We start from the raw sequence: 115,343 nt of genomic DNA, 5'->3' as shown, positions 1-115,343 counted from the left end.
TCTGGAAATCAGCAGGAGAGATATTCCCCTCAACATAGCGCTTGTTACCATCCATCAAACGCTTAAGAGCAGCCTCACCACCAATCTCATTCTTAGGAATAGGCGGCTCCTGCGCACTGACAGACGAAACAGCACCAACACCACCCGTTGCCAGAGCAGCACCAAACACACCAGCCGTTTTCAGAAACTTGCGGCGCGCTGGTGATCCAACCAAACCCGCTTTGTCATTGCACATCCAACACATAGGCTTCTCCTGGCCAAACAACAAAAGTTGCAGCCAGCCTAAGAGCCCATTCTGGACATTCTGTTGTTGAATTGAATGAAACAGCCCTAAACGAAAAGAACTCGCAATCGCACCTAAATTTCTCTTTCCAGCCGCGGACCAATTTCTCTGAATTCGTTATTAAGATAAAAACTCAGCGTTGTTTTCCAAGCTGGCTGATGCGGCGCTCCCACTTCCAGGTAAGGCCAGTCCATCTCCTGCCCCTTCAACACTGCCTGTTGCAGCAGTATTTTACCAACCCCGGCACACCGACCAGACGGCACAACGTAAAACTCGACGATTTCACCAAACCGGCCACCAGCATAAATGGCCTTCTTTTCCGAAAGTGTAATGAGCCCGAGAAGCTCCCCCTGAGACCGCGCCAGATAAGCCCAATAGCGAGAACCATCGTCGGACAGAATATCCTCAGCCGTCATTTTGAATTGCCCAACATCAAGCTCATCTTCCGGCCAAAGTTCGCTTTCCATCGCAAAGACGAGCTCACCCAAGCGATGCGCATCCGCTTCTCTGGCAGGTTCCACTGTAATCTCATCGAATATCACGGACCCATCTCCCTGATCTCAAGTCGCAATCACCAGCCTACCAATTTTCAGAGCATCTACCCATTCTCAAAACTGGGAGAATTTAGCCGTATAACTCTAATGCTGTGAGGCCGCCTGATTATTCCCCTCAACAATGATGAAGCTATACTCGAATGGATATTCTGACCAATGATAGTAAGGCGCAGCTTCCTTATGGATCTCACTGTTAGGGATCGGCTTGCCTTTAAGCTTCTGATAAAGGGCAGACATGTTCTCAGGGACAGCCTTGGAGTGCCCCTTCCAAAGGATCGCAACCGGATAGGCGTAATTGATATCGATTCCGGAATACTCTGGAATGGTTACTGCCCAACCCGGTTTCAGGTCGCCAATGTTACCCGCAATGCTGTGAGACGTAGTCAGAACACTTCGCACACCATACTGCGCCAGCGTATCAACAATTGCCTGAGAAGGAAGCGAATGCGCACTTGGCTTTTTAAAACTGCCAAAAGCAAAGTTGAAGGGAATGAGCACAACGATCAGCACTGCCAGCACACTAGCTGTTCCAAGAATGATCTTGGCCTGACGTATTGAGACCTCAGCAAACAGCCACAGCGAAGCAACCAGCGGAGCAAGAAACAGGATTGGCTGAAGCCATCGATCTTTCACATTGGTCGCGCCACTTGCAACAACAGACACAGCAGCAATAACCAGCCCAAAGATAACGACAAGCGTGAGAAGTTTGCGAATGGTCTCATTCACATATTGGTCGTGCTGCTCAGCATCCTTCCAATAAAAGCTCGTCGCCCATGCGCAAAAGAACAGGACCACAGCCACAATGACAAACTGCAAAGCTGCATTTACCAGAGAGATAAACCCGGTCAGAAAATGCCGTTCAACCTTTTCGATTCCGAACTTATGGACACGTGCATAGATGAGGTCCTGGTTCTCAAACATCCAGAAAGCAGGAGGAAGCAAAAGCACGACGGCAACAGCAGCAGAACCAAGAATGTATTTTGAACGTAGGAACTTGCGCCCGTCCTCAATGCAAAAGCCAGCTACGATCAAAGCGACAAGCAAAAACATATAGTTGTATTTGGAAAGTGCACCTGCTGCGATCACAACACCAAACACAACAGCACGCCACCAGCTTGGTTTTTCGATGCAGGTCAGGAAGAGATAAACCGTCCATGCAGAACACGCGAACATCAAAACTGAATGGCTCAACGCCCGCTGCGATTCCCAGGAGATCTGCGGCAGAAAGATAAGTGAGGCCGTCCCGATAGCTGCCAACGTCGGATCAGAGGCCTTCCGCGCTGTGAGCCAAACACCCAGATAGCCGAGAAACAACAAGGTGTTTTTAAGAAGAGCCGTTGCAAAGAGCCCTTCTCCAAACACCCAGAAGAAAGCGATTGTCAGCCAAGTATAAAGTGGCGGCTGCGGGCCATATCCAAGCTGAAAACTCTGAGCCGCAATAATCTGCTCCGCTTCATCCAGGCCCAATACGGGAGACGCAAAATAACGAGTAATGGTCTGGACAATGAAGTATCCGGCAAGAAGCCAGACAAAGTGTTTCGCGATGAACGTAGCCCAGTTATCCGAGACTATGACGCGTTGAAGTTTGGGAAGGAACCCTTGATCTTGCAGCATCTGCACCATGCGCAGTTATCGACGCTTTTGCGCCTTGTTTTCGTTCCCTCCATCATACCAATTACAACTAAGCATTGGCTTTCAGCTTTAATTAAAACCAGCGGCCAATAAAAAAGCCTTCGCAAGCATAACCTGCGAAGGCCTAGAATTTATAAAGGATGCTGCCCTTTAGTGACGGAAGTGGCGCATTCCAGTAACGACCATTGCCAAGCCAGCTTCATCAGCAGCTTTGATCACTTCATCATCACGCATGGAACCACCTGGCTGAATAACAGCAGTGGCACCAGCCTCAGCAGCAGAAAGCAAACCATCAGCGAACGGGAAGAACGCATCAGACGCAACCACACAACCTTTGGTCAACGGCTCAGCAAGGCCAGCAGCCTCAGCGGCATCCTCAGCTTTGCGGGCTGCGATGCGAGCACTGTCAACGCGGCTCATCTGCCCTGCTCCAATGCCAACAGTTGCGCCGTCTTTGACGTAGACAATCGCATTGGATTTCACATGCTTGCCAACACGGAAGGCCATTTTCAGATCTGCCAGTTCCTGATCAGACGGAGCACGCTTTGTCACCACCTTGAGATCCAGATCATCAACAACACCGCTGTCGCGATCCTGAACCAGCAAGCCACCAGAAACAGTCTTCACAAACAGACCCTTGGCGCGCGGATCAGAAAGACCATTCGTCAGGAGCAAGCGCAGGTTCTTTTTCTTCGCAACCAGCTCAATCGCTTCTTCTGTCGCATCAGGAGCGATAATCACCTCAGTGAAGATCTTGGTAATCTCAGAAGCAGCATCCGCATCCAGTGTCCCGTTGAGCGCAACAATGCCGCCAAACGCAGAAACCGGATCACACGCCAGCGCCTTCTCGTAGGCTTCCTTCAGCGTAGGCGCTTCAGCAACACCGCATGGGTTCGCATGCTTGATGATAGCAACAGCTGCCGTACGAGCCGGATCAAACTCGGAAACAAGCTCAAACGCTGCATCCGTATCATTGATGTTGTTGTAAGAGAGCTGCTTACCCTGCACCTGACGAGCCGTCGCCACACCTGGGCGCTTCTCACCAGTTACATAAAAGCCTGCTGCCTGATGCGGGTTCTCACCATAACGCATCACTTCGTTCAGCGTACCGCCAATCGCGCGATAATCCGGAGCTGCCTCATCAATCTGCTCTGCCATCCAGTTGGAAACAGCAGCATCATAAGCAGCGGTACGAGCAAAAGCCTTCTGCGCCAGCTTCTTACGAAGAGCAATCGGAGACTGACCGTTATGCGTATCCAGCGCCACAACCACAGCAGCATAATCAGCTGGGTCAACAACAGTGGTTACATAGGCATGGTTCTTGGCAGCAGCGCGTGTCATCGCCGGACCACCAATATCGATGTTCTCGACACCGTTTGCGTAGTCAGCACCAGATGCAACCGTATCTTCAAATGGATAAAGGTTCACACAAAGCAGGTCGATACCAGTGATGCCATGCTCATCCATCGCAGCAACATGCTCAGCATCATCACGAATGCTCAGCAATCCGCCATGCACCATAGGATGAAGCGTTTTAACACGGCCATCCATGATTTCAGGAAAACCAGTAACCTCGGAAATATCTTTAACTGGGAGGCCAGCCTCAGCAATCGTTTTGCGAGTTCCGCCTGTTGAGATCAGCTCAACTCCACGTTCGGAAAGCGCTTTCGCAAACTCAACAAGACCGGTTTTATCGGAGACAGAAAGAAGCGCACGCTTAACCGATACGAGTTCAGGTATCGGAACGCCTTTGGAGACAACGGCCATGGGTAAAAGCCTACTCTCTTAGAGAAAATGGAAGGGTTTTGACGCCCGCCAAATAACACTTATTCACAGCTGTGGGAACCCATTTTATGGGGATCGAGAGCGGTTTGACGGGTAACCTTTAGGAGCAGTTTACATCCCCTAAAGGCCAAGAGCACAAATGACGTTAGGTCTTCCGCCGCGCCTTGGCAGAGGCTGTCTTTCTTAGCATCCAGGTCACACTCAGCGCTTCTTTTACACCAACACTAAGAACAATCTGCTGCGTTTGACGGTGACCGAAAACGTCTGACAGGTAGATTGATTCCTCAACAGAGAACTCAATCCCATCAGCAGAAAACTCCCAGGCTTCACCATCCGCACACTGCAAAACAACAGCATCACCCAATGGCAACATGGTGCAGCTTACCTGTGGGTGTAGATGGAAGCGGATCGTGACTGTCTCTTCCTCTGTCTTGTCAGACGTTGGCTTGAACCGGTCAATTCCATCCAGAACTGTTCCATCACGCGACAGCGTCAGATCACGTTCATGAACAATGCCATAGCGCTCTACATAGCCATCATGGCTCGCAATCACACGGTCAGAAAGGTCCGTGTCCTGTCGCTCCGCTTCAACATCTTTGGGACCGGATAACACCGGATTACCCAACACCTTATCAAAACGAGAGGACGTCAGAAAACGGCAAGAAGACGTATCGCCAATCCCGGCTGTCGAATGTGCAGCAGTGGAACGAGCCACCATCTTCCAGGCAACTTGCTCTCGTGTAGAGACGCCACAGTTCACCACAATGCGATTGCGCTTTGAGGAGAACTCAAAGGAGAGGCAACCAGCATGCGTATTGCTAGAGAAGCGCGTTGGCGGCGGCGCTCCCACATCAATCATCACAAGGCTATCACCACCAGTGAGACGCTGATAACCGGAATGCGGTGCACTAACAGGCGGTGTTCCACGTGCATCATCATAAGCAAGGATGGTCGCAACCACATCACCCGGAGTAGAAGCCATGCCATTGAAATGAGCAAAGGATCCATCACCATGACGGAAGAAGCGGATCATCGGCATCATGCGGTCAATGGATTCCATCATGACTGGAGACACCGTTTGCCCCTGCATCACAAGCGCCTGGCGGATTGGCAGCAGATCAACAAGGATCTCAATAATCGCACCGGGATGCCGGGAGATATGACCACCATCCGGCAAGATTTGACGCTTCAATTCCTGATCAAGGCGTTTCAGAGCTTGTTTAACGTGACGCCCCTGCCCATCCATGGAAACCGTTGCACAAGCATTCGCCATGGCAACTGTCAGACGCGGCAAGCCATCCGGCGCTTTGTTCATAGTCCGGCGTAGATAGCGCACCTGCCGGTACAGCGACCGCATGAAGGCACGATAGAAATCCGCTTCACATCCGGTCAGCAATAACGGAGATTGAGCCATCCAGCTCAACACGCGGCGCGCAACAACTTCCTGCTTCCAGCCGCTATCATGCCAGCGACCACAGGACCTAATCCAGTCCTCAACCAAGGCACGGGCATTTTGCTGTGCCATGTTGGTCTCAGCAGCACGTAAATGGCGAAGCCATGAAAACCCATGCAGCGCTTTTGACCATTGGAGATTTGGCGGCTCAACATCAAACGGAGATTGCCCACCCACTTCAACCAGATGCCCAGCAAACAGGAACCGGCCAGCATAAATATCAGCGGCGTTTGTAGCATCTGCAGTGCGCAGATCCTGAGGAGCAATAAGCAGACGCGATGGCGCACTTCCAAACGAGAACAAGCGGAACATAGATCCCCCTCGCGCCCAGTTCAGACTGTTTTGAGCCATGTTTTGTGTCAAAAGACTAAGGATTCTAAGTCTTTCAGACACCGTTGCGCCCGTCATACCCCTTCAGCACTCCATTAGAGCGTATCCCCGAAAAGCAGTTTCGGTTTCAGATAAGGATACGCACAAAAACAAAGATTTAGAGCGTGAGCAAGAAAGCGATTTGCAACAACACGCTCTAAACAAACTTAACAAATGGTTTGCGCCCAAGCTCTTTAAATCTCGTTAACCATACCCACTTTGCGCAAATCCATGGTGACATTCCACCAGCTCTTTTTAAGAGAGACGCAAACGAGCCGCGAAAAAGCCATCCAGACCACCGGATGTTTTACGTGAGGATGGGTTCTGACCTGGCATCGCACGAAAGTCGCCTTGAGAATTAATCGCCTCAGCAACGCCGCCCAGCTCTTCAGCTGTAACAGGCACACGCTGCACCTCAGGATGCTCCAGCAACAAGCGCTGAACTTGCAGTTCACCCTCTTCCTGTTCCAGCGAACAGGTGCAATAGACAAGAGTTCCGCCCGGCTTCAACCAACCCAGTGCTTTTTCAAGCAGTTCGTACTGCAGGTCAGCAAGCTTGAGCACATCATCTTCACGCTTCAGCCATGCTACATCTGGGTGACGGCGAATGGTACCGGTGGCAGAACAAGGTGCATCCAGAAGAATCGCGTCAAACAGATCAACCGGTACAAATTCACGAAGATCAGAAACTTCAGTCTCAGCTTCCAAACCAACGCGCTTTAGATTCTGTGTCAGACGCTGCAAACGACGGGCTGAGATATCGACAGCTGTCACATCAGCACCAGCGGCTGCAAGCTGCATGGTCTTACCACCCGGAGCGGCACACAAATCTGCAACCACTTTGCCCTTAATGTCACCCAGCAAACGAGCCGGAACTGCAGCTGCAGCATCCTGAACCCACCATTTGCCATCTTCAAAGCCTTCCAGCTTTTCAATCGGCCCATCTGGCTGCAAGCGTACGGAATAGCCCAGCTGAACTTCACCACCCAGCTTTTCCGCCCAATCATCACGGTCTGCTGGCACGCTCAGGTCCAGATACGGCTCCTGCATATGCGCAGCGGACATCGCACGCGCAGCTTCTTCGCCATAAACTTCGCACCAACGTGCAAACATCCAATCAGGAGCATTCAGCTTCGCAGTATCCTGCTCAGCAATAATCGCTGCACCTTCACGTGTTGCACGGCGCAGAACGGCATTAACGAGGTTTTTGTACGGCTTGGCACGTGCATCACGACCAGCGAGCGTCACAGCCAGGGAAACCGCTGCGTGATCCGGCACGGACATAAAGAACAACTGCGCCATGGCAACATGAAGAATGTCCAGAACGCGACCCGTTTTCTCAGGAATAGGACGGTCAAGGAAACGATCAATCACATCCTGAATCTGGCCACGACGACGCAGCGCAGTGCCAATAATCGCACGAACAAGCGCTCGATCATTCGGCTCAAGGCGTTTATAGCCCGGATGACCGTTGTTTAGATCAAGCTCGCCATCCAGTGGCATGCGCTTGCTCAAAACTTTACCAATCAGATCGGTGGCAGCCTTACGAGCAGCATAGCCAGGATCTTTAAAGGTGCCCTCTACGCTCTCTGTTTCAGAAGCTCTGTCATTGTCTCTTGGAGTCTTCGGTGCTCCAGAACGCTTTCTCCCCTTGAACTTGGAGTTTCTGTCCTGAGAGGATGTATTCTTACGCTCTGCGCTCATCGTTGATCCATGTATTCCAGAATGTGTCGCCAGACCTTCGGCGCCATCTATTCTTTTAAAGATGCATTCTTGTGTGAAGAGCCTCACTCAGAGGCCAACCGGTTTCATCAGGTTCCACTAGAGTTTCGGCGGATTACTGCCAGTTGTAACCAAAGGAGAACTGTCAAATCCTGCTCGGCTAACCACAGAACCTTTAATATTGCAAAGACAATTTGGGAAGCGCGAATAGTTATTCAGGTAAACACGGTACAATCAACAAAGCAAATGCGAGAGACGGTTCGCATTCGCAGATTTCCCTTGCTTTTAGCCCCATGGCCCTTTGGGCTTCCGAGGTTCATCACGACTGGGCTGGTCATTCCCACCACGTTGACCTGATTGGCGGGATGCTCCCCATGGGCCACTTGGACGACGTGTTTCACGCTGCGGCTGAGCTTGCGACGTCTCGCGCACGTTAAAATGACCACCACCGCCAGAACTACGTGTTTCAGTAAAGCCAGCTTCAGAAGCCATCTGACGAAGCGCCGCAATCCGGTTATCTGTGTTCGGATGTGTCGAGAACAGGTTGTCCATGTTCTGACCCGAAAGCGGATTGATGATGAACATATGCGCCGTTGCAGGGTTATGTTCTGCATCTTCATTCACAACCCGTGCCGCGCCACCAGCAATCTTATGCAAAGCGGAAGCAAGCCAAAGCGGGTTACCACAAATCTGCGCACCCATACGGTCAGCCGCATATTCGCGCGTTCTGGAAATCGCCATCTGAACCAAAGCCGCCGCCATTGGTGCAAGGATCATCATCAGGATAGACCCAATCAGACCAAGCGGATTGTTGCGGTTTCCGCCAAAGAAAAGCGCAAAGTTTGCCAGCATGGAGATCGCACCAGCGATCGTCGCAGTGATTGTCATGATCAGCGTGTCACGGTTTTTCACGTGCGCCAATTCGTGCGCCATCACGCCCGCAACTTCCTCTTTGGAAAGAGAGTTCAGAAGACCAGTCGTTGCTGCAACTGCCGCATTCTCAGGGTTTCGGCCTGTCGCAAACGCATTGGGCTGTGGGTTGTTGATCACATAAACCTTTGGCATCGGCAGCTCGGCACGCGCTGCCATGGTACGAACCATGCCATAAAGCTCCGGGGCCTGACGTTCATCCACTTCCTGCGCATGGTGCATGGACAGAACCATGCGATCCGAGTTCCAATAGGAGAAGATGTTCATGCCGCCGGCGATCAATAGAGCAATCAGCATGCCGGTTTGGCCGCCAAGCATGAAGCCAATACCCATAAACAAAGCGGTCATCGCCGCAAGCAGCATACCGGTCCGTACATAGTTCATGGTTTCAATGCTCCAATCTGTTCTTTTAGTTCGCCAATTCTACCGGTCATCCACCAATGAACGCAGTGCCCATTGCAAAATACAGGCTCTCGCGCCTATATCTAAGCCTACGCGATCATTGTGAAACTACCACTACCAGCTTAAGTGGTAGCTCCAAATGGCAAACGCAAGCTTACAACAGCGATAAGCAGCATCAGCCAACGGGGATTGAAATGGAAAAAGACAACAAATCAGCCGTCGAAAACTTTAAAACACAAGAAGTCGATACGACGGAGCAGATTGAAGAAGCGCCAAAAAAACGCCGGTTTGAAGACCTGCCCCCTGCCGCCCAACGTGCTTTAAAAGAAGCTGAAGAGCGCCGTGCAGAGATCGACACAGCCCAAAAAGAAATGCCGAAAGAGCTCAATGGCCGTGGTGGTTTGGACCCTGCCCGCTACAGCGATTGGGAAGTCAAAGGCATTACCAGCGATTTCTAGAACGTATTCCCGACTGGTTCCGGCTTCCTTATAAGACGACGCACGGAGCCGGCCCTCTAGAAAATCCTAAACCACCGGACGATCGCAAACAGTCCCACGCCGAAAATGATCAAAAGCCCGCTGACAATACTAAACGCAACAGGGTCATGACTGCCCGGGATGCCGCCGACATTAATACCCAGCAAACCAGTCACAAAGCTAAGCGGCAAAAACACAACGGCAATTGCCGCCATCATCAGCATGTAGCGATTGGTGTTCTCTGATCGTTTAAACATGATTTGATCGTGAACTATTTCTGCCCGTTCACGGATAGCATCCATCTCCTCGGCAATTCGAAGGGCCCGGTCACCCGCCTCACGAACGCGGCGTTTGTTGATCCGATTGACCCACTCAAACTTCTCAATCTCAAAATTCCTCAAGATGTCCAAATGCGCCAGCATGCTGCGCCTGACAATGGTTGCTAACCGACGAACCTGCGCAAGCTCGCTTTCCCAAGGGTGGTCTCCTGTCTCCAGCACCACATCCTCAAGATGGTCGATCCTATCCTGAAGCACCTCAACCATTTCTTCAGCACGTTCCGCAATCGCCAGCACCAATCGAGCCCAGAATTCTGCCGTGCTTTCTGGTGGCACACGGGTCTTGAACCCCTCAAGCAAACTTTGAAAAACATCCAGCGGATCGTGCCAGATGCAGATCATCCGCTTAGCATCCACCCAGATCTGGGCACATTCCATGTCGCCGCTTTCTTGTTTGGGCAACTCATTGAAAACGTTGATGGCAATAAACGCCCCTCTTGTGCGCACATGGCAATGCGGACGCACCTCTCGGGCTAAAAGATCATCAATATCGCTGTGTTCCAGCCCAACTTCTTCAAGAAACTCGCGGTTCTGAGCGGCAATCCGCTGCAAATAAGCCCAATAAAATTCGTCGGGCTCCAGCTCATAGTCACGCAACTGTTCTAACGTGAGTCTGCGCATGCCTTTTGACTTGGAAAAAACAATGACAAATGAGGAATCCAAATGAATATGGCTCGCCTCAATGTTTTCTGTGGTTTGTGCCATTTCGACAAATCTCGGCCCAAGTTCGATCCTAACTCAGCACACACATCAAAACCCACACTTCTAAAAAATCAGATGACAAACCCCAGAAGAAACACCTATTCAGCTTAGCGCACAGTAAATTGGTTAACAGCCAATTTACCAAAAAACACTAGAGTTTTGGTGCTCCGAGCATTTGTTGTAAATCATTCCTGCGAGAATTCTTGTGTCCACGAAAGAAATTGAGAAAAAATCTAGCGGAGGAAACCCGTTTCAGCGGCTGAATCAGCAGCTCGCTGGAATCGAACCGGGTCTTGATCCAATTGTTATGACGATCGGTGAACCGCGTCATGAGCCTCCAAGTTACGTCATTGAAGTACTTGAAGAAAATCAGAACGGCTTCCGCAAGTACCCAGCAATTCGTGGCACTGATGAATTCCGTGCAGCTGTTGGCAAATGGGTCAAAAACCGTTTTCAACTCTCTGATGTCTTCGATCCAGACAAAAGCGTTATTCCGCTCAACGGCTCTCGCGAAGGTCTTGTCTTTGGCTGTGTTTGCGCTCGCGACTATCTGAAGAAAGACGGTAAGCCGGCTGTTATTTTGCCGAACCCGTTTTACCAATCCTATGGTGCTGGCGCTCATATTGCGGGTGCTGACGAAATTCTTTTGCCAGAACCAGCAGACGGAGTTCTGCCAAATCTGGATGCCATCGATCCAGCTTTGCTCGACCGCACCGTCGCATTCTATTTCGCGTCCCCCGCCAACCCACAAGGCACCGTTGCGCCTATGGAATATTGGCAAAAGCTCATCAAGCTGGCACGCAAACACGACTTTCTGCTCTTTGCTGATGAGTGCTATTCTGAGATCTATCGCGACACGCCTCCAACAGGCATTTTGGAAGCAGCTGAAGCTCTTGATGGCACGCTGAAAAATGTCGTGACATTCAACTCACTGTCCAAACGCTCCAACCTCCCCGGCGCACGATGTGGCTTTGCTGCCGGAGATCCGGAGTTCATCCAGTTCTTCGCAGATTTCCGCAACGTTGCAGCACCACAGGTCCCAATGCCTGTGCAAGCGCTCGCCGTACGCGCGTTCGGTGACGAAGGACACGTGATCGAAAACCGCCGCCTCTACAATGAAAAGTATGACGCCGCTGAGGAAATGTTGTCTCCTCTGTTTGGCTCAGTACGCAAAGAAGGTGGTTTCTTCCTCTGGCTGGATGTATCCCGCTGGGGTTCAGGAACACAGATCGCTGAAAAGCTCTGGCGCGAAGTGGGCGTGAAGTCCCTCCCAGGAGCTTACATCGCCTCGGATATGCCGGACGGTTCCAACCCCGGTGATAAATACATCCGCCTCGCCCTCGTTGAATCTTTGGAAGTCAGCAAGGAAGCCTTCCGAAGAATTTTGGACTCTCTGGAGTAATTGAATGCGTCAGGCTGCTGCAATGCAACGACCAAAAGCAAGCTCTGTTTCACTGGCTGATACAGAGAGCCCGATCAAGCGCTTTATCAAAAGCAACATAATCGTCATTGGTGGCGCGGTGATACTCGTCATCGGTCTCTGTGTGGCGGCAGCCCTCGCAACATGGTCAACGGACGACCCAAGCTTGAATCACGCAACCAATGCGGAGATTCATAATGCACTGGGTCAGACTGGAGCCATTGTTGCAGACGTTCTGATGCAGACAATCGGGCTGGCAACAGCTGTCTTTCTAGTGCCCATCTTCATCTGGGGTTGGCGCCTGTCTCTCAAATACACATCCGGTGTCACCCGCAAACGCTTTCTGACCTGGCTTGTCGGAACCGTACTGTTTGCAGGTGGTCTGGCGGCCATTCCAATTCCATCAAGCTGGCCATTGCCAACAGGACTTGGCGGTTTCCTTGGCGACTGGATCTTCTCAGTTCCAACCGCAATCCTGCCAGAGCTCTCAACCGGCATGAGAACCCTGACCGGTGCTGTCGGCCTTGGTCTGCCTTCAATTGTGCTATTAGCTTACGCTGCTGGTCTCATCGGCAAAGACCCAACCCCGGCAGAGTTCAACGAAGACGAAGCCGTTGAAGATGAATACACTCCTCACGAAGCATTACCGTTTACGGAAGATTCTGAGGAAGACTATGACGGCGAAAACAACCGCTATTATGCAATCATTGGCGCGCTAAGCCACTGGAAGCTCATGGCAACCAGCGCAATCCAGCGCACGGTTTTCAAGCGCAAGCTGGTCACTGAGCAAAACTGGCAGGAAGAAGATTATGCAGCAGCTCCGCATGATCCAAACCAGCCTCAGCAACCTGAATACTACGAAGAAGAACAGCAAGACCAACAGGCAGATCAGCAGTGGGAAGAGCACGAAGCTGATGAGGACGAGCCCGCTGAAAAAGGCGGACTGGTTTCCCGTTTAAGACGCAAAGTAGCGGCCAAGCTTATGCCTGTCGAAGACGATGGCCTCAGCGATTACTATCAGCAGGAAGATCAGGCTGAGCGGTCAGATGTGCAGTTTGACCCACAACACGACAACACCCAACATTACGCTGCACAAAACGAGCACTATCCTGAAGAACAGTGGGAGCCAGTTCCTGCAGGTGAACCCGTTTATGATGAACAGGGATATGTGCTCGGACCAGATGAATACCATGAGGGCGAAGACCTTCATCTCGGCCCTCAGCCAGATGCACCGATCGGCATTGCAAGTCCTGATGAGCAAGAACCACCAATGCAGGCGGCGCCTCAACAACAGCCACCACGCCCTGCTCCGGGACGTTCTGTACCGCGCCCGTTTGCTCAGGAAAAGAGATCTACTGCAATTATCAAACAGCCACCGTTTGAATTGCCAAGCATTGAACTGCTCGCTGAGCCTCAAGCCGATGGCAAACAGCGTCTGAGTAAAGACGCGCTTGAGCAAAATGCCCGTATTCTGGAAGGTGTGCTGGGTGACTTTGGCGTCCGCGGCGAGATCATCGCAGTTCGTCCGGGACCTGTTGTAACGCTTTACGAACTGGAACCGGCACCGGGCATCAAATCTTCCCGCGTCATCGGACTGGCAGACGACATCGCCCGCTCCATGAGCGCGATCTCTGCACGTGTGGCAGTTATTCCGGGCAAAAACGCCATCGGTATCGAACTGCCGAACGCAAAGCGCGAGACCGTATACCTTCGCGAGCTTCTGGATTCTGAGGACTTTGACGCATCCAAAGCAAAGCTGGCTATGGCACTCGGCAAAACCATTAATGGTGAAGCCGTCATCGCCGACCTTGCCCGCATGCCTCACTTGCTCGTGGCTGGTACCACGGGCTCTGGTAAGTCCGTTTCCGTAAACACCATGATCCTCTCCTTGCTCTACAGGCTCACCCCTGAGCAGTGTAAGATGATCATGATCGATCCAAAGATGCTAGAACTGTCCATTTATGACGGCATCCCACACCTTCTCACCCCTGTTGTGACCGATCCGAACAAAGCTGTTGTCGCTTTGAAATGGACCGTTCGTGAGATGGAAGATCGCTACAAGAAAATGTCCAAGATGGGCGTGCGCAATATCGACGGGTACAACACCCGCATTGAGCAAGCCATGAAGAAGGGCGAAAGCTTCACCCGAACCGTTCAGACCGGCTTTGACAAAAACACTGGTGAGCCAATCTTCGAAGAAGAAGAACTGCCAATGGAGAAAATGCCGTACATCGTCGTGGTCGTCGATGAAATGGCTGATCTCATGATGGTGGCCGGTAAGGACATCGAAGGCGCAATCCAGCGTCTGGCTCAGATGGCCCGTGCAGCTGGTATCCACTTGATCATGGCAACCCAGCGCCCATCCGTGGACGTCATCACCGGTACCATTAAGGCCAACTTCCCAACCCGTATTTCGTTCCAGGTGACGTCTAAGATCGACAGTCGCACAATCCTTGGCGAAATGGGCGCAGAACAGCTGCTTGGTATGGGTGACATGCTTTACATGGCTGCTGGCGGTAGAACCCAACGTGTTCACGGCCCATTCGTCGCTGATGATGAGGTGGAAGACATCGTTTCACACCTCAAAGAGCAAGGAACACCAACTTATCTCTCTGACGTGACTGAAGACGCTGAGTCTGAAGGCGGTTACGACGCTCTGACCCAAGGCTCCGGCAACGCAACCAACGACCTGTTCGATCAGGCCGTTGCAATCGTCGCCAGAGACCGCAAAGCATCAACCTCCTACATTCAGCGCCGCCTCTCAATCGGCTACAACCGTGCAGCTTCTCTCATTGAGCGCATGGAGCAGGAAGGCATGATCAGCCCAGCGAACCATGCCGGTAAGCGCGAGATCCTGCTTCCAGAAAACGGCGAACAGTTCTGATACCTCTCTTACAGCAGTCTGCCTATAGCCAATCACGGGGAGACTGCTGTAAAACACTCCCGAAAAGTTGATCAGTCTTTTCGGAGATCTCTAGGCGAATTTATGGAATTTGAGGCATATGCCCCATCTTCGCCTTATGGTAACGATAGCCTTTCAGAATGAGGGTTCACAAATAACCGCAAGCTGGATTTAGAGAAGAGTTAATCAACTCGCCTTACGGTTGTTCTACGAGTTTTGACAGCGGAGTTATATTTATGATTGCATCTCAGGCGATCTCTTTTGGTAGGATTGGCAAAAGCCTCGCAATTGCGGCAGCGCTTTTTATTGGTTCTGTCCCACTGACTGCGGAACACTCCGCCGCTCAAACAGCCCAGCAGGCACAGCCAGTCGCGCTGACCAACGTGCAAGCCATTGACGCCGTTAGCAAGTATTTCAACTCTGTTCGCAACATGCACGGCAAGTTCGTGCAGTTTGGCCCAACCGGCGGGCGTGTAGAAGGCCAGTTCTTCATCAGCCGCCCGGGCAAAGTCCGCTTCTACTACAACAAGCCTTCTACACTCGACATCATTGCTGACGGCAGCATGGTTTCAGTGAAGGACCGTAAGTTGCAGACACAGGACATCTGGCCTCTTTCCCAGACACCGCTGCGCTTCCTGCTGGCTGATAAAATCGACCTCAAGACAGACGCCAATGTAACCAACGTGGTTGTTGAACCAGATCTCATCACAATCGCGATCGACGATAAAACCCGTTTCACATCTGGCCGCCTGACGCTGATCTTCGACGCAAGAAACTATAAGCTCAAGCAATGGACCGTACGCGACGCACAGGGTTATGACACGTCTGTTGCTATCTATGACGTGACTGAGAACGGCGCGACTAACCCGGATCTGTTCAAGATTGATTACATCGCAAATTCCCGTCAGCGACGCGGTAACAACTAGAGCACTGCTATAAAAACTAATGTATGAAGAGGAGTGCTTCGGCGCTCCTTTTTTATTAGCTTGAGAACTTGAATGCAGTTTATCCCTGTTTCGCCTGACCTGCCGAACCTCCCTCTTGCCCCACGCTTGCTTGCAGGGCTGTGTCAGGAGAAAGGCATCAAACTCGCTCTCGACAGCGAGTTCTTCTATTTCGGCTATATCGAAACAGGCGGCGGCAAACGTTTTCCCATCAAGGGCGGTGCTTTCGCACTCAATAGCTATGCTGCTGGAGAGGCTGCACGAGACAAGGATTTCTGCGGTCGCCTGCTACAGGACGCAGGTCTGCCCACCCCAAACTTCAAACTCATTCATTCAGACAAAGCCATCAGGCAACTCAGTACTGCCAACCCACATGTCGCCAAAAGCCTGAATACGCTCACAGGTGCCGGCGAGATCGCTCAGTCACTGGGTTATCCGGTTTTCATAAAACCCAATGAGGGCACTCAAGGCGTTGGCGTTCAGAAGATCTCTGAAGAGGTGGAACTCAACACCCACCTGACAAATGCCTTACGATCCAACGATCGCATGCTGGTACAGGAAGCTGTCTCAGGCCGTGACTACCGCGTGATTGTACTTGATGGAGCTATTCTGGCCATCATCGAACGGCGTCCTCTCGCCATCATCGGAGATGGCACCAACACCATTGCAGAACTACTGGCTGCAAAAATCAAAACCCTCACCACCCGCAGCGGCGGCTATAAGGTTGAAAACGACGACCCGCGCATCCTCAAAGCCATTCAGGAAGCTGGCTACAATCTGGCAACCACTCTCCATAACGGAGAATTCCTGCAGCTCCTCTCCAACGCCAACCTCTCAACCGGTGGTGAAGCAGTCGACGTCACCGACCTCGCGTCGCAAAGCTTCAAAGATCTGGCCGTGGAAGCTGCGCGTGTATGCGGCTTGCGCTATGCAGGCGTCGATATCCTTTGCGATGACCTCAGCAAAGACGACGCACCAGCAAACGTCTTGGAACTAAATGCAGGCCCCGGCCTCACCAACTTCTGGCAGGCTTCCCCGAACCATCATCATCGCATTAGAGCGGTCTATCGGGGTGTTTTAGAGGCCATGCTGGAAACCGCTTAACGGTAGTCCAAAAGCAAAATGGCGGGAAATTCCCGCCACTTCCAACATCAATCAAAAACGTGTCTTACCAAGCGCCAAGCTTGGTCTCTGGCGTATACTTCTCACCATCAACATGCTTGACCACAGCCTGACCACAAATGGTAAGGCCCTGAGTTGCGTCATAAGTCATGGTTGGAGAGCCCTGCAGTTCCCAACCTTTGTTGAGCGCTTCAGTGACGCGGTGACAAAACTTTGCAGAATCCGGTTCGGTGATGAGGCGGTAAAGGCGCATGTTTATTCCTTTAAATTCTTCTGGTGTGGGCGGGAACCTACCAGCCACACCTATCAGATACCAGAGGTTAAAACGTGCGCAGAGTTCAAATTTACGCGTTCACGTGCCGCTTGATAGCCTCAGCAATCGCAACCGTTTTGCGGCCAATATCTGCATGCAAACGCTCAACCATTTTGCCGTCAACCTGCACGGCGCCTTTGCTCTGGTTTTCTGGCAGTTCAAACTCGGCAATCATCTTCTTCGCCCACTCAACATCCGCCTTACTCGGCGCAAAGGCAGTGTTGCAAGGCCCAAGCTGCTTCGGATGGATCAACGTTTTGCCATCCAGCCCCATCTCTGCCCCCTGCTTACATTCTTCTGCAAAGCCCTCAAGGTCAGAGAAGTTGTTATAAACGCCATCCAGAATATCCGCGCCACCAACACGCGCTATCGCCAGGAAGGTCATCAGCCAAGGCATCAAAACAGCACGTCCCGGTAGGATCTTTGCACCACTCTCCTTGCTCAGATCATTGGTGCCGATGATGAACACGTCCAGACGGTTATGCGGGTCCTTCGCAGCCTCAGCAATCTCGGAAGCATTGAGGATAGCACCCGGCGTCTCAAGCATCGCCCAGATGCGAACACTGTCAGTACCCTGCTCTGTCAGATAATCAGCAACGGGCTTGATATCAGCAAGGCTTTCCACCTTCGGCAGAAGCACAGCATCCGGCTTGGCAGCAACAGCCGCTCTCAGATCTTCCTGGCCCCAGGGGGTCTTCATCCCATTGATACGAATAACAAGCTCACGATGCCCGTAACCGCCACCAGCGACAGCCTCACACACCTGGGTGCGTGCCATCTCTTTGGCGTCAGGCGCAACAGCGTCTTCAAGGTCCAGCAGCAGCACATCCACATCCAGCCCTTTGGCCTTTTCCAGTGCCCGTGCGTTTGAACCTGGCATGTAAAGCGCACTACGACGCGGTCTGATACTGTGAACTTGCTCTGAGCTAGACATGACACTTCCTGTTGCGTTGCAAAATCAGGCTGAGTTTAGAGACCTCAATCCGCCTTCACTACTCACCATTCGTGCTATTTGCGAGTTTTGAACCGTCAAACACTAGGTCTTTGGCCGCAATAATAGCATCGATGAAAATCAAGCCAGCCTCAGGAATTAGGCATCCCACAAAATTCCAAGCCCTATGAGACTTTCACACCTTGATTTTAAGGGATTTTTGGGGTCACTCTATAACGCAAAATCAAACGAAGGAACGGGAAGAGGTATAATGGCTGATCTTTCTTTTAGAGCCTTAAAACCCGGTGACGCACCAGACTTGGCCCCTCTCATTGCAGAGAATGCGCAAGCTCTTAAGCGCGGTGCTCCACGTCGCCCGGACGAAGTCTTTTCCGAGCGCCTGCTCGAAGACAAGTCAATCGAAATCATTGGTGCATTCGAAGGCGAGACACTGGTTGGCTTTGCCGCTTTCTTTGACATTCCAGACCTGATCTCTGGCCTGCGCATTGGCCAGCTGGATGATATCTACGTCGTGCAGAACCACCGCCATACCGGCATCGGTCGCACTCTTGTGGAAGAAATCTCCAGGATCGGTAAAGAACGTGACTGGCTTCACGTCCGCTGGCTGGTGCCAAACAAAAACAAGGTCGACAACAGCCTCTTTGAAAATCTGGCAGAACCAGACGACAAAGACAGCTTTATCGTCCCGATTGACCGTCTGGCTCTCGCATAAACCAAAAGCGGCTCTTACGAGCCGCTTTCTTTTATGATCAACTGAGGCACAGGCCCCAGATCAAAGAACGCGATACGAGCACGCCCATTCTCTATGGTCACTGGGATCTTGAGCGTCGGCACGCCATTTACTGCACTTCCCTGCCCAATACTCATCGCAGTCTTTTGCAGCGATTCAAGCATCTTGGAGCCTTGTGGGAACAATGGTCGCAACACATCCTCCAGCTGATGAATACCAGTGATCACCAGTGGCAGCGTTCCATTCAAACGCCCCTGACGGTCAATCACCAGATCACCACCCGTGTTGACGGAAAACTCGCCGCTTTTCAGCTGCAAGCTGGAGAGGTTGACCTTTAATTCTTCATCAACCATCAAATCAGCAATATTGCGAACTTTGCCGTCCAGAAGCTTCGAGCCCTCCGGCAACTGAATAACAAGGCTGATATCCAGCGGCACATCATCAGACACTTTGCCCGCTGTCAGGCCATTGACCTGCACAGCCAGATCAAGCGCGTCCTCATTGCCTTCAACGCGGCGCATATGCGCTTCTGTCCGCTCAGCATTCAGCTCAACAGACTGCTCGCCAATGGTGTAAGTCAGCTTCGGCTCTTTAAAGACAGCGTCAATTTTAGCAGGCTTACTGTTTTCAGCCACCACGCTCGCCTGAGCCGTTTTCCAATGCGCAGAGTATGCAGGCCCCTGCTGGCCAAAGTTTGCCTCAGCAGGGCCAGTCGCCTCAAAGATCACATGGGTCGGGTTATAAGCCAGCGCTACACCACGTAACTCATTGATAAAATACCACTCTCCGTTCTTATCCATGCGGAACGGGGTACAGGTCAATTCAAATCGGAACGGGTAACCGCCAAGTTGCTGGTCACCACATTCAAGACTTCCGCCGTCTGCTTCAGCAACCTTCACACCGTTGCGAATAACGTCAGAAACAATACCGCGCCCAACTGCCCAATAGGCGGACCACCCGCCAATAATCAAGGCGACAAGGATCGCCAAAACGAAATACGCCGACTTTCTTGGAGGCCGGGATACTTTTGGTTCAGTCATCTACTCTCCGTTACCCTCACACAGTGCTGTGAGTTGCATGCTGATTACGAGCCTGATAGGCGTGTCACTCAAAGAATTCTACGAGAAAATAGTTATGCGAGATTTATGGATATTTGGCTACGGCTCACTAATTTGGCGCCCTGGCTTTACTTTCGAGCAAGCAGTCCCCGCAATCTTGCATGGCGTTCATAGATCTCTCTGTGTGTATTCATGGGTTCATCGCGGGACTCAAGACAACCCTGGACTGGTATTTGGGCTGGATAAAGGCGGTGCTTGCATCGGCATGGCATTCAGGGTCTCACCAGAAAACTGGCAGCACACACTTGAGTATCTCCGCGAGCGTGAACAGCAAACCATGGTGTATCTGGAAACACACCGCCGTGTCCGTTTGCTGGACGAGGAAGGCACCAAAGTTCGTGCAGTCACATTCGTTGCAGACCAGAAACACGAGCAATATGCAGGTGCGTTACCGCTAAAAGACCAATTGCAGATTGTAAAGGGGGCTGTGGGTCAGTCTGGCGCAAATCCGGAGTATGTACTCAACACTCACGCACATATGAAGGAAATGGGTATTAAAGACCAGAACGTAGAATGGCTGGCACGACAACTCTCGATATAACTTCAGGTTTCGACTACTCGTCTTCCTGCTTGATATAAGAAAAGATCCCCGTACGCAGATCATTGTGAGCGCGATCCCTCTCCGCGCTGTCTTCTGCCAGAAGATGTACGTATGCACCCTGCGAAGGTTTCAGCGCAGGCATTGGGGCCTTTTCATTCGACATACCCAAAAACCCGAGCCAGACAACGGCTTCGCTCTTCTTGTCTGTGATCAGAACAAGGTTCTCCGCATAGTCAGAAACCTCTTCCGGAGAGATCCGGGTAAAGAGGTAACGATGCCCGGATGCACCAGACCAGTATTTGAACTGGCTACCAGCACCTAGCTCCTCTGACACACGTGGAGACCTGCCACTTGGCAAGCGATCATCAAACAATGAGTACTGCAACGCACTCTCCTGATTTCTCCTGCTATTTCCCATAGTACTTTATAGAACAAACTGCGAACATGTTACAAGTTAAGCCAGAGCATTGTCAAAAAAAGAAGCCGCCTTTAAGGCAAAGGCGGCCTTCTTCCTTTGAAACATCTGATTTCCACGCAAAATCTTTATTTTTTCTTATATTCTGCCTGCAGTACACGAGCTTCTTTGATGATAATGTTATCCGGCGTATCTTTTTCCGCTTCATCCAGCAAACGGTCAGAGGCAGTCTCGATCCGTTCCTGCAAAAGCTTGAAGAATTCCTCTGGTGGCAAGCCCGGCTGAATAGGCTCAAGGATCTCTGCTTTGATCGTGCCAGGGAAACGGAAGAACCGGCGACGCGGCCAATAAACACCTGAGTTAAGAGCAATCGGAACAATCGGGCAGTTCAGCGTTTTATAAAGGTGCACGATACCATATTTGTATTGTGGCTCAGCACCAGCAGGACGGCGTGTTCCTTCAGGGTAGATGATGATATTGCGATTTTCCGCAATTGCCTCAGCGGCCCGTCTACCCATGGCAGCAAGGGCCTTACCCTTTTTACCACGATCAACAGGGATCTGGCGGAACTTCATCAGATACCATCCGAAGAACGGCACCCAGCGCAGCTCACGCTTCAAAATAAACGTTGGCTGGCGATAATACTCAGCAAGCGCAAATGTTTCCCATGCAGACTGGTGCTTGGAAACAATGACACAGCCGGTATCTGGCAGGTTTTCGATGCCTGTGATCTCAGATTTTACACCACCAACCCAACGCAACAGAAACTTCTCTACACGGCCCCAGAATGGCAGCAGCCACCAGCAATACCGGACAGGAAGCACAAACAAAAACATACATGCGATCATAATGATCAGGGTGCTGATGTAAAAAAGCACGTTAAAAAGAACGGAACGCAGGACGAGCATAGGACCTTCACAACCATTTCCACCTGACACTATGCCAAGGTGAATTCAGATTTCATCTTACGAAATTAAGAGGAGTGTCTTACAGGGAATACAGCGTCCAGCTCAACTCGCAGCCGAACGAGGATATACTTCACATATTCGCGTAGGAGAAGCTTTGTTATCGAAGAACTTTCATACCAATGCTCTAAATCCAGCTCTTTATGGTAGACAGGACTTGGGTAAAGCTCAGCATCCGGCAGGCGAACTTGCAATTCGGCCAATGCTCTAGGCATGTGATAGGCACTGGTAACGACCAACAGTGAGCTGAACTGATTTTTTCGCACCCAGTTGGCAGTTTCCTCGGCATTCCCGATGGTATTGAGCGCTTTTCGGTCCAGATCAACGCAGCAATCAAACAACCACATGCGTTTGGAATTAAGCCGCGCGATCTGCTTTGCACTGGTTGATGGATGAACGCCTGAGATCAAAAGACGCTTCGCGCTTCCCACTTCCAGAAGATCCAGACTTTGCGAAATCCGGTCTCGACCACCCGTCAAAACAACAATGCCATCAGCATGTTTGGGTACAACGGCCTGCACAGAGGGCTGCAAAACTTCCACAAACCACAAGAAGCCAGCTGCAAAAACGACAGAGCAAATCAGAAACAACAAAAAGAAAAAACGGACACTGCGCCGGACAAACGACTTCCGGCCAGGGCGTTTATCAACGCTGGCTGGTACCGGCTCTTGCTCACCGGTTGCTTTAAATTTAGCCGCTGTGTCGCGCGTATTCAAAGAATGCTCCATGATGTCGCTACAATGCTTATAGCCACAAACCTGAACGAATATTTTCCTGACTACATATCAGAACTGGCGAAAATGGAAAGAAAACGACACTTAATCCATATTTGCCAAATGTCTGTGGACAGCCAGACGAGACGTCAGGGCGGTCAAGACCGCAACAAGCACCACAACAGCAACAATTCCAACATACCCAATCGCACTCACCTGCACCGCCCCAAACAAGGCCTGCACCTGATTTCCACTGACGGAAGTGATGTCCGAGCTCCCAAAGAAGCCCATAACCAGAAAGCTCAGTGCGGCAATCGTACCGCCAATGACCCCGCCTTTAAGCCCTAACACCAGGAAGTGACGCTGAAACTCGGAGGCAATAAAACTAACTTCCGCGCCAACAAAGTGCAGCACCTCAACCACATCCTTGTTACCGGACATGGCAGCCTGCGTCGCAAAAATGACGGAGAGCACCATGGAAAACAGAACGAGCACCAGAATACCAAAACCCACAAGCACAGCTGTGTTCGCCATAGCTGAAAGCTGACGGTTCCAGACACGGTGATCATCCACCGACGCTGCACGAATATCCTGCTCAATCTGAGCCTTCATATCTGCCAGATTAAGTAGCTCAGGATCATCTATCTCCACCAGAACAAGACGCGGAACCGGAAGCTCTTCCAGTTCAAGCCCCTCCCCAAGCCAGGGCTGAAGCAATCCCTTGGTTTCTTCATCAGAAAGAGCGCGCGCGTCTCCAACACCGGGAAACTCGCGAACAAGAGCCAGCGTGCGATCAATCTCCTGCAGCATGTTCACGCCATCCGCAGGACGGATCTGCACAGTGACCTCGCGCACCAGATCATTGGTCCAGTCATTCGCCGCATCATTGACGATGGCCACAAACCCAACGGTCAGGCAGGCCAGAAAACTCATGATCGCCACAACAAGCATCAGGGCCTGACCGGAGATCGCCTGCGGCGGAACAATCGGGGCAGGTCTTTCTTTAAGCTTGAACCGTAACCCGGAAGGTTTCGCACCCGCCGCTTTTTTGACCGGGCGACCACCCTTGCCTTTTGGCGGTCCTTTCCGCGGCTTGCCAGGCCTTTTTTGTCCAGCTGGCGCACGTTTTGGCACGGACTTTGGGCCAGACATTGGCGGTTCTCTTCTTTGCTGAGTATCAGTCATGAACAGCCAACCGCCCGTCGTTGAGGATAAGATGCCGAGCTTCCACCTGTTCCAGCAAATGAAAATCGTGGGTTGCGATCACGACTGAGGTGCCGAGCCGGTTCAACTCAATGAACAAACGCAGCAAACGGCGGGCAAGCGGAGGATCCACGTTACCTGTCGGCTCATCCGCAAGCAAAACTTCAGGCCGTGTGATCAACGCCCGCGCAATAGCAGCACGCTGCTTTTCACCACCGGAAAGAACAGGCGGCAGCACATGCATACGGTCACCAAGTCCCACCCATTTCAGCAAATCAATCACATCAGGACGGTACTCTGCCTCGGATTTCCCCGCAACACGATGCGGCAGAGCCACGTTCTCGTAGGTGGTCAGGTGATCCAGCAATCGGAAATCCTGAAACACCACGCCAATCCGGCGGCGCATAGATGGCAGCTCAGCCTTTGCGATCTTGGTGGTGTCTTTGCCAAAAACAGAAATCAACCCACGAGTGGGGCGCATAGAAAGGAATAACAGGCGCAGCAAACTGGTTTTGCCCGCACCTGAAGGACCAGTGAGAAACTGAAAAGATTGCGGCTCAATGGAAAAGGTCAAATCCCGAAGTACTTCAGTGCCCATGCCATACCGAAGTCCCACATTCTCAAAGCGTATCACCGAAAATTCCCCTAGCAGACGTGAGGTTTCGCCTTATCAGAAAAATGAGGCCAAACTCGTGCAAATCACTCTAAAAAATAATTTTCTCGCGTTCAATTTTTGACTGAACTTACCCCTGCAAATTTATGCGAGCCTGTTCCTTTGGATATCCCTCGAATAAATTAACACTTCATTAAGGATATAGAGGTCCTCATACTTCAGATAGTATAAATTCTAGTCACTCAACCTGACGTGAAGCCCCAGTATTTAGGCTAGTCAAAGCCTACGCAGTTGAGTACTTGTGAGTATATTGCATATTTGGTGGCTCTGAGACGTGTTCCCGACAGCCTCCTTCGGCTCTCGAAGACGAATACGCTAGAAAATGAAGGATTTAAGCGGCTTGTCCATTCCTTTTAAAGACCGACCGCTTTTGGACCACGCTCGATGAAAATTATCTGCCCTCAATGTAATACTGCCTACGAGATTCCAACGGACAAAATTGGAGAGACTGGCCGCAAAGTAAAATGCGCCAGCTGCAATCATATCTGGCAGGTTACACCAGAGGTAGAGGACGATTGGGCCGCTGCACTCGATGCTGAGCCCGAAGTACACAACAATTCAACACCCGATGACGACCGCAAAGAGCCCTCGTTCTCCGAAAGCTTGGATGAAAACGATTGGGCTGGTCTCGGCGATAAAGCAGATCGTCACGAAGCATTTTCAGAAGACGACCTTGTAGGAAAACCCAAGGAAGAACCTTCAGATTCAAGCGGTTCTATGGGCAAGGACACCGGCACTCAGTCCAATGACAAGGCCGGCAACTCCTATGAGGCATCAGAAGAACCAACGGGTTCTGAAGAGGATAAACCCGACGATAAAAAGAAATCTGAAGGCACCTTTCAAAAGTCCAACCGAAGATCTAGAAAAAAAACCAAGTCATCCCGCAAATCAGGTGTTATAAGCGCGAAAGGCCTGCTGGGCGCAAGTCTTCTTGCTGCTTCACTCGCACTCTGTTTTTCAGCTGTGCACTACCGTGAATCAATCGTAAGAACCTTCCCCGATTTGGCTGGTCTTTACCAGTTGGCTGGTATGACCGTAAATCTGCGTGGTCTTGTATTTAAGGATCTGAGAACATTCCGTGAGGTGGACGACGGTTCCGTCGTGCTTGTTGTGGAAGGTTCTGTAGAAAATATTACAAGAAGCGAGACGTATATTCCGGCGATTAAGCTGGCGTTGCGCTCACTGGACACGCAAGAGATACACTCCTGGATTGTTGAGCCAAGAGAAGACTGGCTTGCACCAGGTGATAAAACCCGGTTCAGAGCTCGGCTAAACAATCCGCCAGAGCGAGCCGCCGACATTCAATTGCGCTTTGTTGAGCGCCAAAAGAAAAGAGCGAGCATTAGATGACCGGTAACCCGGAAATCCGCGTGCTGTTTGATGAAGAAGCAATCGCGGCACGCGTAAAAGCCGTCGCAGAAGCTATCTCACAGGACAAGCCTCACAATCTCCTCGTAGTAGCGGTCTTGAAAGGAAGCTTCATTTTTGCAGCTGACCTTGCCCGTGCTTTGCACAGAGCAGGTTCCGTTCCGGAAATGGAATTTTTACACCTTTCAAGTTATGGAAGTGGAACGGTGTCGTCAGGAGAGGTAAAAGTCCTCCGCGATATCGAAAGCGACGTGACCGGAAGAGACGTCATCTTGGTCGATGATATTCTTGAATCCGGCCGCACTCTGAAGTTTGCACGCGACATGATCGCCGCACGTGGAGCCAAGTCTGTCCGGATTGCTGCACTCCTGGACAAACCGAACCACAGAAAAGCCGATGTTAAATCGGATTATACGGGCTTTGATTGTCCGGATAAATTCGTCGTCGGCTACGGCATGGACATGGGGCATGCATGGAGACAGTTGCCATTCATCGGCTACGTGCCGCAGGAAGGTGACGACTAACTAGGGGGGCTATAATGGCTCACATACTTCTGACGGAAGACGATGATGCGGTCCGCGCCTTTGTAAAACGTGCATTGGAGCTGGACGGGCACAAAGTGACCGCCGTAGAAGATGGCGCCGAAGCCGCTCTTGTACTGCTGCAACAGCAGGGCAGGTTTGACCTTCTGCTCTCCGACATCAGAATGCCGGAGATGGATGGTATCGAACTTGCGATGCAAAGTAGCGCTCGCTATCCGGGCCTGCCAATCCTTTTGATGACCGGTTACGCAGACCAGCGTGAACGCTCTGAAGAAGTCGGTAAATGCGTGAAGGACGTTCTGACAAAACCATTTTCACTGGTGGAAGTCAGAAAAGCCGTCACCACTGCCTTGGCAGAAGAAGAAGGCTCTCAGCAAACCGCTTTTGCTTAAAGCCCTTCCCCAATAAAGTTTCAAGAAACGCGATCCCTCCTCCGAGCGGTCGCGTTTTGTTTTTTCAGTCTCAAGCGCCAAACCTAAATCCAACACGCTGTACAAAATCAGGGTTTCCTGATCTTCTATGCGCATATTTCATTGTTGGTTTTGAGTGAGCTTTCCCATGGAACAAGAGACTTCTGCCCTTCAACAAGCAATGATGCGCTTGGAAGACCCGGCAGCACCCCTTCCTCCTGTAGCAAAGTACTATGCAGCCAGCCGAATATATACAGCGGTAGAAAGCTGTTTCGCGCATTGGGAAAACATCCCGGAAACCAGCAACGCTGATCTCTACTTTCGCTATCTAGGTGCATTGGAAGACGTCGAAGATCGCCGTGGCTTCCTGCTCGCAACGCAAAGCTATCTGGCTCGCCTTAAGAACGCGCATACTCACTTCATTGATTTCACACTCTTACAAAACTCAGGCTTTGGGTTCTGGGCACGCCCGCTACCCGTATCAGCCTCAAAGCGCGCATGGACTGTTTGTGGCTCAACCCGCACAGACATCAAAGCCGGAGACGTCATTGAGCAGGTCAACAACCTTCCTGCTAATGAGTTCTTTGCGAGGTACATAAAGCTTGTCAGCGCCTCAAAGCCAGAAGCTGCAGAACGCAACCTGCTGCTATTCAATAGCTTTCTTTTGCCAAACCAACTCAACATCACTCTTCACGACGGGCAAAGCCTGCAGATCACCCGCGCAGGACACAAGCATCCACTTTCATGTCTCAAAGCATTTGAACTCGACACTTCGGGAAAGCATCCACGCCTGATCATCCGCAGCTTCTCAAAACCAGAGTACGAGGAACAAGCTCTCGCCTTCCTAAGCCAGATCGACAACCAGTCCCCACTCATCCTTGACTTACGTGGCAATGGCGGCGGCAACACACCCATGAAGCTCATGAAAAAACTCTGCCTGGAGCCGATCGCAATCTGGATGGAACGAACACCTCAGATCACCGGACTGGAGAAGGCTGAACAAGGCGTGGCTGCATGGCAAAACGGAGAACTCTCCGCACATCACACCCAGCCCAACGCTGAAACAACGCCCATGCATCTCCTCACAGACGGCGAGACCTTCCCAGCCAGTGCCACACCGTTTCGAGGAAAGCTGATTGTTCTGATTGATGTTGGCAGCGGCTCAGCAACCGAAGATCTCTTGATACCTCTAAAACATTCCGGACGCGCAACAATCGTTGGAGAAGCGTCCGCGGGCTCAACCGGACAACCCTATTTTGAGGCACCTCTGCCAAAAACACAGCTCACAATCTCAGCAAAGCGTACTGATTTTCCAGATGGGACAAGGTTCGAAGGAGTTGGGATACATCCGGATTATCCGGTTATGCCAACACCAGAAGACATCCGCCAAGGCAACGACCCCGCCCTCACACTTGCACAGCAACTGCTCAGACAAGCCGTGACCAGCTAAGCCAATCTCTAACGCCCTCATCCAGCTTCAGTTTCGCAGCCGGTGCCTGCGGACCTTTAATCAGCTGCCTTATCAGACGGGCGCTTTTCATAAAATTCCAGCGTGTGCAGGCTCATATCAGCATATTCAAAAAGCATGTTACGGGAGAACCCACGCCGGATCAGAACATAAAGCCCCTCAAGGATCATCACATAGAAGATCAGAAGCTTCTCAATGTCATCAGGGTCTTTAAGCTCACTCTTCAGATCCATGAACTTCAGGCGAAAATGCTTCACACCCTCCTGATAATACATCGCAAACTTCGCCAGCAGCTCCTCATCAAACAACGCCATATTGTCGAGCACACAAAACTTATCGCCGTGCTTGCTTTCACGATGACCGACACAGATATCGATGAACTCATATAGCACCGCTTCGATAGCCGAATGCAGATTGGAGTGCAGTGAAATGGTGCTTTTCAGCTCTGCAAAAATGCTGTTGAGCCACCACAGCAAAACCGCAGCGCAGAAGTCTTGCTTAGTCGTGAAATGCTCTTCCACATACGTCCGATGTGGTCCACAGGCCTCATAGAAGTCCTCCATGGAACAGGCTTGCAGCCCTTTAAGCACAAACACCCTGATGCAGTCATCCATCACCTCTTCGATGATGTGTGACAGAACTTCAGGTTTGTTTGGGTCTGTCTGGCTCATGGCGAAAGTATAGGAGCTAAAGCAGGCACGACAATGAAGGAGCCGCCAAATGGCAAAGAAAACTGGAAGGACCGACATCGCGATCAATCTAGTTTTCTAACTCTTCATTAAAGCATCCTGAAACCGCTGATCAGTAGCGCTTCATCAACCGTTCCAGATACTCCAGCTCAAGCTGCGGGCGGTCAGGATCGGAAAGCCGGCGGCGCAGCTCTTCCAGAATACGCCGCGCCCGCTGAACCTCAATCTCATCAGGCACTTTCACCTGACTGCCAAACTCCGGCCCCTCAACACGGCGCATACGGCCAAGCGGGTCCTCGTTCAGCGGAGAGTTGGTTGCTTGCCCTTGCCCACCAGCTTGACCAGCCAGTTGCTCTGCAAGCTGCTGAGCGCCTTTGCGCAAGGATTCCAGGGCCTGGCTCTGCTCAGACACAGCCTCATCCGCCTGCTGCGCACCAAGCGCATCACCAGCATCCTCCATGGAGTTACCAGCACTATCCAGATCCTTGCTCGGCTTGGCGCCGTTGTTTGCCATGCTGTCGAGCAGCTTCTGCAGGTCGTCAGAGAGATTGCGCTGCTGCTTCTGTAACTCGCGGAAGGCCTGCTGCGCCTCCTCATTGCTCATCTCACCACCCGGACCACGCTTATTCTGCTGGTCATTGCGCTGGCCGGGACGGCGCTGCTGGCTGTCCGGATCAAACTGGTGCGTTTCATCCATCAGGTTGCGCTGCTTCTGGATCATCTCGCCAAGGTCTTCCAGAGCCTGCAACATCTCTTGCTGTTGCTGGCTTGGCGCTTGCTGTTGTTGCTGCGCGTTCTGCATGTTCTCCAGCATCTGCTGCATCTGCGCCAACAGCTCACGCGCCGCCTCTAAAGAACCAGTTTTCGCCAGCTCTTCCATGCGACGCAGCATGTCATCCAGATCCCGAGGGGTAATCTGCTGAGAATTCTCATCCATCGGCATCTGACCAAGCTGCTGAGGGTTCTCGCGCATCTGCTGGGCCATGGATTTCAGGTAATCATCCAGTGCCTTACGCAGATCGCTCATCAGCTCAGCAATCTCTTGCTCTGATGCGCCCTGCTCCAACGCTCGCCGCAAAGCCTCCTGTGCCTCACGTAAAGCTCGCTCAGCGGCAGATAAGCCACCATCCTCAATCGTCAGCGCCACGTTCCACAACACGTCCAACATGTCTGTCAGCTGCTCATCCGTATTGGCTGCAACCAACTCGGCATAAGCAAAGCGCAACGGCAGGTAGGACCCGGCATCATCGATGAACCGCTCCGGCGCAATCATCAGCATATCCAGCGCATCCACCACCTGCGGATAGCTCTCAACGTTCATTGCCAGATTACGACGTTGCTCAACAACAGCCCGCGCCAACGGCTTATTAAAGCGGCGCTCTGGAAGCTTGATATAAACGGGCTGCGAGCGCCCCTCTTGCTCAGCCTCATCACGAGCCACAAGCACAAGAGCCACCTCAGAACCTGCCCATGGATGAGCCGTCAAATCCTGAAAGGTCTGCCCGACAGCCATCTTGGAATCTTTGGGCGGCAAGCTCAGGTTAAACCGTGGCGCCTCTACCAGAGATCGGCCTTGCTTCTCCTCATCTCCGCGCTGAACCTGCTCCATAATAGCCTCAGCAGAAACCACGCGGTAATCATCCTGCACCAGATAAGTCAGCTTGAGACTGCCGGAAAGCTGCTCTTCGGGATCATCAAACAAACGAATACGCGGCGGCAAGTCAGGGCGAATAGCAATCTTCCAGGAATATTTCGGAGAGTCATTTTGAAGGATCTGCAAGCGTCCGCTTGAGTTCAACGGAAACCGCCATTCGGTGGTTTTCAGCTCTGCAGAGCTTTCACCAACTCCCGGCTGAACACGTTCCGGTTCCAAAACTTCTTGTCCACGGCGCGAAAAATAAACAACGGAGAATTCACCAGTGCCCTGTGCCCGCACCAATACCTCACTGCCACTGGCAATCGAGAGCGCATCCCGGGAATCCCTCAGTTGATTGGCATCCCCGCTGAGGAAAACAGGAGCCTCACCCGTGTAAGCTGGCGGCGTCACCCACGCATCAATGCGCGCTGGCAACGCACTGCCAACACTCTGCACCCGAAAAGGAGCTAAAAGGCTGGACCACCGGTTCGCATCCGAAACGGAATACCCCACCACAAGCAACATAACGGCGAAAACACGCAGGGCATAAGGATCTTTGGCAAACCCACGCGGATTAACGCCCCCAACACGCAGGTTTTTAAGCCGCTCTCGTAATCGCTTTTGGTGTGCAGACCAAAGCGCAAGCGCCTCTTCGTCATCCATCCCGGTCGCCTGCTCATCTTTGTAAGAGAGCAAAGGTCGGTGCGGCAGATCACTGGCAAGCTCAACCTTGCGCAGCCCCTCCGCTTCATCAGGAAGCTTCAGGCGTAAAAGCGGGTAGCAACTCCAAATAAAAACAGCGAGAAACAGGATTGATCCCACCGCAGAGCCATAGAACCCAAGCAGCTGCCACAGCCCTAAAAAACTAACGGCAACATACAGGCAAGCCACGATAAGCGGCACCTGAATGGCAGGCCAAAACCGCTCCCAAAACAAATAAAGCTGCGCTTTAAAAGCCAGCCTTTTCAATCGATAGGATAATCTTTGAGAAAACAGGTACTGCCACAGGCCAAATAGCCCGGCCCCTTCGCCATAACGCGTCTTATGCTCTCGCAATTCACTTGCAGAAGCTATGGCATTCTTTAGGTTTTTATTGCCGCCATTCTCATTCTGATGGGTCACAAAGGCCTCGCTAATCGCCGCCTACTTTTTCTTTTGAGCATACGGCGATTAACGTAGATCAGCAATCTGGCAAACCTAAGGGGCTTTCAAACAGAGTTAAGCCTTTTCAACCCAGTTCGGCACAACGTCTTGATTTAGTAACTCATCGTAGCTCGGACGCTGACGGATGATCGCAAACTTGTCGCCATCAACCAACACTTCAGGCACCAGAAGACGCGTGTTGTAAGTGCCGGATTGGGTCGCGCCATAAGCACCAGCAGAGTAGACAGCCAGCAGGTCGCCTTCCTCAAACTTCGGCATTTCACGGTCGCGGGCCAAATAATCACCGGTTTCACAAACTGGCCCAACAATGTCCGCCATCATCTGCTCACCGTTCTGACGCTCTTCGCTCACCGCACCAATGTCATGGTGAGCTTCATAAAGAGTTGGGCGGATCAGATCGTTCATCGCAGCATCCACGATGACGAAGTTCTTCGCTTCACCTTCTTTACGGTAGATCGTTTCGGTAACGAGAATACCCGCATTTCCGGCAATCAAGCGGCCCGGTTCGGTAATCAGTGTCACGCCAAGGCGCTCAATGTGTTTACGAACAACCTTCGCATACTCAGTCGGCAGCGGCGCTTCAATTCCGCTTCCGTAAGGAATGCCAAGACCGCCACCCACATCAAGGTGGTCAATCTCAATGCCGTCTTCCTTCAGCATGCCAATCAGCACACCAAGGCGTTCCAAAGCATCATCAAAAGGCCCAAGCTCAGTAATCTGAGAGCCGATATGCATGTCCATACCGGTCACTTTCAGGCCCGGCAGCTGCGCAGCTTCGTTGTAAACAGCGCGCGCCCGGTCCCAGGCAATACCAAACTTGTTCGCAGCCAGACCGGTAGAGATCTTGGCATGGGTCTTCGCATCAACGTCCGGGTTGATGCGAAGAGAAATCGGCGCAACCTTACCCATCTCGGAAGCAACGGCAGAAAGCCGCTTCAGCTCAGGCTCGGATTCCACATTGAAGCACAGGATGCCAGCATCCAGCGCAAAACGCATTTCCTGACGGGTCTTGCCAACACCAGAAAACACAATCTTACTTGCAGGAATGCCCGCTTTCAGTGCACGGCGCAGTTCCCCTTCAGAAACAACATCCGCACCAGCGCCAAGTTTCGCCAACACCGTCAAAATAGCGATGTTGGAGTTCGCCTTCATTGCATAACAGGTCAGATGATCAATTCCATCAAACGCCCCGTCAAAAACCTTGAAGTGACGTTCAAATGTCGCGCGGGAATAGCAGTAAAATGGTGTTCCAACTTCCGCTGCAATTTCGCTCAGCGCAACATCTTCAGCGTGAAGCACGCCATCCTTAAACTCAAAGTAATGCAATGTAGGTCCTCTGCGCTGGCTCCGCCCCGGTGGGCTTAGCGAACCAGTCTAAAAATTGAAGTCGGGATCATCCTCATCCGCACCAATCAACGGATCCAGAAACAGACTTTCGTCCTTATCTCCAGGGATCTCTGGTACAGGAGCATCGTTCAGGGGTGGCGGTGCACCATCTGCAGTCGCCCGAGCTTGGCTTGGCGTTTCCAAACTGCCTTTACGCCCACAAGCGGAAACACTCAGACCGAGTGCAACAATTGTGAGGCCAATCAAAAGCTTGGAACTACGGCTTTTTGTAATGTCTTTCATGCCTTGCGAGCTCATGTTTTCTCTGCTCCAATCTGGATGATCTTACCAAACCAGAAATTCGACCTAAGGACTGACTCGGGCGAACCCGAGCCTACTCTCAGTTTTATTTCTGCACCGTAACAACGATGACTGCAAGATCATCCGAAGAACAGACTTACTTTTCCGTCTTCTGCTCACGCTCAAGCTGCTTAAGCCAACGGCGGGATTGCTTACGCACATTCACCGGGCTTGTGCCACCATAAGAGACACGGCTGCGAACAGATTTATCAACGGAAAGAACGCTGTAGACATCATCCGTGATCTTCGGTTCAACGCTCTGCATCTCTTCCAATGTCAGGCGATGCAGGTCTACACCTTTATCGACAGCCATCTTAACAAGTGCACCAGTCACATGGTGAGCATCACGGAATGGCATGCCAACCACACGCACACACCAGTCAGCCAGATCAGTCGCGGTAGAATAGCCGGAACCGGCAGCTTTCTTCAGCGTATTCACATTCGGCTCAAGGTCACGCATCATGCCGGTCATGGCTGCCAGAGCCAGAGACAGGTTCGGCAGAGCGTCAAACACCTGCTCTTTGTCTTCTTGCATGTCCTTGGAGTAGGTCAGCGGCAAACCCTTCATCATCACGAGAAGAGAGTTCAAAGCGCCATAAATACGGCCAGTCTTCGCACGGATCAGCTCAGCTGCATCCGGGTTCTTCTTCTGCGGCATGATGGAAGAACCGGTCGAAAACTTGTCGGAAAGCTTGATGAAGCCGAACTGGGCAGAACACCAGATCACAATCTCTTCTGCCAGACGAGACAAGTGCATCGCACAGATGGACGCATCCGCCAGCGCTTCAATGGCAAAGTCACGGTCAGAAACACCATCAAGAGAGTTTGCAGTCGGACGGTCAAACCCAAGTGAAGCCGCAGTCATCTCACGGTCAATCGGGAAAGATGTCCCAGCCAGTGCAGCACAGCCAAGAGGACTCTCATTCATACGCGCACGCGCATCCTGAAGACGGGAGCGGTCACGAGAGAACATCTCGACATAAGCCATCAGATGGTGACCGAAAGTCACCGGCTGCGCGGACTGAAGGTGTGTAAAGCCTGGCATCACAACCCCTGCATGCTCTTCTGCTTTTTCAGCAAGAGCCTGCATCAGGTCGGTCACCTGTGCCTCAAGATCGTCCAAAGAGTCGCGTACCCAAAGACGGAAATCTGTGGCAACTTGGTCGTTACGTGAACGAGCTGTGTGAAGACGGCCAGCGGTCGGGCCAATCAATTCAGCCAGACGCGCTTCGATATTCATGTGAATGTCTTCAAGCGCACGAGAGAAGGTAAAGGTGCCCTCTTCGATCTCTGACAGAATTGTGTCTAGACCCTGAGCTATCTTTTCGGCATCTTCTGCGCTAACGATGCCCTGTGCAGCCAACATGCTAACATGAGCCTTGGACCCGGCTATGTCTTGTCGGTAGAGCTTGCGATCAAAATCAATGGAAGCATTGATCTCTTCCATGATTGCATCTGGCCCTTCCGCAAAACGGCCCCCCCACATGCGGTTGCTCATGTCTAGCCTCATTATGATTTGGGTTTAATATGAAGAAACTGACAGTTACCGGAAAGTTCGGCCTCGGAAAAGGGCTTATTGCAGCATTAGCTGGATTTGTCGTCGTAGGCGGAGCCGTATGGGCGCTTAATCAGCAAAAAAGTGAGGATCCACAAGCCCTCGCCTGCTCTTCTTCAATGAATACCGCAAAAAATCTCAAGGGTTTGACCACAGGCGAAGTGGCCGCTTTCCTGCCTGCCGAGAAGCCTTTGAATCTCTCTGAGCTGAAATTTAATGATGCTGACGGCAACTTCATCACCATGGCAGACCTGAAAGGCACCAAGCTGCTCAACCTTTGGGCCACCTGGTGCGCTCCGTGCCGCAAAGAAATGCCGCATCTGGACAAACTGCAGCGTGAGGCAGGCAGCGAAGAGTTCAACGTCATCGCCGTCAACATGGACCGCGGCGAGAACAATCCAAAGCCACTGAAGTTCCTGAGCGATATCGGCGTGAAGGATCTGGCATACTTCTCAGACCACACCATGGACACCTTCAACAACCTGCGCACCAAAGGCAAAGCCCCAGGCCTGCCAAGCACAATCATGATTGGTGAAGACGGCTGCGAAATCGGCACCATGTTCGGCCCTGCCGACTGGGCAGCCCCAGAAGCCTTCGCACTGGTCAACGCCGCGCTGGCTGGACAGAAAAAGGTTCAGTGAATTGAAATTCACGTAGCGGCTACTTAGATACATCTCAAAATCCATTTATCAATTTGAGATATTTATTATGCGCTACGCTGGAAATGTAATCTGGTTTGTCCTTGGAGGCTGGTACCTGGCCCTGATGTGGCTTGTGTACGGCCTCCTGTTCGCACTCACAATCATTGGCCTCCCTTACACACGAGCAGCCTGGGAAATGGCCAAATTATCGGCATGGCCCTTTGGCAAGGACATTGTGCACATAAGAGATCTGGATAACAAAGGTGCAACGCCAACCACCGTCTTAACAGGGGTCCTGGGTTTCATCTTCAACATCCTATGGCTGCCGTTTGGCCTCTCGCTGTTCCTAGGCTATGTGATATCCGGCATTCTCACCTGCCTGACAATCATAGGCATTCCCTTTGGCCTTCAGTCCTTCAAACTCGCAGCAATTTCCTTCTGGCCCGTCGGACGCCGTGTTGTAACGACCCAAACAGCGGACTTGGCACGCCAATACAAAGCCAGAGAAACCCTAAACAGCTACAGATATTAGAGAAACCGGCACAGCGTGCCCTAACTCACATTGGTCGTATCAGTCGCGCACACCCGCAACCGATGCCCGTCAGGATCGGTCGCAACAAACGTGTAGCCAAAGTCCAGATCAGTGGGCTCCAGAACGATCGGAATGCCCTTCTCTTTCCAGAGACTGTAAACCTGATCAACCTCTTCCCGGCTCACATCACTCAGTGACAGTTCAAAGCCGCCAAAGGACGGTTGAGGTTTCGGGTCAATCCCCTGCGCAGACTGCAAGCCAAGTGTGACGTCGTCTCCCAAAGAAAACAGCGAAAATTCCCGAAACCTCTCAATCGGACTGCTTTGCAGAACATCAGTATAAAACTTGGTGCTTTTCTCCACGTCTTCGACATAGAGAATAACGCTATTGGGCTTAAACATGCTCACACCCCGTCATCTTAAAAATCAAAGAAACAAACAGATTGCTACAGACAAAGTATAGCTCTTGCACCAAGCAATATCTTTGATCTTACCCCTTACCCGGCACAGGACGCTCCCTCATCCGCATCAGGCCTTCCTGAACAGCGGAAGCCACCAACACACCATCCCGCGTGTAAAGGCTGCCACGACTGAAACCACGGCCACCCGCTGAACGCGGGCTGTCCTGCGTGTAAAGCAACCACTCATCAAAGCGGAAATCGCTGTGGAACCACATGGCGTGGTCCAGACTTGCCACCTGCAGATTTGGCACAAACACGTTGATGCCATGCGGGAATAGCGCCGTATCCAAAAGCGTCATGTCAGAGGCATAAGCCAGCACGCACTGGTGAATACGCGGATCATCCGGCAGCCTTGAAGCCGCCCGCACCCACACATGCTGCACCGGCTCTTGCTTCTTGCGAGAGAAATATTGCCCCAAATCCAATGGACGCAACTCAATCGGACGCTCCCGCTTCCAGTACTTCTGCACGGGCTCCGGTGCCTTTGAGATCAGCTCATCGGAGATTTCAGAGATCGGCATCAAATCTTCCGGCATCGGCACATCCGGCATCTCAATCTGATGCTCCATACCACTTTCAACACGTTGGTAAGAGGCGGACATAGAGAAGATTGCATGACCATGCTGGATCGCCACAACACGCCGTGTTGTAAAGCTGCCACCATCACGAATACGGTCAACCTCATAGATGATTGGCACCTTCGGATCGCCCGGACGCAGAAAATACCCATGCAGCGAATTGACCTGACGTTCTGCGCCAACCGTTCGGGAGGCAGCAACAAGGGCCTGACCAATCACCTGTCCACCAAAAACACGCTGCCACCCGCTTTGTGGGCTTGTGCCACGAAACAGATTTTCCTCTATTTTCTCCAGATCCAAAAGGTCCAGCAGATTTTCAACAGCCTTCGTCATTACAGACAAACCTATTTTTGTAGTGATTTCGATTGCATGTGAGTAGTGTGGCGCTATATCGGTAGTGTCAACGGTTAATTGGGCTAACCGAGCGATTACAGGGAAGAGTTCTATGAGCAAGAAACAGACCGCCACCGAAGACCTTTATGACGTCACCATTGGCGGCGGCGGGTATGTTGGGCTGTCGCTTGCGCTCGCTTTGAAGCAATCAGAACCGTCCATGAAAATCGCGCTTGTAGACCTGCGCCCACGCTCAGCCATCGAGAACGATCCGCGTTCCTCGGCCATCGCGGCAGGTGCCGTGCGCATGCTCGATCAACTCGGCATCTGGTACAAGCTTGAAGATGAATCCCAGCCGATCACCGAAATGATCGTCACAGACAGCAAGCTGCACGACAGCGTACGCCCAATCTTCCTGACATTTGCAGGCGATGTTGATGACGGTGAACCATTTGCCCACATGGTTCAGAACAATCATATGGTCGGCGCATTGCATGATGCAGCCACCGATGCAGGCGTTCACATCTTCGCACCCGACAGTGTCAAAGACTTTGCAGTTGAGCCAGCCCACGTCAACATCACACTCGGCAGCGGCAAAACCATCCAGTCACGCTTGATCGTGGCAGCTGATGGCGTGCGCTCCAAACTCCGCGATCTCGCAGGCATCCAATGCAATCGCTGGAGCTACAATCAGAGCGGCATCGTCACCACAATCGCACATGAACGCCCACACAATGGCCGCGCAGAAGAGCACTTCCTGCCCTCCGGTCCGTTCGCGATCCTGCCACTGAAAGGCAATCGCTCATCCATCGTCTGGACTGAAAAGACAGCAGAAGCCAATCGCTTGGTCAATGGCGATGAGTTCACCTTTGAAATCGAACTGGAACGCCGCTTCGGTCATCATCTGGGCGAGCTCAAACTGGACGGACCCCGCGCTGCGTTTCCTCTGAACCTCGTGCTGGCGCGCTCTTTCGTCTCCAACCGTTTCGCACTAGCAGGCGATGCTGCCCACGGTATCCACCCAATTGCCGGCCAGGGCCTCAACTTCGGCTTCAAGGACGTTGCTGCCCTCTCAGAGGTGCTTGTAGACGCCCACCGTCTCGGCCTCGATATCGGTGCAGCACACATTCTGGAGCGCTACCAGAGCTGGCGCCGTTTCGATACATGGCAGATGGGCATGACCACCGACGTGCTGAACCGCCTGTTCTCCAACAACATCGACCCGGTCCGTGCAGTTCGCGACCTCGGCCTCGGTCTTGTTGAGCGCATGCCGTTCCTGAAAAAACACTTCATCGGCGAAGCAGCAGGCCTGGCCGGCCCTTCCCCAAAACTTCTCCTCGGCAATCCGCTTTAACTCAGATTTAGGCCGCATACGTGAAAGACAAACGCTCCATCCTCATCACCGGATGTTCCACCGGCATTGGTTACTCTGCTGCACACATTTTGAGAGAAAGAGGATGGCAGGTCTTTCCCACCTGTCGCAAGCCAGAGGATGCAGAACGCCTGCGCTCAGAAGGCTTTGACGCCTTTCATTTAGATTATTGCGAAACCGAATCTATTCAGGCCGCCGTTGAGTCAGTTCTGGCAATCACAGGCGGACGCCTTGATGCGCTCTTCAACAACGGCGCTTACGGCCTCCCCGGCGCCATCGAAGACCTTCCCACGGATGCCTTGCGCCGTCAGTTCGAAACCAACTTCTTCGGCTGGCACGAACTCACCCGCCTTGTCATTCCGGTGATGCGCAACCAAGGCCATGGCCGCATCGTGCAATGCTCTTCCATTCTCGGCCTCGTCGCCATGGACTACCGCGGCGCCTACAACGCCACCAAGTTCGCACTGGAAGGCTACACCGACACCCTGCGGCTGGAATTGCATGGCTCAGGCATACAGGTGAGCTTAATCGAACCGGGTCCGATTCAATCCGAGTTCTCCAAAACAGCTGTCAAAATGTTCTATGAGGAAATCGGCGAGGAGACCAAGAACGCCTCCCACTTCCGCGAAAGCTACAACCGCCGTCTCTCCATGCTCGCCAAAGGCGGCACCACAAAATTCAAACTCCCACCTGACGCAGTCGTCCAAAAACTCACCCACGCCATTGAAGCCCCCAAGGCCAAGGCACGTTATTACGTAACCGTTCCAACCCACATCATGGGCACTCTGCGGCGCATCCTGCCAACCTCAATGATCGATATGATCCTGAGAAGGTCTGCAAAGTCGGAAGAGTAAGAGAACGAGACCCCTCGGTTTTCTTCAAAGCAAACTCCCAGTGCCCCGTATTGCGCGCACTTTGGATTTATGCCCCCAGCAAAAGAGATTCCCCATGGCACTATTTCATCCTGACAACTGCACAATGAGTGAGCGACATAAGCAAATTTATGCGTATTGCGAACTCGCTTATACTGCTGTTGATTTCTCTGCAGCAGCCTTGTTCGTCGTTGGCAGCATTCTCTTTTTTAAAGAGGCAACCACCTATTTAGGAACATGGCTATTTCTGGTTGGATCAATTTTATTCGGACTCCGCCCAACAATTAAGCTCTTTCGGGAAATTGCATATATCCGCCTTGGAAAATATGAGGGCCTGCCTGAAGGCACTGAGAATAATACGGGTTGGCTAAACCCCGATATGAAGTGAACCTAACCAACACGTTCGCCAACGATCAATCACAGGAATAAATTTCAACGCAACCGAGTTCAAATGACCTTCATACTAGTTTTCCATGTTCTATTAGTTTTGACGTTTACAATTCGAATTCTGCTGCGAGATGATTTGTCACCACCGGTTCGCCTCGCCTGGTTCATCGTTTTGAACGTGCTGCCCTATGTCGGCATCGCCATTTACTTCCTCTTTGGAGAAACGGATCTTGGCCATCGCGCAGACAAACGCCACAAAGAGATTTTTGATGAGATCCATGAAAACGCTAAGCAATTCATGGGCACGCCAGCTGATGTCGATCAGCTGATCAACCCGGAATACCGCAACAGCTTCCATTATGCTGGTTCAATAAACGGCTTTTATCCAGTTGCTGGAAACAGTGCCACACTCATGGAAGATGCCACAGCGACCCGCGACAGCTTGATAGCAGACATCGATGCCGCGCAGGACTATGTGCATGTTCTCTATTACATCTGGCTAAATGACCACACGGGCACAGCACTCGCCAACGCTTTGATCAGAGCAACCCAGCGAGGGGTCGTATGCCGCGCGATGGCAGATGGTCTCGGCTCACACCAGCTCATAAAGTCACAGCTATGGGAGAAGATGAAGGAGGCAGGCGTTCAACTGGCTGTCGCTCTGCCACTGGACAAACCAGTGCGAACGCTCCTGACCAGTAGATTGGACCTGCGCAACCACCGTAAAATCACTATTATCGACGGGAAAGTCACTTACTGCGGCAGTAGAAACTCAGCTGATCCGGAATTTCTGGTCAAAGCAAAATACGCTCCCTGGGTCGACATCATGCTACGCCTGACCGGGCCCATTGTGACGCAAAACCAGCTTCTGTTCATAAGCGATTGGATGCAAGCAACAGGCGAAAAGCTAAATGACTTTGAATTGAAGTCAGAACCGGCACAAGAAGGGTTCCCGGCACAGGTGATGGGCGATGGCCCAACGGAACGCAAAGGAGCAACCCCTCAGCTCTTTGCCTGCCTGATTGCAACCGCCCGCTTCGAACTCGCATTATCGACTCCCTACTTTGTCCCCGATGAAACTGTTCTGGAAGCCTTGCGCGCAGCGGCTTATCGAGGCGTAAAGGTCACCTTGATTTTCCCAAAGGTCAACGACAGCTGGATCGTGGCAGCTGCAAGTCGCAGCCACTATTTCAAACTTCTGGAGGCCGGTTGTGATCTCTTTGAATTCAAAGGCGGTCTATTGCACGCCAAGACACTCACAATGGATAACAAGATCACTTTGATCGGCTCTTCCAACCTTGATCTGCGAAGCTTTGACCTAAACTACGAAAACAACATTCTGTTGCAGGACAAGACAATAACGAACGCAGTTCTAGGCCGACAACAGCAATACCTCGACAGTTCAGATCAGGTCTTTTTTGAAACCGTTTCCAGTTGGTCATACCTCAAGCGAATAAAAAACAACATCATCGCAACAGTCAGCCCGATCTTGTAGTCCTGCAGCTAAACATAGCCTGTTTGGTGCTTAACCAGACTTAACAAAAATACCGGAAGGATCAGCAGCAAGGCCATGGCGCATCGTGTAATGCTCTTCCATCTTCTGCCTCATCGCCATGGACTACCGCAGCGCCCATAACACCACTAAGTCTGAATTAAAAGGCTACGCGTTAGCTCATAAAAAAGAGGCCAATGGGCCTCTTTTTCAGTACTCATTTATAGCTAACAGGATCAGATTACCGCGTGAGCGCTTGATAAAATGGCTTGTCTTTCAGGGCGTCTATATCCGCTTGGGAGATTGCCTTATCTCCAGACGCCGCTCCTCGTGAGCCAGACTCATTTCGGAAAGTCGCAAAAGAAAATCCGTCAATTCCCGCATCAGATTCCGGTATCACCCCCGGCGCAATGCCAGCATCCTGTAGAGCTTGCTCCAGCTTGCCAACAAAGTTCTTAAATGCATCAGCTCCATCAGCAAAACTTGGATCCTCAGCGTAAGGATACAGAGTGATCTGTGCCCCTTGTGTAATCCGATCAAACCCGGCACGCCGCTCTTCAAACTCAGCTGAAGCAACGTCTCCTCGCTTCTCGAGACGCGCTATCTCTTTGTCGTGGGTCTGCCGCGCACCCTCGGTGTTTGTCGCCTTAAAGCCAAGGAACGGATTGTCTTCAGACAGCAACAATGGCGTCAAAACATCATAAGCCTGTTCCAACTGATCTGCATTAATACTGAGGTGCAGCTTGTTGCCATCTCGTTGCAGCTCGGGGGCAGAGTTTGCAATCTTTCCATCAGAGGTCAGCCGCTCAAACGTTGTGAAAGTCGGAGAGCCAAATCCAGTCGAGATCGCAAAATCTTTATTGACCAGCTCACTTTTTTTCGCATCTAGTTGAGTTTTCAAGCCTGCCTGAGCTTCCTTGTCATCCCAAGGTGTTTGCGACTGCAGTTTTTGAATATCTTTAGTCTCCAAGATATTCTTATGAGCACCATTCAAAGAATGCTCACCATCATACGCGCGCACCACATGCCCTGTTGCGGTTGATGCTGCTAGATTTGCCAGAGCTTCAACATTTTCAACCTTCGCACCTTGTTCGACAGCCAAGCTGACAAGGTTTCTCTCAAAGGTCTGTTGTGCTGCAGGAGAAGAAAGCGGATACCGCTGTGCCAGCTTGGTAAACTCCGCACCACCTGGAATATAGGCCTTCAGTTCATCAGAGTTTCGAATAGCATCAAATACTTCGTGCAGTGTCGCATCTGCGGATCGCAACTCCTGTTTCGACACCGGAGTTGCATCCTGCCCCTGACGCAGCAAGGAAGCGCTGACTTGCGTGGCCAGCGTGGTCCCATATCGCTTCGAAGCGGCCTGAAAAAACTGAGCGCTCACATCGTCATTATGCTTTTGAACAGAAGCCTGTGTTGGCCCCAAGTGCACCAAGCCACGCAACACATTTACAACTTTTCCGCCAAAGCTGGAACCTGCACGAATAGCATCCACATCGATGCCAGCACCTGTTGTATGTTGAGGTTGTGTAGCTTGCGCTACATTAGAAGAAGAAACGCCATCAACCATGAGAATATTCCAAATTTTTATCGTTGGGATTACACGGGGAGAAAATCAGTAGTACCAAGACTCAGGACTTCAGATCGCACTGGCTCAGTGCCTTGCAACTTAGCTTGCCAGCTGCCAGCAACTTTCAGGATTTCCTCAACCCATTGCGAGAAAATTGTTAAGTTGAGAGAAGAAGTTGGCAACGACGCCAGCAACGCAGCCTGCCCCATCGGAGTGCGGGCAAAACTATAAGCATGCACTGCATGAAAATTCTCATGCAGCATCTTTGCCATCATGTTTGCAGGTACTTCGTCTTCGTCACTCAGCACGATCAGCGCCTTCAGCCAATCATCGCCGCAAAACAATTGCAACACCAACTCATCAAACTGAAGAACACATTCACCAGCCTCTGTCAGACACAAGTTGCTAAGGCCGATCTGCTCTCCAAAGAGCACCAATACATTTTCTGCATTCTGCTTAGACACGGGGCATATGCCTTTCTCGATTGAACACTGTGTCAATCCTAGAAGTACTCTTGCCGACCAGCTGTCTTATTTGTCACTTAAAAGAAAAACTAACTCACGCTATCAAGGCATTTGAGATTAAGGCCTGTTTTGCGTATTTCCCTGCCCCAACAGGTGAGCACCATACGAGACCGCCTCATCTCTAACTAAATGCTGCGCAACCGCAGCAATCTCAGCACAGGCACGTTGGTAATTCACTCCGAATTTCTCGAAGATATCCCCTTCAACCTTGAAACTTAAACGCTGATAGAATGAAACAGCATCTTCTCTTGCATCGCACCAGATGTTGTCTGCCTTTTGTAGGTCAGGCTGGTTTGCAGCAAAACGAATGAGGTTGCTTCCGATGCCGCGCCCTTGCTTTTCCGGCAACACCGCCAGTTTTCGCAGTCTCACAGAGGGCAGATCGAAGAAGAAAGACCCAACACCAATCAGGTTTTCTTCTTCAAAGGCTCCAATATGAAGGGCCTGGTGATCTTCTGGAACCATGACCCGTTCTATGGGAGATTCTGGCCAGAGCACTTGCTGACGTAGCTCGTATGTCAACGTTGCAGGAATGCTCCGAAAACTAATCTCTAGTTCTCTCATACTTCCCCTCACCGCTTAATCAGAGACCGGCTCATCAGCAAACTCAGCACAAGTGCCGGTAACATCAGCATAAAGCCGCCCTGGATACCGAGGTGATCAGCGGCGTAGCCGATGACGAGAGGACCGACGAGGAAACCGCCGAGAGCAATCTGCGTCATCAAGCCCACATTAACAGCAGCAGAGCGACCCGGTTTTTCAGCAGCAGCCGTAACAGCCAGCGGAAAGCCACCAGAAACACCCAGCCCAACCAGACCAAAACCAAGCAATGACACCGCGTAGTTTGGAGAAATCACCAGAATTCCGACACCAATGAGAGCAAGGATAACAATCCCGGCAGCTGCGATCTGAACGTCAACACGAGATCGCAACCAGTCTCCGGTTAAGCGCCCGAATGTCACCATCAGAGCAAAGGCACTATAAGCAATACCCGCGTAACCAGCTGATAGATCAAACAGATCAGTCACATAAATCGCAGACCAGTCCGCAATCGCCCCTTCTGTCATGGTGATACCAAACGCAAAGAAGCACACCGCAATCAGCGCTCCGCTCGGCATTTGGAAACCACTTTCAGACTTCTCAGCGACATCCGGCTCCCGGCCTTCTGTCAGGCTGTAGGAGGTAAACAGCGCTGGCAATAACGCCATACCACTTGCCATGAGAATGCTTTCAGATGGCCCATAGCCAACCCAGGAAAAGCCGGAGCTGATCAGACTTCCCACCAGCACACCAAGGCTCCACAAGCCATGACAGCCCGACATAATGAGCTGCCCGCTCTTCCGCTCGGTTTTATCCGCAATCACGTTCATGCACAGTTCCACAAACGCCAATGCGCTGCCAACAACTGCCAAATAAACAAACAGCTGCAGAATGGATTCGGCATACGTCGGCAATGGCATCAGACAGATGAACGCAAACAGACCCGCGATCAAAAGCTGGCGCGCTCCAAACTTCTCCGTTAGTCGCCCGGCAAACATCAGCATGAACAGCAGCCCAACCGGCATGCCAACCAGCGCAAGGGCAAACTCTCCTTCACTCACCTGAAGTCTTTGCTGAATTTCTGCGATGCGTGGAAACCAGGCACCCAGCGCGATGGGTTGAAGAAAGAAGACGCCGCGAATAAGATTCACATCGCGCGCACCAAGGACTGCTTGTTGTGTCATGGAAAATGCTTTGAAGAGAGAAAAACGACCTATTAAATATCTAGCGTGATATTTTAGAAAAATGCAAGCTGTGTAGAGCACCTAATACAACACAACGCCGTTTGCTGACGTAACAACGCAAATCAACGCGGAATATGCGCAAAAAACGCAATTCTGCGCAAAACCTTTCAAAAGGAATTTCCGTGCCCCTTAGCGACACCACAAAAGCGAAGTTAAAGAACAGAGTTGTCTGGAGTCGTCTCGTTGGATGGGGACTTTTATGTTATGCAACAGCAGCTTACGGCGGCATCGTTACTGCACCGGCCATCCCTGAATGGTATGCCTCTCTCAACAAACCATCCTTTAATCCACCTGATTGGATTTTCGCGCCGGTTTGGTCTGTTCTCTACACACTTCTCGGCATCAGCATCTGGCTGGCCACCGAATTTCAACAGACTGGCACCAACGAGGCAGCCAAACCACCTTCGAAAACCAGCATTCAGCTAACTTTCGTTATAGTGTTGTTTTTAAATGGCATTTGGTCCTGGGCATTCTTCGGACAGCAAAACCCGACACTTGGCCTTGTTGTCCTTATCATCTTGCTCGCGCTAAGTTTTTTCACTTTCCGCCTATTTTATAGAGCGCAAACCTTTGCAGCATGGCTATATCTGCCCTATCTCCTTTGGGTTAGCTTTGCAGCCGTCCTGAATGCCTCTATTGTGGTTCTGAATTAATCCAACACCTCAATCGAGACTTTTATTATTGGAGATTTTGATGAGCGGTATTGTTGCCACTCTAGTTCCTATTGCTCTATTCGCCGTCGCTCTGGTCCTCGCCCTCGGCCTTTGGAACATGATACGCGGTGGAGATCCAAACCGTTCGCAAAAGCTTATGAGATATCGTGTTCTGTTGCAGTTCGCAGCTATCATATTGATTATGCTTTCCGTTTACTTCGCAAGCACATCCTGATTTTGGTTTGAAACTAGTAGAAAATGGTCACTCTCAATAAGATCTATACAAAAACTGGCGACGACGGCACCACTGCACTTGGCAGCGGAGAGCGCAGGCAAAAGCATGATCTGCGCATTGAAGCCTACGGAACCGTTGATGAAACCAACTCAGTCGTCGGCATAGTCCGCCTGCACGCATCCAAAGAGATGCCAGTGCTGGATGAACTGCTTGGCCGTATTCAGAATGACTTGTTCGATCTCGGCGCCGATCTGGCAACACCAGACACCGGCGAAGACCTCGGATACGAACCGCTGCGCATCACAGATAATCAGGTCAACGCTCTGGAAGACGCAATCGACCAGATGAACGTTGAGCTTACACCGTTGAAATCATTTGTATTACCGGGTGGCACACCGCTGGCAACACACTTGCATCAAGCCAGAACCGTCTCTCGCCGCGCTGAGCGTCTCGTTGCTGCGCTCTCTCAAAAAGAGAAGGTCAACAAGCAAGCTTTGCAGTATCTCAACCGCCTCTCCGACCTCTTCTTTGTTGCATCACGCTATGCAAATTTGAAGGGCGAAGGCGATGTTTTGTGGGTAGCGGGCAAAAACAGATAGCGATTTTTTGATGAAGAATTTGATCAAAGGTGCTTGACGAATAGGTAAACTATCAACACTTATGGACAACTATCTTCACCATAAGGCCACTTGGCCTTATACATTGGTTGAAACCCAATACCTATTTACCCTAGGCGATCGTTGACAGCCCCAAAATTGCTCAGTACGGTCGCCGCAAATGTAATGCAATTTGCATTCCCTTTTGGCTCTGGTAGCCCGGCGGAAGCTGTGTCTTATCAACTTGGTGGCGACGCATACTCCCCTGCATTTCTAGTGGAGGTTCTAGGAACATGAAAATTCTCGTGCCCGTAAAACGGGTCGTTGACTATAACGTAAAAGTTCGCGTGAAAGCGGATGGCTCCGGCGTTGAACTCGCAAACGTCAAAATGTCCATGAACCCTTTCGACGAAATCGCCGTTGAAGAGGCTCTTCGCCTGAAAGAAGCTGGTAAAGCAACTGAGATCATTGTTGTTTCCATCGGCCCTAAGCAGGCGACTGAAACGATCCGCACCGGCCTCGCAATGGGCGCTGACCGCGGTATCCTCGTTCAGACCGACGACATTGCGGAGCCTCTCGCGGTAGCTAAGGTTCTCAAAGGCATCGTTGACGAAGAAGAGCCAGGTCTCGTTATCCTCGGCAAACAGGCGATCGATGACGACTGCAACCAGACTGGTCAGATGCTTGCTGCACTTCTCGGCTGGGCACAGGGCACATTCGCTTCCAAGGTTGACCTTGGCGATAACACAGTAGACGTCACCCGCGAAATCGACGGTGGTCTGCAGACTGTTAAGCTGAACATGCCAGCGATTGTCACCACTGACCTGCGTTTGAACGAGCCTCGCTACGCTTCTCTGCCAAACATCATGAAGGCAAAGAAAAAGCCGATTGCTGAGAAAACACTGGCAGACTATGGCGTAGACGCTACCCCTCGCCTCAAGGTTCTCAACACTGCTGAGCCTGATGCACGCAAGGCAGGCGTTAAGGTCGCTTCCGTTGATGAGCTGGTAGACAAGCTCAAAAACGAAGCTGGCGTTCTTTAAGATAGGTCAAGAGGAGTTAGCATTATGACCACGCTTCTTGTGGCTGAACATTCCAATTCTGCTTTGAACGAAGCAACGGCTAAGGCACTGACAGCAGCTGTAGAAATGGGCGGCGACGTTCATGTCCTCGTTGCTGGTAAAGACTGTGGCGCAGCAGCTGAAGCTGCTTCCAAACTGTCTGGCGTTGCTAAAGTTCTTGTTGCTGACGATGCAGCATATGAGCACCAGCTTGCTGAACCAGTTGGCGATCTGATCGTTGCACTTGCTGCTGATTACGACGCTGTTGTTGCTGCTGCGACAACCAATGGCAAAAACACTCTGCCACGCGTTGCTGCTAAGCTCGACGTGATGCAGATCTCTGAAATCATTGCCGTTGAATCTGCGGACACGTTCAAGCGTCCAATCTATGCAGGTAACGCAATCCAGACTGTACAGTCTGCTGATGCAAAGAAGGTTCTGACTGTTCGTACAGCATCCTTCGCCGCAACTGCTGAAGGTGGCTCTGCTCCGGTTGAAGCTGCTGCAGCTTCTGCTGATCCGGCAATTTCCTCCTTCGTGGGTGAAGAAATCGCAGCTTCTGATCGTCCAGAACTCGCAGGCGCTAAGATCATCATCTCCGGTGGTCGTGCTCTCGGTTCCGAAGAGAAGTTCAACGAAGTCATCACCCCTGTTGCTGATAAGCTCGGCGCAGCAATCGGTGCATCCCGTGCAGCTGTTGATGCTGGTTACGCACCAAACGATTGGCAGGTTGGCCAAACCGGTAAGGTTGTTGCACCTGATCTTTACATCGCTTGCGGCATTTCCGGTGCAATTCAGCACCTTGCAGGCATGAAAGATTCCAAGATCATCGTCGCAATTAACAAAGACGAAGAAGCACCAATCTTCCAGGTTGCTGATTACGGACTTGTCGCAGACCTGTTCGAGGCTCTTCCTGAACTGGAAAAAGCCCTCTAATCATATTTGATTAGCTTTTCAGGAACCCCGGGATGTTAATATTTCATTCTGGGGTTCTTGCTGTTTGAGGCAAGACTTGCGATGTATGTTGTTACGAGAACGTCAAAGCACGTTTAACCGATGCTTGTAAGAATTTGGATCTGACAATGGTGGTCGAAGTAAAGAAAGTCGGTGTTATTGGCGCCGGTCAAATGGGCAATGGCATCGCACACGTAAGTGCTTTGGCAGGATACGATATCGTGCTTCACGATATCGATCAGGATCGTATCGACAGAGGCCTGGCCAGCATCAATGGCAATATGGCACGTCAGATCTCAAAGGGCACGATCACTGAAGAAGATCGCGACCTCGCTCTTACCCGTATCAAAACATCTGACGATGTTAAATCCCTAAGCGATGCAGACCTCGTTGTTGAAGCTGTGAGTGAAAACGAGCAGGTCAAACGCAAGGTTTATCAAAGTGTTTGCCCGATTTTGAAGCCTGATGCCATCCTTGGCACAAACACTTCGTCTATTTCCATCACGCGTCTGGCATCTGCTACAGACCGTCCGGAAAAATTCATCGGCATCCACTTCATGAATCCGGTTCCGCTTATGGAACTCGTTGAGCTTGTTCGTGGCATTGCAACCAGCGATGAAACCTTTGAACTTTCCAAGGGCTACACCCTTGGCTTGCATAAGACGATTGCAGTTTCAGAAGACTTCCCAGCCTTTATGGTGAACCGTATTCTGCTGCCTATGATCAACGAAGCGATCTACACTCTTTATGAAGGTGTTGGCTCCGTTGAAGCAATCGACACAGCAATGCGCCTGGGTGCAAATCACCCGATGGGACCGCTGCAACTGGCTGATTTCATTGGCCTAGATATCTGCCTGTCCATCATGCAGGTGCTCTATGAAGGCCTCGCAGACAGCAAATACCGCCCATGCCCACTACTCGTGAAGTACGTTGAGGCTGGCTGGCTTGGGCGCAAAACCCAGCGTGGTTTCTATGACTACCGCGGTGAGGTTCCGGTCCCTACGCGCTAAAGCGTTTATAAGACACACAAAAGCCCGCCACATGAGCGGGCTTTTTTATTGCTGCGGTTCAGCTGGTTACTTAAACGTACCGCTGAATCCACCAATGGAAAGAGGATTATCCATCATCGCAGTGCGGTCAGGCGTGTCGGCAGCAACACCGCCGGTGAATGCATCAAACATTTTCTTCACAAAGCCCTCAGAAAGGCCTTTGGTAATGAAGACGAGCCGCGTTCTTTGATCAGCATCAGGCCACTCTGCAAGCCGTGCAGGTGGATGGAAGACATGCTGCACCCCATGGATCACTAAAGGCTGATCCGGGTGCTCTATGGTCTTTATAATCCCTTTAACGCGCAAAAGCTTAGGGCCATGTGCAGAGCGTAGCAGGTCCAGAAACATCTCTAGTGCAGCATTGGGGATCGCGCTGTCGGTCTCAAGTGTAAAGGCGCGAACATCTTTGCCATGGCGGTTTGGGTCATGATGATGGTGTCCATGATGATCATGCGAAGCGTGCTCATCTTTGTACGCCTCTTCCCTCAACCATTTCTGAACATCTGGGATTTTGCTTTCAGGATTGTACAGTCCGCAGTTGATGAGAGCTGCAGCCGTTGCAGAGCCATCTTGAGCATTGAGCACAGTTGCGCCAGGGTTCAGATGCTTCAGCTCAGCCAGTAAATCATCAGAAGGCTCCTGCAAATCCGTCTTCGTCATCACGATACGATCAGCAACAGCAACTTGTTTGACTGCTTCCTCATGAGAGTGGATCGTATCCAGACCGTTGACGGAATCGACCAATGTCACCACGCCATCAAGCCGATATCGCATAACCAAATACGGATGTAGCATCACAGTGTGCAACACAGGCGCTGGGTCGGCCAAACCTGTTGTTTCAATAATCACACGGTCGATTTTCTTCATGCGGCCATTGTCGATACGGCGCAGAATATCTTCCAGCGTGTTGATGAGATCACCACGAATAGTGCAGCACAAACAACCAGATGATAGCTCTATAATCCCATCATCAATGGTATCTACGAGCAAATGATCCAAACCGATCTCACCAAATTCATTGATGATGACCGCTGTATTTTCCAACACTGGCTCTTTGAGAATTCGATTAAGAAGCGTTGTTTTACCTGCTCCCAGAAAGCCAGTAATGACGCTCATTGGGATCGGGGTTGGCGGACTCCGCCTCTCTTGGGTACTAGCCATAATTCTGCACTGCCTGTAGCTACGGTGACTGCGTTTTACCGAAGGCAGACGTATTAGCATAGAGCCCACCCGGGCTGCCAAACAAATCTCGTTTAGAAGTCGATTTCAAAGGCCGCAAAGAAGTACCCTTGCCCACTGGCACATTAAGTTGCTGAATGCCTCCAATCGGCGCAGGCTCCAAACCTTTTTGCGACCCTGGTTTAGGCATTGGCAAAGGCACTGCATTTCCAAGCTTTTTCAGTGCGACAACCGGATGCTCATTGCCAATGCGCACAGTCACCGGTGCATATGACTTTAGCTGCGGGCCCAGAATTTCTTCATAGACCAAACCCCAGTTCACTTTCTTCTTGGAAAGACGAATGGACTTCCCGCGTGGGCTCGGACTGCCGGCATCGGCATAAGCCATCATGCTGGCAGAACCACGTTTTGTCCCAAAGCGATCAACAAGTTGCTGAGCCGTTGGCTTGGCATTGCGCTTACAATAGTGGTCCTTTGGTGGGTTGATATTCCCACTGCCGCGGAAAGCAGTAATTTTAGTTCCCGCTGTCTTCTTGAAACCACTATCAATAAGTTTCTTGGCAAAGGCTGAGCGCTCTAAACTGGAAGCTGCCCCCAGAACAACAGCGATAACTGTTTTTCCATTGCGTGTTGCAGAAGTCGCTACATTGAAACCGGAATTACAAATATATCCAGTTTTCAATCCGTTAGCGCCAGCAGTACGCAGAAGGAAGTCTCTGTTTCCAGACCGAAATGTTCTTCGGCCAAATCGAATTCCCGGGTGGCTCACATAAGAACGATACTGCGGAAACTGGCTCCACAGCGCACTTGCAAGCAGCGCCATATCACGTGCGGATGAAACCTGACGATTGTCTGGTAGCCCGTGAGGATTGACAAAATTAGTATGCGTCATCCCCAACCGACGCGCAGTCGCATTCATCTGGCTGATAAAGCTTTCTTCAGTGCCACCTACCCGTTCAGCAACAGCTACTGCAATGTCATTTGCCGACTTTACGAGGATCATTTTCAAGGCATTGTCGAGCGTGATTGTCGTCCCGACTTTGAAGCCCATCTTACTCGGTGGTTGATTGAGTGCGTTTTGAGAGACCATCACCATATCGCTCATGGCCATCTCTCCCTGAGAGATACTCTTGAAGGCAATATAGGCGGTCATCATCTTTGTTAGGGAAGCTGGGTACCAACGGTCGAAAGCGCCGTTCTGCTCCAAAACGTGTCCATTGTCGGCATCCATCAACAGCCATGCAGCAACATCTGCACGAGCATTTGTCAGCACGGAGGCAAAAGCTATTGCAAAAACAGCAAAAAATCGAAGTTTCTGGGCAATCCAATAAACCGAAAAATTCACGATCTTACCGCTCCACGCCTACCAGTTTATGCAGCAAACAACCATTGCATAGCTGTCTTCGATAGCTCAGTTGCTAGTTTAGTTTCATGAACAGCCCAAGCTACCGTTAGGAAATACAGTAGGGGTAAACAATAAAAACTATGTCACCAGACACCGGGAATAAAGATTGATGTCTCTCCTGAAATATTAGGGTGACAATATCAGTAAAAGACCGCCACTTCCAAACATTTCAAGGCATTTTCTTGAGATGGTTATTTTGTGAAATCAAACTACCAAAGAGACACTGTCGTAATCACCCCTTCAGTTGTAAGGGGCATTTCTTTTTACTCACCTCAGCATCGATCAACTTTGCCTATTTAACGCTGCACGCCTTGTAATTTGAAAGCTTATCCTCAAGTCGCACTCATTCTTGCTTTTCTTTTTCATAATCAACGCAGATGATCAGATCCAAGAGGAGGATCTTATGTACAAAGTTATTGGCCACCCACAATCAAGAACCATGCGGGTACTCTGGTTGCTGGAAGAACTGAACTTGCCTTACGAGGTTGTGCCTAGCAAACCTCATCAGGAAGATGTTTATGCCGTAAACCCATCAGGCAAGATCCCTGCCCTGATCGTTGATGGAGAAACCATCTACGATTCAACAGCAATCTGTACCTATTTGGCAGACAAACATTCCAGCCTGTCGTTCCCATCAGGAACTTTAGATCGTGCCCGGCAGGATAGTTTTACCAACTTTGCGCTCGATGAAATGGACTCCATTCTCTGGATGGCTGCAAAACACTCATTCATTCACCCGGAAGACCAACGCGTACCAGACATCAAACCCGCCTGCCGATTTGAGTGGAACAGATCGATGCAGCAGCTTGAAAAACGCCTTGGCGAAAACACTTGGGCAATGGGCGACACCTTCACAATTGCTGATATCATCATCGGTCATTGTGCAATCTGGGCCAAAGTCTCCAAGTTCGAATGGCCGGAAGGACCCGTTAGCAAATATTTTTCAAGAACTTTGAGTCGTCCAGCTCTTGCAAAGGCCAATGAAAAAGCTGCGGCAATGCAATAACCTACCTGAATTTTGAGGGTGGTCTTGTCCACCCTCTCCTATTGTTTCAACAGCCAGCTACAAATCCGCTGGGACTTGAAGCTACCAAAAATTTTCAATACATTTTTCGAATAATAAATACTCAAGTCATGTGCACACCATATCTTTTACAAGGTGTATTGATATGATTGAAGGAATTTACTTACCGGGTGTGCTTGCCGCGGGAATCGCTTCATATATTTTCGGATCTATCTGGTACTATGTGCTTTCATATTCTTGGATGAAAGCTGTCGGCATCTCAGAAGAAGACGTTCAAATGTCTCCTTCCACTTACGTCATAACTTTTCTCTGCGAAATGATCATGGCTTTCTTCCTTGCCGGGATCCTCGTTTACTCAGGCTCAGTCACCATTGCCAGTGGCGTGACCGCAGCAATCGTAATCTGGGGTGGCTTCGTACTCACAGGCCTGATCGTCAATCACAAATTCCAACGGGCTTCATGGATGCTGACGCTCATCGATGCTGGCCATTGGCTCGGTGTTTTGATGGTTCAAGGTGCAGTTTATGCGCTGATTTCTGGCTAATTCCGAGTAGCTCGATATCTCGTATTGCTGAATTTTCGTAGGCCAAACGAACCTAGAGACAACGGGACCTACGAAAGTTCGAAGCATATTCGCTAGACGCCCCAACGGCAGCTGCCCATAATACGCCACAGGAGTTGGGTATGTGATTACCCGTGGAGGAAATGGGGAGATTGACCATGACTGGTGATGTATATCCAGTACCGGCTGAGATTGCCGAAAACGCTCTGCTCAACAACGAGCAGTACTTGGAAATGTACAAGAAGTCCGTTGAGGATCCAGATGGGTTCTGGGGAGAGCACGGGAAACGGATTGACTGGATAAAGCCTTATTCCAAGGTCAAAAACACGTCCTATGACTACCACAATGTTTCCATCAAATGGTTTGAAGACGGCACGCTGAACGTAGCAGCCAACTGTATTGACCGTCATCTGGCAGAACGCGGTGATCAGCCTGCAATCATCTGGGAGGGTGATGAGCCGGATCAAAGCAAGACAATCACCTACAAACAGCTTTCTGAAGAAGTGAACCGTTTCGCAAACGTGATGTTGGCCAATGGCGTGCAAAAAGGCGATCGCGTCACTGTCTATATGCCAATGATCCCTGAAGCAGCCTACGCAATGCTTGCGTGTGCCCGGATCGGCGCAGTGCACTCTGTTGTGTTCGGCGGTTTCTCACCTGACAGCTTGGCCGGACGTATCGAAGACTGTAAATCACGCTTTGTCATCACAGCTGACGAAGGCGTCCGCGGTGGTCGAACTGTACCTTTGAAAGAAAACACTGACCGCGCAATCGAAAAATGCGGCAATGTCGACAAGGTCTTCGTTGTGAAACGCACCGGTGGCAACGTCAACATGATGGATGGCCGCGACCTCTGGTATCATGAAGAAACCGAGAAAGTTTCTGCAGATTGCCCGCCAGCAGAAATGGATGCTGAAGACCCACTCTTCATTCTCTATACGTCAGGCTCCACAGGCCAACCAAAAGGCGTGATGCACACCTCTGGTGGTTATCTCGTGTATGCCTCCATGACGCATCAATACGTTTTCGACTACCACCCAGGCGAGGTCTATTGGTGTACTGCTGATGTTGGTTGGGTCACAGGCCACAGCTACATCCTCTACGGTCCACTAGCAAACGGCGCAACAACACTCATGTTTGAGGGTGTACCTACCTACCCGACAGCAGGTCGTTTCTGGGAAGTTTGTGACAAACACAACGTCAACATCTTCTACACCGCCCCGACCGCAATCCGTGCATTGATGGGTGCTGGTGATGAATATGTAACCAACACATCCCGCAAATCATTGCGCGTTCTTGGATCAGTCGGCGAGCCAATTAATCCAGAAGCATGGCTATGGTACAACAACGTGGTCGGCGAGCAGCGTTGCCCAATCGTTGATACGTGGTGGCAAACCGAAACCGGCGGTATCTTGATCACGCCTCTACCAGGGGCAACCGATCTCAAGCCAGGCTCTGCAACACGCCCATTCTTCGGCATTCAGCCAGCTATTGTCGATGCTGAAGGCAACTTCCAGGAAGGCGCAACTGAAGGTAACCTCGTCATAACAGACAGCTGGCCGGGTCAAATGCGAACCGTCTACGGAGACCATGAGCGCTTCGTCCAAACCTACTTCGCCACCTACAAAGGCTTCTACTTCACTGGCGATGGCTGCCGTCGTGACGAAGATGGTTACTACTGGATCACAGGCCGGGTTGATGACGTGATCAACGTATCTGGTCACCGCATGGGGACTGCTGAAGTTGAAAGCGCCCTCGTCGCTCACCCAGAGGTCTCAGAAGCTGCTGTAGTTGGCTATCCGCATGATGTGAAGGGACAAGGCATCTACGCCTATGTCACCCTCATGGAAGGCTTGGAACCATCTGAAGAACTGAAGAAGAAACTGGTGAAGCACGTTCGCGCTGAAATCGGCCCAATTGCATCTCCAGACCTCATCCAGTTCGCCCCGGGCCTACCAAAGACCCGTAGCGGTAAAATCATGCGCCGCATCCTCCGCAAAATCGCAGAGGACAGCTTCGACAACCTGGGCGACACCTCAACCCTAGCCGACCCAACCGTCGTAGGCGACCTAATCGACAACCGCCAAAACAAAGCTGAAACCGTGTAGGCCACGCCTATTGAATTCAGCCCAGAAAACAAAACCCCGCTGATTTGGCGGGGTTTTTTATTACGCTAAAGCTACTGAGATAAATATATATTCTTAATATCATTAGCGATTTTTTCAAAGGCTTGAATCAGTTCACTTTCATTATCAGCTTTATAAAAGGTGCTGTTACTTGTTGCGCAAGACTGCATCACTCTTTTAGCAGCATAAGAACTCCCGAAATGAACAGAATACACCGTAATGTTCTTTTCCTTCATATTCTCACATATTTCTTTAGCACGAACAGATGAAATACCATACTCACCATATGAAGACGCGTACCTCCATTCAACTAAGTTAGCGAACTCTTCATGTTCATCTGAGGTGAACTTGTTAGACCCATCAGGATTCGGTCCCTCAGTCCAAGTATTATTTCGTTTTTTTTCTCTAATTTTCTCTTCGCGCGCCTGTTCTACGCGACTATAATTATAGTCATCTCGATAGTGTACGTTAAAGTCACCATCAGTCATAAACACCGCGTACTTTCGAATATTCTCTGTTTCATAAGGCAGTGGCTCACTATCAGAAGGCCAAAAATTCGACCATCTCGGAGATATTGTATACCACCCCCAAGCTATCCCGATTTGACCTGCTGTCCCGCCACCAGCAGATAATCTACTAATTGAGTTTTTAATCTTATTTCGATCTGCAGTCAGCGGAACTACTTTTGCATTCCGTGGGCAATAACTATAACCAGATCCGATATAATCTGTGTTGCCCTCATCATCTTCAAAGTCATATGGAACTTCACTTGTGGATTGATCCATAATCCGCTCATGTACGCAGCCATAGTAGCTGACATCAAAAGTCGCTTTTTCAGCAAGTGCCGTGTCTAGTTTCACCCCGTTGCTATATGGTATGAAAGATACACGAATACGGCTCTTCGCTATATCGGTGTCTTCAGGCAACAGTGCATCAAGCAAACTGGTTGAAGCCCTTTTTAGAGCACCAATGTGGGAGCTCATTGACCCAGTAACATCTACAATCACCGAGACTTCAACATTACTCCGTGGAAATCTTGCAGTTGAACTACTACCAACAGCAAGTTCACTAGCTTCATCGCCATTACCACCAGTGAGCAGGCCAATCATTGGAGAAAAGCTGTTATTGAGTTTTGCAGATGCACTCGCGGAGATCGTATCGCCACCAATCTCATACTTAACGATCGGCTTAGTTACTTCAACATCTTCACCGATTGAATCTTTAATATTAGCCTCGAAGTACTCTTCGGTCATCTCCTGCACTTCTGCTTTACTCATCTCCGTAATAGTGAGTTTGTTAGCAACAGCTAGCACTGCTGCATCCAATGCCTGATTTACCGCGCGGCGAGTGTTGAAGCCCATGCCGAAATCAATCGCCATTCCAGCGAACACAATCATCAAAACCATGAGCACTGCGACAAGAACCGCCACCATCCCGTCTTCGGAGCGGTTGAATCTTTTGAATAGTGTAGAGAATTGTCTGAAATAACCCATCGAGATGTCCACCATCGACGCCCATGTAATTATGCCTAGCATAATATAAGGGTAGTATCTCGGGTATTAATCACTCAACTTTACTGAAAGTTTTCGGGCTAATGGCTAACAAAACATTAACCGCGTTTCACGGCTCAAGCTCGCTGTCCCAGTAGAGGAAATCTAACCAGCTCTCGTGCAGGTAGTTGGGCGGGAACAGGCGGCCGTTGTTATGTAGGTCATGCACACGTGGGACAAACGGCATTTGCATGGGCTGCATATTCATTTCTTGCCAGGATTTGTTTGCCTTCCGTAAATTACAAGGAGAGCAAGCCGTGATGACGTTGTCCCAAGTGGTCAGGCCTCCTTTACTGCGCGGGATGAGGTGATCAAAAGTCAGATCCTTAAGGGAACCGCAATACTGGCATTGAAACCTGTCCCGCAGAAACACATTAAACCGCGTAAAGGCTGGGTTTCTCTCTGTCTCTACGAAGGACTTTAGTGCCACCACACTGGGGAGTTGAAACTCAAGACTTGGGCTTCTCACAACCTGATCGTATTCAGAGACGATACTAACTCGATCCAAAAACACAGCCTTCACCGCATCTTGCCACCCCCACAGAGATAAGGGGTAGTAAGACAGAGGCCGATAATCTGCATTCAACACAAGCGCCGGGAATGCGCCTTCTGAAACGACTGCGTTCACAACATGCTCCCGAGTCTCGCTCAGAACACAAGCGCCTGAGCGGAAATCATCTTGAGATGTTTTGATATTGTAGTCAGCAAATGACAGCTATGTGAAGTCTGACAATCTTCCTTACCCTAAGGAATTCGAAATACCGACAAAGCACATCAGCAGAAATCCGCTATAGATCAGACAATTAGCTTGTCACGACACACTTTGTCACAATGTCGGTCCCAAAATAAAAAAAGCGGGAATAGTCACCTACTCCCGCTCATCTGCAAAATTTTATCTGCGATTACTTCCAGTGACGCACATCAACAAAGTGTCCGGCAATCGCAGCCGCAGCCGCCATTCCTGGAGAAACAAGGTGCGTACGGCCCTTGAAGCCCTGACGGCCCTCAAAGTTACGGTTGGAAGTTGAAGCACAACGCTCACCCGGCTTCAATTTGTCAGCATTCATCGCCAGACACATGGAACACCCAGGCTCACGCCATTCGAAACCAGCGTCTTTGAAGATCTCATCCAGACCTTCCGCTTCAGCCTGTGCTTTCACCAGACCAGAACCCGGAACAATCATTGCGCTAACCGTGTCTGCAACCTTCTTGCCTTTAACAACGGCAGCAGCTTCGCGCAGATCTTCGATACGTCCGTTGGTGCAAGAACCAACAAACACACGGTCAACCTTGATGTCAGTGATCTTCTGACCCGCTTCAACACCCATGTACTCAAGCGCACGTTCTTTAGAAGCACGGCGGTTGTCGTCTTCGATCTCAGCCGGATTAGGAACAACACCGGTAACGGAAACAACATCTTCAGGAGAAGAGCCCCAGGTCACGATTGGAGGCAGGTTCGCAGCATCCAGAACGATTTCTGTATCGAACTCTGCATTGTCATCGGTAAACAGAGTTTCCCAATAAGCCTGTGCCTGTTCCCACGCAGCGCCCTTTGGTGATTTAGGACGGCCCTTCAGGTACTCAAAGGTTTTCTCATCCGGAGCAATCAGACCAGCACGTGCACCAGCTTCAATAGACATGTTACAGACGGTCATACGACCTTCCATAGACAGGTTGCGGATCGCCTCACCAGCGTATTCAATGACGTAACCGGTACCGCCAGCAGTACCCAGCTCTCCGATGATCGCCAGTACGATATCTTTCGCGGTCACACCTTCCGGCAGCTGACCATTCACAGTCACACGAAGGTTTTTCGCTTTCTTCTGAATCAGCGTCTGCGTCGCCAGAACGTGCTCAACTTCAGAAGTACCAATACCGTGTGCAAGAGAACCAAACGCGCCATGCGTGGATGTATGGCTGTCACCACAAACGATCGTCATGCCCGGCAGCGTAAAGCCCTGCTCTGGACCCACGATGTGCACCACGCCCTGACGCTGATCGAGCTCTGAATAGTATTCAACGCCAAACTCAGCAGCATTCTTCGCAAGTGTATCAACCTGCAACGCGCTTTCAGGATCATCAATACCTTTGGAGCGATCAGTGGTCGGCACGTTATGGTCAACAACAGCCAGTGTACGCTTTGGGTGACGCACCTGACGGCCAGCCATACGCAGGCCTTCAAATGCCTGCGGGCTCGTCACTTCGTGTACCAAGTGGCGGTCAATGTAAAGCAGGCAAGTGCCGTCTTCTTGCGTGTTGACCACGTGGTGGTCCCAGATCTTATCGTAAAGAGTTTTGGCCTGCGACATTGCGCTTGTCTCCTGGAAACGAATGATCCTTGTTTCAAATCCGGCTCTGATCGCACCTACCAAGCGCTCAAGATCCGAGAAAACAGGACCACTCACTTATTACCTGCAGCTCTCTGCGGCCGCATAAATCTTGAAAATACGGAAGCAACAATAAACGAAGCTCCCGCTATACTGGCTCTATTAATCGGCCCAGATCACCAAAATATCAAGCTTCTTTGCCTTGAGATTCTCTCAAGACGGAAAGGTAATGAAAGCAAGTTAGACGCAATCAAACAATCCCTTTGATGCGATCAATACCCTGTAGCCTAAGCATATATTTCTATGAGCAAAAGTTCTGGCGGACAAAGAAAACGGATTGGAAGTCCCGAGCATCCAAGCCCGCTGCCAACGATGAGAGTGCTTCCATTTTCCTCAAAAGCGCCCTTCGCATACTTCCGGTCAAGCCGCGATGGTATTGTCAATGCACCAATAAACGGCAAGCGAACTTGCCCTCCATGCGTATGCCCGCTCACTGTCAAATCTACGGATTTATTGGCCTCAAGAAAGATGTCCGGCTCATGGGCAAGCAAAATCCGCGGGGCGCTGTCATCTTCAACCTGACTTAAGGCCACCTCAAGATCATCCCGGCGTCCCGTCCCGTGCAACTGGCAGGCCTCGCCATACTGATCATCCAGTCCCAAAAGCCAGACATGAGAGTTGCCTCGTGTAGATACCCGCTGAGCCCTATTCTCGAGAACAGTCACTCCAGAAGCTTCCAATGCCTCTCTGGCGTCCTCACCACCTTCAAGCCAATCATGGTTGCCCAGCACACCAAAAACACCCAGAGGTGCCTTCAAATGCTGCATAGGCTGCGCCCAAGCTGCAGCAGAGGCTAACGGCTTTGCAAAAGGAGGATGCATGGCTGTGTGGTAGTCGCCTAAAAGCGCAATAAGGTCAGGCTCCAGACTGTTCACGCGCTCTACGATGCGCGTAATCCGTTCAGGACGCATCCATGGCCAGCAGGCATGCAGATCAGTCATAACAACAATTTGCAAAGGTTTTTGGTCAAGAGCTTCTGGAGAAACAACAACTTTATGCCGGGTAATTCTCGGTGGCAGCCAAGGCTCTACAAACACGGCATAAATACCGAGTAACATGATGAAAATGATGAAAATGATGATGAATGCGATCACCATTTGCCTTCAAGCCCTCTACTCATTGCATCTTTCAGAACCAACCTAACCCACTTGGATTAATTGTATTCTGACAGCTCCCCGGAATATCCCCCTGAAAACTTGCGCAAAGGATGCGCACCAGAACCTGTCACATTTATACTGCAAACACCAACAGCACCACATGGCAATCCATGCAGTGTTGAACCAGAGTTCCCGGAAGTCGGGATGAGCAAGGCGGCAGGCAATACCTGCGCTACTTGTTTAAAAATGTTTCTTCAGCATTGGCTACACGCCTTGCCCGGGCTTTTTATAATGAACTACGTCGCCTCTTTTGCCTATAAGGCACGATAGCCGGTTTCCCGGAAAGACAGTGGCTTATCCAGACACGTTTCCATGCCCAAACAGTTCCTCCGTCTTTGACTGATACCTTCGCAAAAGCAAGTCTCCCTGCCGGTGCTCTTGTATCTATCACCGCGTGATACCCTATAGTCCTGGGCCCTTCCCCTCAAACCATGCGGTCACGTTTGAAGTTCGGTTCACCGGACCACTGAAAGGTGCGTTACGTCTTCCAACAGCCCAACCCAACCTACGACAAACTGACGGTCGCTCCGCCAGCAGCCCGTTACGTAGGCATAGGTTCAGAGTATGGGAGGAATTCAGAAGGGGGATAAGTTTTTCTGCAACACCCCACCCACCGGTGTCTTCCCGGCCCCCGAGCCGGGATCCATAACCCCTTGCCTCAATCTTCCACTGAGGCGCTCAATCAATCTCTAACACGGGGAGTATGGGTCCCGGGTCTCCGCTATGCTCCGCCCGGGATGACAGTGGGGGAAACCAATTGGCTAAAGAGTAAGCCCACTTATCTGCGGGCAGATGATGAGCATCAGCCGAAAACTACGCCGACCACCTTCTCTTCACGCAATTCACCCATCGCCGTCCTCCCGGACAAGCAATGCGCAGATCCGGGAGCCAGAGCCACACCCACAATCGCTTCCACTCAAACGCACGAAGATGCTGGCCTGCGGGCACAATTCGCCCGGCCGCAGACCAGCAGGACACTCATGAAGGGCTGTGCAAGGGTAGTTGAGGCAGCCCTTGGAGTGCCGTTCACAGTGATCTAATCAAGAGACACCTTATCGGTATTGACCAGTGTTGGAGAGGCGACGCTGCGTGTCGCGTGACCGGAAAACCCTTTAGGGAAGGATCTGCCGGACAACGCATCGGTTAAAATTCCGCAGGTCTTATCAAGTGCCTCTAGGCGGTCAGATAATGCATGGTGCAAAGTGAAGAGAACGTCACGCTCACTGCTGTTCTTCATCCGCTCGCTCAGCACCAAATGCTGCATGTAAGCAAGGTTCTGAAGATCAGAAACAGCAAAGTTCACGTCATCAATTTCATTCTGAAGAGTATTTGTGGCGCCACAGGCGCATGCAGAGTCGTCCATATTCAAAGCCTTCTTTTCTGGCTGTTGAAGTTCCGCACGACAATGAGCTTGTGACGGCCCGCTGGCGAGCGGGAGGTTCACAACCTGGAAAAGACAGGCGAGTTTATTCCCTCCCGAAAGAGGTGTTGTATTCACCGCCCTCCCGCTCATAGCAAAGGGTTTGCGCCCTCAGAAAAAAGGCACAAAAAATCCGCTAGTTGACGGGAGCGGTTACCGCTTTTCAGAGGTTGTGAAGCCTCACATATGAATGTGGAATGGAACGCACCACCTGTCAACGAAAAGTTGCAGGATGATAAGAAGGTGTTGCTGCAAGGATACGCTGGTGAGACCCCACCACCGTCATCCAGCACAAGCGTAGCGCGATGCGGCCACCATCAACTGTTCAGGTTTGGTAAGACATGCGAGGCGGGGTCTGACCGCGTCACGATCTAAAGCCGTGCTCGGCTCTGATCTGGGACCCAACGACCTCCGCCTCGCTACCATTCAAGCACAAAACAAACACACAGGGATCCAGTTGAATGGCAAAAGCAAAAAGACAAGCAAGCAGCTATAAATTCGGGATCTTCGCTTAGGATGACACCGAGGGCGCTGCTATGCCTGAAGCCAACCAAACCGCAGAACCTGCAAAAAACCCGAGCATGAACACAAAAAACCCCGCTGATTTCTCAGCGGGGTTTTAGAAACCATAGAGGCCGAAGAGTAAATCTTACTCTGCAGAACCTTTAGCTTCAGCAGCTTTTTCAGCAGCTTTTGCAGCTTTTGCAGCATTAGCAGCCGCACGAGCTTCTTCGTTAAGACGCTTTGCGCGTACGTTGGTAGCTTCAACGATACGTGCGGACTTACCGCGACGCTCACGTAGGTAGTAAAGCTTCGCACGACGGACTTTACCGCGGCGAATGATTTCCACGCCTTCAAGCATTGGGCTGAAGATTGGGAATACACGCTCTACACCTTCGCCGTAAGAAATCTTACGAACGGTGAAGCTTTCGTTGATGCCGCCGCCGGAGCGTGCGATGCATACGCCTTCGTAGGCCTGCACACGAGTACGAGTACCTTCGGTAACGCGTACGAGAACACGTAGCGTATCACCTGGAGAGAACTCAGGAAGCGTACGCTTCTCTTCGATGCGAGCCATTTCTTCGGCGTCGAGCTGCTCAATGATATTCATGGCAGTTTCTTCCATTTTAAATATTGGTCAGAGCGTCCCTCAGTGGTCAAGCCACCGGGACGTGTTCACCAAACCTTGGCATTATGCCGGGAAGTGAAGTGGAACTAGGACCCTAGCGGCAAACGCCAGACAGAATCCACTCCAGTCGGCGCGGGTTTAGCCGATTTTTGAAGGTTTGTCATGAAAAAAGTGTAGAAAACCCGCTATCCACGGCTATTTTCTAGGTAATCCTTCCAAAGATCAGGCCGTCTTTCTTGAGTAATCTTTTCAGACATCTCAAGGCGCCACTGATCAATCAGTTTATGATTACCACTTTTAAGAATAGATGGGACTTCCTGTCCTTCAAACTCTACTGGGCGCGTATAATGTGGGTGCTCCAGTAAGCCATTCTCAAAGCTTTCAGATTCACCGCTCTCTTTGTTTCCCATAACACCGGGAAGAAGACGGACAATACTATCCAAAACCACATGAGCAGCAACTTCTCCTCCTGAGAGAATGTAGTCGCCAATAGACACTTCCTCGAGCTGACGTCCTTCTATGACGCGCTCATCAACACCTTCAAAACGACCACAGACGATAATCACACCCGGTCCATCAGCCAGTTCACGAGCCTTTGCCTGCGTAAATGGCTTACCGCGCGGGCTCATGAGCAACCGTGGACGTGTATCCTCATCCTCAGTCACATCATCGATAGCTTTGCCAAGAATATCAGGACGCAGAACCATGCCAGCACCACCGCCAGCAGGCGTATCATCAACAGAGCGATGCTTATCAGTCGCGTAATCGCGAATGTTGTTCGCTGTAAGAGACCAATCCCCGCGTTCCAACGCGCGTCCAGACATGCTCATTGCCAGATTTCCCGGAAACATTTCAGGGTACAGCGTCAAGATGGATGCACGAAAGGCCATAGGATACCCGTTGCTTAAGTAAGGTCAGTCTCTGGAATGTATTTTGATGCACAAACTGCAAAAATCACGCTGATGATCTCAGCAATGTCTGCATCTGATAATGCGAAAAATCAGCCTGCTTCTGGCTTAGAGCCATCTTCGGGTTCTTTTTCACCTTCATCATAAAAGCCTTCGGGAGCATGGACCTCCACATATCCCTCTTTGAGGTCAATGGTAGGAACAACAGCTTTTGTGAATGGGAACATAAGAGAATTGCCGCTCTTCGGGGCAACTTCAATCAAATCACCTGCGCCAAAGTTCAAAAGAGCCAACACAGTTCCAATTGCCTCACCCTTCTCATCAATGGCTTTCAGGCCAATGAGATCAGCGTGATAGAACTCGTCTTCGTCTTCCGTTTCAGGCAGTTTTTCGCGAGCAATATAAAGCTTCATCCCATTGAGGACTTCTGCTTCATTGCGGGTATTCACGCCCTCAAACTTGGTAACCACCACAGTTTTTTGAATGCGAGCCTTCTTAACTTTAAATTTGCGGCTACCGTCAGCATTTTCGAGCTTACCGTAATCGCCAAAAGAAAGCGGGTCATCACCAAATGGTTTGACCCGCACTTCTCCACGTATGCCGTGAGCAGCCCCGATCTGAGCCATTAGAATGCGGTCTTCAGGCTTGTTTGCCATTGCCGGCGTCTCCTTCTCAGATCGGGTATGCTTATATTATTCGGAAGCTGGTGCTTCAGCAGCTGCTTCTTCAGCAGCAGCTTTTGCTTCAGCTTCTGCAGCCAGCTTCTCGTCAAGACGCTCTTGAGCTTTCTTGCCGAGTTTCGCTTTATTTGGGTTGTTGCGTGGCTCACGCTTCATCAGGCCAGCAGCGTCCAGGAAACGCAGAACGCGGTCAGTAGGCTGTGCGCCATGACCAAGCCAATGCTTGATGCGCTCTTCATTCAGCTCAACGCGGTTGTCAGCATCTTTAGGAAGCATTGGGTTGTAACGACCAACGATTTCGATGAAACGACCGTCGCGTGGGGAGCGAACGTCTGCAATTACGACACGGTAGAAAGGACGCTTTTTAGTGCCACCGCGTGCGAGGCGAATTTTAGTAGCCATTGTTTATTTACTCCTAGGTATTCAGTCTGTGCTGTGTTCAGCAGCAATAGCTTCATGATGCCGAATGACTTCCTTCACGATGAAGTTCAGGAATTTTTCAGCAAAGTCAGGATCAAGATTGGCCTCAGCCGCGAGACGGCGCAGACGCTCAATCTGAAGTTTTTCACGGGCCGGGTCAGCCGGTGGAAGACCATGGGTTGCCTTCAGCTCCCCAACAGCCTGTGTGCAACGAAATCGTTCAGCCAACATATGCACCAGAGCAGCGTCAATGTTGTCAATGCTGGAGCGAAGTCCACCAAGGATCACCTTGGCTTCTTCAGTTTTGTCGATCTCGCTCAATTACTTTTTCCCCTTGCCGAGCCCTGGCAAACCAGATGCTCCACCAAGACCGGGCAATTTAGGGCCGCCAGCTCCTGGCAATCCCCCGGGAAGCCCACCACCCGGTAATCCTTTAGGCAATTCCATGCCGCCAGGCAGTTGGCCAGATTTAGCCATCTGCTCTAGCGCTTTAGGGTCGATGTTCGGCATTCCGCCGCCCATGCCTGGCATACCGCCACCCATAGCGCCCATCATCTTGCCGAGCATGCCCTTGCCTTTGCCCTTACCCATGGCCTTCATCATATCGGCCATCTGGCGGTGCATTTTCAAAAGCTTATTAACTTCAGCGACCTGCACACCAGAACCTGCAGCAATACGCTTTTTGCGACTTGCTTTAAGCAGTTCAGGCTTAGCACGCTCTTTCTTGGTCATAGAGGAGATGATCGCCATCTGACGTTTGAACATGTTCTCATCAAGGTTGGCGGAAGCAAGCTGCTTCTTCATTTTGCCAACACCTGGAAGCATGCCCATCATGCCGGACATTCCGCCCATCTTTTCCATCTGCTTCAGCTGTTCAGAAAGATCGTTCAGGTCAAAGTGACCCTTCTGCATCTTCCGAGCCATCTCTGCGGCTTTTTCCGCATCAATCGCTTCAGCAGCCTTTTCAACGAGCGAAACAATGTCGCCCATTCCAAGGATGCGATCAGCAATACGCTTTGGATGGAAATCTTCGAGTTCATCAGATTTTTCACCGGTACCAATCAGCTTGATCGGCTTGCCGGTAACAGCACGCATGGAAAGCGCCGCACCACCACGACCGTCACCATCCATACGGGTGAGCATGATACCTGTGATCGCGCAACGCTCATCAAAGCTCTTCGCCAGATTAACAGCGTCCTGACCAGTCAGAGCGTCGGCAACAAGAAGGACTTCATGCGGGTTGGACGCAGCTTTAATCTGCTCCATCTCAATCATGAGAGGCTCATCAATGTGACCACGACCCGCTGTATCGAGCATGACCACGTCATAACCGCCAAGCTTCGCTGCATTCAGCGCACGCTTTGCAATATCAACCGGCTGCTGCCCTTCAATGATAGGAAGCGTATCAATCTCGTTCTGTTCACCTAGAACTTTCAGCTGCTCCTGCGCTGCCGGACGGCGCGTATCAAGAGAAGCCATCAAAACTTTGCGCTTATCGCGCTGTGTCAGGCGACGTGCAATCTTGCCGGTTGCAGTGGTTTTACCCGCACCCTGCAGACCAACCATCATGATGCAAACCGGAGCCGGCGCATTCAGGTCGATCGGATGAGATTCCTCACCGAGCATCTCAATAAGTTGGTCATGCACGATCTTAACGACCATCTGACCCGGCTTAATGGACTTAACAACCTCTGCGCCAACAGCGCGGTGTTTCACCTTGTCGACAAAAGAACGCACGATCGGCAGCGCCACATCAGCCTCAATGAGCGCGCGGCGAACTTCGCGCAGCGCTTCATTAACATCGGATTCAGAAAGCGCACCGCGTTTTGTGAGCTTATCTAGAATGCCGCCTAGGCGATCTGACAGATTATCGAACATGTCGTTCCTTTAAAATCTCGTTTCTGCACAAACACCTGAAGAAAACCAACTGGTGCCGTACACTCGTTCCTAGTGAATTTGGTGTCACCAAGCCAAAATTGCCACGGCAAATCGATTGCACATAGCAAAAAATCACCCGAGGGCGCAACGCGCTGTCGGGTGTTGACTTCTGGGATCTCTTTACACCTTTTCGGGTCCCAGTCAGTGGCTCCGGTCTTCACATAGAAGGAGTTAGGTCGGGTATCTACGAGAATACAGGTGCCGAGTCAAGCAAAACCGCCATTTGTTGGAGATTGTATAAGCTTGGATAAAAAGGAAAACTCAAAGATGCACTAGGTTTCCTGCCAAGCTGACTCACTATCAGCAAAAAAAGAGGCGATTTAACGATGCTCTTCCGAAAGAACTATCTGTTTTTGCTGTCTCTTATTGTGCTGATCATCGGCTTCCTGCTCTACTGGGCCAACACCTATGTGTCTCCCTCTATCACATTCAACCCAAGCGACATTGGCGAAGACCCCGAAGAATACATCGCACGGGTAGAAAGCCGCTTTACAGACATTAAACCCGGTCTCGAAAAGCAAATCATCTGGCAAAACCCCGACACCAAAGCCAAAACCGAATTTGCCGTCGTCTACATGCACGGCTTTTCTGCCAGTAAAGATGAAATCAGGCCCGTTCCCGATCTCGTCGCCAGCTCCATTCAGGCCAACCTCTATTACACACGGCTTCCCGGTCACGCCCGTACACCTGCTGCTATGGGAGAACCGAAGGTCGATGACTACTTCAATGCTTTGGCAGAAGCGCTCACAATTGGGAAAGCCATTGGCAACAAAGTCATCGTTATCAGTACCTCATTCGGAGGTTCTCTAACAGCATGGATGGATCTGACTGATCATTCTCTAAAGGAGAACGTAGAAGCAATCGTCCTCATCTCTCCCGTTTTTGAACTGGCCGCAGCAGGAACCTCCCTGCTCACATATCCGCTTGCAGAGTACTACACACCAATCATCGTAGGCCGTTACCGGGTCGCTGATCCGAATGCCAACTTTGAGGAGATCTACGCCTGGACCAACGCCTATCCGGCAACCGCCCTGCTTCCTCTTGCTGAAACCGTCAAACTCGTGGGCAGTCTGGATGCAGCAAACGCAACCATCCCAACCATGTTCATCTACGATATCCGTGACGAAACCTCAGATGAGCACACCACAGCGAAGTTCTTCGAAAACTGGGGCGCACCAAAGCACCGCCTCCTCATAACCGAGTCCGCAGGCAACCATCACGTCATTGCAGGCGACATCATCAATCCGGAAAACAACCTCCTCGTCTCCAACGGTATCATCGAGTGGCTTGGGTCCAGAGGCGTACCCACTGTCTACTCACAATAAAACTTCCTGATGCTCTGATTTGATATTTCAACCCAAGCTGGAATAAGCTGGTGCCGCTAAGGAACAAAGGCACCCCATATGCTCTTTCGATATTTTATTTTTGTAGTACTGATTTTACTCGTAGGAGGCACAATTGCCTTCATGACAGGCCCAAGAGAACCACGCGATACAGAGATCACCTTCAAACCCGAAATTATGGGTGATGACCTCGAAGTGTATCTTTCAGAGAGTGAGGCCAGGTTTCAGGATATTCGTTCTGACACTGCCAAAGAGATCATCTGGCTCGATGGTAAGAAGAACAGCAAAACACCTCTTTCAATCATTTACGTTCACGGCTTTTCCGCCAGCAAACATGAGATCCGCCCTGTACCGGACCGCGTTGCAAATGAGATGGGCGCCAATCTTTTCTTCACCCGCCTGACTGGCCATGGCCGCTCGGGTGAAGCGATGGCAGAAGCCTCATTGAACGACTGGGTCAACGACCTCGCTGAAGCGGTCGAAATTGGCCGGCGCATTGGTGAAAAGACAATCATAATGTCCACCTCAACCGGTGGCTCACTTGCAGCTTGGCTCGCGATGCAGGACCACCCGCTGAAAGATGATGTGGCCGCGATGGTGTTTGTATCGCCAAATTTCGGAGTCAAAGCTGCGGGCGGCTTCCTGCTCGATATGCCGTTCGCAAGACACTATGTCCCTCTGATCATTGGCAAAACCCGCTCGTCTTCTAAAGCACCATCTAAAGAAGAGCAAATGGGATGGACCATCAGCTACCCAAGTGTAGCCCTCCTCCCAATGGCAACCACAATCTCAGTATTGCAGGAACAAGACCCCGCAAAAGCAAGCGTACCTGCCCTGTTCATCTACAGTGAAAAGGATGAAACCATCGACGCAGCACTCACCAATGTCGCCTATGACAAATGGGGCGCACCAAAACAGCGTCTGCTTATCGAAAGCTCAGGTGACGATAACAACCACGTCATCGCAGGCGACATCATCAGCCCACAAAACAACGACCTCGTGGTCTCCACCACAGTCCAATGGCTGAGCGATCAACTACTTTAATACAAACAAAAAACGGGCGAGAAATCCCTCGCCCGTTCAAAACTCAAAATACACTATGAGTTTATGTAGTTTCGCATAAACCTGCCTGATCTAATATTGCCAGCTGCAACCTGATGACCGCTATTTATATAGGATATCAGAAATGCCTTTTATTGTTGATTTTGGTTTTGCACACGGCCCTGAACTTTATGCCGTTTCTGATGGATTTGAGCCGCCTTTAACTCCTGATGTTGAGTTAACTACGATGTTAATGCGGGGACGCAACCGGTTTGACAAGCCGGGTGAACAAAGTCCCATGAATGCTGCCCGGATTGCCGAAATACCTCATACTTTGTATCTTAAAGAAGCTGATAAGCGTGGATTGCCGGATGTAATTTGCGGTACCTGGAATACGATTGTAGTAAGTGCTCGGCTGAAAGATAAGCTTGAGGAGCTGGAACCGAAGCGACATGGTTTTTATCCGGTGACTATCAAGCACAAAGGTACTGGGAAAATCTATGGCGCGGGACATTTGCTCTACCTGCATCAAAAACCCGACATTATTGACCATGACAACATCCTCTACGCTGGTGCCCGTAATTTCGGCGAACAACGTTACGGTGGCGGTTACGAACGTGCAGCATCCAACGACTTCTGTCTTCGAAAGGTCACCTCTTCGGGGAAACAACCCCATAGCAATGACGCATACCTGATACATTTTAAGGAAGGCGGGCTAAAAGACCGCCATCTTTGGCGTGGTACCGTCGGTAAACCAGAGTATTTCAAAAGTGCACCGTTTCATCCGGATTCAAAACGAACAACATATGTTGATCCACTATGTCAGACAATATTTATCAGTGACGAACTAGCTGAGTGGATCCGGGCTGAGAAGATTATGGGCTGGGATCTATTCCCGATTCTGGACAAACCCGTTGACTGGGGCGCCGCACAGTTCAATAAGTAGCGCCCAATCGAACACCCGTGCTTACTGCGAATAGTCGCGCGCACCAAATACCGCAGAACCGACACGCACATGTGTTGCGCCATGTTGAACAGCAATCGGATAATCAGAGGACATTCCCATTGAGAGCTTCTCAAGGCCGTTCCGCTTTGCGATTTTCTCAAGCAACGCGAAATGCATGCCCGGTGCTTCGTCAACTGGCGGAATGCACATCAGGCCTTCAATCTCCAGCCCGTATTCATCACGACACTTCGCGATAAACGCATCCGCTTCCTTTGGAGGAATACCAGCCTTCTGGTCTTCTTCCCCGGTATTAACCTGAATGAACAGCTTTGGCGCCTTGCCTTGCTTATCCATCTCAACTTTCAGCGCTTTAGCAATCTTATCCCGGTCCACAGTGTGGATCACGTCAAAGGTCTGAATAGCTTCTTTCGCCTTGTTGGACTGAAGCGGGCCGATCAGATGTAACTCAACACCCTCAAACTCCTCACGAAGCCCAGGCCATTTGCCCATTGCTTCCTGAACCCGGTTTTCACCAAACACACGCTGTCCAGCTTCTAAAACTCTCTTAATTGCTGAAGCTTCGAAGGTTTTTGAGACTGCAATCAACGTTACAGAACCGCTCGGACGTTCAACATCCGTCTCAGCTTTTCCGATGTTTTCCTTAACCTCTTTAAGGCGAAGTGCAGCAGCGTCACTCATTCCTAACTCCAGCGAAAAATCCATATTGGAGACATGAAATGCGCTCCCTAAGGTCTAAATGCAAGAGTAGTTGCACTTCATTGAGAAATTTCTGACAAATCTTCTTGGTTTTTCCTCTGTCTACCGCTTGACCAAGCTGGCAATTTCTGGTGACAGTCCGAGCAAACCTAATTTGCTTGATCAGGGCAAAAATCAAACACACGGCGGAATAAATGGCTACGGATAGGTATAATGCACGCGCAACGGAAGCGCGCTGGCAAAAAGTATGGGACGAAAAGAACGTCTTCGAGACGGACAACGATGATCCGCGCGAAAAATACTACGTACTAGAGATGTTCCCTTACCCATCCGGTCGTCTACACATGGGGCACGTGCGTAACTACTCCATGGGTGACGTGGTTGCACGCTTCAAACGTGCACGCGGCTACAATGTTTTGCACCCGATGGGTTGGGATGCATTCGGCATGCCTGCGGAAAACGCGGCAGCTGAAAAGAAGGTACACCCAAAGGGCTGGACCTACGACAACATTGCTGCAATGCGCGGTCAGCTGAAAACAATCGGCCTGTCTTTTGACTGGAGCCGTGAATTCGCAACCTGCGATGAAAGTTATTACGCACAGCAGCAGGCCCTGTTCCTGGACTTCCTGGAAGCTGGCTTGGTTTACCGCAAAAACGCGAAGGTAAACTGGGATCCAGTCGACATGACCGTTCTGGCAAACGAACAGGTGATCGACGGCAAAGGCTGGCGCTCTGGCGCAGAAGTTGAGCAGAAAGACCTGACCCAGTGGTTCTTCAAGATCTCTGATCATTCCGAAGAGCTGTTGGAAGCAATCGACACTCTGACTGAATGGCCTGAAAAAGTTCGTCTCATGCAGAAGAACTGGATCGGCAAATCTGTTGGTCTGAAAGTCAATTTCGAGTTCACCGAAACCGCTCCAACCGGTGATGAGACTCTGGAAATCTTCACGACCCGTCCAGACACGCTGTACGGCGCGTCCTTCATGGGCCTGTCACCAGATCATCCGATCACGCAGAAACTGGCTGAAGACAACGCAGAACTGCAGGAGTTCATTGCTGAATGTCGCCGTATCGGCACGACAGCTGAAGCAATTGAAACCGCAGAAAAGCTTGGCTTCGATACCGGCCTGCGCGTCAAACACCCGCTGAACCCATCCTGGGAACTGCCAGTCTATGTGGCAAACTTCATCCTGATGGATTACGGCACGGGCGCTATTTTCGCATGTCCTGCGCACGACCAGCGCGATCTGGACTTCGCTCACAAGTACAAACTGCCAGTCAAAGCAGTTGTGTTGCCAGAAGGTGAAGACCCGGCCACATTCGACGTTGGCACCGAAGCTTACACCGGCGAAGGCTCCATCTTTAATTCCGAGTTCATGGACGGCATGTCCATCGAGGATGCAAAGAATGCTGTTTCTGACAAGCTGGAAGCGCAGGAAGCCAAAGGAAAACAGCAGGCGCACCGCGAAACCAACTACCGTTTGCGTGACTGGGGTATCTCCCGTCAGCGCTACTGGGGTTGTCCGATCCCTGTCATCCACTGTGATGACTGTGGTGTTCAGCCAGCGCCAAAAGAAAGCCTGCCAATCGTTCTGCCGGAAGATGTCACTTTCGACCGTCCGGGCAACCCGTTGGATCGTCATCCAACATGGCGCAATGTGAAATGCCCATGCTGTGGCAAGGATGCTCAGCGTGAAACCGATACCATGGACACCTTCGTGGATTCCTCCTGGTACTTCGCACGCTTCACTGATCCGAAGAACAGCAATCCGACCGATCCAAAGGCTGCTTCTGAGTGGCTGCCAGTTGATCAGTACATCGGTGGCATCGAGCACGCGATCCTGCACCTGCTCTATTCCCGCTTCTTTGCACGCGCCATGCAGATCACCAAGCATCTGGATGTGAAAGAGCCGTTCAAAGGCCTCTTCACACAGGGCATGGTGAACCATGAGACCTACAAAGACCCTGATGGGAAATGGGTAACACCAGCTGAGATCAACATCATCAGCACCGAAGGCGACAGAAAAGCGGTTCACGCAGAAACCGGCGCTCCAGTCACCATTGGTTCCATCGAGAAGATGTCCAAGTCGAAGAAGAACGTTGTTGACCCAACCGACATCATCGACACCTACGGCGCTGATACAGCGCGTCTCTTCGTTCTGTCTGACAGCCCGCCAGAGCGTGACATCATCTGGACAGAAGACGGTGTCATCGGTGCATGGCGTCACGTACAGCGCGTATGGCGTATCATTGGTGAAGTCTCAGAAAAGACCGAAGCCAACATCGCAAAGCCTGCTGAGTTCAGTGATGAAGCAACAGCCCTGCGCCGTGCTTCTCATAAAACTCTGGCTGCCATCACAAAAGACTTTGATGGCCTTGGCTTCAACCGTGCTGTTGCCCGTCTTTATGAGTTCACCAACGCGATCAGCAAGGCGCTTCAATCAGACCTGTCCAAACCGGACATGGCGTATGCTCTGCGCGAAGCAACTGGCTTCCTCCTGCAGCTCATGGAACCAATCACGCCTCATCTTTCTGAGGAATGCTGGTCCATGCTCGGCAATGAAGGACTGGTATCCACATCAAACTGGCCAGTTGTCCAAGAGGATCTGCTGGTAGAAAACACCATTACGCTTCCGATTCAAATCAATGGGAAGAAAAAAGGTGAGCTTTCTGTAGCAAGAGACTCTTCCAAAGAGCAGGTAGAAGAAGCTACTCTGGCACATGAGGCTGTTCAGAAAGCTCTGGATGGCAAGGCCCCACGTAAAATCATCGTGGTACCTCAGAGGATTGTAAATGTCGTTGTTTGATCGCCCTGCTAAATCAGGTCGCCCTTCCCGCCGGGTTCTACTCGGCGGGGCAACAATTGTTGCGGGTGCCCTTCTTCTTTCTGGCTGCCAGTTCCGTCCGCTCTATGGCGTTAGCCCAACGCTGTTAGGCGATGGCTCGGAGCAGACTCAGACCGTCCAGGCTCAAATGGCGGCAATTTCCATGAAGTTCCCAAGCTATGGGGATTCAGGGTCAATCAAGCGCATCAATCAGGTCCTGCGCAATCAGCTGATTTTCGCATTCACACGTGGTGGTGATGCTCTGCCGCCAAAGTATCGTTTGGAAATCCTGACAGACAAGCGCCGTGCTGAAGTGGGCGTTGAGCAGCTGGCCGACGTGCCAACCGCTTACAACATCACCGTCAACACCAGCTTCGTTCTGGCAGATATCCAGACAGATCGTACGCTCTACACTGGCCGCTCCTTTGCCTCTGCATCCTTTGACTTTTCCAGTCAGCGCTTTGCAAACCTGAGAGCAGAACGAGATGCAGAAGACCGTGCTACCAAGGTTGTCGCTGCTGACATCAACACCCGCATAGCAAGCTTCTTTGCAACACATCCTGTAGAGCCTGTAGAATAGGACCACTATGGTAGCCCTCAAAGCTGCTGAAATTGACCGGTACATCGCCAACCCGCCAGACTCCGTAAACCTCATTCTTGTTTATGGGCCAGACACCGGGTTGGTGAATGAGCGAGCGCAAGCACTGATCTCCAAAGCAGCCTCCGAGAATGATGACCCATTCTCCCAAGTCAAACTGGACGCTGCTGACATCGCTGCAGACCCGAGCAGATTGATCGATGAGGCCCTGACTATTCCCCTCTTTGGTGGCCGTCGCACAATCTGGGTCCGCGAAAACGGCACCAAGAGCGTGCTGCCAGCCGTCGAACCGCTCCTCAAAAACAACGACTTTTCTGCCTTCATCGTGATTGAAGCCGGAGACCTGAAGAAGACAGCAGGCCTGCGCAAAAAGATCGAAGCCAGCAAAACCGCGGTTGCCATCCCCTGCTTTGCAGACACAGCACGCGATGTAGATCGTCTGATTGATGAAGAAACCCAGTCAGCAAACCTGCAAATCAGCAAAGAAGCCCGCATGGCGCTTCACACTTTGCTCGGCGCTGACCGCATTGCTAGCCGCGGAGAACTCAAGAAGCTGTGCCTCTACGCGATGAATGACAATCGCATTGAGGTCCATCATGTCGAAGAGATCATTGGTGATGCTTCAGCATTCGCCATGGATGAACTAATCGATGCTGCAGCTTTGGGTGACACGATCACATTGGACCACGGCCTGGAGCGCCTCTCAGCCTCAGGGACGGACGTTGGCGTGATAGCCTCTCAAGCCCTCAGACACTTCCAGATGCTTCACCTGTGCCGCTTAAAAGCCAATCAACGCATTGCTGTAGAAGATGTTATTGGCGGCGTCCGCCCTCCGATCTTCTGGAAGCGTCGCTCGAAGATTGTCAGTCAGGTTGAGATCTGGAATGAAGACTTTCTGGAACGCGCTCTGACCCGTCTCAACGATGCTGTCAAAGAGGCCCGCTTCAACGCCAATCTCTCAACTGCAATTGTGTCTCATACCCTTTTGGCAATTGCTCAGGTAGCTAAAGCCTCAAACAGACGACGATAAACACGCGGAAGGTGGGTCGCCACCTTCCTCACAAACAACAACAATATTCGCACAAAGCGAAATCACAGGCACTCCTATGTCTCACTCACTCATCCATTGGATCAGGCTGAAGTTCGCTCAACATGAACTTTGGGCAATCAACTTCGCGCTCCTTCGCCCCCAATTGTCGCTTTTTGGAGCAGCATCATTGTGGGCCTGGATTTTCCCGCCATTGCTCAGCTTTGGTGTCTTAATCGGCTACCTCGTGCAGAACTACGCGGCACTGGGATCAGTCATAAATCTGATCATAGGCCTGCCCGTGCTGATCCTCTTAGCTTATTGGGTTTTCCGTTGGTACTTCATTTGCCTGGGCTTGATGTTCGGCCGTCGCAATATGGCTGAGAAGAAGAGAGCAGAAGTCAGTGCACGCATTGAAAAACTGCTTCCAGTCGTAGGCTAAGTCTGCTGGTCAAAAAAATCATTTCTTCTCCGAATCTAAAAAGGCCGCGCCTCAGTTAAGAGACGCGGCCTTTTCTAAATTTCCGAAAGCAGAAACAATCAGTTCTGAATGCCCAACAAGCGACAGACTTCGTCCAGTTGCTCTACATTCTTGTACTTGATCTTAAGCTCACCAGTGCCCTTATCAGTCTTATGAGCAATAGCCACCTTAAGACCCAGACCATCGGCCAGACGCTTCTCTAAAGCGCGTGTATCCGCATCCTTTTCAGGCTTTGGTGCTGCCTCTTTTTTCTGGAACAAGTCCGGGTTCTGAGCCAGACGCTCTGCATCACGAACTGTAAGCCCCTTCTCCACGATCAGCTCAGCCAAAGCCGCAGGATCTTCCGCAGTGATCAACGCACGCGCATGACCAGCAGTGAGAAGCCCTTCTGCAAGATAGTCCTTCACTGAATTTGGCAGTTTCAGCAAACGCAGTGTGTTGGCCACATGGCTCCGGCTCTTACCGATAACCTTGGAGAGTTCAACCTGGCTGTAAGAAAACTCTTCGATCAGCTGATCATAACCCAACGCCTCTTCAATCGGGTTCAGGTCTGCACGCTGAACATTCTCGATAATCGCAAGTTCCAGCGCTTCCTGATCAGTCACCTCACGGATGACAACAGGCGCATCATGCAAACCAGCCTTTTGAGCTGCACGCCAACGACGCTCACCGGCAATGATCTCGAAATGACCAGGCTTATTCGGACGAGGACGCACCAGAATTGGCTGCACAATCCCCTTCTGACGAACGGATTCGGTCAGGTTGTTCAGATCATCTTCTACAAATGATTTGCGTGGGTTACGTGGGTTCGGCTGAAGGTACTCAATCGGCACCTTCCGCACATCACGGTTACGTTCTGGAGTGGAGACAGCTGGCTCTGAGTTTACGTCACCCAACAGCGTTGCAAGGCCGCGCCCTAGTCGCTTATTGGTACGCCCTGCTTCCTCAGTTTTCGCCATTTCAATTCCACCTATCTACATTCTAGGAGCTCGGGAGTCAGCAGCCCCTTCCCGCACGCTCTGCGGGTCAAATAACAAATCTCTTTAAAGTAGAAGCGGCAGCCAGATCAGGCAGCCGCCATCCGCATGTCACGCTCTCGCTGAATAATTTCGGAAGCGAGTCGTAAATAAGCCTGCGAACCGGAACACTTCAAATCATAAAGCAAAGCAGGCTTGCCATAAGATGGAGCCTCGGAAACACGTACGTTCCGTGGAATCACAGTCTCATAAACTGCATCACCCATCGTCTCACGCACATCCTGTACAACCTGACTGGAGAGATTGTTACGGCTGTCATACATGGTCAACACAATGCCATGGATGCTCAGCTCTGAATTGAGAGACTGCTTCACCTGCTCAACGGTGCTAAGCAGCTGGCTTAGACCTTCCAGAGCAAAAAACTCGCACTGCAACGGTACAAGAATGCTGTGAGATGCTGATAAGGCATTGATAGTCAAGAGGTTTAACGACGGCGGACAGTCCACTAGAATATATGAATACCCTTGTGCCCTACCCATCTCAGCTGCCTGCGCCATACCTGAAATTGCATTCCGTAATCGGAATGTCCGGTCAGGTGCAGAAGAAATCTCCAACTCAACACCCAGCAAATCCATCGTTGATGGAGCAATCCATAAACGCGGAACAGCGGTTTCCAGAACAGTTTGCTCTAGCGTCGAATCTCCGCTCAAAACATCATAGGTAGAATATTCACGATCGACGCGATCAATCCCTAACCCTGTCGACGCATTGCCTTGCGGATCCAGGTCAATAATTAGGACGCGTTCGCCAATTGCGGCAAGCGCTGTGCCAAGATTAATGGCTGTTGTCGTCTTGCCTACGCCACCCTTCTGGTTGGCGATAGTCAATACACGTGGAGATTGCGGCAGTAAGCTCATCCGACAGCACCCTAGTTAGCGGTTTTCGGGTCAATTTTAGATAGAACCAAAACGCGACTTAGCGGATCTACTAGACTTACTTTTTCTACCAGATCAATTGACCAATCGGCAGATGCTTCTTCAATTTCGCGGCGAAAATCTTGACCTTTGTGGAAAACAGCAGTCGCGCCACGCTGTACAAATTGCGAAGAAAACCCGCAGAGAACCTGTAAAGAAGCTAGTGCACGCGCCGAAACACCCTCAATCGGAGCCTGCCAGTCTTTCGTAACGGCTTCGATTCTACCCGCATGAACTTTGACGTTACAGCCAGTCTCACGTGCCACAGTCCGAAGGAAAGCTGCTTTGCGCTGGTTGCTCTCAACCATATGCACAATGCCCTCTTCCCCTTCCTGCCTCAGCAACATCGCAGTCACCAATCCAGGGAAACCTGCGCCGCTTCCGAAATCAATCCAGGAACGTGCATCCGGCAAACTACGCTGAATCTGAATAGAATCGGCCACATGCCGCATCCAGATATCATTCATCGTAGATGGTGCAATCAGATTCTGTGCAGGTTGCCACTTGAGAACGAGGTCCACGTAGATACTTAGACGTTCAAACGTTTCACGTGAAACATCCTCATACATACGCATGACAGGTGTAATCTGGCTGTAATCAGCCCTTTTTTCGAATGACATACTAAACAGCACCAGCAATGTTTTTGCCTGAGCGGCGAATATACGCAAGCAGCAAAGTCAGCGCCGCTGGGGTAATCCCATCCATGCGCGATGCTTGCCCGATGGTTGAAGGGCGCAAAGCTTCAAGCTTCTGGCGCACCTCGTTGGAAAGTCCGGTCAGTGAGGAATAGTCAATCCGCTCAGGAATAACCAAGTCCTCATCCCGTTTCAGAGCGGCGATATCAGCTGCCTGACGTTCCAGATAGACGGCATACATCGCATCTATAGAAACTTGTTCAGCACATTTGATATCGACATCCTTCATCTCATCAAAGATCTCAATGAGGTCTTCAAGAGTAATATTTGGATAGGCCAACAAATCAAACACTGAGCGCTTCACACCATCCTGATTGATCGGCAAGCCATGCTTACGCCCCTCGTTGGGTGTAATTTTGACGGACTGCATCAAATCCTTGGTTTTCCGCAGTTTTTCCATCTTCGTTTCGAAAGCGACTCGACGCGTATCACCAATACATCCCCACTCAAGACCAAGTGGTGTGAGGCGCTGGTCCGCATTGTCTGCACGTAGTGTGAGACGATACTCAGCGCGGGATGTGAACATGCGATACGGCTCAGAAACGCCCCGTGTGATGAGATCATCCACCATCACGCCAATGTACCCGTCAGCACGTCCAACCGTCACCGCAGCGCCGTCTTGAGACGTTCTGGCAGCATTCAAGCCAGCCAGCAGACCTTGAGCGCCAGCCTCTTCATAGCCGGTCGTGCCATTGATCTGACCCGCGAGGTAAAGGCCCTTCTGCTTCTTCACCTCAAGCGTGTTTGTCAGTTCAGTCGGATCGATGTGATCGTACTCAATCGCATAAGCCGGTTTGAAGTACTCAACCTTCTCCAAACCCGGAATCGTGCGCAGAAACTGGATCTGAACATCCTCAGGCAGCGAGGTCGAAATACCATTCGGATAGACCGTCGGGTCATCCAGCCCTTCTGGCTCAAGGAAGATCTGATGACCATCGCGATCACCAAAGCGAACGATCTTATCTTCAATAGACGGACAATACCGAGGACCCACGCCCTGGATCTCGCCCGAATACATCGCTGAACGTTTAATGTTGTCGCGAATGATCTGATGCGTCTCTGGCGTCGTGCGTGTGATGTAACACGGCACCTGACGGATCTGGATTTTGTCGGTCAGTGTTGAAAATGGAATTGGCTCTTCATCACCTGGCTGCTGCTGAAGGATATCCCAATTGATCGTGCGCCCATCCAGACGTGCCGGAGTGCCTGTCTTCAAACGACCAAGACGCAGACCAATCTCTTCCAAAGATACAGACAAACCAAGCGCTGGCGCTTCACCGTCACGACCCGCAGGAATTTGCTTATCGCCGATATGGATTAGACCACGCAGGAACGTGCCGGTCGTGATCACAATCGCCTTGGCCGAAACCCGACGACCATCACCAAGCACGACGCCTTTGAGGATATCACCTTCACGGATCAGCGTGTCAGCTTCGCCTTCCACCACATCGAGATTATCAATCGCTTTAATCTCAGCCTGCATCGCTTCGCGATAAAGCTTGCGGTCAGCCTGAGAGCGCGGCCCTTGCACAGCTGGCCCTTTGCGGCGATTGAGCATACGGAATTGAATACCGGAAGCATCAGCCACCCGGCCCATCAATCCATCCAGTGCATCGATTTCTCGAACCAGATGCCCCTTCCCCAAACCGCCAATAGCTGGGTTACACGACATCACACCAATGGTGTCAAAGCGATGAGTTATAAGCGCTGTATAGGCACTCATGCGCGCAGCTGCAGCCGCGGCTTCACAGCCTGCATGGCCGCCGCCAATCACGACAACGTCAAACTCAAGATCAAAATTATCAGACATTTCGGTCCTGCATTTCGCCCATCTAAAAACAGAGAAAGGACAAGCCACACTCTCTGCGAGCCTCTGGACCAGATGAAGGCCGCAGATAAAACTTGGGGGAACTAGAAGGGCAACTACCTATTTTCTTGAAGACTTGATACAACAGGTCGCGCGCTGGGTCAAAGAAAACAGCGCAGTGAGTCGCCAATGCCGCAGCATTAGTTATCCACGAGACTCACCAGCTTTTCCCCACTGACTCACGATTCCCAATAAATGTTTCACGTGAAACATGGCACTTCTACATCTTTTATTTACCAACGCAGAAATCACGGAAGATGACATCGAGCAAATCTTCAACGTCGATTCGACCTGTAATACGCCCCAGCTGATCAGCTGCTCGTCTCAAATCCTCACCTCTCAATTCAATCGGAAAGCCCTCCGCTTGAATACCGTGGTTCAGGTCTTCCACACATTGGGTCAGATGAGAACGATGACGTTCACGAGTGATAAGCGGATTTTCGATCAATCCGATATTTCGTTCCGCAAACGACTCGAGGCTTGATAGCAGCGTGTTCATACCGCCCTCTTCGCGAACGGAGACATTGATCTCTTCTGTCGTTTCGAAGGAGTCATGATCAGCATAAGAACCCAGATCACTCTTGGTATTGAGACGCCAGATCTCTGCACCATTCTTCAGCAAGCTCTCCGGCAACTCCTCAGCAGTCACATTCGGCGCATGAGTCCAGAGAATGAGATCCGCTTTTTCAGCATGAACAAGAGCACGGCGAATGCCCTCTTTCTCGATCATGCCAGCACTCTCACGAATGCCTGCTGTGTCAATCAGCGTGACCGGATAACCGCCAAGGTCCAGATGCACCTCAAGCACATCGCGGGTCGTTCCAGCTTCCGGCGTCACGATCGCCACATCACGCTGAGCCAGTTTATTCATCAAGCTGGACTTACCCGCATTCGGTGGACCAAGCAGAACAACCTGCAGACCTGAGCGCAGACGCTCCCCTCTCCGCGCATCAGAAAGGTGGGCGACAATCTGGTCCCGAAGCTTCGCCAGCTCCACCCATATTTCATCGGCCACAGAATCTGGAATGTCATCTTCATCAGAGAAGTCGAGCTCAGCCTCAATCATCGCACGGCTGCGGATCAGTGTTTCCCGCCACTGCGAATAGAGGTCACCAAGCGCCCCATCCATCTGACGCTGAGCCTGTCGACGTTGCGCATCAGTCTCTGCATCAATCAGATCAGCGAGACCCTCAACCTCAGTCAGGTCGAGTTTGTTGTTGTGAAATGCCCGGCGCGTGAACTCACCCTGTTCAGCTGGTCGTGTCTTTTCAAAGGTGGAAAGTGCGCGTAGCACCGCCGCAACAACAGCTCGCCCGCCATGGCAATGTAGCTCGACAGTGTCTTCACCGGTGAAACTTCCAGGGCCTTCGAACCACAAAATCAGCGCGTGATCCAAAACAGAACCATCTACAGGGTCCCATAATTTCTTAAGGCATGATTCACGTGAAACGGGGAATTTACCCTTAATCAGCTTTCTCAGGATTGGCCCGGACTGTGGACCTGATAAACGGATAACAGCAACGCCTGAAGGAAGTGCGCCGCTAGAAACTGCGTAGATGGTTTCCTGTTGTGTATTCATTCCACGTCCGGTTCTTTAACTGTATGATCTCGTATGAACTGCGTTAAACCTAGCCTTTACGCCAAGCAATACCTTGAACTCAGGATCACCTCTTTATGAGCAGAAATCGCTTAACGAACGCTTCAAGCCCTTACCTTCTTCAACACCAAAATAACCCTGTCCACTGGTGGGAGTGGAGTAAGGAAGCACTGGAAGAAGCGCAAAAAACAAACAAGCCAATTCTGCTGTCTGTTGGCTACTCCGCCTGCCATTGGTGCCACGTTATGGCCCATGAAAGTTTTGAGGATGAAGCAACAGCGGCTCTCATGAATGAGCATTTCGTCAACATCAAGGTAGACCGCGAAGAGCGCCCGGACATTGATCAGATCTATATGCAAGCACTCCATATGCTTGGTCAACAGGGTGGCTGGCCACTGACCATGTTCCTCACTCCAGAGGGTGATCCATTCTGGGGTGGTACCTATTTCCCGAATGAAGCACGACACGGCTCTCCTGCCTTCAAGGATATTCTGACCGCAATTTCACAAAGTTTCATTGCTGATCGCGACACTATTGAAGAGAACCGGCAAGCCATCAGCCAGGCTCTCAACAAGCCGCCATCAGAGGCCTCCCCTCTATCTGGCTTCCTGATCACCGCTGCCGGCAAGCAACTCTTCAACATACAGGATGAGGAAGAAGGCGGCATGAAGGGTGCACCAAAGTTCCCTCAAGCCTCCGTTCAGGAGCTCATCTTCAGAACCGCCAAGGCGCAAAAAAACACCTTCATGCGTGAGCAGTTTTTGAAAACCACGCGAGCGATTTCGCAAGGTGGAATCTATGATCATGTGGGAGGTGGCCTGGCTCGTTACGCAGTCGACTCTATTTGGCTGGTCCCTCATTTCGAAAAGATGCTCTACGACAACGCGCAGTTTATCGAACACCTGTGCTTGGCTTATCAGGAAACGGGCGATGAACTGTTTCACATCCGAATCCAGGAAGTCGCCGATTGGCTTGAGCGTGACATGAAGCTTCCTGAAGGTGGCTTTGCATCTTCCATGGATGCAGACAGTGAAGGTGTCGAAGGCAAGTTTTATGTCTGGGCCTATGATGAGTTGAAGAACCTCGTTCTGGCAGAACACTTCGAGCTGTTCTCTAATGTCTACGACGTCACCCCGGATGGAAACTGGGAAGGCAACATCATCCTCAACCGACGCCACTCCCCTACTCTTCTGGAAGCTGCTGAAGAAGAAGCTCTGGCAACCTGCAAAGCAATCCTGTTGGATCACAGAAGCAAACGCATTCCGCCTCACAAAGACGACAAGGTACTGGCCGACTGGAACAGTATGCTCATCTGTGCGCTGGTAAAAGCAAGTGCTCTTACCTCACATGAAACTATGCGCACTTCCGCCAAGGCCGCTTTCGCCTTCATCACAGAGCATATGTTTGTTGATGGAAAGCTCAGTCATTCCTGGCGTCAGGGCCAACGACTGGAAGTCGGTTTTGCCGCTGACTATGCATGGGCCGCTAGAGCAGCTCTTGCCTTGTACAGATCGGAACCGAATCCATCCGAAAAGCAGAGCTACCTGCAACAGGCAGAAGAGTTCCTGAATATTCTGAAAGAGCGCTTCACCCATTCCAACGGTGCGTTCTACATGACAGATAAGGACGCCGACGATCTCATCCTCCGCCCCTACCACGCCTATGATGAAGCAACACCAAACTACAACGCCGTGGCAGCTTTTGCCTTCTCAGAACATTGGATCCTGACAGGTGACGCATCTTCTCGTGATGTCGCCGATGGAACCTTGAATGCATTTGCAGCGGATGTTCCAAACAACATCTTCGGCACAGCATCACTGCTTACAGCACTTGATGCACGTACCCGATTCAAGAAAGCGCTTGTGGTTCTGGGAACTGGTTCGGACGCGAATCCAATAATGCAGGCTCTACATTCTCAAGCTGATCCTGCCCTCTATGTGGATGTTATTCCTGCTGGTGTGGCTAAGCCGGTGGAGTTGGAAAACTCATCCTGGAACACGGATGAAACCACTGTCTTCATCTGCTCCGAAAAAGGATGCTCTCTGCCAACAACAGCACCTGAACAGGTGAAAGAGCAGATCTGATCCGCAAATGAACTAAACGCTGACTCACAGTTTCACGTGAGTCAGCGCTCATAAATATACTTTTGAAAACATGGGTGATTCACGTGAAACATCACATAATTCACAGATCACCCATACACGAGCATTCAATTACGTTCAGCTCTTAGATACGCTTTCAAAACGATCCTTCATCAATCGGTAAAGCACATGACGCACCAACGGGTGGTCATCCTCCAACATTTGATGATTAAAATCATCAGCTGGGTTCCTCATCATACCCAACCGTTGCATCAACTTTTGCGAACGCAAGTTTGTCTCCGTCGTGAAGCTGACGATCTCATCAACCTCAAGAGTTTCGAAACCGAATCCAAGCCAGATACGAGCTGCTTCCTGCGCTATCCCCTTCCCCCAGGCATCAGGGATAAGCCGCCAACCAATCTCCACACACGGATCAAACGGAAGTGGTTTTGGATAGGTCGGAATGTTCAAACCACAAAAACCAAGAAACCTACCAGAAGCCCGATCCTCAACAACAGGACATGCAAAACCCAGATCAGTCTGCTTAGCCATCATACGCTCAAGCATATGGGCACTCTCATCGCGAGACATCACATCTGGGAAAAACTCCATGACGCGCGGATCTGAGTTCATCTCATCCATACCGTCCAGATCACGCTCTTCCCACTTTCGCAACACGAGACGCTCGGTCTCAATACGTGGGCACTTATCAATTAATGTCTCAACCATTTTTCCGTTCCAAATATTTCTCTTTAGAAAGGCGGTACAAAACATGCCGCCTCAATGGATGCCCCTCTTCAATCAAAGGGTGATCAAAGTCTGCCGAAGCATCCCTCACCATTCCCAGCCTCTGCATTACTTTTTCAAAACGCTGATTGATAGCAGAAGTGAAACTTACAATCTCGTCCAAACGAAGAGTTTCAAATCCGAATCTAAGCCAGATCCGCGAGGCTTCCTGAGCAATCCCCCTCCCCCATGCACCGGGTATAAAACGCCATCCGATTTCCACACACGGGTCGAAGGGCAGCGGTTCTGGGTAGGTCGGTACACCGAGCCCACAAAACCCTAAGAACCTCCCTGACGCCCGTTCCTCAACAACTGGAGTACCAAACCCATACTTCACCTGCTTCGCCATGAGCCGCTCAAACATCCGCTCACTGTCCTGCCGGGACATCACCGCCGGAAAGAACTCCATCACCTGTGGGTCTGCATTCATCTGAACAAGCCCTTCCAAATCCCGCTCTTCCCATCTCCGCAACACGAGCCGCTCAGTCTCAATACGCGGACATTTGTCGATGACGTCTTCAATCATAGCCCTGCCCCAATTACCGTTGTCGCGTCATTTTATAGAGCACTTGGCGTTTAAGCCGGTGCCCATCCTCAAGCATGGGATGCGCAAACTCTTCAACACGAACCATACCAAGACGCTGCATTACCTTCTCGGAGCGAGAGTTTTGCACGGGTGTAAAGCTGACAATCTCATTGAGCTTAAGAGTTTCGAGTCCGAATCCAAGCCACATTTGTGCGGCTTCAGTAGCAAAGCCCTTTCCCCACTCACTGCGTAAGAGCCGCCAGCCTATCTCAACGCAGGGACCAAATAAAAGATGCTCCTGATATCCCGAAACCTTCAACCCACAATATCCAAGAAACCGCCCACTCCGTTTTTCAGAGGCAACCGAAAAGCAAAATCCATGCTGCTGTTGCGCATCCATGTAACGCGCCAACATCTTTTCACTCTCAGCACGAGACAGCACCGATGGATAGAACTCCATCACCCGCGGATCAGCATTCATCTCGACAAGACCATCCAGATCAGCAAGCTCCCACTTCCGCAGCACCAATCGCTCAGTCTCAATGCGCGAACACCGATCAATCGCGATATCAACCATTAGCTTGCTCAACGAACTGAGCTGCAGAGAGCCTGTACAAAACATGCCGGCACAAAGGATGGTCAACCAAAACATTCGGAAAATCAAAGTCCTCAGCAGGATCATGTGTCATGCCAACCTTCTCCATCACTCTCCGGGACTTGTGATTTTGCACGACCGTGATGGCAACAATTTCATCAAGCTGAAGCGTTTCGAATCCGAATCCAAGCCAGAACTTAGCCGCTTCGACAGCAATGCCCTTGCCCCATGTCTCAGGGGTAAGCCGCCAACCAATCTCAACACAGGGCTCACATGGCAAAGGCCCACTGTACGCAGGAACATTGAGCCCACAAAAACCGAGAAAGGCACCAGTCTTTTTGTCTTCCACCACGGGAAAACAGAAACCATGCTTTTCTTCCTGCCTCATCATAATATCAAGAAACTGCCGCGCTTCATCTGGCGTATTCAGAGATCGGAAAAACTCCATCACTCTCGGGTCACCATTCATGCGAATGACACCATCCAGATCACGCTCTTCCCATCTACGAAGAACAAGCCTTTCGGTTTCAACACGCGGGCATTTATCGATTAAAGTTTCCATCATTCAATTGCCTAAAATAATGCTCTTTGGAAAGCCGGTATAAAGCATGCCGACATAACGGATCATCAGTTTCAACACCAGGAAAGTCAAAATTTTCGGCAGGATCATTAATCATGCCAAGCTTCTCCATTACACGTCGCGATCGATGATTTTGAACAACAGTAAAAGATACAATCTCTTCTAATTGAAGAGTTTCAAATCCGAATTTAAGCCAGATGTTAGCTGCCTCAACTGCAATCCCCTTCCCCCAGGCTTCAGGGATAAGACACCAGCCCATTTCAGTGCACGGCTCAAAAAACATCGGCTCTTGGTACAGAGGGACGTTAAACCCGCAGAACCCGAGAAAAGCTCCTGTGGCTCTATCTTCGATCACAGGAAAGCAGAAGCCATCTTTCTGTTGTTTGAGCAAATGCACTTCGAGCAGCAAAGGTGTTTCTTCCGGAGAGTTTAGTGTGCGGAAAAACTCTCCTACCTTTGGATCGGTATTTAGGCGATAGAGACCATCTAAATCCCGTGGCTCCCACTTCCGCAGAACAAGTCGATCAGTTTCAATCCGCGGACATTTATCCAAAGCTACTACTTTCATGAGTGTCTCATCTAATCTTGCTGCCAAGGTCCTCAGATAAAAAACCGCATCTCTCTGAGAACACAACCACATTTGCAAAAGATATTAAGCTTTGTACCCTTCCCAGAAGTTGCAGATGCTTCATCAGTAGACATTTTTATTCAAATACATTGGCTTGAAAAATAAAAAAGCCCCGCTCACCGAATTGGCGAGCGGGGCCGAAAAATTCGGTAGGCAGTAAACCTAGGTATTCATAGAGTCAAAGAAGTCATCATTGGACTTGGTCTGACGCAGCTTGTCGAGCAGGAACTCAACAGCATCAACAGTACCCATCTGGCTGAGAATACGGCGCAGAACGAAAGTCTTCTTGAGCTTATCAGCAGGAACAAGAAGTTCTTCCTTACGAGTACCAGAGCGTTGAATATCAACTGCTGGGAAGACGCGCTTATCAGAGATCTTACGATCAAGGATGATTTCAGAGTTACCAGTACCTTTGAATTCTTCGAAGATAACTTCATCCATACGGCTACCGGTATCGATCAGTGCCGTTGCGATGATGGTCAAAGAACCACCCTCTTCAATGTTACGCGCAGCACCAAAGAAGCGCTTAGGGCGCTGCAAGGCGTTCGCATCAACACCACCGGTCAAAACCTTACCGGAGGAAGGAACAACGGTGTTGTAAGCACGGCCAAGGCGAGTAATGGAATCCAGAAGGATAACAACGTCGCGACCATGTTCGGTCAAACGCTTTGCCTTCTCAATAACCATCTCAGCAACCTGAACGTGACGAGTAGCTGGCTCATCAAAGGTTGAAGATACAACTTCACCATCAACTGTACGTTGCATGTCCGTTACTTCTTCCGGACGTTCATCGATCAACAGAACGATGAGGTAACATTCAGGATGATTGGTGGTAATAGATTTCGCAATATTCTGAAGGAATACTGTTTTACCTGTCCGAGGAGGCGCAGTGATCAAAGCACGCTGGCCTTTGCCGAGCGGAGCTACAAGATCAATAATGCGAGAAGAAATATCCTTGGAGGTAGAATTCTCGATTTCAAGATTGAAGCGCTCATCTGGATAAAGCGGTGTCAGGTTATCAAAGTGAACCTTATGTCTCGCTTTTTCAGGGTCTTCAAAGTTGATTTTATTGACTTTTAGAAGGGCGAAATAACGCTCACCTTCTTTAGGACTACGGATCTGGCCTTCAACAGTATCACCGGTGCGCAGAGAAAAGCGACGGATCTGTGAAGGTGAAACGTAAATATCGTCTGGGCCTGGCAAGTAGTTCGCATCAGGGGAGCGGAGGAATCCAAATCCATCTTGGAGGACCTCTACGACACCTTCGCCGATGATCTCAATATCTTGCTCTGCAAGTCTCTTCAAAATCGCAAACATAAGTTCCTGTTTGCGCATGGTGCTTGCATTTTCAACGTCATGTTCCTCAGCAAAAGCAAGGAGTTCAGTTGCGCTCTTAGTTTTCAGGTCTCTGAGTTTCATTTCCCGCATCAATAGGGATCGTCTTTACTATGGGTTCTGGACTTGATTTAGCTTTAGAAGGATCAAGAACTTTCGAACACAAAACGTTAGGGGGGAATAGCAGCTCATCTAGATACGATATTTATCGACCTTCGAAAATCGCTAGGAGATCAGCGATCACATAAGCTACATCGTGAAGTTGCGGGGACAATAACTAATCGAATTGAATTCGGCAAGTGCTTATTGCCCACTAATTCTCCTAATTTTCCAATATTAAAATTCGAATGTTCGGATCACCTAGGGTTTAAAGATCACCAGGAACACAATTGCAACCATTAATAGTGTCGGTAGTTCATTAATAATTCTAAAGTAGCGCTCACTATTCTTATTTTGATCCTGCGCAAACTTAGTGACATGACGTGAAAGCATCACGTGATATATCGTCATCAGTATAACCAGTGAAAACTTCAGCATAAACCAAAGATCAAAATAAGCATCAAGCAGATAAACCAGCCACAAGCCAAAAATCCAGGTGGCCATCATGGATGGAGCCATAATCGCTTTAAGCAATCGGCGCTCCATGATCTTGAAGGTCTCGCTCTTATCAGAACCGATTTCAGCGTTCGTGTGATAAACGAAAAGGCGCGGCAAGTAGAACAATCCCGCCATCCAGGCAATCACAGAAATTATGTGGAGGGACTTCGCCCAGGAATATGCATCTTCCATGATCCGCGCCTTATCTAATTCGCAGTGTCTGCTTACAGGCCTTTAACCCGCTTCACCATCTCAGCAACATGTTCTGGCGGAGTTTGCGGAACAACGCCATGACCAAGGTTAAAGATGTGCGGACCATTACCCAAAACTTCGAGAGCGTGATCTATTCCAGTTTCCAGCGCACGTCCACCAGCAACTAGGCGCATTGGATCCATATTGCCCTGTACAGGAACAATTTTCTGAATTTCCTGCGCCACTTCTGCCGGAACAGTCCAGTCCAGACCAACTGCATCAACACCAGTGGCTTCAACATAGCGCTTCAAGCGAGCAGCTGATGCTTTCGGGAAACCAATGATCTTCGCGTTTGGACGCTGAGCTTTCACACCATCAACGATCTTGCGGGTTGGACCAACGGACCACTGCTCAAAACCTATGTCATCCAGAACACCTGCCCAGGTGTCAAAGATCTGCAGCGCATCTGCACCACCATCAAACTGAGCCACCAGGTACGTGATCGAAGCTTCAACCAGCTGATCAATGAATGCAGTCAGAAGCTCAGGATCCTGATAGGAGCCGATACGAGCGGCAAACTGGTCCTGGGTGGTATGACCAGCCACAGAATAGCAAGCAACCGTCCACGGGGCTCCGCAGAAGCCCAGAAGGGTGGTTTCAGTCGGTAACTCCGCTCTCAAACGCTCGACTGTGGCAATAACAGGAGCCAAATGCTCCATCGTCCTAGCTTGATCAAGCTTATCAACGAGTTCTGTCGAAAGTGGTTCGAGAACTGGTCCTCGACCCTCCTCAAAATTTACAGGGTAGCCAAGCGCATCTGGAACAACGAAGATGTCAGAAAATAGGATGGCAGCATCAAAGCCATACCGGCGAATGGGTTGGAGAGTAACTTCTGTCGCAAGATCGGTATTGTAGCAGAAGTCGAGAAAATTCGGTGCTTGAGCTCGTACAGCTCTGTACTCAGGCAAATACCGTCCTGCCTGGCGCATCATCCAGATTGGTGGGCGCTCTAGTTTCTCGCCTGCCAAAACGCGCATTACCGCTCTTTCATGAGATTCCATAAATCGCCTCTTTTTCCCAAGCCTGCTTAAAAAGAATCTTCTTATTTGGAAGTTTCTATTTCTATTAGTGAGTGAATAGCAGGGATCAATTTAATTCCACAATTCCTAACTGAGAAAACCCTAATAGGAAAAGTCACAGATCAAAAACAAGCAAGACTCTCAACAGGAGTCGAAAACAAATTGTTTTTTCTAAAGATTCAATAGGTTACAATCTGGAAAATAACCACAGATCACAGTTTATCCCGTATGCTGTGCTGTGAATCTTTTGCGTGGGCAATGTGCAATCCCGTTTATCCAAGTCGTTTCGAAATCAGTATTCTCAAAATATGGAATTGTTGACGGATTAGGGTCAGCGGGCATTAATTTGAAAGCACAGTGAGATTTGGCTAGTTTTTCCAAGTCTCTTAGGAATGTTGAGGATGATACCTTGGGTAACCACTCTAACTACTTCCATTTACACATGGTTTCGGACTCAACAGGCGAAACTTTGATGACAATTGTGCGTGCTGCGACCGCGCAATATGAGAATATTCAGCCCATCGAGCATGTTTACCCGCTGATCCGGCATGACAAACAGTTGAGTAGAGTCTTGGAAGAGATTGAATCTGCACCAGGAATTGTTCTCTACACCCTTGTGGAACAATCCTATGCCCGCCGTCTGGAGCGTAAATGCCAGGATTTGGGGCTGCCATGCGTTAATGTTCTCAAGCCCGTCTATCAGGTCTTCCATAGCTATCTGAACGTCACAGAAACGTGGCGTGTGGGCGGACAGCACGTGATGGATGAGGAATACTTCCAGCGCATGGAAGCGATGAACTACACCATGCTGCATGATGACGGCCAAATCGCAGGGGCTTTGGACGAAGCAGACGTTATTCTCGTCGGCATTAGCCGAACCTCTAAGACGCCAACCTCTATCTATCTGGCAAATAGAGGTATTAAGGCGGCTAACATCCCGCTTATTCCCAATATGCGCCCTCCCCGTCAGCTCCTGAAAGCCAAAAGACCTCTCGTGGTCGGTCTGATGGCCACGGCCGAACGTATTCGGGATATCCGCCAGAACCGCATATTGTCGCTGGATGCCAAAACAGACAACGACACCTACGTTGATCGCAAATCAATTGCTCAGGAGATTGCGATGTCGAAACGGTTGTGTGCTGAAAATGGCTGGCCGCTCATCGATGTAACGCGCCGTTCAATCGAAGAAACGGCAGCTGAGATCATGGATTTGCTCCGAAAACATAAAAATGAGCAAAAAGAGACAGAAGAATATTGAGAAGCATCGCGCTTTATCCCAATAAACAGCACAAGAAATCCTCAGATTGAGAAAGCAGAGTATGACTCGACTGATTTTAGCGAGCGGAAGTAAAATTCGCGCGACTCTCTTAGAAAACGCAGGCTTAATTTTTGATCGTATTCCAGCAAATGTTGATGAACGACAGATAGAAGAGCCATTGCTTTCCACTGGTGTGGACCCAGAAGTGATTGCAGCTAAATTATCCGTTGCGAAAGCGAAAGAAGTTTCCGCCCGAAATCATGGTGCTTACGTCGTTGGCGCTGATCAGATCCTGGCATTCGAAGGGAAACGCCTCGTTAAGCCAGAAGATCTGAACGCAGCCCGCAAGCAACTCATGAGCTTTTCCGGCAAAAGCCACGCGCTTCATTCTGCGGCATGTGTTGTTAAAGACGGTGAAGTTGTCTGGGAAGGTATTTCGACGGCAATTCTGAATGTACGTGAGTTATCAGAAGATTTTCTGGACTGGTACATTGAGCGAACCGGGTCCGAAATTCTCTCCAGCGTTGGTGCGTATCAGCTGGAAGCCGAAGGCGTACAGCTCTTTGATAAGATTGAGGGTGATTACTTTACAGTGTTGGGCCTGCCTCTCCTGAGCCTCCTCTCATTCTTGCGCGAGATTGAGGTTTTGAAGAAATGAGGAATGCAGCTGTCACAGGACATCCAATTGGCCACTCAAAATCTCCTCTGATACATGGTTATTGGCTCAAGCAGCACGGCATAAAAGGCAGCTACATTGCACAGGATGTACCTCCTGAGACTGCCGAAAGCTTTTACAGCGCACTGGCCGAGCATGGGTTTGTTGGCTGTAACGTGACAATTCCAAACAAAGAGCATGCGTATAAATCTGCTGAGATGTTGGATGATGCAGCCAAAATGATTGGAGCTGTGAATACGCTTTGGTTGGATGATGAAGGTGTCTTGAATGGCTCAAACACCGACGGTCTTGGCTTTCTGGGAAATCTCGACCAAATGCTGCCCAACTGGGATAACAACGGGAATAAAGCCGTTGTTCTGGGTGCTGGCGGGGCCTCCCGAGCGATTATCTGGGCGTTGCTGTCCAGAGGATACACAGAAGTGTATATCGCCAATAGAACACTAGAAAAAGCGCAGAAACTTGCAGATCATTTTGGCCTAAATACCATCGCAATTGAATGGGATAGTCTGGGGGAAAAGCTTGGAGAAGCGGATTTTCTGGTGAACACGACCTCTCTTGGTATGCCTGGACAACCAGAATTAAACATTGATCTTGATAACCTGTCGAAATCAGCAGTTGTGACGGATATAGTTTACTCTCCGTTACAAACCAAACTGCTTCGTGATGCTGCTCAGCGTGGCAATTCGACGGTTGATGGTCTGGGAATGCTACTTCACCAAGCTGTACCGGGTTTTGAAAAATGGTTTGGAGTTCGTCCGGAAGTCACCGACGAGCTTCGTGAGATGATCCTGAGAGAAATGGGACTTACCTGAATGGTTATTCTCGGTCTGACTGGCTCGATTGGAATGGGGAAATCAACCACCTCAAAGCTCTTCGCAGAGGCTGGAGCCGCTGTTTATGATGCAGATGCTGCGGTCCATGCACTTTACACTGGCAAAGCTGTTGAACCTGTTGGCAGCGCCTTTCCCGGCACTGCTAAAGATGGTCGGATTGACCGCGAAGCCCTCGGTAAAATCGTCCTCCACGACAAAGCAAAGATGATGCTTCTGGAAAGCCTCATCCACCCGCTCGTTCAGGAAGTTGAAACTGAGTTTCTGCATCAAGCAAAACTAGATCGTCGTAAGGTCGTTGTTCTCGACGTCCCTCTCCTCTTCGAGGTCGGCAAACACAAGGCCGTTGATGCAGTCGTCGTGGTTTCTGCACCATATGATGTGCAGCGTCAGCGTGTTCTTGAAAGACCAGGCATGACAGAAGAGAAATTTGAGGCTATCTACGCAAAACAGTTAAACGACGCAGAAAAACGCAAAAAAGCGCATTTTATTGTCGACACTGGCCGAGGCGTTGAGCCGGCCCGTCGTGCAGTGGGTGCCATTATGCGCGCTGTGTCTTCGATCGCTTCTAGAACGGTGTAATTATGCGCGAAATCTCCTTCGATACTGAAACCACAGGCCTGAATCCGCTTGATGGGGATAGGCTGGTTGAAATCGGCGGAGTGGAACTCATAAATTTCATTCCAACGGGCCGGACCTGCCATCTTTACGTCAACCCGCAACGAGATATGCCAGAAGAAGCGTTCCGTATTCACGGCCTCTCTGCTGAGTTCCTCTCCGATAAACCGCTGTTTGTCGATGTAGCTGACGAATTTCTTGATTTTGTTGGAGATTCACGCCTGGTTATTCACAACGCTCCATTCGATATGGGCTTCATCAATATGGAGCTTGGACGTTGTAATAAACCGAAAATCCCAAATACGCAGGTGCTGGATACTCTAAAGCTCGCCCGCAGAAAGTTCCCGACCGGATCGGTTTCTCTGGATGCTTTGTGTTCGCGCTACGGCGTGGATAACACAAAGCGCGTATACCACGGCGCGTTGCTCGATGCGGAACTGCTGGCTGAAGTTTATCTGGAGATGAACGGCGGTAAGCAGAAAAATCTTGGTCTGATGCCAGACGATGAAGCGATCGATCTGGATAAACTCAATGATGAGCCCAAAAAGCGCGTCGCAGCCAAACAACGCCCAAACCCTCTCTCCCCTTCCCTGTCAGAGGAAGAAATTGAGGCGCACGCCAAATTCCTTGCTGGAATGAAATCTGACCCTGCCTGGAACAAGTATCTGAAGTAGGTTCCAAACAAAAAGCGCTCCAGATTTCTGAAGCGCTTCAAACTGTTATCAGAGCATAGATGGCAAAACGCGATCCGGTGGACGATGCCCGTCCATAAAGGCTTTGATATTGATGATGACCTTCTCACCCATATCAATACGCCCTTCGATTGTTGCCGACCCCATGTGAGGCAGCACAACCACCTTGTCGGATGCCACAAGCTTCGGATTGATCGCAGGCTCGTGCTCAAACACGTCCAGCGCAGCCCCTGCAAGTTCACCTGATTCAATCTGACGGATCAGCGCGTTTTCATCCACGATCTCACCGCGAGCGGTGTTCACGATGTACGCATCAGGCTTCATCAGCTTCAAACGGCGTGCGGAAAGCAAGTGGTAGGTACCCGGTGTATGCGGACAATGGATGGAGACGACATCCATGCGCGCAAGCATCTGATCCAGGCTCTCCCAGAAAGTAGCCTCCAGCTGCTCTTCAAGCTCCAGAGGCTCACGAATTCGATTGTGGTAATGGATAGACATACCAAACGCTTTTGCGCGTCTGGCGACCGCCTGACCGATCCTGCCCATGCCGATGATACCGAGACGTTTACCCCAGATACGGCGACCAAGCATCCAGGTTGGAGACCAGCCGTCCCATTCCTTGTTCTCAATCTTCTTCATGCCTTCAGAAAGGCGACGTGGAACAGCGAGAATAAGCGCCATGGTCATGTCTGCGGTGTCTTCGGTCATCACACCAGCAGTATTGGTAACTGCAATACCGCGATTGTTGGCAGAGATAACGTCAATATTGTCAACGCCATTACCGAAGTTGGCAATCATTTTCAGATTAGGGCCAGCCTGAGCCAAAACCGAAGCGTCAATGCGGTCTGTAACAGTGGGGACAAGAACATCAGCAATTTTGACGGCTTCCACAAGCTCAGCCTGTGTGAACGGCTTATCTTGCTCATTCAACCGTGTGTCGAAAAGCTCGCGCATGCGTGTTTCAACAACATCCGGCAGTTTCCGCGTCACAACCACAATAGGCTTCTTTTTTGGCATCGTCCCCGCCTTCTGTCAAAAATTCGAAGTTTTTTAACCCTGCCCTAATCACCATATGAGTCAATGACTCAAAGGTCTTACAGGCTGTCAAAGTTTCATTACCAAATGTTCCGGTGAAAACAAGACTTGTCAAACACGTCTACATCTAATAGCAGCCACTATCGGAAATCGCGAGATCTAAGGTATGATACTTGTGTCTCGATTTTAGTGAAAATTACGGATTAGCCTACGGGAAGTTTTGGTATCACTATGAAAAATAAAAGCTTTCGTACTCTTAGTGCCCTTGCAGCTACTTTTCTATTATTCCTTTTTGTTTCCCCATTCGTAATCACCGCTCAGGCCCAGTCTGCAGGTTCTGGTGTATCTGGTCTTCCAGTTCCGCGTTTTGTCAGTCTTAAATCTGATAGAGTGAACGTTCGCAAAGGTCCAAGCAGAAACCACGACATTGGTTGGACTTTCGTTCGCAGCAGGCTGCCGGTTGAAGTCATTCAGGAATATGACGACTGGCGCCGCATTCGCGATTGGGAAGGCAAAGACGGCTGGGTTTTCAAAACCTTGCTGACTGGCTACCGCTCTGCACTGGTAACGCCTTGGCTGGAAAACACCGTTGAAACCACCCCTCTCCGTAAGCGGCCTGGTCCGAATGAAGAGATCATCGCGTTTCTTGAGCCTTTGGTTCTTGCTGGTGTTGTCGAATGCACGGATGGTTACTGCCGCGTTTCCGGCAAAGATTTTGAAGGTTGGATTGATCAGAGCAGATTGTTTGGTGTTTATAAAAACGAGACAATCAATAATTGATCTCAGTTCCAACAACAGTTTAACGAAAAGCCTCTGAGGAAACTTGGAGGCTTTTTGCTATTCACCTGAACAATCAAAGAAATCTAGACAGTTTCCTTTTCTCGCATCAGCTTGTCGGCGGTCTTCAACTCTTTCATGCGTGGCATGGAAACGATGTTGTAACCAGAATCCACAAAGTGAACCTCACCAGTCACTCCGCCAGATAACTCTGAGAGAAGATAAAGACCAGAACCACCAAGCTGTTCGGTTGTAACAGTCTGCTTCAGCGGAGAGTTTGCCTGCTGGAAGTTGAACATCAAACGAGCGTCAGAGATACCTGCGCCAGCCAGCGTGCGAACAGGCCCTGCAGATATAGCATTCACGCGGATGCCTTGCTCTCCAAAGTCCATAGCCAGATAGCGCACAGATGCTTCCAGTGCGGCCTTGGCAACGCCCATGACGTTATAGTTTGGCATAACGCTTGTCGCGCCGCCATACGTTAGTGTCAGGATGGAACCGCCATTCGGCATCAAATCAGCCGCTCGCTTTGCAATCTCTGTGAATGAGAAGCAGGAGATCTGCATGGTGCGGGCAAAATTATCGCGGGTAGTGTCTGCATAACGGCCACGCAGTTCAGACTTGTCTGAAAACGCGATCGCGTGCACGAGGAAATCAATGCTCCCCCATTTTTCTTGGAGCTGAGCGAAAACCTTGTCCACGCTATCAATGTCTTCCACATCACATGGAAGAAGCATATCGCATCCAACACTGTCTGTCAGTGGTTTTACGCGTCGGGCGAAGGCGTCACCTTGATAGGTAAACGCCATTTCTGCACCCTGTTCTGCAAGAGTTTTGGCTATGCTCCAGGCAATGCTGTGGTCATTGGCAACGCCCATAATCAGACCACGCTTGCCTTGCATAAGCTTGCTCATAGAAAACTCCTTTAATCAAAAGTTAAAGGAGCTGAGCAAGCTCAGAACCTCAAACTCAGTCTTTGTATCGCTTAAACACGACGGTCGCGTTGGTGCCGCCAAATCCAAAGCCGTTTGAAAGAACGCAATTCAATTCTGCATTATCTACGCGTTCTCTTACGATTGGCATATCCTCAAAATCCGGATCCAATTCTTCAATATGAGCAGAAGCCGCAATGAAGTTGCCTTCCATCATAAGCAAAGAGTAGATCGCTTCATGAACGCCAGCAGCACCCAAAGAGTGACCAGAAAGCGCTTTAGTCGCAGAAATTGGCGGAACCTTGTCGCCGAACACAGCGCGGATCGCTTCAATCTCTTTGATGTCACCAACAGGTGTAGAGGTTGCATGTGGATTGATGTAGTCAATGTCACAATCAACGTCTTTAAGCGCAATCTTCATGCAGCGAGCGGCGCCTTCACCACTTGGTGCAACCATGTCGTGACCATCAGAAGTCTGACCGTAACCCACGATTTCCGCGTAGATTTTTGCACCGCGTGCTTTTGCATGCTCAAGTTCTTCAAGAACCAGCACACCGCCACCACCAGCAATAACAAAGCCATCACGGTTCTTGTCATATGGACGGGAAGCCGTAGACGGAGTGTCGTTATACTTGGATGACATTGCGCCCATAGCATCAAACAGGTTGGAGAGTGTCCAGTCCAGTTCTTCGCCACCGCCTGCAAAAACCATGTCTTGTTTACCCCATTGGATCAGCTCATAGGCATTACCAATACAGATATTGGTTGTCGCACAAGCTGCGGAAATGGAGTAGTTGACGCCGTGAATTTTAAATGGCGTTGCAAGCGTTGCAGAGTTCGTGGAGCTCATTGCCTTCGGAACAGCGGTCGGCCCGATACGGCGTGGGCCTTTTTCACGGGTGATATCCGCAGCTTCAACGATCGCTTTAGTGGATGGTCCACCAGAACCCATGATCAGGCCAGTGCGGTCATTGGTAACCAGATCTTCGGAAAGACCAGCATCTTCAATGGCCTGCTCCATGGCAATGTAATTCCATGCAGCGCCTTCACCCATAAAGCGAGAGGTACGACGGCCAAGTTTTTCCAATGGATCCAAGGTAGGTGCGCCATGAACCTGACAACGGAAGCCGAGCTTCTCGTAGTCTTCAGCTGCAACAATACCGGACTTACCTTCGTAAAGGCTTGCTTTCACTTCTTCAGCATTGTTGCCAAGAGGAGAAACAATACCCATACCAGTAACAACCACACGCCTCATCTAAGGTCTCCCGTGGGTTAAGCGGTCCAATCGGACCCAATTCCAAAAAAGGGTTCGTCATTCCACATGACAAACCCTCGCATAATTTGATTACTTATTTTGCTTCGTCTTGAAACAGACCAACGCGCAGGTCTTTCGCAACAAAAATAGTCTCGCCGTCAGCTTTTACCCAGCCATCAGCAATTGCCAGTTTCAGGCGGGAGCGCATAACGCGCTTCATATCAACACCGAATTCCAGCATTTTTACGTCAGGAGTAACCTGACCTGTGAATTTAACTTCACCGGTAGAAAGTGCACGACCACGACCTGGCTCGCCGAGCCAGCCAAGATAGAAGCCAGTCATCTGCCACAGAGCGTCCAAACCAAGACAGCCAGGCATTACAGGATCGCCCTGGAAGTGACATTCGAAGAACCAGAGATCCGGATTAATGTCGAATTCAGAACGAATTACGCCTTTGCCGTACTCGCCGCCTTCCTCAGAAATTTCGGTGACGCGATCAAACATCAGCATAGGAGGAAGTGGCAGCTGTGCATTGCCTTGGCCAAACAGCTCACCGCGACCACAGGCCAGCAGAGCTTCTTTATCGTAGCTTGAACGCTTCTCGTGCATTCTATTCCCGCATAATTTGTCGTTTGTTTGAGGCCAGAAAAACGTAGGGTTCACCTTACCTAAACGTAACGATGGTTCTAAGTATTAACTGTTCGGGCCTTCCTAGCACACGAGCCCGAATATCGAAAGAGCGATGTATGTGAGTTTGCGTGTGCTCAATGTACGCAGTTGTGTTAAACTTATACTATTCTTATTATTGTTATAAGCAGTCCGATTAATCCTGCTTGGTTTTAGCTTGATGTATCAAGGGTTATGCTCCCTTATATTGAGAGTGCTTGGGTGCAGGTCAATAGGTTGCTTTTAATCTAATGCTGGTAGAATTGGTGCGTAGGTGTTAAAACATCAGCACCCTAAAGAACTAAAGTAGGAAAAAATGAGCTCGCAGATTGCTAACGAACATCAAGATGTAACAGGGATGCTAAGAGACGCAGGTCTGCGCCCTACACGTCAGCGCGTGGCACTGGCTGAGCTTCTTTATTCTCAGGGTAATCGCCACATCTCGGCGGAAGTCCTTCACGAAGAAGCTATCCTAGCGAATGTGCCCGTCTCTCTGGCGACAGTTTACAACACACTTCATCAGTTCACTGAAGTTGGTTTGCTGCGTGAAGTTGCTGTTGAAGGAACAAAGACTTACTTCGACACCAACACTTCTGAGCATCACCATTTCTTCCTGGAAGATGAGAACCGTGTAATCGATATTCCAGACAGTGGCCTGACACTAGACAACTTGCCAGTCCCACCTGAAGGAATGGAAATTTCCCGCGTGGAAGTGGTTGTTCGTCTCCGTAAAAAGCAGATGCATTAAGAGCCTCTGCTTTTACTTAGGCAACTTCCTTCAAGATTTTCTCTTTGCTTTTGCAAAGATCATAGATGATGCAGCGATCGCACGCCGGCTTGCGCGCCTTACAGATGTAACGGCCATGTAGGATCAGCCAGTGGTGTGCGTGCTGCATAAAGTCTTGCGGAATTATCTTTTCCAGTTTCAACTCAACATCCAGCGGTGTTTTGCCGGGGGCAAGCCCTAACCTGTTTGCAATCCTGAAGAGATGCGTGTCTACCGCAATCGTCGGCTGCCCAAAAGCAATATTCAGCACCACATTAGCTGTTTTACGGCCAACACCCGGCAAAGCTTCCAACTCTTCACGGGTTTGCGGAACCTGTCCACCATGATGCTCAATCAGCATTTGAGAGAGCAAAAACGTGTTCTTTGCTTTGTTTTTATAGAGCCCGATTGTGCGGATCTCTTCACGGATCTTATCTTCTCCAAGAGCAACCATCTTCTCTGGCGTATCTGCAATCTGGAAGAGATGTTTCGTTGCTTTGTTCACCCCGGCATCTGTTGCTTGAGCGGAAAGCACAACAGCAACCAGCAGTGTGAACTCGTTGGAATGATTAAGTTCCCCTTCCGGTTCTGGATTGTCTTTTTCAAATGCCGCAAAGATTTCGTAGATCTCGGCTTTAGAATACCTTGATCTGGAAACCGGCTTTTTGCGTGTACTGGAAGAAGATGCAACCTTCTTTGTTTTGGTAGCGTCAACCATAGGACTCTCGAAGGAAATAAGTGACTTTGCGTAGGCTATGAAAGCTCTATACTCTTAAGCGATAAAGAGTAGCAATGAAACAGAGTGCGAAATAGCACCAATGCCCCATGATCTTCAAAAGCGGGAGCCTTATCCCCCTTTCTTTCAGGCTGTTCTGACCCCGCACCGCTCACTGTCCCGCCGGGGCGTGAACATCGTTCTTTGGTGCGCTGGCTTGATTGCTGGCTTTTATTCGCTCGTGCTTGTTCTTATGGGATTATGGCCTGCACCTATCCTCCTATCATTACCTGTTCTCTTTCTCTGGCTCGCGTTCAGGCACAACTTTGCGACGGCTGAAACCTATGAGGAAATCAGCGTTTCCCCGCTTGAGGTCAGATTGAAACACGTCACGTACAAAGGCGACGTGCAGGAGTATGTGCTCAATCCGTTTCACATGAAACTCCATATCGAACGGGATGATGATGTTGGAGTTACGCGCATTTTGGTGCGTTCTGATCAACTTTTCCTCATTGTTGGTGCGTTTTTGAACCCGGATGACCGGACAAGTTTCGCCTCTGCGTTTTCTCAGGCAATCCACTCCGCACGCAATCGTGGGTTTGATCACGCCTAAGCCTGAAATACTCTGTTCCCATGTACTCGCGTTTCGGGTGGCTCTCAGGCTGAGGATCATTTAGATTCCACTCAATGAGAAACGAAATCTAAGAGCCGTGAATCAAGATGTTTAATGCAGCCAATCTCGCAAATGGCACGTTTGTAGAAGACAGTTCTGCTCTTGAGGACTATCGTGTCGTCCAGAAAACCCTTCAAGGCATCTCCGAGAATTGGAGGGAACAACCCTCCCTTGAAGAGCTTGCCTACAGCGTTGGCCTTCAGCCAATTCAGCTTCAACGGGTGTTTTCAAGATGGGCAGGCATTACTCCTAAACAGTTCCTGCAAGCCATCACCATCGATCACGCACGCGCTCTTTTACAAGATTCCGCTAGCATTCTGGAAGCCTCGCTCGAAGTTGGCCTCTCAGGCCCTGCCCGTTTGCACGACTTGTTTGTAACCCATGAGGCGATGACGCCTGGCGACTACAAACGGCGTGGTGCAGGCGTAAAGATCAGTTGGGGCTTTCACCCCTGCCCGTTTGGGATCGTCCTGTTGATGGTAACAGAGCGTGGTCTGGCAGGTCTTGCCTTTGCTGATGCTGGTGAAGAGGCAAAAGCGCTTACTGACATGAGCGAACGCTGGCCAGCTGCTGAGTTTGAAGAGAACCAGCAACTCACCGCTCCTTACGTCTCCCGCATCTTCGAACCAAATAAATGGAAGGAAGATCAGCCGCTTCGTGTTGTCTTCATCGGAACGGACTTTGAAATCCGTGTTTGGCAAACACTTCTGAAAATTCCTTTAGGCAAGGCTACCACATATTCGGAGATCGCGAATAACCTCGGCAATCCCAAAGCCTCTCGTGCTGTTGGAACAGCCGTTGGAAAGAACCCGCTGTCCTTCGTCGTTCCATGTCACCGCGTCCTCGGGGCAAAGGGCAATATGTGTGGTTACCATTGGGGTATCACTCGTAAGCGCGCCATTTTGGGCTGGGAAGCTGGCGTTTCCGGCGTTCTGGATGGTATTGCTGCCACGGGCTAATCGTTTCACGTCCGATTCAATCTCAGGCAACAAAAAAGGCGAGCACAAGGCCCGCCTTTTTCATTTGAAAATCAAATGACTTACAGGTCAAATCCAAGGATCTTGCCAACAGTGAAGACATCCTTGTCACCACGACCACAAAGGTTCATGACGATCACTTTGTCTTTGTCCATCTTCGGCGCCATCTTGATCACCTGAGCAAGCGCATGGCTTGGCTCCAGAGCTGGAATGATACCTTCAACGCGGGTCAGCATCTGGAATGCATCCAGAGCTTCCTCATCGGTCGCAGGCACGTAGTTCACACGGCCTGTATCTTTCAGCCAGGAGTGCTCTGGGCCGATACCAGGATAATCCAGACCTGCAGAAACGGAATGTCCTTCAAGGATCTGTCCGTCATCATCCTGCAGCAAATAGGTGCGGTTACCATGCAGTACACCCGGCTTACCTGCGTTCAGCGAGGCACAGTGTTCTTCACCCTGAAGGCCTTTACCACCAGCTTCAACGCCGTAAATCTCAACGGATGGATCGTCAAGGAACGGGTGGAATAGACCAATCGCATTAGAGCCACCACCAACTGCAGCAACGAGAGCATCTGGCAATTTGCCTTCTGCTTTCATCAGCTGTTCTTTGGTCTCTTCCCCAATCACAGACTGGAAATCACGAACCATCTCTGGATAAGGATGCGGGCCAGCAGCTGTGCCGATCAGGTAATACGTGTCATCCACGTTGGTTACCCAGTCACGTAGCGCTTCATTCATCGCGTCCTTAAGTGTACCAGCACCCGCAGTAACGGGAACAATTTCAGCCCCCAGAAGCTTCATGCGGAACACGTTTGGTTTCTGACGCTCAACGTCGGTAGCACCCATGTAAACAACGCATGGCAAACCAAAGCGCGCACAAACTGTTGCGGTCGCAACACCGTGTTGACCAGCGCCGGTTTCTGCGATGATGCGGGTTTTGCCCATACGTTTAGCCAGCAGGATCTGACCAATACAGTTGTTGATCTTATGGGATCCTGTGTGGTTCAGCTCATCGCGCTTAAAGTAAATCTTCGCGCCGCCCAGCTCTTCTGTCAGGCGTTCAGCGAAATAAAGCGCAGATGGGCGACCAGTATAGTGGGTGTTCAGGTTTTCCAGCTCTGCCGCATATGCTGGGTCAGCCTTTGCGTCATTGTAAGCCTTTTCCAGATCCAGGATCAAAGGCATGAGCGTTTCAGCTACGAAACGACCTCCAAAATCACCAAAGTGGCCGCGATCATCCGGACCGGAACGCAATGTGTTGGCTTGCTGGTTCATTAATTCTTCCCAAATTCACTCGGCAACGCTGCGCGCTTCACGCACAAAAGCCTCAATCAACTCGATGTCTTTAACGCCCTTCTCGCGTTCGACGCCGGATGAAACATCGACATCACTCACTCCGGAGATTGCCAAAGCTTCGCGGACGTTATCAGGGCTTAAGCCGCCAGAAAGCATGATAGGCTTTCCAAGTTCTAGGCCTTGTAGCAGTTTCCAGTCAAAGCTGACACCATTTCCTCCCGGAATATCGGAATTTTTTGGTGGTTTTGCATCTAGAAGAAATCTGTCTACGTGCGGAATATAGGGCGTAAGTGCCTCCACGTCTTCTGCAGAGGAAATCCCGCAGGCTTTCATCACAGGAACGCCAAAACTCTCGCGAATTTCAGAGCAGCGCTCAGGGGTTTCACTCCCGTGCAGCTGCAAAACATCTGGTGAGATAGTGTCGACAATTTCCTTCAGGCCTGCATCATCCATGTTTACAGTAAGTGCAACAATTTGCGTCTTACCGCGCACGTGGTCTGCCAGCTCTTTGGCTTTAGCCATGGAAACATAGCGCGGACTTTTCGGAAAAAAGACAAATCCGATCATATCGACTTGTTCTTTCGTAACCGCGTCCGCAGTTTCCTTCGTAGAGATGCCGCAGATTTTTATCATAGCGGAAGAGACCATATTTGCACCGTGTTCAAGCAATACCAGAATGACCGTTAGACCAAAAATATCGGGGTTTGTCACCCTGTTCTGGTCATTTATGGAACCTGAACTGGACGGGACCAATGAGAAAATCTGGAGTTTATCGCGGTCATCTGATGACCCTTGGTATATGTGGAGCACTCGTTGCTTTTGCAAGCAGCTCCCCAGCACAGACAGTCTACCAGCACCAACCAAAAGTGCCCATCGGGTTTGATCAGGCATGTGCAGGCACGTATGCAGTTAAGCCATTGAAGTCAGGCGTGCTTAACCTTCGTACCGGCCCCGGAACCAATTACAACGTCATTGGCCGCCTCATCCCAAATCAAGCAATCAACATCGCCGACTGCAAAGGCAACTGGCTCGGCATCCGCGACGCCCAAACCTCCGAACAAATCGGCTGGGTCTACAAAGGCTATATGCGACGCGTCTAACCCACGCGCGCACCTCCCTGTCAGCTTCTCAACTCACCTCCTCGGTTGAGAAGCTCCCTTGGTGGCATCAGCGTTCACATCCCCATCAAAGTGCATAATTGTGATTGCTTCATCCTTGTGTTGCTTAGCTTTCAGTCTAACATATTCTTCTAGTTCAACTTTTCTCGCCGTGGGGGATTTACTATCCACTTCAAACCACTCACCTTCAGTATTCCTTCGAAGAGCAATAAAATGAGCTCCTGCTCCTACAATCAATCGATCTACGGTGCCGTCTTTCGTAAGGTCTGTGACTTTCTTCACATTAGCTTGAAGGTCTGCTTCTGAGTTAGGCTTATCAAGATGGGTATCCTTTAGGTTAGGCACTCCGAGTTGTTGTTGTTTTGATTTTATTATAGCCATACCAGTATGAGGATCTGCTCCACGTTCTCGAATATAGTCTTCAGGTGTCATTCCCTCGTAGAGCAACTCGAATTGCTTTTTTGCGGATTTAAGGAAAAAGCCATCAGCGTCTTCTGAAATCTGACGGCGCATCTCTTCGATTGTTAAGCCAGGATAATACTCGCGTACTTCCCCAAAAGTTATGATATCGGACTGGTTTTTGTAACCTTCACAGGTATTTTGTAAAAGAGCATCTTCCATGTCTTGCGGAGATACTGCTCCAAAACCCAAACACGCATTAAGAGCATGCTTCAGACAAAACTTACCGTCTTGTTCCTCGCAGTAGAGTTCTGGATTAGGGCCGCTAGGCGTTTTGCGAGAGTCGACGTTGTTCAGAATGCCCGGGGCTGCATGCTTGTAAGGTACAAGAATATACTTCTTTTCCGACATTATTTCTTGAACTTCACGCATTAAGCCAGCAACTTGCTCAAGGAGAGCCTCTGCTTCTGCCATGTTACCTGATCTAATTGAACGTTCAATCATCGGTATCAATTCTGAACTCAACAGTTGGCAATTCTCAAAAACTGGGATTTTGTCTTCATTAGGTATGCTTGCTTTCAACCCCTTCAAGGATTTTGCCCATTTTTTGGCCTCAGCGATATTTGGAGTAGTGATGGGTTCTGGTTCAGCGCGCTTTTCTTCTTGTGCCGGTCCCAGCTGCTGCTTTACACAGGCCTGAAGGTTTTTGCTGACATCTTGAAGTTGCTGCAGAGTATCTCGGGCAGCTTTTGTGTCATTGTTTTCCAGGTACAATTCAATCTGACTAACCATCTGATCAGAAAGCATTTTATAGGTTGCAATTTCATCCAGGATTTTTGGATCTGAAATCGTGGATTCATTCGCTACCGAGACTGCAATCACATTTTTTAACTGTTTCAGTTGATCAGTTAAGGCCTGTTTTGCTCCATCATCACTAGTTTTTTGAGCACCCTGCGTTTTGGGGTGTTGTTGAGGAGTATTATTCAGATCAAGGATTTCCTGGGCTCTTTGATAGAGCTGATCAATCAAGGGTAAGCGTTGCTCAGAGTATTCGATACGACCGTCACGTCTTGAAGAAAGCATAACGCCTACATCTCGGATTGTTTTGTCTGCTTGCTCAATCATCGAGACAAATTGTGCCATTAGCTGCTGGTCAGTGATCGATGCCTGTTGCTGCTTCAGACGCTTTTCCCTCTTTCTTGCTTCTTTCAATGCGTTGCGAATAGAGCTAGCTCTTTGCCTTGTTTCTTCTAAAAGACGTTCTTCATTAAGCTGAGCTTCTTGGTGCGAAGCTATGGGATCTGATTGACTAGGTGAGGCAGTTTGATCGTGAGGCGATGGTTGCTGCTCTGACGCCTGCAAATCGGGAGAACCTTGAGCGGATTCTAAGAAGAACCGCATTGAGTTGATTGCATCCTCACAAGTAGCAAGTTTGCCTCGTGCTTCCTGAAGTTTCCGATCCGCTACATACTGCTTGCCTTCGGTGATATAGGTCTGCGCCGCACTGTTATACTGAGCAAAGCTGCTGGCAAGAGCAGCATCTTTGATCTCGGACCCAGACCTCAAAAGCTCGTTGAGATTTTCTTGAGCCACATCCAAAGATCCTGTGCAATCGGAAAGAGCTTTATTTAGCGCATTTTGAGCTGCATTCTTCGAAGCTGAGTTTGGCCGCGACCGTCTTCCTGTCGGTTGATTAGTTGCTTGTTTTTTTGCAGCTTCTTTTGTGCTGACCACGCAATCTATCAATGCTTCAGTTAAGGTCTTAAGTGTAGCTAAATTGGCTGCAATATCTTCCTCAGAGGAACGTCCATGCCCTTCAATCAGATCCTCTGTCTCTGCAAGTAAGTTGATCGCGACTTGATAGTTCTTTTCAAAATCCCGTTTGAGAGTTTTATCAGGAACTTCATTTACCTGCTGATAGCAAGATTGGATTTCAATCCGTGTCGTTTTCAATTGTTTGCTAAGACTCGGATCAACGGGAACAAATTTGACGTAACTCTCTGCTTTTTCAACTAGGTTATTAAGGACTTTCAACTCAGCCTGACAGGCATCAAATTCATGTCGTTTAAGTAAGCCCTCAACCTGCTTAATTTGCCCTTTTGCTTGCTTTGAAGAATCCGTGAACGCTTTCTGCTCCTGAGGGGATTTAATGGTTTTGCGAAGCCCATTGACTCCTGAAAGCCGAGCATTTGCATCCTTTAGAGCGGCTTTGATACTTTCCGAATCGCGAACAGTTTGCTTCTGTATTTCAAGTACTTGCTGCACACCTTGCAATTGCGCTTCAGCATCAAAAAGTCGCTGATCAGCACCATCTGCATCTCTATTTTTTACCAAACTGGTGACGAATGTCATTGTTGAAGCAGCTTGTTTGAAGAGTTGATCGAACAAGGTTTTCTGATCTTTAGAGACCAGTATCTTCCTCTCAGCTTTGTAGCCTTTCAACTTTGCAGAAAACTCCGCTACTCGTTGTTGTACAGCGAGTAGAGGATCAACGCGTGTAGCTGCTTTATCAGCAGTTTGCTTGCCATCTACACCGTTTTTCTGCTGCTCTGAAGCCCTGCTCTTCCCTACTAAAATTCCAACACCATCAACAAGTGCTGCTATGTCATCCAGTGTGCTATCCGCATCAAGAAAATTGCCAGTTTGCGATAGATAGTCTGCATTCTTCATGCGACTTTGAGTTTGCTCGCAAAGACTATCAAATGTTTGCATTTGAGCGTCTGTTTGGAGAGTGGGTTTTAGCGCCTTGTAGCTCTTAAGTTCTGCTTTGTATTGAGCAGAACGACTTTTGCAGTGAGTCTCAATCGAAGCAGGAGTGGGGTCGCCGTCATATGCATCGAACGGCCATGAGTTTTGCTTGTAAACCTTCTGCGCCCATTGGTACTCAGTAACTTCGAGCGTACCCTTAACCATAGATCGACTCCCAACTTTCCCAGGCCCTTAAGGCTATCAATGTTGAGGCCAACAATATCTATAAATACGGACCCAATTCGCATGCATTTAGATAGCAAGGTGAAGAGAGGTTTGAGACTGTTTGGCCATTTTTGAGAGATCTGTAATTAATATAATTTCTTTCAGATAGAAGTGTAGTTTCATCAGAGGCTTAGGGAATAAAAAAGCACCGCAGAAGCGACGCTTTTCCTGATCTCACAATTCCGTCAGACCTAAGTGATGTTGTAGGCCGCAATAGCTGCCATATTGAAGATCTCGCTATCCTTGGCACCCATCGGTACAATCTGAACCGGCTTGTCCATGCCAACCAGCAATGGGCCAATAAGCGTTGATCCGCCAAGCTCTTCCAACAATTTCGTCGCGATGGAAGCGGAGTGGAACGCAGGCATAATGAGCACGTTTGCAGGTCCATTCAGACGGCAGAACGGATAAGCCGCCATCTTCTCCATGTTAAGTGCAATATCTGCACCCATCTCACCATCATACTCAAAGTCCACACGGCGACGATCAAGGATCTTAACGGCTTCCTGAAGACGCTCAGTCCGTTCACCTTTCGGGTGACCAAATGTAGAGTACGCCAGCATAGCAACGCGAGGCTCGGACCCAAGACGGCGGGCAACATGCGCTGCTTCTTCCGCAATATCCGCCAGTTCCTCTGAGGTCGGCATGTCATGAACAGCCGTATCGGCCACAAGAACGGTTTTGCCCGGTGTCACAACAAGTGAAACACCAATCACGCGGTGCCCCGGTTTGGTATCAATACAGCGGCTGACGGTTTCCAGCGCAACTGAATAGTTTCGTGTTGTTCCCGTTACAACGCCATCAGCATCGCCACGCGCAACCATAATGGACGCCCAGTAGTTACGGTCATTGTTGACGAGACGCTGACAATCACGTTGCAGGTAGCCTTTACGTTGCAGGCGAGAGTACAGATATTCCGCGTAATCCGCATTGCGGGTGGAGGATCGCGCACTTTCAAGGCGAATGCCCGGGCGGTTTACATCAATACCGGCAGATGTCGCATTGGCGCGGATCTCATCTTCACGGCCAACAAGAATCGCTTCACCCAGCCCTTGCGCAACAAAGGCGGAAGCTGCGCGAATAACCGCTGGCTCTTCCCCTTCCGCAAACACAATGCGCTTCGGATTTTGACGCACTTTGGAGATGATCCGCTGCAAAGTGCCGGCAATTGGGTCACGACGACCCTGCAGCTGCGCACCATAAGCATCCATGTCCACGATTGGGCGACGTGCCACACCGCTGTCCATAGCAGCTTGTGCAACTGCTTGAGGAATACGGGAAATCAGACGAGGATCAAACGGAACCGGAATGATGTATTCGGGGCCGAAACGAGGACGGCTGCCACGATAAGCTGCTGCCACTTCATCAGGAACATCTTCACGAGCCAGTTCTGCAAGCGCTCGAGCGCAGGCAACTTTCATCTCATCATTAATGGTTGTTGCATGAACGTCCAACGCCCCGCGGAAGATATACGGGAACCCGAGAACGTTGTTCACCTGGTTCGGGTAGTCAGAACGACCCGTTGCAACAATCGCATCCGGGCGAACTTCCTTCGCTTCTTCTGGCGTAATCTCAGGATCCGGATTCGCCATCGCAAAGATAATTGGGTCCGGCGCCATGGTCTTCACCATGTCAGGTGTCAAAGCACCCTTCACGGAAACTCCAAAGAATACATCTGCACCATCCAGCGCGTCTTCAAGAGCGCGCTTGTCTGTCTTCACAGCATGGGCGCTCTTCCACTGGTTCATTCCAGCTTCACGGCCCTGATAAATCACGCCTTTTGTATCGCAGAGAAGAACGTTCTCATGCGGAACACCCATCGCTTTAACAAGCTCGATACAAGCAATGCCAGCCGCGCCCGCGCCATTACAGACCACTTTCACATCTTTGATGTCGCGATCTGTCATATGAACTGCGTTGATCAAGCCTGCAGCAGCGATAATAGCTGTGCCGTGTTGATCATCGTGGAACACCGGAATATCCATGATCTCACGAAGACGCTGCTCGATGATAAAGCAATCCGGCGCTTTAATGTCTTCAAGGTTGATGCCACCGAAGGAAGGGCCGAGATGCTTTACAGAGTCGATGAACTCCTCAACGTCGGAAGTGTCCACTTCAAGGTCAATGGAATCCACATCAGCAAAGCGCTTGAAGAGAACTGATTTGCCTTCCATCACCGGCTTGGAAGCCAATGCGCCAAGGTTTCCGAGGCCAAGAATGGCAGTGCCGTTGGAGATAACCGCAACCATGTTGCCTTTGGTGGTGTAGTCGTAAGCCTTGCTTGCGTCTTCTGCAATTGCCAGCACAGGAACAGCAACGCCAGGAGAATAGGCCAGGCTCAGGTCGCGCTGAGTGGCCATTGGCTTGGTTGGCGAGATTTCAAGCTTGCCCGGTTTGCCTTCGTTATGGAAGGCTAACGCGTCTTGGTCAGTAAAGCTGACCTGCGAGCTTGCTGTTTTATCAGTGGTTGGCATGCGAAAAATTCCTCACCCTTAAGCGCAGTGTTCTTTTCAAATATCACTGGACGACATTATCCCCGTAAAATCTCGTTCTCAAGCTGTGAACTAAACTGACACGGGTGAAACACATAGAACCATTTGCTAGTGTCTGCGCCATGACTACAGCAGATATCGAAAAGCCTTCCCCAGCAAAAGGCCGCGTCACACCCATGATGGCGCAATATATTGAGATTAAGACGGCTAATCCGGACAGTCTCCTGTTCTACCGAATGGGCGATTTCTACGAGCTGTTTTTTGAAGATGCAGAAGTTGCATCTCAGTCTCTAGGAATTACGCTCACCAAACGCGGCAAGCATAATGGTGATGATATTCCCATGTGCGGCGTTCCTGTGCATGCCGCTGATGACTATCTGCAAAAACTGATCGGTCTTGGCCACCGCGTTTCTGTCTGTGAGCAGACGGAAAACCCGGCAGAAGCCAAAAAGCGTGGCTCCAAATCTGTTGTTCGCCGCGATGTGGTGCGCTTGGTGACACCGGGTACGATCACGGAAGATCGCCTTCTGGATGCCAGACGAAACAACTTCCTTGCCTCGTTAGCGCGGGTCAAAGGTGGAAGCACGGCTGACGGAAACCTCTATGGTCTCGCCTGGATTGATATGTCCACGGGCATGTTCCGTGTGGCTGAAAGTGACGATGTGCGCCTTGCTGCTGATCTGGCGCGCATTGATCCATCAGAGTTAGTGCTTGCTGACGCACTTCTTCAGGAAACCGAGTTGCGAGCGACAGTCGAAGGACTTGGCGCTGCCCTCTCACCTGTTCCTCGCACGTTTTTTGATGGCGCAAACGCTCAGGAACGCCTCTCCACTTACTTCTCCGTCGGTACGCTGGACGGGTTCGCCAACTACACCCGTGCTGAACTGATCGCAGCCAGCGGCATTCTGGCTTACATCGACAAAACCCAGCTCGGCGAGCGCCCTCCTCTCGACCCACCAGTCAAAGAAGCCGCTGCAGGACAGTTGCTGATTGATCCGGCAACCCGCGCAAACCTTGAGCTGACCCGTACCCTGTCCGGCGAGCGTCGAGGCAGCTTGCTGTCTGCCATTGATAAAACCGTGACCGGAGCGGGTTCCCGCCTGCTCGCCAGTCGCCTGTCAGGTCCCCTTACGGATCCGGAACAAATCCGTCATCGTCAGGACACCATTGCGTTTTTTGCATCCGACACCATGCAGCGCGAGGATATCCGCAGCCTGCTGAAGTCCGCGCCGGATATGTCTCGTGCACTGTCCCGTCTTGCAGTGGACCGTGGTGGCCCGCGTGATTTGCAGTCCATCGCGTCTGCAATGAAATCTGCGCGGGAAATCGCAGGTTTGCTCGCCTCTGGCGGTGCCTTCCCTCAGGAAGTTGGCTTTGCCGTGCAAAAGCTGGAGCAAGCACCGCATGCGCTGGGTGAAAAGCTTAGCGTCGCAATTGCAGAAGAACCGCCGCTTCTCAAGCGGGATGGCGGTTTTATTGCTCCTGACTATCATCCAGACCTCGATGAGCTCAAAGCACTTCGCGATCAGAGCCGAAAAGTCATCGCACAGATGCAGGCGGATCTGGCTGAAGAGCTTGGCATCCGCTCACTGAAGATCAAGCACAACAACGTGCTTGGCTGGTTTATGGAAGCGCCGACCGCGCAGTGTGATCCGATGAAGGATGACTCTGCCCGCTTCATTCACCGTCAGTCTATGGCTGGTGCCATGCGCTTCACGACCACCGATCTTGCTGATCTGGAAAGCAAAATTGCAAGCGCAGGAGAACGCGCCCTTGCGATTGAACTGGAAATCTTCAACGAGCTGACCAAGGCCGTTGTTGAGGCCGGTGGCCTGATTAAAGCTGCGGCTGAAGCTCTTGCTGTCCTTGATGTTTCAACCTCTCTCGCGGTTTTGGCGGAAGCGGAAAACTACATCCGTCCAATCGTTGATGGTTCGCTCGCCTTCACGATTGAAGGTGGCCGTCACCCGGTGGTGGAGCAAGCTCTTCGCAAATCTGGCGAACCGTTTGTGGCAAACAATGCCAACCTCGGCCCGCAGGAAAGCTATGAAAACGGCCAGATCTGGCTGATCACCGGCCCTAACATGGCTGGTAAATCAACCTTCCTGCGCCAGAATGCATTGATCGCAGTGCTGGCTCAAATGGGTAGTTTCGTTCCTGCAACGACTGCCCACATTGGCATCGTCGATCGCTTGTTCTCTCGTGTTGGCGCGGCTGATGACCTTGCCAGAGGCCGCTCAACCTTCATGGTTGAGATGGTGGAAACGGCGGCCATTCTCAATCAGGCCACGGACCGCTCTCTGGTTATTTTGGATGAAATCGGACGCGGAACGGCGACCTTTGACGGTCTTTCCATTGCATGGGCTGCCATTGAGCATCTGCATGAAACCAATCGCTCGCGCTCGCTCTTCGCGACGCACTACCATGAAATCACAGCACTCTCACAGCGTTTGGAGCGTCTCAACAACGCGACCGTGCGTGTGAAAGAGTGGAAAGGCGATGTTGTCTTCCTTCACGAAATCGTCGAAGGCGCTGCTGATCGGTCCTATGGTATTCAGGTCGCAAAACTGGCTGGTCTGCCGAAGACTGTTGTCAGCCGCGCGCAAAAGATCCTGACTCAGCTGGAAGAGCAAGACACCAACAAGCCTGCTGAGACACTTTTGGATGATCTGCCGCTCTTTGCATCCTTCTCGCAACCTCTGGAAACCATTCCGGAGCCGGAAGAGCATGAGGAAGCCTCTGTTTCCAATGAGCTTGTTGAACTGTTGGAGACCCTTGATCCTGATGATATGACGCCTCGTCAGGCTCAGGAAGCGCTCTACGCTCTCAAGCAAAAGCACAAAGAGCTCAGCTCAAACTGAGCTGAGTACAGAAAGCACAAACAGTTTTAGCACCGCTGGAGATTTCCGGCGGTGTTTTCATGTGAAACCCGAAAGTCGGGATGAGCAAGGCGGCAGGCAATACCTGCGCTGTTTGTTAAGTTAGTTTCTTCGGCATTGGCTGCACGCCTTGCCCGGGCTTTTTTGGAATGAACTACGTCGCCTCTTTTGCCTATAAGGTACGATAGTCAGTTTCCTGAAAAGACAATGGCTTATCCAGACACGTTTCCATGCCCAAACAGTTCCTCCGTCTTTGACAGATCCATTTGCAAAAGCAGGTTTTACTGCCGGTGCACTTGTATCTGTCACCGCGTGATACCCTATAGTCCTGGGCCCTTCCCCTCAAACCATGCGGTCACGTTTGAAGTTCGGTTCACCGGACCACTGAAAGGTGCGTTACGTCTTCCAATAGCCCCGCCCAACCTACGACAAACTGACGGTCGCTCCGCCAGCAGCCCGTTACGTAGGCATAGGTTCAGAATATGGGAGGATTTCAGAAGGGGAATAAGTTTTTTAAGACAGTCTTTGCCCCACCCACCGGTGTCATCCCGCATCAAGTGTACATACCGGAGACATAGGTGACAGGTGTTCGGAGAGATGGTTGACACATTAACATGGCATTCAGGGAGGGACCGGGATGCCTTGGAAAGAGTGTTCAACAATGAAACTTCGA

General features: G+C 50.6%; 109 protein-coding genes (1 of these 109 running past the window's edge). 46 read left to right on the top strand and 63 right to left on the bottom strand.

The features are described from left to right. The 7 genes from PsAD5_RS04820 to htpX form a co-directional block, all read right to left on the bottom strand. Window positions 1–244, bottom strand: the start of a protein-coding gene (locus PsAD5_RS04820) for a carbonic anhydrase (protein WP_244272061.1). 500 nt of this gene lie to the left of the window's left edge; 244 of the gene's 744 nt are visible here — the first part of the coding sequence; the start codon lies at window positions 242–244; its stop codon lies off the left edge, out of view. 113 nt (window positions 245–357) lie between these two features. Then, window positions 358–825 carry a GNAT family N-acetyltransferase gene (locus PsAD5_RS04815; protein ID WP_208986367.1) on the bottom strand — a complete coding sequence of 156 codons (468 nt, stop codon included), beginning with the start codon at window positions 823–825 and terminating at the stop codon, window positions 358–360. A 96-nt stretch (window positions 826–921) separates the two neighbouring features. Beyond that, window positions 922–2,451 (bottom strand): ArnT family glycosyltransferase, encoded by a 1,530-nt coding sequence (locus PsAD5_RS04810; protein WP_063291305.1) that lies wholly within the window; start codon window positions 2,449–2,451, stop codon window positions 922–924. A gap of 168 nt (window positions 2,452–2,619) precedes the next feature. After that, window positions 2,620–4,236 (bottom strand): bifunctional phosphoribosylaminoimidazolecarboxamide formyltransferase/IMP cyclohydrolase, encoded by a 1,617-nt coding sequence (gene purH, locus PsAD5_RS04805; RefSeq protein WP_063291265.1) that lies wholly within the window; start codon window positions 4,234–4,236, stop codon window positions 2,620–2,622. Window positions 4,237–4,399: 163 nt separating this feature from the next. After that, entirely contained in the window at window positions 4,400–6,058 is a 1,659-nt protein-coding gene (locus tag PsAD5_RS04800) for a heparinase II/III family protein (RefSeq protein ID WP_063291264.1), read from the bottom strand. Between the two features lie 273 nt (window positions 6,059–6,331). Beyond that, window positions 6,332–7,780: a 16S rRNA (cytosine(967)-C(5))-methyltransferase RsmB gene (rsmB, locus tag PsAD5_RS04790; protein ID WP_084405909.1), complete on the bottom strand. Its 1,449-nt coding sequence runs from the start codon at window positions 7,778–7,780 to the stop codon at window positions 6,332–6,334. A gap of 303 nt (window positions 7,781–8,083) precedes the next feature. Then, window positions 8,084–9,112, bottom strand: coding sequence for a zinc metalloprotease HtpX (htpX, locus tag PsAD5_RS04785; protein ID WP_063291263.1), 1,029 nt, complete (start codon window positions 9,110–9,112; stop codon window positions 8,084–8,086). A 212-nt stretch (window positions 9,113–9,324) separates the two neighbouring features. Here htpX and PsAD5_RS04780 point away from each other — a divergent pair, with 212 nt between their 5' ends. Next, window positions 9,325–9,588 carry a DUF1674 domain-containing protein gene (locus PsAD5_RS04780; RefSeq protein WP_063286174.1) on the top strand — a complete coding sequence of 88 codons (264 nt, stop codon included), beginning with the start codon at window positions 9,325–9,327 and terminating at the stop codon, window positions 9,586–9,588. 56 nt (window positions 9,589–9,644) lie between these two features. On the opposite strand, the gene PsAD5_RS04775 is transcribed toward PsAD5_RS04780, so the two are convergent. Next, complete coding sequence (locus tag PsAD5_RS04775) at window positions 9,645–10,649, bottom strand: CorA family divalent cation transporter (RefSeq protein WP_063291262.1); 1,005 nt, start codon at window positions 10,647–10,649, stop codon at window positions 9,645–9,647. A gap of 202 nt (window positions 10,650–10,851) precedes the next feature. On the opposite strand from PsAD5_RS04775, the gene PsAD5_RS04770 reads away from it, so the two are divergent. From PsAD5_RS04770 to PsAD5_RS04755, 4 genes are all read left to right on the top strand, one after another. After that, the gene (locus tag PsAD5_RS04770) at window positions 10,852–12,048 is read left to right on the top strand and encodes an aminotransferase class I/II-fold pyridoxal phosphate-dependent enzyme (protein ID WP_063291261.1); all 1,197 of its coding nucleotides are present in this window, start codon (window positions 10,852–10,854) and stop codon (window positions 12,046–12,048) included. A gap of 4 nt (window positions 12,049–12,052) precedes the next feature. Next, window positions 12,053–14,950: a DNA translocase FtsK gene (locus PsAD5_RS04765; protein ID WP_063291260.1), complete on the top strand. Its 2,898-nt coding sequence runs from the start codon at window positions 12,053–12,055 to the stop codon at window positions 14,948–14,950. A 254-nt stretch (window positions 14,951–15,204) separates the two neighbouring features. Then, entirely contained in the window at window positions 15,205–15,894 is a 690-nt protein-coding gene (locus PsAD5_RS04760) for an outer-membrane lipoprotein carrier protein LolA (protein WP_057464662.1), read from the top strand. 72 nt (window positions 15,895–15,966) lie between these two features. Next, window positions 15,967–17,016, top strand: coding sequence for an ATP-binding protein (locus tag PsAD5_RS04755; protein ID WP_063291259.1), 1,050 nt, complete (start codon window positions 15,967–15,969; stop codon window positions 17,014–17,016). 64 nt (window positions 17,017–17,080) lie between these two features. Here PsAD5_RS04755 and PsAD5_RS04750 read toward each other — a convergent pair whose 3' ends face one another. Both PsAD5_RS04750 and PsAD5_RS04745 read right to left on the bottom strand, forming a co-directional pair. Beyond that, on the bottom strand, window positions 17,081–17,287 hold the full coding sequence (locus PsAD5_RS04750; RefSeq protein ID WP_057464660.1) for a DUF1737 domain-containing protein: 207 nt from the start codon (window positions 17,285–17,287) through the stop codon (window positions 17,081–17,083). Between the two features lie 91 nt (window positions 17,288–17,378). Further along, window positions 17,379–18,281 (bottom strand): HpcH/HpaI aldolase/citrate lyase family protein, encoded by a 903-nt coding sequence (locus tag PsAD5_RS04745; RefSeq protein ID WP_063291258.1) that lies wholly within the window; start codon window positions 18,279–18,281, stop codon window positions 17,379–17,381. Between the two features lie 268 nt (window positions 18,282–18,549). Between PsAD5_RS04745 and PsAD5_RS04740 the strand changes: the two genes are divergently transcribed. Then, window positions 18,550–19,011: a GNAT family N-acetyltransferase gene (locus PsAD5_RS04740; protein WP_057464658.1), complete on the top strand. Its 462-nt coding sequence runs from the start codon at window positions 18,550–18,552 to the stop codon at window positions 19,009–19,011. A 14-nt stretch (window positions 19,012–19,025) separates the two neighbouring features. On the opposite strand, the gene PsAD5_RS04735 is transcribed toward PsAD5_RS04740, so the two are convergent. Beyond that, entirely contained in the window at window positions 19,026–20,069 is a 1,044-nt protein-coding gene (locus tag PsAD5_RS04735) for a DUF2125 domain-containing protein (protein ID WP_057464657.1), read from the bottom strand. A gap of 37 nt (window positions 20,070–20,106) precedes the next feature. On the opposite strand from PsAD5_RS04735, the gene PsAD5_RS27525 reads away from it, so the two are divergent. Continuing rightward, window positions 20,107–20,688 carry a gamma-glutamylcyclotransferase gene (locus tag PsAD5_RS27525; protein WP_342585834.1) on the top strand — a complete coding sequence of 194 codons (582 nt, stop codon included), beginning with the start codon at window positions 20,107–20,109 and terminating at the stop codon, window positions 20,686–20,688. 13 nt (window positions 20,689–20,701) lie between these two features. On the opposite strand, the gene PsAD5_RS04725 is transcribed toward PsAD5_RS27525, so the two are convergent. From PsAD5_RS04725 to ftsE, 5 genes are all read right to left on the bottom strand, one after another. Beyond that, window positions 20,702–21,073, bottom strand: a complete 372-nt coding sequence (locus tag PsAD5_RS04725; RefSeq protein WP_208988484.1) for a hypothetical protein — start codon at window positions 21,071–21,073, stop codon at window positions 20,702–20,704. Window positions 21,074–21,231: 158 nt separating this feature from the next. Further along, window positions 21,232–22,011: a lysophospholipid acyltransferase family protein gene (locus PsAD5_RS04720; RefSeq protein WP_063291257.1), complete on the bottom strand. Its 780-nt coding sequence runs from the start codon at window positions 22,009–22,011 to the stop codon at window positions 21,232–21,234. Window positions 22,012–22,076: 65 nt separating this feature from the next. Then, window positions 22,077–22,784 carry a YdcF family protein gene (locus tag PsAD5_RS04715; protein WP_208981609.1) on the bottom strand — a complete coding sequence of 236 codons (708 nt, stop codon included), beginning with the start codon at window positions 22,782–22,784 and terminating at the stop codon, window positions 22,077–22,079. 102 nt (window positions 22,785–22,886) lie between these two features. Further along, window positions 22,887–23,933, bottom strand: coding sequence for a cell division protein FtsX (locus PsAD5_RS04710; protein ID WP_063291255.1), 1,047 nt, complete (start codon window positions 23,931–23,933; stop codon window positions 22,887–22,889). Between the two features lie 25 nt (window positions 23,934–23,958). After that, window positions 23,959–24,618, bottom strand: a complete 660-nt coding sequence (gene ftsE / locus PsAD5_RS04705; RefSeq protein WP_057464653.1) for a cell division ATP-binding protein FtsE — start codon at window positions 24,616–24,618, stop codon at window positions 23,959–23,961. 423 nt (window positions 24,619–25,041) lie between these two features. Between ftsE and PsAD5_RS04700 the strand changes: the two genes are divergently transcribed. The 4 genes from PsAD5_RS04700 to PsAD5_RS04685 all read left to right on the top strand — a co-directional run bounded on the left by PsAD5_RS04700 (window position 25,042) and on the right by PsAD5_RS04685 (window position 28,427). After that, window positions 25,042–26,007, top strand: coding sequence for a zinc-ribbon domain-containing protein (locus PsAD5_RS04700; RefSeq protein WP_063291254.1), 966 nt, complete (start codon window positions 25,042–25,044; stop codon window positions 26,005–26,007). Next, a complete protein-coding gene (hpt, locus tag PsAD5_RS04695; protein ID WP_063291253.1) occupies window positions 26,004–26,549 on the top strand; it encodes a hypoxanthine phosphoribosyltransferase in 546 nt (181 codons plus the stop codon). Before PsAD5_RS04700 ends, hpt begins: the two co-directional genes overlap by 4 nt. A 14-nt stretch (window positions 26,550–26,563) precedes the next feature. Further along, the gene (locus PsAD5_RS04690) at window positions 26,564–26,959 is read left to right on the top strand and encodes a response regulator (RefSeq protein WP_063286186.1); all 396 of its coding nucleotides are present in this window, start codon (window positions 26,564–26,566) and stop codon (window positions 26,957–26,959) included. A 166-nt stretch (window positions 26,960–27,125) separates the two neighbouring features. Then, complete coding sequence (locus tag PsAD5_RS04685; protein ID WP_063291252.1) at window positions 27,126–28,427, top strand: S41 family peptidase; 1,302 nt, start codon at window positions 27,126–27,128, stop codon at window positions 28,425–28,427. Window positions 28,428–28,483: 56 nt separating this feature from the next. On the opposite strand, the gene PsAD5_RS04680 is transcribed toward PsAD5_RS04685, so the two are convergent. From PsAD5_RS04680 to argH, 5 genes are all read right to left on the bottom strand, one after another. Beyond that, entirely contained in the window at window positions 28,484–29,116 is a 633-nt protein-coding gene (locus PsAD5_RS04680; protein ID WP_063291301.1) for a TetR/AcrR family transcriptional regulator, read from the bottom strand. A gap of 130 nt (window positions 29,117–29,246) precedes the next feature. Next, window positions 29,247–31,892: a TIGR02302 family protein gene (locus PsAD5_RS04675; protein WP_063291251.1), complete on the bottom strand. Its 2,646-nt coding sequence runs from the start codon at window positions 31,890–31,892 to the stop codon at window positions 29,247–29,249. Between the two features lie 96 nt (window positions 31,893–31,988). Further along, on the bottom strand, window positions 31,989–33,260 hold the full coding sequence (gene lysA / locus PsAD5_RS04670) for a diaminopimelate decarboxylase (RefSeq protein WP_063291250.1): 1,272 nt from the start codon (window positions 33,258–33,260) through the stop codon (window positions 31,989–31,991). Between the two features lie 48 nt (window positions 33,261–33,308). Continuing rightward, window positions 33,309–33,578 (bottom strand): LPS translocon maturation chaperone LptM, encoded by a 270-nt coding sequence (lptM, locus tag PsAD5_RS04665; protein ID WP_057464646.1) that lies wholly within the window; start codon window positions 33,576–33,578, stop codon window positions 33,309–33,311. Window positions 33,579–33,717: 139 nt separating this feature from the next. After that, a complete protein-coding gene (gene argH, locus PsAD5_RS04660; RefSeq protein WP_063291249.1) occupies window positions 33,718–35,118 on the bottom strand; it encodes an argininosuccinate lyase in 1,401 nt (466 codons plus the stop codon). A gap of 29 nt (window positions 35,119–35,147) precedes the next feature. On the opposite strand from argH, the gene tlpA reads away from it, so the two are divergent. Continuing rightward, entirely contained in the window at window positions 35,148–35,816 is a 669-nt protein-coding gene (gene tlpA / locus PsAD5_RS04655; protein ID WP_057464644.1) for a thiol:disulfide interchange protein TlpA, read from the top strand. A gap of 67 nt (window positions 35,817–35,883) precedes the next feature. Continuing rightward, complete coding sequence (locus PsAD5_RS04650) at window positions 35,884–36,348, top strand: YccF family protein (RefSeq protein WP_057464643.1); 465 nt, start codon at window positions 35,884–35,886, stop codon at window positions 36,346–36,348. A 20-nt stretch (window positions 36,349–36,368) separates the two neighbouring features. Here the strand turns inward: PsAD5_RS04650 and PsAD5_RS04645 are convergent, their stop codons facing one another. Then, on the bottom strand, window positions 36,369–36,749 hold the full coding sequence (locus PsAD5_RS04645; RefSeq protein ID WP_063291248.1) for a VOC family protein: 381 nt from the start codon (window positions 36,747–36,749) through the stop codon (window positions 36,369–36,371). An 88-nt stretch (window positions 36,750–36,837) separates the two neighbouring features. Next, entirely contained in the window at window positions 36,838–37,719 is an 882-nt protein-coding gene (gene tesB / locus PsAD5_RS04640) for an acyl-CoA thioesterase II (protein ID WP_063291247.1), read from the bottom strand. A 112-nt stretch (window positions 37,720–37,831) separates the two neighbouring features. On the opposite strand from tesB, the gene PsAD5_RS04635 reads away from it, so the two are divergent. The 4 genes from PsAD5_RS04635 to cls all read left to right on the top strand — a co-directional run bounded on the left by PsAD5_RS04635 (window position 37,832) and on the right by cls (window position 41,845). After that, window positions 37,832–39,073 (top strand): ubiquinone biosynthesis hydroxylase, encoded by a 1,242-nt coding sequence (locus PsAD5_RS04635; RefSeq protein ID WP_063286194.1) that lies wholly within the window; start codon window positions 37,832–37,834, stop codon window positions 39,071–39,073. A gap of 20 nt (window positions 39,074–39,093) precedes the next feature. Then, window positions 39,094–39,945, top strand: a complete 852-nt coding sequence (locus PsAD5_RS04630) for an SDR family oxidoreductase (RefSeq protein WP_063291246.1) — start codon at window positions 39,094–39,096, stop codon at window positions 39,943–39,945. Between the two features lie 94 nt (window positions 39,946–40,039). Continuing rightward, the gene (locus tag PsAD5_RS04625; protein WP_063291245.1) at window positions 40,040–40,351 is read left to right on the top strand and encodes a YrhK family protein; all 312 of its coding nucleotides are present in this window, start codon (window positions 40,040–40,042) and stop codon (window positions 40,349–40,351) included. Between the two features lie 63 nt (window positions 40,352–40,414). After that, window positions 40,415–41,845: a cardiolipin synthase gene (gene cls, locus PsAD5_RS04620; RefSeq protein WP_063291244.1), complete on the top strand. Its 1,431-nt coding sequence runs from the start codon at window positions 40,415–40,417 to the stop codon at window positions 41,843–41,845. Window positions 41,846–42,083: 238 nt separating this feature from the next. On the opposite strand, the gene PsAD5_RS04615 is transcribed toward cls, so the two are convergent. The 4 genes from PsAD5_RS04615 to PsAD5_RS04600 all read right to left on the bottom strand — a co-directional run bounded on the left by PsAD5_RS04615 (window position 42,084) and on the right by PsAD5_RS04600 (window position 45,660). Next, window positions 42,084–43,412, bottom strand: a complete 1,329-nt coding sequence (locus PsAD5_RS04615; RefSeq protein WP_063291243.1) for a hypothetical protein — start codon at window positions 43,410–43,412, stop codon at window positions 42,084–42,086. 29 nt (window positions 43,413–43,441) lie between these two features. Then, on the bottom strand, window positions 43,442–43,876 hold the full coding sequence (locus PsAD5_RS04610) for a type III secretion system chaperone (RefSeq protein ID WP_063291242.1): 435 nt from the start codon (window positions 43,874–43,876) through the stop codon (window positions 43,442–43,444). Between the two features lie 117 nt (window positions 43,877–43,993). Further along, window positions 43,994–44,500: a GNAT family N-acetyltransferase gene (locus PsAD5_RS04605; RefSeq protein WP_063291241.1), complete on the bottom strand. Its 507-nt coding sequence runs from the start codon at window positions 44,498–44,500 to the stop codon at window positions 43,994–43,996. An 8-nt stretch (window positions 44,501–44,508) separates the two neighbouring features. Further along, on the bottom strand, window positions 44,509–45,660 hold the full coding sequence (locus tag PsAD5_RS04600; RefSeq protein WP_063286198.1) for an MFS transporter: 1,152 nt from the start codon (window positions 45,658–45,660) through the stop codon (window positions 44,509–44,511). A gap of 182 nt (window positions 45,661–45,842) precedes the next feature. On the opposite strand from PsAD5_RS04600, the gene PsAD5_RS04595 reads away from it, so the two are divergent. The 6 genes from PsAD5_RS04595 to PsAD5_RS04570 all read left to right on the top strand — a co-directional run bounded on the left by PsAD5_RS04595 (window position 45,843) and on the right by PsAD5_RS04570 (window position 50,229). Beyond that, complete coding sequence (locus PsAD5_RS04595; RefSeq protein WP_084404299.1) at window positions 45,843–46,373, top strand: TspO/MBR family protein; 531 nt, start codon at window positions 45,843–45,845, stop codon at window positions 46,371–46,373. Window positions 46,374–46,413: 40 nt separating this feature from the next. After that, window positions 46,414–46,608: a twin transmembrane helix small protein gene (locus PsAD5_RS04590; protein WP_063291240.1), complete on the top strand. Its 195-nt coding sequence runs from the start codon at window positions 46,414–46,416 to the stop codon at window positions 46,606–46,608. A gap of 23 nt (window positions 46,609–46,631) precedes the next feature. Then, the gene (locus tag PsAD5_RS04585; RefSeq protein ID WP_063291239.1) at window positions 46,632–47,207 is read left to right on the top strand and encodes a cob(I)yrinic acid a,c-diamide adenosyltransferase; all 576 of its coding nucleotides are present in this window, start codon (window positions 46,632–46,634) and stop codon (window positions 47,205–47,207) included. A gap of 290 nt (window positions 47,208–47,497) precedes the next feature. Further along, a complete protein-coding gene (locus PsAD5_RS04580; RefSeq protein WP_057464633.1) occupies window positions 47,498–48,247 on the top strand; it encodes an electron transfer flavoprotein subunit beta/FixA family protein in 750 nt (249 codons plus the stop codon). Between the two features lie 24 nt (window positions 48,248–48,271). Further along, entirely contained in the window at window positions 48,272–49,201 is a 930-nt protein-coding gene (locus tag PsAD5_RS04575) for an electron transfer flavoprotein subunit alpha/FixB family protein (RefSeq protein ID WP_063291238.1), read from the top strand. A gap of 146 nt (window positions 49,202–49,347) precedes the next feature. After that, window positions 49,348–50,229, top strand: coding sequence for a 3-hydroxybutyryl-CoA dehydrogenase (locus tag PsAD5_RS04570; RefSeq protein WP_063286202.1), 882 nt, complete (start codon window positions 49,348–49,350; stop codon window positions 50,227–50,229). Window positions 50,230–50,295: 66 nt separating this feature from the next. On the opposite strand, the gene PsAD5_RS04565 is transcribed toward PsAD5_RS04570, so the two are convergent. Further along, on the bottom strand, window positions 50,296–51,384 hold the full coding sequence (locus PsAD5_RS04565; protein WP_084404297.1) for a CobW family GTP-binding protein: 1,089 nt from the start codon (window positions 51,382–51,384) through the stop codon (window positions 50,296–50,298). A 64-nt stretch (window positions 51,385–51,448) separates the two neighbouring features. Next, the gene (locus PsAD5_RS04560) at window positions 51,449–52,792 is read right to left on the bottom strand and encodes a D-alanyl-D-alanine carboxypeptidase family protein (RefSeq protein ID WP_063291236.1); all 1,344 of its coding nucleotides are present in this window, start codon (window positions 52,790–52,792) and stop codon (window positions 51,449–51,451) included. Between the two features lie 463 nt (window positions 52,793–53,255). On the opposite strand from PsAD5_RS04560, the gene PsAD5_RS04555 reads away from it, so the two are divergent. The 3 genes from PsAD5_RS04555 (at window position 53,256) to acs (ending at window position 56,546) form a co-directional block, all read left to right on the top strand. Further along, window positions 53,256–53,858 carry a glutathione S-transferase family protein gene (locus tag PsAD5_RS04555; RefSeq protein WP_063286461.1) on the top strand — a complete coding sequence of 201 codons (603 nt, stop codon included), beginning with the start codon at window positions 53,256–53,258 and terminating at the stop codon, window positions 53,856–53,858. Window positions 53,859–54,021: 163 nt separating this feature from the next. Continuing rightward, a complete protein-coding gene (locus tag PsAD5_RS04550; protein WP_084404298.1) occupies window positions 54,022–54,420 on the top strand; it encodes a DUF1761 domain-containing protein in 399 nt (132 codons plus the stop codon). A 176-nt stretch (window positions 54,421–54,596) separates the two neighbouring features. Then, window positions 54,597–56,546, top strand: a complete 1,950-nt coding sequence (acs, locus tag PsAD5_RS04545; RefSeq protein WP_063291235.1) for an acetate--CoA ligase — start codon at window positions 54,597–54,599, stop codon at window positions 56,544–56,546. Between the two features lie 71 nt (window positions 56,547–56,617). On the opposite strand, the gene PsAD5_RS04540 is transcribed toward acs, so the two are convergent. From PsAD5_RS04540 to PsAD5_RS04515, 5 genes are all read right to left on the bottom strand, one after another. Then, window positions 56,618–58,057: a pilus assembly protein TadG-related protein gene (locus PsAD5_RS04540; RefSeq protein WP_193776895.1), complete on the bottom strand. Its 1,440-nt coding sequence runs from the start codon at window positions 58,055–58,057 to the stop codon at window positions 56,618–56,620. A 127-nt stretch (window positions 58,058–58,184) separates the two neighbouring features. Further along, the gene (locus PsAD5_RS04535; RefSeq protein WP_063291233.1) at window positions 58,185–58,742 is read right to left on the bottom strand and encodes an HNH endonuclease; all 558 of its coding nucleotides are present in this window, start codon (window positions 58,740–58,742) and stop codon (window positions 58,185–58,187) included. 274 nt (window positions 58,743–59,016) lie between these two features. After that, entirely contained in the window at window positions 59,017–60,423 is a 1,407-nt protein-coding gene (leuC, locus tag PsAD5_RS04530) for a 3-isopropylmalate dehydratase large subunit (protein WP_063291298.1), read from the bottom strand. A 305-nt stretch (window positions 60,424–60,728) separates the two neighbouring features. Beyond that, window positions 60,729–61,598, bottom strand: a complete 870-nt coding sequence (locus PsAD5_RS04525; RefSeq protein ID WP_063291232.1) for a metallophosphoesterase — start codon at window positions 61,596–61,598, stop codon at window positions 60,729–60,731. Between the two features lie 1,096 nt (window positions 61,599–62,694). Next, window positions 62,695–63,021, bottom strand: coding sequence for a hypothetical protein (locus tag PsAD5_RS04515; protein ID WP_063286209.1), 327 nt, complete (start codon window positions 63,019–63,021; stop codon window positions 62,695–62,697). 243 nt (window positions 63,022–63,264) lie between these two features. Between PsAD5_RS04515 and PsAD5_RS04510 the strand changes: the two genes are divergently transcribed. Continuing rightward, window positions 63,265–63,453: a hypothetical protein gene (locus PsAD5_RS04510; RefSeq protein ID WP_063286210.1), complete on the top strand. Its 189-nt coding sequence runs from the start codon at window positions 63,265–63,267 to the stop codon at window positions 63,451–63,453. A gap of 274 nt (window positions 63,454–63,727) precedes the next feature. On the opposite strand, the gene rplS is transcribed toward PsAD5_RS04510, so the two are convergent. From rplS to ffh, 6 genes are all read right to left on the bottom strand, one after another. After that, window positions 63,728–64,189, bottom strand: a complete 462-nt coding sequence (gene rplS, locus PsAD5_RS04505; protein WP_063286463.1) for a 50S ribosomal protein L19 — start codon at window positions 64,187–64,189, stop codon at window positions 63,728–63,730. 203 nt (window positions 64,190–64,392) lie between these two features. Beyond that, entirely contained in the window at window positions 64,393–65,097 is a 705-nt protein-coding gene (gene trmD / locus PsAD5_RS04500) for a tRNA (guanosine(37)-N1)-methyltransferase TrmD (protein ID WP_057463234.1), read from the bottom strand. A 110-nt stretch (window positions 65,098–65,207) separates the two neighbouring features. Next, the gene (rimM, locus tag PsAD5_RS04495) at window positions 65,208–65,771 is read right to left on the bottom strand and encodes a ribosome maturation factor RimM (RefSeq protein WP_063286211.1); all 564 of its coding nucleotides are present in this window, start codon (window positions 65,769–65,771) and stop codon (window positions 65,208–65,210) included. Window positions 65,772–65,807: 36 nt separating this feature from the next. Continuing rightward, window positions 65,808–66,197, bottom strand: coding sequence for a 30S ribosomal protein S16 (rpsP, locus tag PsAD5_RS04490; protein WP_063291231.1), 390 nt, complete (start codon window positions 66,195–66,197; stop codon window positions 65,808–65,810). Between the two features lie 21 nt (window positions 66,198–66,218). Continuing rightward, window positions 66,219–66,536 carry a chorismate mutase gene (locus PsAD5_RS04485; protein WP_014283236.1) on the bottom strand — a complete coding sequence of 106 codons (318 nt, stop codon included), beginning with the start codon at window positions 66,534–66,536 and terminating at the stop codon, window positions 66,219–66,221. Then, complete coding sequence (gene ffh, locus PsAD5_RS04480) at window positions 66,537–68,093, bottom strand: signal recognition particle protein (protein ID WP_063286213.1); 1,557 nt, start codon at window positions 68,091–68,093, stop codon at window positions 66,537–66,539. It abuts the gene before it with no gap. A 386-nt stretch (window positions 68,094–68,479) separates the two neighbouring features. Here ffh and PsAD5_RS04475 point away from each other — a divergent pair, with 386 nt between their 5' ends. From PsAD5_RS04475 to PsAD5_RS04465, 3 genes are all read left to right on the top strand, one after another. Next, entirely contained in the window at window positions 68,480–69,478 is a 999-nt protein-coding gene (locus PsAD5_RS04475) for an alpha/beta hydrolase (RefSeq protein WP_063291230.1), read from the top strand. Between the two features lie 141 nt (window positions 69,479–69,619). Continuing rightward, window positions 69,620–70,540 carry an alpha/beta hydrolase gene (locus PsAD5_RS04470; protein ID WP_208988480.1) on the top strand — a complete coding sequence of 307 codons (921 nt, stop codon included), beginning with the start codon at window positions 69,620–69,622 and terminating at the stop codon, window positions 70,538–70,540. Window positions 70,541–70,682: 142 nt separating this feature from the next. Then, the gene (locus PsAD5_RS04465) at window positions 70,683–71,483 is read left to right on the top strand and encodes an imm11 family protein (protein WP_063291228.1); all 801 of its coding nucleotides are present in this window, start codon (window positions 70,683–70,685) and stop codon (window positions 71,481–71,483) included. Window positions 71,484–71,504: 21 nt separating this feature from the next. Here PsAD5_RS04465 and PsAD5_RS04460 read toward each other — a convergent pair whose 3' ends face one another. Then, on the bottom strand, window positions 71,505–72,182 hold the full coding sequence (locus PsAD5_RS04460; RefSeq protein ID WP_063291227.1) for a YggS family pyridoxal phosphate-dependent enzyme: 678 nt from the start codon (window positions 72,180–72,182) through the stop codon (window positions 71,505–71,507). A gap of 212 nt (window positions 72,183–72,394) precedes the next feature. On the opposite strand from PsAD5_RS04460, the gene leuS reads away from it, so the two are divergent. From leuS to PsAD5_RS04440, 4 genes are all read left to right on the top strand, one after another. Beyond that, on the top strand, window positions 72,395–75,007 hold the full coding sequence (gene leuS / locus PsAD5_RS04455) for a leucine--tRNA ligase (protein WP_063291226.1): 2,613 nt from the start codon (window positions 72,395–72,397) through the stop codon (window positions 75,005–75,007). Then, window positions 74,994–75,605, top strand: a complete 612-nt coding sequence (gene lptE, locus PsAD5_RS04450) for an LPS assembly lipoprotein LptE (RefSeq protein WP_057463224.1) — start codon at window positions 74,994–74,996, stop codon at window positions 75,603–75,605. The genes leuS and lptE overlap by 14 nt, the downstream gene beginning before the upstream one ends. A gap of 7 nt (window positions 75,606–75,612) precedes the next feature. Beyond that, the gene (gene holA / locus PsAD5_RS04445; RefSeq protein WP_057463223.1) at window positions 75,613–76,653 is read left to right on the top strand and encodes a DNA polymerase III subunit delta; all 1,041 of its coding nucleotides are present in this window, start codon (window positions 75,613–75,615) and stop codon (window positions 76,651–76,653) included. A 187-nt stretch (window positions 76,654–76,840) separates the two neighbouring features. Further along, window positions 76,841–77,092 (top strand): hypothetical protein, encoded by a 252-nt coding sequence (locus PsAD5_RS04440; protein WP_208988478.1) that lies wholly within the window; start codon window positions 76,841–76,843, stop codon window positions 77,090–77,092. 98 nt (window positions 77,093–77,190) lie between these two features. On the opposite strand, the gene PsAD5_RS04435 is transcribed toward PsAD5_RS04440, so the two are convergent. From PsAD5_RS04435 to mnmE, 5 genes are all read right to left on the bottom strand, one after another. Continuing rightward, the gene (locus PsAD5_RS04435) at window positions 77,191–78,090 is read right to left on the bottom strand and encodes a ParB/RepB/Spo0J family partition protein (protein WP_057463221.1); all 900 of its coding nucleotides are present in this window, start codon (window positions 78,088–78,090) and stop codon (window positions 77,191–77,193) included. A gap of 107 nt (window positions 78,091–78,197) precedes the next feature. Next, on the bottom strand, window positions 78,198–79,025 hold the full coding sequence (locus PsAD5_RS04430; protein ID WP_063286220.1) for a ParA family protein: 828 nt from the start codon (window positions 79,023–79,025) through the stop codon (window positions 78,198–78,200). Between the two features lie 11 nt (window positions 79,026–79,036). Further along, window positions 79,037–79,657, bottom strand: coding sequence for a 16S rRNA (guanine(527)-N(7))-methyltransferase RsmG (gene rsmG, locus PsAD5_RS04425; protein WP_063286464.1), 621 nt, complete (start codon window positions 79,655–79,657; stop codon window positions 79,037–79,039). 46 nt (window positions 79,658–79,703) lie between these two features. After that, window positions 79,704–81,587 (bottom strand): tRNA uridine-5-carboxymethylaminomethyl(34) synthesis enzyme MnmG, encoded by a 1,884-nt coding sequence (gene mnmG / locus PsAD5_RS04420; RefSeq protein ID WP_063291224.1) that lies wholly within the window; start codon window positions 81,585–81,587, stop codon window positions 79,704–79,706. A 286-nt stretch (window positions 81,588–81,873) separates the two neighbouring features. Further along, entirely contained in the window at window positions 81,874–83,223 is a 1,350-nt protein-coding gene (mnmE, locus tag PsAD5_RS04415) for a tRNA uridine-5-carboxymethylaminomethyl(34) synthesis GTPase MnmE (protein WP_063291223.1), read from the bottom strand. Window positions 83,224–83,318: 95 nt separating this feature from the next. Here mnmE and PsAD5_RS04410 point away from each other — a divergent pair, with 95 nt between their 5' ends. Then, window positions 83,319–85,325, top strand: coding sequence for a thioredoxin domain-containing protein (locus PsAD5_RS04410; protein WP_063291222.1), 2,007 nt, complete (start codon window positions 83,319–83,321; stop codon window positions 85,323–85,325). A 135-nt stretch (window positions 85,326–85,460) separates the two neighbouring features. On the opposite strand, the gene PsAD5_RS04405 is transcribed toward PsAD5_RS04410, so the two are convergent. The 8 genes from PsAD5_RS04405 to hemE form a co-directional block, all read right to left on the bottom strand. Then, window positions 85,461–86,051 carry a GNAT family N-acetyltransferase gene (locus PsAD5_RS04405; RefSeq protein ID WP_063291221.1) on the bottom strand — a complete coding sequence of 197 codons (591 nt, stop codon included), beginning with the start codon at window positions 86,049–86,051 and terminating at the stop codon, window positions 85,461–85,463. Then, a complete protein-coding gene (locus PsAD5_RS04400) occupies window positions 86,044–86,634 on the bottom strand; it encodes a GNAT family N-acetyltransferase (protein WP_063291220.1) in 591 nt (196 codons plus the stop codon). The genes PsAD5_RS04405 and PsAD5_RS04400 overlap by 8 nt, the downstream gene beginning before the upstream one ends. Window positions 86,635–86,647: 13 nt before the next feature. Then, a complete protein-coding gene (locus tag PsAD5_RS04395; RefSeq protein ID WP_208981612.1) occupies window positions 86,648–87,211 on the bottom strand; it encodes a GNAT family N-acetyltransferase in 564 nt (187 codons plus the stop codon). Continuing rightward, on the bottom strand, window positions 87,204–87,794 hold the full coding sequence (locus PsAD5_RS04390) for a GNAT family N-acetyltransferase (RefSeq protein WP_063291219.1): 591 nt from the start codon (window positions 87,792–87,794) through the stop codon (window positions 87,204–87,206). Before PsAD5_RS04390 ends, PsAD5_RS04395 begins: the two co-directional genes overlap by 8 nt. After that, the gene (locus PsAD5_RS04385; protein ID WP_063291296.1) at window positions 87,772–88,377 is read right to left on the bottom strand and encodes a GNAT family N-acetyltransferase; all 606 of its coding nucleotides are present in this window, start codon (window positions 88,375–88,377) and stop codon (window positions 87,772–87,774) included. The genes PsAD5_RS04390 and PsAD5_RS04385 overlap by 23 nt, the downstream gene beginning before the upstream one ends. 222 nt (window positions 88,378–88,599) lie before the next feature. Further along, on the bottom strand, window positions 88,600–89,865 hold the full coding sequence (gene rho, locus PsAD5_RS04380) for a transcription termination factor Rho (RefSeq protein ID WP_057463213.1): 1,266 nt from the start codon (window positions 89,863–89,865) through the stop codon (window positions 88,600–88,602). A 267-nt stretch (window positions 89,866–90,132) separates the two neighbouring features. Beyond that, complete coding sequence (gene hemJ / locus PsAD5_RS04375; protein WP_063291218.1) at window positions 90,133–90,561, bottom strand: protoporphyrinogen oxidase HemJ; 429 nt, start codon at window positions 90,559–90,561, stop codon at window positions 90,133–90,135. A gap of 32 nt (window positions 90,562–90,593) precedes the next feature. Next, a complete protein-coding gene (gene hemE, locus PsAD5_RS04370) occupies window positions 90,594–91,622 on the bottom strand; it encodes a uroporphyrinogen decarboxylase (protein ID WP_057463211.1) in 1,029 nt (342 codons plus the stop codon). Window positions 91,623–92,049: 427 nt separating this feature from the next. Here hemE and PsAD5_RS04365 point away from each other — a divergent pair, with 427 nt between their 5' ends. The 5 genes from PsAD5_RS04365 (at window position 92,050) to dnaQ (ending at window position 95,696) form a co-directional block, all read left to right on the top strand. Continuing rightward, window positions 92,050–92,898, top strand: coding sequence for a pyruvate, water dikinase regulatory protein (locus PsAD5_RS04365; protein ID WP_082596851.1), 849 nt, complete (start codon window positions 92,050–92,052; stop codon window positions 92,896–92,898). A gap of 61 nt (window positions 92,899–92,959) precedes the next feature. Continuing rightward, window positions 92,960–93,556 carry a Maf family protein gene (locus PsAD5_RS04360; RefSeq protein WP_057463210.1) on the top strand — a complete coding sequence of 199 codons (597 nt, stop codon included), beginning with the start codon at window positions 92,960–92,962 and terminating at the stop codon, window positions 93,554–93,556. After that, window positions 93,553–94,386 (top strand): shikimate dehydrogenase, encoded by an 834-nt coding sequence (locus PsAD5_RS04355; RefSeq protein WP_063291217.1) that lies wholly within the window; start codon window positions 93,553–93,555, stop codon window positions 94,384–94,386. Before PsAD5_RS04360 ends, PsAD5_RS04355 begins: the two co-directional genes overlap by 4 nt. Beyond that, complete coding sequence (gene coaE, locus PsAD5_RS04350; RefSeq protein WP_057463208.1) at window positions 94,387–94,986, top strand: dephospho-CoA kinase; 600 nt, start codon at window positions 94,387–94,389, stop codon at window positions 94,984–94,986. Between the two features lie 2 nt (window positions 94,987–94,988). Further along, window positions 94,989–95,696 carry a DNA polymerase III subunit epsilon gene (gene dnaQ, locus PsAD5_RS04345; protein ID WP_057463207.1) on the top strand — a complete coding sequence of 236 codons (708 nt, stop codon included), beginning with the start codon at window positions 94,989–94,991 and terminating at the stop codon, window positions 95,694–95,696. A 48-nt stretch (window positions 95,697–95,744) separates the two neighbouring features. Here the strand turns inward: dnaQ and PsAD5_RS04340 are convergent, their stop codons facing one another. Next, complete coding sequence (locus PsAD5_RS04340) at window positions 95,745–96,731, bottom strand: 2-hydroxyacid dehydrogenase (RefSeq protein WP_057463206.1); 987 nt, start codon at window positions 96,729–96,731, stop codon at window positions 95,745–95,747. Between the two features lie 249 nt (window positions 96,732–96,980). Here PsAD5_RS04340 and PsAD5_RS04335 point away from each other — a divergent pair, with 249 nt between their 5' ends. After that, complete coding sequence (locus PsAD5_RS04335; RefSeq protein WP_063286232.1) at window positions 96,981–97,529, top strand: SH3 domain-containing protein; 549 nt, start codon at window positions 96,981–96,983, stop codon at window positions 97,527–97,529. An 83-nt stretch (window positions 97,530–97,612) separates the two neighbouring features. Here the strand turns inward: PsAD5_RS04335 and fabI are convergent, their stop codons facing one another. From fabI to fabA, 3 genes are all read right to left on the bottom strand, one after another. Further along, complete coding sequence (fabI, locus tag PsAD5_RS04330; protein WP_063291216.1) at window positions 97,613–98,440, bottom strand: enoyl-ACP reductase FabI; 828 nt, start codon at window positions 98,438–98,440, stop codon at window positions 97,613–97,615. A 55-nt stretch (window positions 98,441–98,495) separates the two neighbouring features. Further along, window positions 98,496–99,713 (bottom strand): beta-ketoacyl-ACP synthase I, encoded by a 1,218-nt coding sequence (gene fabB, locus PsAD5_RS04325; RefSeq protein ID WP_063291215.1) that lies wholly within the window; start codon window positions 99,711–99,713, stop codon window positions 98,496–98,498. Window positions 99,714–99,807: 94 nt separating this feature from the next. Further along, the gene (fabA, locus tag PsAD5_RS04320; RefSeq protein ID WP_057463202.1) at window positions 99,808–100,323 is read right to left on the bottom strand and encodes a 3-hydroxyacyl-[acyl-carrier-protein] dehydratase FabA; all 516 of its coding nucleotides are present in this window, start codon (window positions 100,321–100,323) and stop codon (window positions 99,808–99,810) included. 373 nt (window positions 100,324–100,696) lie between these two features. Between fabA and irrA the strand changes: the two genes are divergently transcribed. Continuing rightward, window positions 100,697–101,128 (top strand): iron response transcriptional regulator IrrA, encoded by a 432-nt coding sequence (irrA, locus tag PsAD5_RS04315; RefSeq protein WP_057463201.1) that lies wholly within the window; start codon window positions 100,697–100,699, stop codon window positions 101,126–101,128. A gap of 16 nt (window positions 101,129–101,144) precedes the next feature. Here irrA and nth read toward each other — a convergent pair whose 3' ends face one another. Continuing rightward, window positions 101,145–101,864, bottom strand: a complete 720-nt coding sequence (gene nth, locus PsAD5_RS04310; protein WP_063286235.1) for an endonuclease III — start codon at window positions 101,862–101,864, stop codon at window positions 101,145–101,147. Between the two features lie 100 nt (window positions 101,865–101,964). Between nth and PsAD5_RS04305 the strand changes: the two genes are divergently transcribed. Then, window positions 101,965–102,474 (top strand): DUF2244 domain-containing protein, encoded by a 510-nt coding sequence (locus PsAD5_RS04305; protein WP_208980764.1) that lies wholly within the window; start codon window positions 101,965–101,967, stop codon window positions 102,472–102,474. A 107-nt stretch (window positions 102,475–102,581) separates the two neighbouring features. Continuing rightward, the gene (locus tag PsAD5_RS04300; RefSeq protein ID WP_063291214.1) at window positions 102,582–103,493 is read left to right on the top strand and encodes a methylated-DNA--[protein]-cysteine S-methyltransferase; all 912 of its coding nucleotides are present in this window, start codon (window positions 102,582–102,584) and stop codon (window positions 103,491–103,493) included. Window positions 103,494–103,573: 80 nt separating this feature from the next. On the opposite strand, the gene trpB is transcribed toward PsAD5_RS04300, so the two are convergent. Beyond that, complete coding sequence (gene trpB, locus PsAD5_RS04295; RefSeq protein WP_063291213.1) at window positions 103,574–104,788, bottom strand: tryptophan synthase subunit beta; 1,215 nt, start codon at window positions 104,786–104,788, stop codon at window positions 103,574–103,576. A 15-nt stretch (window positions 104,789–104,803) separates the two neighbouring features. Next, complete coding sequence (locus tag PsAD5_RS04290; RefSeq protein WP_057463197.1) at window positions 104,804–105,520, bottom strand: phosphoribosylanthranilate isomerase; 717 nt, start codon at window positions 105,518–105,520, stop codon at window positions 104,804–104,806. Window positions 105,521–105,561: 41 nt separating this feature from the next. Here PsAD5_RS04290 and PsAD5_RS28230 point away from each other — a divergent pair, with 41 nt between their 5' ends. Then, on the top strand, window positions 105,562–105,909 hold the full coding sequence (locus tag PsAD5_RS28230; RefSeq protein ID WP_208981615.1) for an SH3 domain-containing protein: 348 nt from the start codon (window positions 105,562–105,564) through the stop codon (window positions 105,907–105,909). 33 nt (window positions 105,910–105,942) lie between these two features. Here the strand turns inward: PsAD5_RS28230 and PsAD5_RS04280 are convergent, their stop codons facing one another. After that, window positions 105,943–109,239 carry a hypothetical protein gene (locus PsAD5_RS04280; RefSeq protein ID WP_063291212.1) on the bottom strand — a complete coding sequence of 1,099 codons (3,297 nt, stop codon included), beginning with the start codon at window positions 109,237–109,239 and terminating at the stop codon, window positions 105,943–105,945. 251 nt (window positions 109,240–109,490) lie between these two features. Further along, window positions 109,491–111,773 (bottom strand): NADP-dependent malic enzyme, encoded by a 2,283-nt coding sequence (locus PsAD5_RS04275; RefSeq protein WP_063291211.1) that lies wholly within the window; start codon window positions 111,771–111,773, stop codon window positions 109,491–109,493. A gap of 140 nt (window positions 111,774–111,913) precedes the next feature. Here PsAD5_RS04275 and mutS point away from each other — a divergent pair, with 140 nt between their 5' ends. After that, window positions 111,914–114,652 carry a DNA mismatch repair protein MutS gene (mutS, locus tag PsAD5_RS04270; protein ID WP_063291210.1) on the top strand — a complete coding sequence of 913 codons (2,739 nt, stop codon included), beginning with the start codon at window positions 111,914–111,916 and terminating at the stop codon, window positions 114,650–114,652. Window positions 114,653–115,343: the final 691 nt, after the last annotated feature.

This window comes from Pseudovibrio sp. Ad5, from assembly GCF_001623095.1.
Lineage (GTDB): Bacteria > Pseudomonadota > Alphaproteobacteria > Rhizobiales > Stappiaceae > Pseudovibrio.
The sequence above is the reverse complement of the archived record's forward strand: the minus strand, read 5'-3'. Positions and strand labels throughout refer to the sequence as shown.

What these genes read in the sequence shown, in the direction of transcription:
- PsAD5_RS04810 (WP_063291305.1), bottom strand. Translation starts at nt 2,451, where the DNA reads ATGCTGCAAGATCAAGGGTTCCTTCCCAAACTTCAACGCGTCATAGTC.
- purH (WP_063291265.1), bottom strand. Translation starts at nt 4,236, where the DNA reads ATGGCCGTTGTCTCCAAAGGCGTTCCGATACCTGAACTCGTATCGGTT.
- PsAD5_RS04800 (WP_063291264.1), bottom strand. Translation starts at nt 6,058, where the DNA reads ATGGCTCAAAACAGTCTGAACTGGGCGCGAGGGGGATCTATGTTCCGC.
- rsmB (WP_084405909.1), bottom strand. Translation starts at nt 7,780, where the DNA reads ATGAGCGCAGAGCGTAAGAATACATCCTCTCAGGACAGAAACTCCAAG.
- htpX (WP_063291263.1), bottom strand. Translation starts at nt 9,112, where the DNA reads ATGAACTATGTACGGACCGGTATGCTGCTTGCGGCGATGACCGCTTTG.
- PsAD5_RS04780 (WP_063286174.1), top strand. Translation starts at nt 9,325, where the DNA reads ATGGAAAAAGACAACAAATCAGCCGTCGAAAACTTTAAAACACAAGAA.
- PsAD5_RS04775 (WP_063291262.1), bottom strand. Translation starts at nt 10,649, where the DNA reads ATGGCACAAACCACAGAAAACATTGAGGCGAGCCATATTCATTTGGAT.
- PsAD5_RS04765 (WP_063291260.1), top strand. Translation starts at nt 12,053, where the DNA reads ATGCGTCAGGCTGCTGCAATGCAACGACCAAAAGCAAGCTCTGTTTCA.
- PsAD5_RS04760 (WP_057464662.1), top strand. Translation starts at nt 15,205, where the DNA reads ATGATTGCATCTCAGGCGATCTCTTTTGGTAGGATTGGCAAAAGCCTC.
- PsAD5_RS04755 (WP_063291259.1), top strand. Translation starts at nt 15,967, where the DNA reads ATGCAGTTTATCCCTGTTTCGCCTGACCTGCCGAACCTCCCTCTTGCC.
- PsAD5_RS04750 (WP_057464660.1), bottom strand. Translation starts at nt 17,287, where the DNA reads ATGCGCCTTTACCGCCTCATCACCGAACCGGATTCTGCAAAGTTTTGT.
- PsAD5_RS04745 (WP_063291258.1), bottom strand. Translation starts at nt 18,281, where the DNA reads ATGTCTAGCTCAGAGCAAGTTCACAGTATCAGACCGCGTCGTAGTGCG.
- PsAD5_RS04740 (WP_057464658.1), top strand. Translation starts at nt 18,550, where the DNA reads ATGGCTGATCTTTCTTTTAGAGCCTTAAAACCCGGTGACGCACCAGAC.
- PsAD5_RS04735 (WP_057464657.1), bottom strand. Translation starts at nt 20,069, where the DNA reads ATGACTGAACCAAAAGTATCCCGGCCTCCAAGAAAGTCGGCGTATTTC.
- PsAD5_RS27525 (WP_342585834.1), top strand. Translation starts at nt 20,107, where the DNA reads ATGCTGATTACGAGCCTGATAGGCGTGTCACTCAAAGAATTCTACGAG.
- PsAD5_RS04720 (WP_063291257.1), bottom strand. Translation starts at nt 22,011, where the DNA reads ATGCTCGTCCTGCGTTCCGTTCTTTTTAACGTGCTTTTTTACATCAGC.
- PsAD5_RS04710 (WP_063291255.1), bottom strand. Translation starts at nt 23,933, where the DNA reads ATGTCTGGCCCAAAGTCCGTGCCAAAACGTGCGCCAGCTGGACAAAAA.
- PsAD5_RS04700 (WP_063291254.1), top strand. Translation starts at nt 25,042, where the DNA reads ATGAAAATTATCTGCCCTCAATGTAATACTGCCTACGAGATTCCAACG.
- hpt (WP_063291253.1), top strand. Translation starts at nt 26,004, where the DNA reads ATGACCGGTAACCCGGAAATCCGCGTGCTGTTTGATGAAGAAGCAATC.
- PsAD5_RS04690 (WP_063286186.1), top strand. Translation starts at nt 26,564, where the DNA reads ATGGCTCACATACTTCTGACGGAAGACGATGATGCGGTCCGCGCCTTT.
- PsAD5_RS04685 (WP_063291252.1), top strand. Translation starts at nt 27,126, where the DNA reads ATGGAACAAGAGACTTCTGCCCTTCAACAAGCAATGATGCGCTTGGAA.
- PsAD5_RS04680 (WP_063291301.1), bottom strand. Translation starts at nt 29,116, where the DNA reads ATGAGCCAGACAGACCCAAACAAACCTGAAGTTCTGTCACACATCATC.
- lptM (WP_057464646.1), bottom strand. Translation starts at nt 33,578, where the DNA reads ATGAGCTCGCAAGGCATGAAAGACATTACAAAAAGCCGTAGTTCCAAG.
- argH (WP_063291249.1), bottom strand. Translation starts at nt 35,118, where the DNA reads ATGAGCAACCGCATGTGGGGGGGCCGTTTTGCGGAAGGGCCAGATGCA.
- tlpA (WP_057464644.1), top strand. Translation starts at nt 35,148, where the DNA reads ATGAAGAAACTGACAGTTACCGGAAAGTTCGGCCTCGGAAAAGGGCTT.
- PsAD5_RS04650 (WP_057464643.1), top strand. Translation starts at nt 35,884, where the DNA reads ATGCGCTACGCTGGAAATGTAATCTGGTTTGTCCTTGGAGGCTGGTAC.
- PsAD5_RS04645 (WP_063291248.1), bottom strand. Translation starts at nt 36,749, where the DNA reads ATGTTTAAGCCCAATAGCGTTATTCTCTATGTCGAAGACGTGGAGAAA.
- tesB (WP_063291247.1), bottom strand. Translation starts at nt 37,719, where the DNA reads ATGACGAAGGCTGTTGAAAATCTGCTGGACCTTTTGGATCTGGAGAAA.
- PsAD5_RS04635 (WP_063286194.1), top strand. Translation starts at nt 37,832, where the DNA reads ATGAGCAAGAAACAGACCGCCACCGAAGACCTTTATGACGTCACCATT.
- PsAD5_RS04625 (WP_063291245.1), top strand. Translation starts at nt 40,040, where the DNA reads ATGGCACTATTTCATCCTGACAACTGCACAATGAGTGAGCGACATAAG.
- cls (WP_063291244.1), top strand. Translation starts at nt 40,415, where the DNA reads ATGACCTTCATACTAGTTTTCCATGTTCTATTAGTTTTGACGTTTACA.
- PsAD5_RS04615 (WP_063291243.1), bottom strand. Translation starts at nt 43,412, where the DNA reads ATGGTTGATGGCGTTTCTTCTTCTAATGTAGCGCAAGCTACACAACCT.
- PsAD5_RS04605 (WP_063291241.1), bottom strand. Translation starts at nt 44,500, where the DNA reads ATGAGAGAACTAGAGATTAGTTTTCGGAGCATTCCTGCAACGTTGACA.
- PsAD5_RS04600 (WP_063286198.1), bottom strand. Translation starts at nt 45,660, where the DNA reads ATGACACAACAAGCAGTCCTTGGTGCGCGCGATGTGAATCTTATTCGC.
- PsAD5_RS04590 (WP_063291240.1), top strand. Translation starts at nt 46,414, where the DNA reads ATGAGCGGTATTGTTGCCACTCTAGTTCCTATTGCTCTATTCGCCGTC.
- PsAD5_RS04585 (WP_063291239.1), top strand. Translation starts at nt 46,632, where the DNA reads ATGGTCACTCTCAATAAGATCTATACAAAAACTGGCGACGACGGCACC.
- PsAD5_RS04580 (WP_057464633.1), top strand. Translation starts at nt 47,498, where the DNA reads ATGAAAATTCTCGTGCCCGTAAAACGGGTCGTTGACTATAACGTAAAA.
- PsAD5_RS04575 (WP_063291238.1), top strand. Translation starts at nt 48,272, where the DNA reads ATGACCACGCTTCTTGTGGCTGAACATTCCAATTCTGCTTTGAACGAA.
- PsAD5_RS04570 (WP_063286202.1), top strand. Translation starts at nt 49,348, where the DNA reads ATGGTGGTCGAAGTAAAGAAAGTCGGTGTTATTGGCGCCGGTCAAATG.
- PsAD5_RS04565 (WP_084404297.1), bottom strand. Translation starts at nt 51,384, where the DNA reads ATGAGCGTCATTACTGGCTTTCTGGGAGCAGGTAAAACAACGCTTCTT.
- PsAD5_RS04555 (WP_063286461.1), top strand. Translation starts at nt 53,256, where the DNA reads ATGTACAAAGTTATTGGCCACCCACAATCAAGAACCATGCGGGTACTC.
- PsAD5_RS04550 (WP_084404298.1), top strand. Translation starts at nt 54,022, where the DNA reads ATGATTGAAGGAATTTACTTACCGGGTGTGCTTGCCGCGGGAATCGCT.
- acs (WP_063291235.1), top strand. Translation starts at nt 54,597, where the DNA reads ATGACTGGTGATGTATATCCAGTACCGGCTGAGATTGCCGAAAACGCT.
- PsAD5_RS04540 (WP_193776895.1), bottom strand. Translation starts at nt 58,057, where the DNA reads ATGGGTTATTTCAGACAATTCTCTACACTATTCAAAAGATTCAACCGC.
- leuC (WP_063291298.1), bottom strand. Translation starts at nt 60,423, where the DNA reads ATGTCGCAGGCCAAAACTCTTTACGATAAGATCTGGGACCACCACGTG.
- PsAD5_RS04525 (WP_063291232.1), bottom strand. Translation starts at nt 61,598, where the DNA reads ATGGTGATCGCATTCATCATCATTTTCATCATTTTCATCATGTTACTC.
- PsAD5_RS04515 (WP_063286209.1), bottom strand. Translation starts at nt 63,021, where the DNA reads ATGGACGACTCTGCATGCGCCTGTGGCGCCACAAATACTCTTCAGAAT.
- PsAD5_RS04510 (WP_063286210.1), top strand. Translation starts at nt 63,265, where the DNA reads ATGAATGTGGAATGGAACGCACCACCTGTCAACGAAAAGTTGCAGGAT.
- rplS (WP_063286463.1), bottom strand. Translation starts at nt 64,189, where the DNA reads ATGAATATCATTGAGCAGCTCGACGCCGAAGAAATGGCTCGCATCGAA.
- trmD (WP_057463234.1), bottom strand. Translation starts at nt 65,097, where the DNA reads ATGGCCTTTCGTGCATCCATCTTGACGCTGTACCCTGAAATGTTTCCG.
- rimM (WP_063286211.1), bottom strand. Translation starts at nt 65,771, where the DNA reads ATGGCAAACAAGCCTGAAGACCGCATTCTAATGGCTCAGATCGGGGCT.
- rpsP (WP_063291231.1), bottom strand. Translation starts at nt 66,197, where the DNA reads ATGGCTACTAAAATTCGCCTCGCACGCGGTGGCACTAAAAAGCGTCCT.
- ffh (WP_063286213.1), bottom strand. Translation starts at nt 68,093, where the DNA reads ATGTTCGATAATCTGTCAGATCGCCTAGGCGGCATTCTAGATAAGCTC.
- PsAD5_RS04475 (WP_063291230.1), top strand. Translation starts at nt 68,480, where the DNA reads ATGCTCTTCCGAAAGAACTATCTGTTTTTGCTGTCTCTTATTGTGCTG.
- PsAD5_RS04470 (WP_208988480.1), top strand. Translation starts at nt 69,620, where the DNA reads ATGACAGGCCCAAGAGAACCACGCGATACAGAGATCACCTTCAAACCC.
- PsAD5_RS04465 (WP_063291228.1), top strand. Translation starts at nt 70,683, where the DNA reads ATGCCTTTTATTGTTGATTTTGGTTTTGCACACGGCCCTGAACTTTAT.
- PsAD5_RS04460 (WP_063291227.1), bottom strand. Translation starts at nt 72,182, where the DNA reads ATGAGTGACGCTGCTGCACTTCGCCTTAAAGAGGTTAAGGAAAACATC.
- leuS (WP_063291226.1), top strand. Translation starts at nt 72,395, where the DNA reads ATGGCTACGGATAGGTATAATGCACGCGCAACGGAAGCGCGCTGGCAA.
- lptE (WP_057463224.1), top strand. Translation starts at nt 74,994, where the DNA reads ATGTCGTTGTTTGATCGCCCTGCTAAATCAGGTCGCCCTTCCCGCCGG.
- holA (WP_057463223.1), top strand. Translation starts at nt 75,613, where the DNA reads ATGGTAGCCCTCAAAGCTGCTGAAATTGACCGGTACATCGCCAACCCG.
- PsAD5_RS04435 (WP_057463221.1), bottom strand. Translation starts at nt 78,090, where the DNA reads ATGGCGAAAACTGAGGAAGCAGGGCGTACCAATAAGCGACTAGGGCGC.
- PsAD5_RS04430 (WP_063286220.1), bottom strand. Translation starts at nt 79,025, where the DNA reads ATGAGCTTACTGCCGCAATCTCCACGTGTATTGACTATCGCCAACCAG.
- rsmG (WP_063286464.1), bottom strand. Translation starts at nt 79,657, where the DNA reads ATGCGTATGTATGAGGATGTTTCACGTGAAACGTTTGAACGTCTAAGT.
- mnmG (WP_063291224.1), bottom strand. Translation starts at nt 81,587, where the DNA reads ATGTCTGATAATTTTGATCTTGAGTTTGACGTTGTCGTGATTGGCGGC.
- mnmE (WP_063291223.1), bottom strand. Translation starts at nt 83,223, where the DNA reads ATGAATACACAACAGGAAACCATCTACGCAGTTTCTAGCGGCGCACTT.
- PsAD5_RS04410 (WP_063291222.1), top strand. Translation starts at nt 83,319, where the DNA reads ATGAGCAGAAATCGCTTAACGAACGCTTCAAGCCCTTACCTTCTTCAA.
- PsAD5_RS04405 (WP_063291221.1), bottom strand. Translation starts at nt 86,051, where the DNA reads ATGGTTGAGACATTAATTGATAAGTGCCCACGTATTGAGACCGAGCGT.
- PsAD5_RS04400 (WP_063291220.1), bottom strand. Translation starts at nt 86,634, where the DNA reads ATGATTGAAGACGTCATCGACAAATGTCCGCGTATTGAGACTGAGCGG.
- PsAD5_RS04395 (WP_208981612.1), bottom strand. Translation starts at nt 87,211, where the DNA reads ATGGTTGATATCGCGATTGATCGGTGTTCGCGCATTGAGACTGAGCGA.
- PsAD5_RS04390 (WP_063291219.1), bottom strand. Translation starts at nt 87,794, where the DNA reads ATGATGGAAACTTTAATCGATAAATGCCCGCGTGTTGAAACCGAAAGG.
- PsAD5_RS04385 (WP_063291296.1), bottom strand. Translation starts at nt 88,377, where the DNA reads ATGAAAGTAGTAGCTTTGGATAAATGTCCGCGGATTGAAACTGATCGA.
- rho (WP_057463213.1), bottom strand. Translation starts at nt 89,865, where the DNA reads ATGCGGGAAATGAAACTCAGAGACCTGAAAACTAAGAGCGCAACTGAA.
- hemJ (WP_063291218.1), bottom strand. Translation starts at nt 90,561, where the DNA reads ATGGAAGATGCATATTCCTGGGCGAAGTCCCTCCACATAATTTCTGTG.
- hemE (WP_057463211.1), bottom strand. Translation starts at nt 91,622, where the DNA reads ATGGAATCTCATGAAAGAGCGGTAATGCGCGTTTTGGCAGGCGAGAAA.
- PsAD5_RS04360 (WP_057463210.1), top strand. Translation starts at nt 92,960, where the DNA reads ATGACTCGACTGATTTTAGCGAGCGGAAGTAAAATTCGCGCGACTCTC.
- PsAD5_RS04355 (WP_063291217.1), top strand. Translation starts at nt 93,553, where the DNA reads ATGAGGAATGCAGCTGTCACAGGACATCCAATTGGCCACTCAAAATCT.
- coaE (WP_057463208.1), top strand. Translation starts at nt 94,387, where the DNA reads ATGGTTATTCTCGGTCTGACTGGCTCGATTGGAATGGGGAAATCAACC.
- dnaQ (WP_057463207.1), top strand. Translation starts at nt 94,989, where the DNA reads ATGCGCGAAATCTCCTTCGATACTGAAACCACAGGCCTGAATCCGCTT.
- PsAD5_RS04340 (WP_057463206.1), bottom strand. Translation starts at nt 96,731, where the DNA reads ATGCCAAAAAAGAAGCCTATTGTGGTTGTGACGCGGAAACTGCCGGAT.
- PsAD5_RS04335 (WP_063286232.1), top strand. Translation starts at nt 96,981, where the DNA reads ATGAAAAATAAAAGCTTTCGTACTCTTAGTGCCCTTGCAGCTACTTTT.
- fabI (WP_063291216.1), bottom strand. Translation starts at nt 98,440, where the DNA reads ATGAGCAAGCTTATGCAAGGCAAGCGTGGTCTGATTATGGGCGTTGCC.
- fabB (WP_063291215.1), bottom strand. Translation starts at nt 99,713, where the DNA reads ATGAGGCGTGTGGTTGTTACTGGTATGGGTATTGTTTCTCCTCTTGGC.
- fabA (WP_057463202.1), bottom strand. Translation starts at nt 100,323, where the DNA reads ATGCACGAGAAGCGTTCAAGCTACGATAAAGAAGCTCTGCTGGCCTGT.
- irrA (WP_057463201.1), top strand. Translation starts at nt 100,697, where the DNA reads ATGAGCTCGCAGATTGCTAACGAACATCAAGATGTAACAGGGATGCTA.
- nth (WP_063286235.1), bottom strand. Translation starts at nt 101,864, where the DNA reads ATGGTTGACGCTACCAAAACAAAGAAGGTTGCATCTTCTTCCAGTACA.
- PsAD5_RS04305 (WP_208980764.1), top strand. Translation starts at nt 101,965, where the DNA reads ATGCCCCATGATCTTCAAAAGCGGGAGCCTTATCCCCCTTTCTTTCAG.
- PsAD5_RS04300 (WP_063291214.1), top strand. Translation starts at nt 102,582, where the DNA reads ATGTTTAATGCAGCCAATCTCGCAAATGGCACGTTTGTAGAAGACAGT.
- trpB (WP_063291213.1), bottom strand. Translation starts at nt 104,788, where the DNA reads ATGAACCAGCAAGCCAACACATTGCGTTCCGGTCCGGATGATCGCGGC.
- PsAD5_RS28230 (WP_208981615.1), top strand. Translation starts at nt 105,562, where the DNA reads ATGAGAAAATCTGGAGTTTATCGCGGTCATCTGATGACCCTTGGTATA.
- PsAD5_RS04280 (WP_063291212.1), bottom strand. Translation starts at nt 109,239, where the DNA reads ATGGTTAAGGGTACGCTCGAAGTTACTGAGTACCAATGGGCGCAGAAG.
- PsAD5_RS04275 (WP_063291211.1), bottom strand. Translation starts at nt 111,773, where the DNA reads ATGCCAACCACTGATAAAACAGCAAGCTCGCAGGTCAGCTTTACTGAC.
- mutS (WP_063291210.1), top strand. Translation starts at nt 111,914, where the DNA reads ATGACTACAGCAGATATCGAAAAGCCTTCCCCAGCAAAAGGCCGCGTC.